The organism is Enterococcus sp. 22-H-5-01, assembly GCF_050310005.1.
Lineage (GTDB): Bacteria > Bacillota > Bacilli > Lactobacillales > Enterococcaceae > Enterococcus_A > Enterococcus_A hailinensis.
In genome coordinates this window covers 518,222-633,564 of sequence record NZ_CP189993.1, presented here as the reverse complement: position 1 = coordinate 633,564, position 115,343 = coordinate 518,222, and the positions used below count along the sequence as shown (strand labels likewise).

The 115,343-nt window shown below is 37.1% G+C and carries 113 protein-coding genes and 1 other RNA gene (2 of these 114 running past the window's edge); 33 read left to right on the top strand and 81 right to left on the bottom strand.

Going from position 1 to position 115,343, the window contains the following annotated elements; translation table 11 throughout:
* The 5 genes from ACQKTA_RS03190 to ACQKTA_RS03170 form a co-directional block, all read left to right on the top strand.
* A protein-coding gene (locus tag ACQKTA_RS03190) for an ABC transporter ATP-binding protein (protein ID WP_427814166.1) crosses the window boundary here: on the top strand, positions 1-449 show its final stretch. The gene continues 505 nt to the left of window position 1, outside the view; 449 of the gene's 954 nt are visible here — the last part of the coding sequence; the start codon falls outside the window, past its left edge; the stop codon is at positions 447-449.
* A 1-nt stretch (position 450) separates the two neighbouring features.
* Positions 451-1,776, top strand: coding sequence for a dihydrolipoyl dehydrogenase family protein (locus ACQKTA_RS03185; protein WP_427814165.1), 1,326 nt, complete (start codon positions 451-453; stop codon positions 1,774-1,776).
* A gap of 76 nt (positions 1,777-1,852) precedes the next feature.
* Positions 1,853-2,539: a hypothetical protein gene (locus ACQKTA_RS03180; protein WP_427814164.1), complete on the top strand. Its 687-nt coding sequence runs from the start codon at positions 1,853-1,855 to the stop codon at positions 2,537-2,539.
* A 5-nt stretch (positions 2,540-2,544) separates the two neighbouring features.
* Positions 2,545-3,444 carry a sce7725 family protein gene (locus tag ACQKTA_RS03175; protein ID WP_427814163.1) on the top strand — a complete coding sequence of 300 codons (900 nt, stop codon included), beginning with the start codon at positions 2,545-2,547 and terminating at the stop codon, positions 3,442-3,444.
* Positions 3,445-4,110 (top strand): N-acetyltransferase family protein, encoded by a 666-nt coding sequence (locus ACQKTA_RS03170; protein ID WP_427814162.1) that lies wholly within the window; start codon positions 3,445-3,447, stop codon positions 4,108-4,110.
* Here the strand turns inward: ACQKTA_RS03170 and ACQKTA_RS03165 are convergent.
* On the bottom strand, positions 4,090-4,632 hold the full coding sequence (locus ACQKTA_RS03165) for a guanylate kinase (RefSeq protein ID WP_427814161.1): 543 nt from the start codon (positions 4,630-4,632) through the stop codon (positions 4,090-4,092). The two genes, ACQKTA_RS03170 and ACQKTA_RS03165, sit on opposite strands and share 21 nt — an antisense overlap.
* Positions 4,633-4,695: 63 nt before the next feature.
* Here ACQKTA_RS03165 and ACQKTA_RS03160 point away from each other — a divergent pair, with 63 nt between their 5' ends.
* From ACQKTA_RS03160 to asnB, 6 genes are all read left to right on the top strand, one after another.
* Complete coding sequence (locus ACQKTA_RS03160; protein WP_427814160.1) at positions 4,696-6,720, top strand: penicillin-binding transpeptidase domain-containing protein; 2,025 nt, start codon at positions 4,696-4,698, stop codon at positions 6,718-6,720.
* A gap of 55 nt (positions 6,721-6,775) precedes the next feature.
* Positions 6,776-6,958: a hypothetical protein gene (locus tag ACQKTA_RS03155; RefSeq protein ID WP_332580665.1), complete on the top strand. Its 183-nt coding sequence runs from the start codon at positions 6,776-6,778 to the stop codon at positions 6,956-6,958.
* 223 nt (positions 6,959-7,181) lie between these two features.
* Complete coding sequence (locus tag ACQKTA_RS03150) at positions 7,182-8,225, top strand: DUF1002 domain-containing protein (protein WP_427814159.1); 1,044 nt, start codon at positions 7,182-7,184, stop codon at positions 8,223-8,225.
* A gap of 203 nt (positions 8,226-8,428) precedes the next feature.
* Positions 8,429-9,277 carry a hypothetical protein gene (locus ACQKTA_RS03145; RefSeq protein ID WP_427814158.1) on the top strand — a complete coding sequence of 283 codons (849 nt, stop codon included), beginning with the start codon at positions 8,429-8,431 and terminating at the stop codon, positions 9,275-9,277.
* On the top strand, positions 9,278-10,312 hold the full coding sequence (locus ACQKTA_RS03140; protein WP_427814157.1) for a hypothetical protein: 1,035 nt from the start codon (positions 9,278-9,280) through the stop codon (positions 10,310-10,312). It abuts the gene before it with no gap.
* Positions 10,313-10,507: 195 nt separating this feature from the next.
* Positions 10,508-12,388 carry an asparagine synthase (glutamine-hydrolyzing) gene (gene asnB / locus ACQKTA_RS03135; RefSeq protein ID WP_427814156.1) on the top strand — a complete coding sequence of 627 codons (1,881 nt, stop codon included), beginning with the start codon at positions 10,508-10,510 and terminating at the stop codon, positions 12,386-12,388.
* Between the two features lie 95 nt (positions 12,389-12,483).
* On the opposite strand, the gene ACQKTA_RS03130 is transcribed toward asnB, so the two are convergent.
* A complete protein-coding gene (locus ACQKTA_RS03130) occupies positions 12,484-14,586 on the bottom strand; it encodes an LTA synthase family protein (protein WP_427814155.1) in 2,103 nt (700 codons plus the stop codon).
* 331 nt (positions 14,587-14,917) lie between these two features.
* On the opposite strand from ACQKTA_RS03130, the gene ACQKTA_RS03125 reads away from it, so the two are divergent.
* The 3 genes from ACQKTA_RS03125 to ACQKTA_RS03115 all read left to right on the top strand — a co-directional run bounded on the left by ACQKTA_RS03125 (position 14,918) and on the right by ACQKTA_RS03115 (position 17,790).
* Complete coding sequence (locus tag ACQKTA_RS03125; RefSeq protein WP_427814154.1) at positions 14,918-15,724, top strand: gluconate 5-dehydrogenase; 807 nt, start codon at positions 14,918-14,920, stop codon at positions 15,722-15,724.
* Between the two features lie 228 nt (positions 15,725-15,952).
* Entirely contained in the window at positions 15,953-17,281 is a 1,329-nt protein-coding gene (gene nox, locus ACQKTA_RS03120) for a H2O-forming NADH oxidase (protein ID WP_427814153.1), read from the top strand.
* 110 nt (positions 17,282-17,391) lie between these two features.
* Positions 17,392-17,790 carry an OsmC family protein gene (locus ACQKTA_RS03115; RefSeq protein WP_427814152.1) on the top strand — a complete coding sequence of 133 codons (399 nt, stop codon included), beginning with the start codon at positions 17,392-17,394 and terminating at the stop codon, positions 17,788-17,790.
* A 292-nt stretch (positions 17,791-18,082) separates the two neighbouring features.
* Here the strand turns inward: ACQKTA_RS03115 and ACQKTA_RS03110 are convergent, their stop codons facing one another.
* The 4 genes from ACQKTA_RS03110 to ACQKTA_RS03095 form a co-directional block, all read right to left on the bottom strand.
* Complete coding sequence (locus ACQKTA_RS03110; RefSeq protein ID WP_427814151.1) at positions 18,083-19,639, bottom strand: glucosyltransferase domain-containing protein; 1,557 nt, start codon at positions 19,637-19,639, stop codon at positions 18,083-18,085.
* A 298-nt stretch (positions 19,640-19,937) separates the two neighbouring features.
* Positions 19,938-20,477, bottom strand: coding sequence for a GNAT family N-acetyltransferase (locus ACQKTA_RS03105; protein ID WP_427814150.1), 540 nt, complete (start codon positions 20,475-20,477; stop codon positions 19,938-19,940).
* Positions 20,478-20,577: 100 nt separating this feature from the next.
* Complete coding sequence (locus ACQKTA_RS03100; RefSeq protein ID WP_427814149.1) at positions 20,578-21,195, bottom strand: hypothetical protein; 618 nt, start codon at positions 21,193-21,195, stop codon at positions 20,578-20,580.
* A gap of 148 nt (positions 21,196-21,343) precedes the next feature.
* Positions 21,344-21,967, bottom strand: a complete 624-nt coding sequence (locus ACQKTA_RS03095) for an NAD(P)H-binding protein (protein WP_427814148.1) — start codon at positions 21,965-21,967, stop codon at positions 21,344-21,346.
* A gap of 188 nt (positions 21,968-22,155) precedes the next feature.
* Between ACQKTA_RS03095 and ACQKTA_RS03090 the strand changes: the two genes are divergently transcribed.
* The 3 genes from ACQKTA_RS03090 to ACQKTA_RS03080 are packed head-to-tail and all read left to right on the top strand — an operon-like array spanning position 22,156 to position 24,006.
* Positions 22,156-22,935: a bifunctional hydroxymethylpyrimidine kinase/phosphomethylpyrimidine kinase gene (locus ACQKTA_RS03090; RefSeq protein ID WP_427814147.1), complete on the top strand. Its 780-nt coding sequence runs from the start codon at positions 22,156-22,158 to the stop codon at positions 22,933-22,935.
* Between the two features lie 14 nt (positions 22,936-22,949).
* Positions 22,950-23,444, top strand: a complete 495-nt coding sequence (locus ACQKTA_RS03085; protein WP_427814146.1) for an ECF transporter S component — start codon at positions 22,950-22,952, stop codon at positions 23,442-23,444.
* A 22-nt stretch (positions 23,445-23,466) separates the two neighbouring features.
* On the top strand, positions 23,467-24,006 hold the full coding sequence (locus ACQKTA_RS03080; protein WP_427814145.1) for a TIGR01440 family protein: 540 nt from the start codon (positions 23,467-23,469) through the stop codon (positions 24,004-24,006).
* Between the two features lie 179 nt (positions 24,007-24,185).
* Here the strand turns inward: ACQKTA_RS03080 and ACQKTA_RS03075 are convergent, their stop codons facing one another.
* The 17 genes from ACQKTA_RS03075 to ACQKTA_RS02995 form a co-directional block, all read right to left on the bottom strand.
* Positions 24,186-26,057: a GH25 family lysozyme gene (locus tag ACQKTA_RS03075; RefSeq protein ID WP_427814144.1), complete on the bottom strand. Its 1,872-nt coding sequence runs from the start codon at positions 26,055-26,057 to the stop codon at positions 24,186-24,188.
* Between the two features lie 80 nt (positions 26,058-26,137).
* The gene (locus ACQKTA_RS03070; RefSeq protein WP_427814143.1) at positions 26,138-28,378 is read right to left on the bottom strand and encodes an AAA family ATPase; all 2,241 of its coding nucleotides are present in this window, start codon (positions 28,376-28,378) and stop codon (positions 26,138-26,140) included.
* A gap of 18 nt (positions 28,379-28,396) precedes the next feature.
* Positions 28,397-28,876, bottom strand: coding sequence for a DUF6530 family protein (locus ACQKTA_RS03065; RefSeq protein ID WP_427814142.1), 480 nt, complete (start codon positions 28,874-28,876; stop codon positions 28,397-28,399).
* A gap of 148 nt (positions 28,877-29,024) precedes the next feature.
* Complete coding sequence (locus tag ACQKTA_RS03060; protein ID WP_427814141.1) at positions 29,025-29,870, bottom strand: DegV family protein; 846 nt, start codon at positions 29,868-29,870, stop codon at positions 29,025-29,027.
* A 78-nt stretch (positions 29,871-29,948) separates the two neighbouring features.
* The gene (locus tag ACQKTA_RS03055) at positions 29,949-31,127 is read right to left on the bottom strand and encodes an LCP family protein (protein ID WP_427814140.1); all 1,179 of its coding nucleotides are present in this window, start codon (positions 31,125-31,127) and stop codon (positions 29,949-29,951) included.
* An 89-nt stretch (positions 31,128-31,216) separates the two neighbouring features.
* The gene (gene pheA / locus ACQKTA_RS03050) at positions 31,217-32,074 is read right to left on the bottom strand and encodes a prephenate dehydratase (RefSeq protein ID WP_427814139.1); all 858 of its coding nucleotides are present in this window, start codon (positions 32,072-32,074) and stop codon (positions 31,217-31,219) included.
* Positions 32,074-32,577 (bottom strand): shikimate kinase, encoded by a 504-nt coding sequence (locus ACQKTA_RS03045; protein WP_427814138.1) that lies wholly within the window; start codon positions 32,575-32,577, stop codon positions 32,074-32,076. Before ACQKTA_RS03045 ends, pheA begins: the two co-directional genes overlap by 1 nt.
* Positions 32,577-33,860: a 3-phosphoshikimate 1-carboxyvinyltransferase gene (aroA, locus tag ACQKTA_RS03040; RefSeq protein WP_427814137.1), complete on the bottom strand. Its 1,284-nt coding sequence runs from the start codon at positions 33,858-33,860 to the stop codon at positions 32,577-32,579. The genes ACQKTA_RS03045 and aroA overlap by 1 nt, the downstream gene beginning before the upstream one ends.
* A 4-nt stretch (positions 33,861-33,864) precedes the next feature.
* Positions 33,865-34,938, bottom strand: a complete 1,074-nt coding sequence (locus ACQKTA_RS03035; RefSeq protein ID WP_427814136.1) for a prephenate dehydrogenase — start codon at positions 34,936-34,938, stop codon at positions 33,865-33,867.
* Between the two features lie 18 nt (positions 34,939-34,956).
* Positions 34,957-36,117 carry a chorismate synthase gene (gene aroC, locus ACQKTA_RS03030; RefSeq protein ID WP_427814135.1) on the bottom strand — a complete coding sequence of 387 codons (1,161 nt, stop codon included), beginning with the start codon at positions 36,115-36,117 and terminating at the stop codon, positions 34,957-34,959.
* Between the two features lie 2 nt (positions 36,118-36,119).
* Entirely contained in the window at positions 36,120-37,178 is a 1,059-nt protein-coding gene (gene aroB / locus ACQKTA_RS03025; protein ID WP_427814134.1) for a 3-dehydroquinate synthase, read from the bottom strand.
* Between the two features lie 17 nt (positions 37,179-37,195).
* Positions 37,196-38,236 (bottom strand): 3-deoxy-7-phosphoheptulonate synthase, encoded by a 1,041-nt coding sequence (gene aroF, locus ACQKTA_RS03020; RefSeq protein WP_332580637.1) that lies wholly within the window; start codon positions 38,234-38,236, stop codon positions 37,196-37,198.
* Between the two features lie 21 nt (positions 38,237-38,257).
* Positions 38,258-39,136: a shikimate dehydrogenase gene (locus tag ACQKTA_RS03015; RefSeq protein ID WP_427814133.1), complete on the bottom strand. Its 879-nt coding sequence runs from the start codon at positions 39,134-39,136 to the stop codon at positions 38,258-38,260.
* Between the two features lie 373 nt (positions 39,137-39,509).
* Positions 39,510-40,292: an ABC transporter ATP-binding protein gene (locus ACQKTA_RS03010; RefSeq protein ID WP_332580635.1), complete on the bottom strand. Its 783-nt coding sequence runs from the start codon at positions 40,290-40,292 to the stop codon at positions 39,510-39,512.
* Between the two features lie 4 nt (positions 40,293-40,296).
* Positions 40,297-41,175: an ABC transporter permease gene (locus ACQKTA_RS03005; RefSeq protein ID WP_332580634.1), complete on the bottom strand. Its 879-nt coding sequence runs from the start codon at positions 41,173-41,175 to the stop codon at positions 40,297-40,299.
* A gap of 4 nt (positions 41,176-41,179) precedes the next feature.
* The gene (trpX, locus tag ACQKTA_RS03000) at positions 41,180-42,193 is read right to left on the bottom strand and encodes a tryptophan ABC transporter substrate-binding protein (protein ID WP_427814132.1); all 1,014 of its coding nucleotides are present in this window, start codon (positions 42,191-42,193) and stop codon (positions 41,180-41,182) included.
* A gap of 359 nt (positions 42,194-42,552) precedes the next feature.
* Complete coding sequence (locus ACQKTA_RS02995) at positions 42,553-43,113, bottom strand: hypothetical protein (protein ID WP_427814131.1); 561 nt, start codon at positions 43,111-43,113, stop codon at positions 42,553-42,555.
* 437 nt (positions 43,114-43,550) lie between these two features.
* Here ACQKTA_RS02995 and efbA point away from each other — a divergent pair, with 437 nt between their 5' ends.
* Positions 43,551-45,254, top strand: coding sequence for a fibronectin-binding protein EfbA (efbA, locus tag ACQKTA_RS02990; RefSeq protein WP_427814130.1), 1,704 nt, complete (start codon positions 43,551-43,553; stop codon positions 45,252-45,254).
* On the opposite strand, the gene ACQKTA_RS02985 is transcribed toward efbA, so the two are convergent.
* The 19 genes from ACQKTA_RS02985 to ACQKTA_RS02895 all read right to left on the bottom strand — a co-directional run bounded on the left by ACQKTA_RS02985 (position 45,251) and on the right by ACQKTA_RS02895 (position 66,351).
* Positions 45,251-46,291 carry an AI-2E family transporter gene (locus ACQKTA_RS02985; protein ID WP_427814129.1) on the bottom strand — a complete coding sequence of 347 codons (1,041 nt, stop codon included), beginning with the start codon at positions 46,289-46,291 and terminating at the stop codon, positions 45,251-45,253. The two genes, efbA and ACQKTA_RS02985, sit on opposite strands and share 4 nt — an antisense overlap.
* A gap of 113 nt (positions 46,292-46,404) precedes the next feature.
* Positions 46,405-47,031 carry an orotate phosphoribosyltransferase gene (gene pyrE / locus ACQKTA_RS02980; RefSeq protein ID WP_427814128.1) on the bottom strand — a complete coding sequence of 209 codons (627 nt, stop codon included), beginning with the start codon at positions 47,029-47,031 and terminating at the stop codon, positions 46,405-46,407.
* Complete coding sequence (pyrF, locus tag ACQKTA_RS02975; RefSeq protein ID WP_427814127.1) at positions 47,032-47,748, bottom strand: orotidine-5'-phosphate decarboxylase; 717 nt, start codon at positions 47,746-47,748, stop codon at positions 47,032-47,034.
* Positions 47,748-48,617, bottom strand: coding sequence for a dihydroorotate dehydrogenase (locus tag ACQKTA_RS02970; protein WP_427814502.1), 870 nt, complete (start codon positions 48,615-48,617; stop codon positions 47,748-47,750). Before ACQKTA_RS02970 ends, pyrF begins: the two co-directional genes overlap by 1 nt.
* A 47-nt stretch (positions 48,618-48,664) precedes the next feature.
* Positions 48,665-49,435, bottom strand: a complete 771-nt coding sequence (locus tag ACQKTA_RS02965) for a dihydroorotate dehydrogenase electron transfer subunit (protein ID WP_427814126.1) — start codon at positions 49,433-49,435, stop codon at positions 48,665-48,667.
* Positions 49,436-49,487: 52 nt separating this feature from the next.
* Positions 49,488-52,670: a carbamoyl-phosphate synthase large subunit gene (gene carB / locus ACQKTA_RS02960; RefSeq protein ID WP_427814125.1), complete on the bottom strand. Its 3,183-nt coding sequence runs from the start codon at positions 52,668-52,670 to the stop codon at positions 49,488-49,490.
* A complete protein-coding gene (locus ACQKTA_RS02955) occupies positions 52,671-53,750 on the bottom strand; it encodes a carbamoyl phosphate synthase small subunit (protein ID WP_427814124.1) in 1,080 nt (359 codons plus the stop codon). It abuts the gene before it with no gap.
* A 4-nt stretch (positions 53,751-53,754) separates the two neighbouring features.
* Positions 53,755-55,035, bottom strand: a complete 1,281-nt coding sequence (locus ACQKTA_RS02950; RefSeq protein WP_427814123.1) for a dihydroorotase — start codon at positions 55,033-55,035, stop codon at positions 53,755-53,757.
* A gap of 13 nt (positions 55,036-55,048) precedes the next feature.
* A complete protein-coding gene (locus ACQKTA_RS02945) occupies positions 55,049-55,975 on the bottom strand; it encodes an aspartate carbamoyltransferase catalytic subunit (protein WP_427814122.1) in 927 nt (308 codons plus the stop codon).
* Between the two features lie 32 nt (positions 55,976-56,007).
* Positions 56,008-57,279, bottom strand: coding sequence for a solute carrier family 23 protein (locus ACQKTA_RS02940; RefSeq protein ID WP_427814121.1), 1,272 nt, complete (start codon positions 57,277-57,279; stop codon positions 56,008-56,010).
* 32 nt (positions 57,280-57,311) lie between these two features.
* Positions 57,312-57,848, bottom strand: coding sequence for a bifunctional pyr operon transcriptional regulator/uracil phosphoribosyltransferase PyrR (gene pyrR / locus ACQKTA_RS02935; RefSeq protein ID WP_332580620.1), 537 nt, complete (start codon positions 57,846-57,848; stop codon positions 57,312-57,314).
* Between the two features lie 217 nt (positions 57,849-58,065).
* Entirely contained in the window at positions 58,066-58,974 is a 909-nt protein-coding gene (locus ACQKTA_RS02930) for an RluA family pseudouridine synthase (protein WP_332580619.1), read from the bottom strand.
* A complete protein-coding gene (gene lspA / locus ACQKTA_RS02925) occupies positions 58,967-59,428 on the bottom strand; it encodes a signal peptidase II (RefSeq protein ID WP_407855775.1) in 462 nt (153 codons plus the stop codon). The genes ACQKTA_RS02930 and lspA overlap by 8 nt, the downstream gene beginning before the upstream one ends.
* Positions 59,429-59,430: 2 nt before the next feature.
* A complete protein-coding gene (locus tag ACQKTA_RS02920; protein ID WP_427814120.1) occupies positions 59,431-60,132 on the bottom strand; it encodes a CBS domain-containing protein in 702 nt (233 codons plus the stop codon).
* Between the two features lie 185 nt (positions 60,133-60,317).
* Entirely contained in the window at positions 60,318-61,466 is a 1,149-nt protein-coding gene (locus tag ACQKTA_RS02915) for an acetylornithine transaminase (RefSeq protein WP_427814119.1), read from the bottom strand.
* On the bottom strand, positions 61,463-62,212 hold the full coding sequence (argB, locus tag ACQKTA_RS02910) for an acetylglutamate kinase (protein ID WP_427814118.1): 750 nt from the start codon (positions 62,210-62,212) through the stop codon (positions 61,463-61,465). The genes ACQKTA_RS02915 and argB overlap by 4 nt, the downstream gene beginning before the upstream one ends.
* Positions 62,213-62,228: 16 nt before the next feature.
* The gene (argJ, locus tag ACQKTA_RS02905) at positions 62,229-63,422 is read right to left on the bottom strand and encodes a bifunctional glutamate N-acetyltransferase/amino-acid acetyltransferase ArgJ (protein ID WP_427814501.1); all 1,194 of its coding nucleotides are present in this window, start codon (positions 63,420-63,422) and stop codon (positions 62,229-62,231) included.
* 25 nt (positions 63,423-63,447) lie between these two features.
* Positions 63,448-64,479, bottom strand: coding sequence for an N-acetyl-gamma-glutamyl-phosphate reductase (gene argC, locus ACQKTA_RS02900; protein ID WP_427814117.1), 1,032 nt, complete (start codon positions 64,477-64,479; stop codon positions 63,448-63,450).
* A gap of 198 nt (positions 64,480-64,677) precedes the next feature.
* Positions 64,678-66,351, bottom strand: coding sequence for a formate--tetrahydrofolate ligase (locus tag ACQKTA_RS02895; RefSeq protein WP_427814116.1), 1,674 nt, complete (start codon positions 66,349-66,351; stop codon positions 64,678-64,680).
* Positions 66,352-66,522: 171 nt separating this feature from the next.
* On the opposite strand from ACQKTA_RS02895, the gene ACQKTA_RS02890 reads away from it, so the two are divergent.
* On the top strand, positions 66,523-66,723 hold the full coding sequence (locus tag ACQKTA_RS02890) for a cold shock domain-containing protein (RefSeq protein WP_332580615.1): 201 nt from the start codon (positions 66,523-66,525) through the stop codon (positions 66,721-66,723).
* Between the two features lie 9 nt (positions 66,724-66,732).
* Here the strand turns inward: ACQKTA_RS02890 and ACQKTA_RS02885 are convergent, their stop codons facing one another.
* A complete protein-coding gene (locus ACQKTA_RS02885) occupies positions 66,733-67,167 on the bottom strand; it encodes an EbsA family protein (protein ID WP_427814115.1) in 435 nt (144 codons plus the stop codon).
* Positions 67,168-67,202: 35 nt separating this feature from the next.
* Between ACQKTA_RS02885 and ACQKTA_RS02880 the strand changes: the two genes are divergently transcribed.
* On the top strand, positions 67,203-67,589 hold the full coding sequence (locus ACQKTA_RS02880; RefSeq protein WP_332580613.1) for a ribonuclease HI family protein: 387 nt from the start codon (positions 67,203-67,205) through the stop codon (positions 67,587-67,589).
* On the opposite strand, the gene cls is transcribed toward ACQKTA_RS02880, so the two are convergent.
* From cls to ACQKTA_RS02860, 4 genes are all read right to left on the bottom strand, one after another.
* On the bottom strand, positions 67,584-69,044 hold the full coding sequence (gene cls / locus ACQKTA_RS02875) for a cardiolipin synthase (RefSeq protein ID WP_427814114.1): 1,461 nt from the start codon (positions 69,042-69,044) through the stop codon (positions 67,584-67,586). The two genes, ACQKTA_RS02880 and cls, sit on opposite strands and share 6 nt — an antisense overlap.
* A 138-nt stretch (positions 69,045-69,182) precedes the next feature.
* Positions 69,183-71,816: an alanine--tRNA ligase gene (alaS, locus tag ACQKTA_RS02870; RefSeq protein WP_427814113.1), complete on the bottom strand. Its 2,634-nt coding sequence runs from the start codon at positions 71,814-71,816 to the stop codon at positions 69,183-69,185.
* A 266-nt stretch (positions 71,817-72,082) separates the two neighbouring features.
* Entirely contained in the window at positions 72,083-72,880 is a 798-nt protein-coding gene (locus ACQKTA_RS02865; protein WP_427814112.1) for a DUF7278 family profilin-like fold-containing protein, read from the bottom strand.
* Positions 72,874-73,137 carry a hypothetical protein gene (locus ACQKTA_RS02860; RefSeq protein WP_427814111.1) on the bottom strand — a complete coding sequence of 88 codons (264 nt, stop codon included), beginning with the start codon at positions 73,135-73,137 and terminating at the stop codon, positions 72,874-72,876. The genes ACQKTA_RS02865 and ACQKTA_RS02860 overlap by 7 nt, the downstream gene beginning before the upstream one ends.
* Positions 73,138-73,206: 69 nt before the next feature.
* Between ACQKTA_RS02860 and ACQKTA_RS02855 the strand changes: the two genes are divergently transcribed.
* A complete protein-coding gene (locus tag ACQKTA_RS02855) occupies positions 73,207-73,644 on the top strand; it encodes a GNAT family N-acetyltransferase (RefSeq protein ID WP_427814110.1) in 438 nt (145 codons plus the stop codon).
* A 23-nt stretch (positions 73,645-73,667) separates the two neighbouring features.
* Here the strand turns inward: ACQKTA_RS02855 and ACQKTA_RS02850 are convergent, their stop codons facing one another.
* Positions 73,668-75,017: a DEAD/DEAH box helicase gene (locus ACQKTA_RS02850; protein ID WP_427814109.1), complete on the bottom strand. Its 1,350-nt coding sequence runs from the start codon at positions 75,015-75,017 to the stop codon at positions 73,668-73,670.
* 1 nt (position 75,018) lies between these two features.
* Positions 75,019-76,167, bottom strand: coding sequence for a VanZ family protein (locus ACQKTA_RS02845; protein ID WP_427814108.1), 1,149 nt, complete (start codon positions 76,165-76,167; stop codon positions 75,019-75,021).
* A gap of 121 nt (positions 76,168-76,288) precedes the next feature.
* Here ACQKTA_RS02845 and ACQKTA_RS02840 point away from each other — a divergent pair, with 121 nt between their 5' ends.
* The gene (locus ACQKTA_RS02840; protein WP_427814107.1) at positions 76,289-76,603 is read left to right on the top strand and encodes a hypothetical protein; all 315 of its coding nucleotides are present in this window, start codon (positions 76,289-76,291) and stop codon (positions 76,601-76,603) included.
* An 11-nt stretch (positions 76,604-76,614) separates the two neighbouring features.
* Here the strand turns inward: ACQKTA_RS02840 and ACQKTA_RS02835 are convergent, their stop codons facing one another.
* From ACQKTA_RS02835 to ACQKTA_RS02810, 6 genes are all read right to left on the bottom strand, one after another.
* Positions 76,615-76,962: a hypothetical protein gene (locus ACQKTA_RS02835; RefSeq protein WP_407856996.1), complete on the bottom strand. Its 348-nt coding sequence runs from the start codon at positions 76,960-76,962 to the stop codon at positions 76,615-76,617.
* Between the two features lie 103 nt (positions 76,963-77,065).
* Positions 77,066-77,710, bottom strand: coding sequence for an HD domain-containing protein (locus ACQKTA_RS02830; protein WP_427814106.1), 645 nt, complete (start codon positions 77,708-77,710; stop codon positions 77,066-77,068).
* Positions 77,700-78,863: a class I SAM-dependent RNA methyltransferase gene (locus ACQKTA_RS02825; protein WP_332580468.1), complete on the bottom strand. Its 1,164-nt coding sequence runs from the start codon at positions 78,861-78,863 to the stop codon at positions 77,700-77,702. Before ACQKTA_RS02825 ends, ACQKTA_RS02830 begins: the two co-directional genes overlap by 11 nt.
* 121 nt (positions 78,864-78,984) lie before the next feature.
* Positions 78,985-79,357: RNase P RNA component class B (gene rnpB / locus ACQKTA_RS02820), an RNA gene on the bottom strand.
* Positions 79,358-79,377: 20 nt separating this feature from the next.
* Positions 79,378-79,782 (bottom strand): cell division regulator GpsB, encoded by a 405-nt coding sequence (gpsB, locus tag ACQKTA_RS02815; RefSeq protein WP_332580469.1) that lies wholly within the window; start codon positions 79,780-79,782, stop codon positions 79,378-79,380.
* A 68-nt stretch (positions 79,783-79,850) separates the two neighbouring features.
* A complete protein-coding gene (locus tag ACQKTA_RS02810; protein ID WP_332580470.1) occupies positions 79,851-80,408 on the bottom strand; it encodes a DUF1273 domain-containing protein in 558 nt (185 codons plus the stop codon).
* Between the two features lie 80 nt (positions 80,409-80,488).
* Between ACQKTA_RS02810 and recU the strand changes: the two genes are divergently transcribed.
* A complete protein-coding gene (gene recU, locus ACQKTA_RS02805) occupies positions 80,489-81,106 on the top strand; it encodes a Holliday junction resolvase RecU (RefSeq protein ID WP_427814105.1) in 618 nt (205 codons plus the stop codon).
* Positions 81,099-83,420 carry a PBP1A family penicillin-binding protein gene (locus tag ACQKTA_RS02800; protein WP_427814104.1) on the top strand — a complete coding sequence of 774 codons (2,322 nt, stop codon included), beginning with the start codon at positions 81,099-81,101 and terminating at the stop codon, positions 83,418-83,420. The genes recU and ACQKTA_RS02800 overlap by 8 nt, the downstream gene beginning before the upstream one ends.
* A gap of 16 nt (positions 83,421-83,436) precedes the next feature.
* Here the strand turns inward: ACQKTA_RS02800 and nth are convergent, their stop codons facing one another.
* The 5 genes from nth to ACQKTA_RS02775 form a co-directional block, all read right to left on the bottom strand.
* A complete protein-coding gene (gene nth, locus ACQKTA_RS02795) occupies positions 83,437-84,090 on the bottom strand; it encodes an endonuclease III (protein ID WP_427814103.1) in 654 nt (217 codons plus the stop codon).
* Positions 84,083-84,793: a DnaD domain protein gene (locus ACQKTA_RS02790; RefSeq protein WP_427814102.1), complete on the bottom strand. Its 711-nt coding sequence runs from the start codon at positions 84,791-84,793 to the stop codon at positions 84,083-84,085. Before ACQKTA_RS02790 ends, nth begins: the two co-directional genes overlap by 8 nt.
* A 109-nt stretch (positions 84,794-84,902) precedes the next feature.
* On the bottom strand, positions 84,903-86,246 hold the full coding sequence (locus ACQKTA_RS02785; RefSeq protein ID WP_427814101.1) for an FAD-dependent oxidoreductase: 1,344 nt from the start codon (positions 86,244-86,246) through the stop codon (positions 84,903-84,905).
* A 355-nt stretch (positions 86,247-86,601) separates the two neighbouring features.
* A complete protein-coding gene (tkt, locus tag ACQKTA_RS02780; protein WP_427814100.1) occupies positions 86,602-88,596 on the bottom strand; it encodes a transketolase in 1,995 nt (664 codons plus the stop codon).
* Between the two features lie 92 nt (positions 88,597-88,688).
* A complete protein-coding gene (locus ACQKTA_RS02775) occupies positions 88,689-88,931 on the bottom strand; it encodes a DUF896 family protein (protein ID WP_427814500.1) in 243 nt (80 codons plus the stop codon).
* Positions 88,932-89,063: 132 nt separating this feature from the next.
* On the opposite strand from ACQKTA_RS02775, the gene lexA reads away from it, so the two are divergent.
* Positions 89,064-89,687: a transcriptional repressor LexA gene (lexA, locus tag ACQKTA_RS02770; protein WP_332580478.1), complete on the top strand. Its 624-nt coding sequence runs from the start codon at positions 89,064-89,066 to the stop codon at positions 89,685-89,687.
* Between the two features lie 103 nt (positions 89,688-89,790).
* Positions 89,791-90,054: a hypothetical protein gene (locus ACQKTA_RS02765; RefSeq protein WP_332580479.1), complete on the top strand. Its 264-nt coding sequence runs from the start codon at positions 89,791-89,793 to the stop codon at positions 90,052-90,054.
* Positions 90,055-90,107: 53 nt separating this feature from the next.
* Here the strand turns inward: ACQKTA_RS02765 and ACQKTA_RS02760 are convergent, their stop codons facing one another.
* The 8 genes from ACQKTA_RS02760 to obgE form a co-directional block, all read right to left on the bottom strand.
* Entirely contained in the window at positions 90,108-90,620 is a 513-nt protein-coding gene (locus ACQKTA_RS02760; protein WP_332580480.1) for an adenine phosphoribosyltransferase, read from the bottom strand.
* Positions 90,621-90,635: 15 nt separating this feature from the next.
* Positions 90,636-92,915 carry a single-stranded-DNA-specific exonuclease RecJ gene (gene recJ, locus ACQKTA_RS02755; RefSeq protein ID WP_427814099.1) on the bottom strand — a complete coding sequence of 760 codons (2,280 nt, stop codon included), beginning with the start codon at positions 92,913-92,915 and terminating at the stop codon, positions 90,636-90,638.
* Between the two features lie 91 nt (positions 92,916-93,006).
* Positions 93,007-93,435 (bottom strand): LapA family protein, encoded by a 429-nt coding sequence (locus ACQKTA_RS02750; protein ID WP_427814098.1) that lies wholly within the window; start codon positions 93,433-93,435, stop codon positions 93,007-93,009.
* A gap of 8 nt (positions 93,436-93,443) precedes the next feature.
* The gene (locus ACQKTA_RS02745) at positions 93,444-94,232 is read right to left on the bottom strand and encodes an SDR family NAD(P)-dependent oxidoreductase (protein ID WP_407855793.1); all 789 of its coding nucleotides are present in this window, start codon (positions 94,230-94,232) and stop codon (positions 93,444-93,446) included.
* Positions 94,233-94,263: 31 nt separating this feature from the next.
* Positions 94,264-95,187 (bottom strand): ribonuclease Z, encoded by a 924-nt coding sequence (gene rnz, locus ACQKTA_RS02740; RefSeq protein WP_427814097.1) that lies wholly within the window; start codon positions 95,185-95,187, stop codon positions 94,264-94,266.
* A 94-nt stretch (positions 95,188-95,281) separates the two neighbouring features.
* Positions 95,282-95,809: a DUF1269 domain-containing protein gene (locus ACQKTA_RS02735; protein WP_332653328.1), complete on the bottom strand. Its 528-nt coding sequence runs from the start codon at positions 95,807-95,809 to the stop codon at positions 95,282-95,284.
* Positions 95,810-95,957: 148 nt separating this feature from the next.
* Positions 95,958-96,692, bottom strand: a complete 735-nt coding sequence (locus ACQKTA_RS02730) for a winged helix-turn-helix domain-containing protein (RefSeq protein WP_427814096.1) — start codon at positions 96,690-96,692, stop codon at positions 95,958-95,960.
* 740 nt (positions 96,693-97,432) lie between these two features.
* Complete coding sequence (obgE, locus tag ACQKTA_RS02725; protein WP_427814095.1) at positions 97,433-98,746, bottom strand: GTPase ObgE; 1,314 nt, start codon at positions 98,744-98,746, stop codon at positions 97,433-97,435.
* A gap of 266 nt (positions 98,747-99,012) precedes the next feature.
* Between obgE and gap the strand changes: the two genes are divergently transcribed.
* Together gap and ACQKTA_RS02715 are read left to right on the top strand one after the other, a co-directional pair.
* Positions 99,013-100,023 carry a type I glyceraldehyde-3-phosphate dehydrogenase gene (gene gap, locus ACQKTA_RS02720; protein WP_332580488.1) on the top strand — a complete coding sequence of 337 codons (1,011 nt, stop codon included), beginning with the start codon at positions 99,013-99,015 and terminating at the stop codon, positions 100,021-100,023.
* A gap of 150 nt (positions 100,024-100,173) precedes the next feature.
* Positions 100,174-100,920, top strand: coding sequence for a peptidylprolyl isomerase (locus ACQKTA_RS02715; RefSeq protein ID WP_407856985.1), 747 nt, complete (start codon positions 100,174-100,176; stop codon positions 100,918-100,920).
* A gap of 77 nt (positions 100,921-100,997) precedes the next feature.
* Here the strand turns inward: ACQKTA_RS02715 and fabZ are convergent, their stop codons facing one another.
* Positions 100,998-101,447: a 3-hydroxyacyl-ACP dehydratase FabZ gene (gene fabZ / locus ACQKTA_RS02710; RefSeq protein ID WP_427814094.1), complete on the bottom strand. Its 450-nt coding sequence runs from the start codon at positions 101,445-101,447 to the stop codon at positions 100,998-101,000.
* A gap of 161 nt (positions 101,448-101,608) precedes the next feature.
* On the opposite strand from fabZ, the gene fabI reads away from it, so the two are divergent.
* Together fabI and ACQKTA_RS02700 are read left to right on the top strand one after the other, a co-directional pair.
* Positions 101,609-102,364 (top strand): enoyl-ACP reductase FabI, encoded by a 756-nt coding sequence (gene fabI, locus ACQKTA_RS02705; RefSeq protein ID WP_332580491.1) that lies wholly within the window; start codon positions 101,609-101,611, stop codon positions 102,362-102,364.
* A 93-nt stretch (positions 102,365-102,457) separates the two neighbouring features.
* Positions 102,458-102,841: a VOC family protein gene (locus ACQKTA_RS02700; RefSeq protein WP_427814093.1), complete on the top strand. Its 384-nt coding sequence runs from the start codon at positions 102,458-102,460 to the stop codon at positions 102,839-102,841.
* 43 nt (positions 102,842-102,884) lie between these two features.
* On the opposite strand, the gene ACQKTA_RS02695 is transcribed toward ACQKTA_RS02700, so the two are convergent.
* Positions 102,885-103,916 (bottom strand): branched-chain amino acid aminotransferase, encoded by a 1,032-nt coding sequence (locus ACQKTA_RS02695; RefSeq protein ID WP_332580493.1) that lies wholly within the window; start codon positions 103,914-103,916, stop codon positions 102,885-102,887.
* A 157-nt stretch (positions 103,917-104,073) separates the two neighbouring features.
* Between ACQKTA_RS02695 and ACQKTA_RS02690 the strand changes: the two genes are divergently transcribed.
* Positions 104,074-104,988, top strand: coding sequence for a mechanosensitive ion channel family protein (locus ACQKTA_RS02690; protein ID WP_427814092.1), 915 nt, complete (start codon positions 104,074-104,076; stop codon positions 104,986-104,988).
* A 43-nt stretch (positions 104,989-105,031) separates the two neighbouring features.
* Here the strand turns inward: ACQKTA_RS02690 and rpsN are convergent, their stop codons facing one another.
* The 5 genes from rpsN to racE all read right to left on the bottom strand — a co-directional run bounded on the left by rpsN (position 105,032) and on the right by racE (position 108,702).
* On the bottom strand, positions 105,032-105,301 hold the full coding sequence (gene rpsN / locus ACQKTA_RS02685) for a 30S ribosomal protein S14 (RefSeq protein WP_427814091.1): 270 nt from the start codon (positions 105,299-105,301) through the stop codon (positions 105,032-105,034).
* A 144-nt stretch (positions 105,302-105,445) separates the two neighbouring features.
* Positions 105,446-105,940 carry a cyclic-di-AMP-binding protein CbpB gene (cbpB, locus tag ACQKTA_RS02680; protein ID WP_427814090.1) on the bottom strand — a complete coding sequence of 165 codons (495 nt, stop codon included), beginning with the start codon at positions 105,938-105,940 and terminating at the stop codon, positions 105,446-105,448.
* A gap of 92 nt (positions 105,941-106,032) precedes the next feature.
* Complete coding sequence (locus ACQKTA_RS02675; protein WP_427814089.1) at positions 106,033-106,545, bottom strand: metallophosphoesterase; 513 nt, start codon at positions 106,543-106,545, stop codon at positions 106,033-106,035.
* Positions 106,542-107,879, bottom strand: coding sequence for a ribonuclease PH (gene rph, locus ACQKTA_RS02670; protein WP_427814088.1), 1,338 nt, complete (start codon positions 107,877-107,879; stop codon positions 106,542-106,544). Before rph ends, ACQKTA_RS02675 begins: the two co-directional genes overlap by 4 nt.
* 1 nt (position 107,880) lies before the next feature.
* Positions 107,881-108,702 carry a glutamate racemase gene (racE, locus tag ACQKTA_RS02665; RefSeq protein ID WP_427814087.1) on the bottom strand — a complete coding sequence of 274 codons (822 nt, stop codon included), beginning with the start codon at positions 108,700-108,702 and terminating at the stop codon, positions 107,881-107,883.
* Between the two features lie 144 nt (positions 108,703-108,846).
* Between racE and ACQKTA_RS02660 the strand changes: the two genes are divergently transcribed.
* Complete coding sequence (locus ACQKTA_RS02660; protein ID WP_407856979.1) at positions 108,847-109,077, top strand: hypothetical protein; 231 nt, start codon at positions 108,847-108,849, stop codon at positions 109,075-109,077.
* Between the two features lie 31 nt (positions 109,078-109,108).
* Here the strand turns inward: ACQKTA_RS02660 and ACQKTA_RS02655 are convergent, their stop codons facing one another.
* The 4 genes from ACQKTA_RS02655 to ACQKTA_RS02640 are packed head-to-tail and all read right to left on the bottom strand — an operon-like array spanning position 109,109 to position 112,006.
* Positions 109,109-109,765: an amino acid ABC transporter permease gene (locus ACQKTA_RS02655; protein WP_332580501.1), complete on the bottom strand. Its 657-nt coding sequence runs from the start codon at positions 109,763-109,765 to the stop codon at positions 109,109-109,111.
* A gap of 15 nt (positions 109,766-109,780) precedes the next feature.
* A complete protein-coding gene (locus tag ACQKTA_RS02650; protein WP_427814086.1) occupies positions 109,781-110,425 on the bottom strand; it encodes an amino acid ABC transporter permease in 645 nt (214 codons plus the stop codon).
* A complete protein-coding gene (locus ACQKTA_RS02645) occupies positions 110,425-111,258 on the bottom strand; it encodes a transporter substrate-binding domain-containing protein (RefSeq protein ID WP_427814085.1) in 834 nt (277 codons plus the stop codon). The genes ACQKTA_RS02650 and ACQKTA_RS02645 overlap by 1 nt, the downstream gene beginning before the upstream one ends.
* A 10-nt stretch (positions 111,259-111,268) precedes the next feature.
* Positions 111,269-112,006 carry an amino acid ABC transporter ATP-binding protein gene (locus tag ACQKTA_RS02640; RefSeq protein ID WP_332580504.1) on the bottom strand — a complete coding sequence of 246 codons (738 nt, stop codon included), beginning with the start codon at positions 112,004-112,006 and terminating at the stop codon, positions 111,269-111,271.
* A gap of 262 nt (positions 112,007-112,268) precedes the next feature.
* On the opposite strand from ACQKTA_RS02640, the gene trpS reads away from it, so the two are divergent.
* Entirely contained in the window at positions 112,269-113,279 is a 1,011-nt protein-coding gene (gene trpS / locus ACQKTA_RS02635; RefSeq protein WP_407856356.1) for a tryptophan--tRNA ligase, read from the top strand.
* A 56-nt stretch (positions 113,280-113,335) separates the two neighbouring features.
* Here the strand turns inward: trpS and hemH are convergent, their stop codons facing one another.
* Complete coding sequence (gene hemH / locus ACQKTA_RS02630) at positions 113,336-114,280, bottom strand: ferrochelatase (RefSeq protein WP_427814084.1); 945 nt, start codon at positions 114,278-114,280, stop codon at positions 113,336-113,338.
* A gap of 82 nt (positions 114,281-114,362) precedes the next feature.
* Positions 114,363-115,343, bottom strand: partial view of an NAD(P)/FAD-dependent oxidoreductase gene (locus tag ACQKTA_RS02625; RefSeq protein ID WP_332580507.1) — the 3' portion only. Its footprint extends 228 nt past the window's final position; 981 of the gene's 1,209 nt are visible here — the last part of the coding sequence; its start codon lies off the right edge, out of view; it ends in the stop codon at positions 114,363-114,365.

The window sequence follows — 115,343 nt, the reverse complement described above, 5'->3', positions numbered from 1 at the left end:
TAGATCCGATCTCACGAGCTAGTTTGCAAGATTTAATCATCGAATTACATCAAAAGTTAGGCAATACGATTATTTTCGTTACGCATAATATGAAGGAAGCGATGAAAATCGGCAGTCGAATTGCCGTGATGCATGAAGGGAAATTAATTCAATGCGATACGCCTGAAGAAATTCGTAAAAATCCAGCAAATCAATTTGTTGAAGAGTTCTTTGACGAAACTACGGATGAAGTCTATACCCAAACTTTAGAAGTATTATATAATGGCGGCTTTTATCAAGCAGCACAACAGCGAGAACAGGAGCTTCCAGTAGTAACACTCGAAACTAGTATGAGTGAGATTTTTGATTTATTAGCAGAACAGGATGCTTTTTATATTAAAGAGCATGAAACAATTGTCGGAGTAGTCGATCGTAGTGATGTCTTTCGTTTCTTAAGTCAGGAGGGCTAAGATGGTTAAGTATGATGTGATCGTAATTGGTAGTGGACCAGCGGGGAATGCAGCAGCCTATTCTTTGAAAGAACAAGGAAAAAATGTCGCGATCATCGAAGCAGACCTTTGGGGCGGAACATGCCCCAATCGCGGCTGTGATCCTAAGAAAATGTTGATGAGCGGTGTAGAAGCTAAGATGCGGGTAGAACGTTTAACAGGAAAAGGGTTTGAAGGATCGCCCGAAATCAATTGGGAAGAACTGATGGCATTCAAGAAAAGTTATACGGATTCAGTTCCCAGCAGTACCCAAGAAGGATTCGTTTCAGCAGAAATCACTACGTATCACGGATCAGCTAGTTTCATCGATCCGCAGACGATCCATGTAGCAGATCAAGAATTAACAGCTGAACAATTCTTGATTACAACTGGACAATCACCAATCGTTTTGCCGATCGAGGGCAAAGAATATTTGAGAAATAGTACTGACTTTTTGGCATTAGAAAAATTACCAAAGAAAATCGCCTTTATTGGTGCAGGCTATATTGCATTTGAATTAGCCATTATTGCCAATGCGGCTGGAGCGGAGACCCATATTATTCATCATAACGATCAACCGTTAAAAGGATTTGATCGAGATTTAGTCAATCAGTTAGTGAAGCACTTAGAAGCAGCCGGTATTACCTTTCACTTTAATATCGATACGCAAAAAATTGCTCAGCAAGCACAGGGGTATCAGATTACAGCAGATAATTTTGAATTGACAGCTGATCTAGTGATTGGTGCAACAGGTCGCAAGCCGAATATTGATGGCTTAGCTTTAGAAAAAGCTAAGATTGACTATGATAAAAAAGGTATCAAGGTAAATCAACGCTTGCAAACAAGCCAAGCTCATATTTTTGCTTGTGGGGATGTGTTAGCAAAAACAACGCCTAAATTAACACCTGTCGCAGGTTACGAAGCGAGCTATGTGGTAGAAGCAATGAATGGACACACGGCAGCAATCGATTATCCCTTGATCCCGACAATCGTTTTTGGCGACCAACGTTTGGCACGCGTAGGCATCAGCGAAAAAGAGTTAGCTGATCACTCAGAAAAGTACCATGAGCAGACGATCTATTTGTCAGACTGGTACACATACAAACGAATCAATGATCAAGGTGCAAAAATCAAATTTGTGTATGATGAGGCGGACAAGATCGTCGCGATTACTTGTTTGAGTCAATTAGCAGATGAGTTGATCAACTATTTGGTCATTCTTTTGACGAAGCAGATCACACATGATGAATTAGAAAAATTCATTTTTGCTTATCCTAGTCCGGCTAGTGATCTTTCATATTTTATTTAAAACAGAGGGCACTCCTCTGTTTTTTTTATTTGAGATGTGCTACAGTTTACGAAAATATGTTCCCGTGGTGAAGAAAATGAAAACAACATTAACGCAAGAAATAGAAAAAGCATTGTATTATTATTGTATTGAACTGGGTGCGATCGTGGTAGAGGAAGTTACGATGCCTGAGGACCAAGGAATCGTGGATACGTTGGCCTGCTTTTTTAAGCCAGAATTTACGGAGTGGCGCTGTTACGAATTAAAAGTAACCAAAGCCGATTTTTATTCTAAAGCCAAATTGTCATTTATTGGTCATTACAATTACTTTGTACTGACAGAAGCGCTTTATGAAAAGGTCAAAGAGGATCTCCCTAATGATATTGGCGTATTAGTCTATCGGCCCTATACAAAGGAAGAAGAACTCCCAGCAGAAGGGACTTTCTTTGTAGCTAAGAAACCTTTGAGACAAGAATTGAAAGTAGCTGAGCAGGCGTTGACACAACGCTTTATGGCCTCTTTGTTTCGTGAAGTTAGAAAAGCTAAGCGGATGGACTATGGGACAAGTTTCTTTTCGACTGAACAATTGTATAAAGAATTGCGTCGGCGTTTAGGTGAACAAGATAGTTTGCATGAAAATAATTATTATCAACGATTTATTGAGGATGTTCGCGATGCACGGATCGAAAGTTTAGAAGAAGAATTAAGGGCCTTAGAACAGGACTATCAATTTTTACGTCAACAATGTCAGGTGCGACGAAGACCAACGGAACCATTGGAGTGATAAAAATGTATTATCCTTATATTCGAGGAAAACAATTTGATTTGTTAGCGATCAATACACTGATCAATGCAAAACGTTGGTCACACAAGATTTTACCGATCATCGAACCAGTGAGAGATTCGGCGACGTTAAAAAAAACGGTCGAGTTATTTGATCGAAATGATCTGATTTGCTATTTGATTACTAATCCTCAAGTAGGCACGGCTAAGCGTTTTGAAGATAAACGATTTGAATGGTCTTTAAAAGCAGATACGACTGTTCGTCCTGCAGAGATCGTGACACAGGAGAACCCTTTTTTAGCAGATTTGTATCTGTTTAATTCGAGATCTCCCAGGGTGCTGGAACAAAAAATGATTTCAAACGAAGCCCGATGTGTAATCCCTGATCAGGGACGCTTTAGAGTTATGACTTTGCCCAATAAAATTTTATTGAAAGATGCTTTTCAAGTGCAAAAACATGTTGCAAATTATGCGGAAAAAGTAGATGATTTCTATAGCGATGAACACCTTTATTTAGCTGAGCCGTTTAAAGGGTTCAGTGACTACACAATAGAAGGCTCACGTTACTTTGATAAAGGTGGACCAAGTCGAGCAATTGCTTTGCATATCAGCTATTTTGATGCTTATCTTAATTTACGAGTGAAACACTTTGTCTCAGACAGCAATGAGGCTGCCAGTGATCAAGCTGGAAAATTTTTTGAGGCTCTTGCTAAATTATCTGAGTGGTATTCGCGGAATCAAGATCAGTTATTATTCACACTAGGTTTAAAAGAATTATTAGCCTATCAAGAAACAAAAAAATTCCCTGGGCTGGGAAGTATCAAAAAATGGTCATTAGCTCATCATTTAGAATTAATAGGGGCTTACTTAGAGCAAAAAGACCATTGGCAGAGAGGATGGGAATGAATGGGTTATGAAGATGAAGATTTTATTGTCAGACAAGCCAAGCAAATGGGCGAACTTTTGGGTGGTTTTTTGGGCAAAAAAGATACAGAAGCAATTATGTCTTTTGGTGAAGAAGCACAGATAGAAGAACCTAAAGAAAAGGAACCAGACTTTACTTTTCGGTTAAGTAACGAATCAGATATTGCAACGATTGGTGTGATCGTTAATGAAGCAAAAAATTATTTGAAAGAACAAGGCTCTCCTCAATGGCAGAATGGTCATGAACCACATGCGGCGGTAATCCGAGAAGATATAAAAAAAACAGCCAGCTACGTATTGACGAGAAATGACGAAATCGTCGGAACGGTGGCTTTGATTGCAGAAATCGATCCAGTCTATGAAGCTATTGAAGGTGCTTGGAAACAGGCCGGTCCGTATGTGGCATTGCATCACGTAGCGGTTAGCCAAAAATATCGTGGTGCGGGACTAGGTGAAAAAACATTGAGAGCGGCAATTAAGCAAGCTGAGGAATTAGGATTCCAGGATATTCGGATCGATACCTACCCAGCCAATCAACCTATGTTGGGGCTGATTGATAAATTGGGTTTTGAATACTGCGGGATGATTTACTTTCCCTATGAAGATGGAGAACGCAAAGCCTTTCAGTTAATTAAGGGAACGGTGTAATTGATGCATCATTTCTTTTAAGGATGTCTCGCCATCGATTTCAATCAACGTTGGAAATTTTTTCAGTTTTTCATATTCTTGCTGATCACTTTCAAAGCGAGCTAAACGGCGTTCTACTTCTGCTGGAGTTGAGCGTTTGTTTAAGCGTGTAACTAATGTCTCTTTTGAAATATTGATCCAGATAGGAATCACTTGATCACCAAATAATTGGTGCAGATTCAAAAAGCCCATTACAGTGATTGGATCATAACATTGTCCTTTAGCTAGAGCTTTTTGTAAGGTATCGATAGCAATACCGTAGAAATGTTCATCATAGACATCGAATTCGGCAAATTGATTGTCCATGATCATTTGCTTAAAATCTTTTTTAGTGATAAAAAAGTAGTCCCGACCAGATACTTCGCCTTGACGAGGTTCGCGGGTCGTATACGAAATAATTTTTTGTTCGGGAGCAAAAGCTTTTTCAGCCAGACTTGTTTTGCCTGATCCGCTAGGTCCCATAAATAAATAGCAATGATTCATCAATAACACGTCCTTTTCTTTATTATAAAGAAATAGTCCAAAGGAAGCTAGGGAGGAACTCTCATGGAGAGAAGTACACGTACGAAGAAACAAAACAAAAAACTACCAGTCATTATAGGAGCGGTCGTTCTTTTGTTGATTGTAGGCTTTTTTGGTGTTCGGTATTACCAAGCACGTCAATTAGCCAATACGGGCGAAGCAACTGTTAAGGCTTTTGTAAAAAATTTGCAAAAAGAGAAGTATTCAGAGACAAAAAATCAATTATCTGGCGATGCAGTGAAAGCAGCTGGCTATACGAAAGCAGAAGTCGCTGAGAAGTATCAGTCAATTTTTACCGGAATCAGAGCGTCAAACATCAAAATGAAAAATTTAAAAGTTGAAAAGAAAAATGGTACAAATCAATTTTCTTATGAGCTGTCGATCAATACAGGTTTTGGACAATTAAAAAATCAGAAGTATACGGGGACATTATCAGCTGATGGTAAACAAATCAATTGGAAACCAAATTTGATCTTTCCAGGAATGTCAGGAAAAGATAAAGTTAACTATCAAGTCGATGCAGCAACTCGAGGTGAAATTGTTGACCGTAATGGTGAAGGATTAGCTACGAACGGAACAGTCTACCAATTAGGTGTGATTCCTAAAAATTTAGGCAGTGGTACAGATCGTACGACCAAAATTGCGGCTATTGCCAAAAGTTTAGCTTTAACAGATACAGACGTTGAGACGGCATTATCCCAAAGCTGGGTTCAAGATGATTTTTTTGTCCCATTAAAAACAACATCTGAAGCGCTAACGGAAACGCCAGATGGCTTAGAAGTTCAAACAACTACTGGACGGACATATCCATTGAAAGAAGCCGCAGCTCAATTGATTGGTTATGTAGGCAAAGTAACCGCTGATGATATTAAAAAGAATGAAGACCTTTCAACAGATAGTGTAATCGGCCGTAGCGGATTAGAACGAGCATTAGATAAACAATTGCGAGGAACAGACGGCGGTTCGTTAGCGATTACCGATAGCAAAGGAAACGAAAAGAAAGTTTTACAAAAAATCGATAAAAAAGATGGCGAAACAGTTAAATTGACGATTGATAGTCGTGCGCAGCAGATCGCTTATAATAGTTTAGGCGGAAAAGCTGGTTCCAGCGTTGTCATGGCGCCTAAGACAGGTGACTTGTTAGTTGCTGCCAGCTCACCAAGTTTTGATCCTAACAAAATGACGAACGGCATTAGTCAGACTGATTATGATACGTATAGTAACGACGCAAACCAGCCCTTCATGAGTCGGTTTGCTACAGGATACGCTCCGGGATCAACATTTAAACCCGTAACTGCTGCAATCGGAATCGATGCTGGGACATTGAATCCAGATGAAGAACTAACGATCAGTGGATTAAAGTGGCAAAAGGATAGTTCATGGGGCTCTTATCAAGTGACTCGTGTTTCTGATGTTAGTCCAGTGAATTTGAAAACAGCGTTAGTTTATTCTGATAATATTTATATGGCACAAGAAACTTTGAAGATGGGTGAAAAAACTTTCCGGGCTGGATTAAATAAATTTATCTTTGGTGAAGACTTAGATTTACCGATATCTATGGATGCAGCGCAAATATCAAGTAAAGACAGTTTTAGTTCCGAGATATCTTTAGCCGATACGGGCTATGGACAAGGTCAATTATTGTTGAATCCGATTCAACAGATCACCACGTATTCTGTTTTTCCTAATAATGGAACTTTGGTTTATCCTAAGTTGATTGCAGATAAAGAAACAAAAACGAAAAAAGATGTCATTAAAGCTAGCTCAGCTGCTACCATTACAACAGACATGCAAGCAGTTGTAAGCGATGAAAATGGAACGGCCCATAGTTTAGCAGCGCTAAATATCCCGTTAGCAGCAAAAACTGGGACGGCGGAAATCAAACAAAAACAAGATGAAAAAGGACAAGAAAACAGCTTCTTATATGCTTTTGATTCAGAAAATCAAAATTATTCAGTTGTTGAATTTTTAGAAAATAAGGCAGAAGGAACGTCTGCTACGGAGCTTTCCAAAGACTTATTGACGTATTTACACCAGACTTATCAATAAAATACTTGTCTGAAAAGCCAATGCTTGGTAAGATAACCAAGAAGGACGGTGTCTTATGAACAAACGGCAACGAAAAAAACAAGCATACAAACAATATATCCGTGCAATTTTTGAAGGATATGAAAAAATGTTAGAAGATGCTTCAATCAAAGAATTGCACTTTAGCTATCTAAAAGAAACGACTTATTTAGAACGTGATGCTCAAGATAAGATTCATTTCACTACAAAAGAAAAATAATGAAGAAGACTTCTCAGCTTACTTTAGTTGAGAAGTTTTTTTTATGAATAATGTTCAAAAAGAGTGCATGCATAGTTATCGTAAGTTTTCCTCCATCTAAAGGCTGAAAAATTCATTAAGAGATTCTTAGCATCGTAAAAATTTTTATAAAAAAGAAGCTTCAAAGATATATATAGCATGAAGTAAGCTAAAATAAGAGTATGAAAAACAGGAGGGAATAGTAATGAAACTTCATAAATATATTTTATTGGCAGGATTAGGCTTATCGTTAGGATCCGGTGTGATTGGGCAAACAATCGCTCATGCAGATTCTTCTTCTGATGACGGCGCGATCAATGAACGTTGGGGAAAACCGACTTTTGTTGCAGGAGCTGGTTTGAACCAAACACAATTGTCGGAGACGATGAATAAATTAGGTGTGACAGAAGACAGTGTCAAAACGGAACAGGCGACTGGTGTGGATTTAGTGAAATACTTGGGTTACGGAAGTGGCGATGATAGCGTCATGTTAAGTTCGGTTGTGGTTAATCGTGAGGATCAAGGTAAAGGAATCAACGTAAAAATCTTAACACCAGAAAATATTACTCAAATTACAGCCGATCAATATAAAAATCCGTTAGTAACGGCGGGAATCACTGATGCGACAGTCAAAGTTGCTAGTGTTGTCAAAGTTACTGGTGAGAGTGCTTTAACCGGGGTCTATAAAGCATTTGAAGCAAATGGTGAAACAGTCGACCCTGAACGTGCTCAACTTGCGCAAACAGAATTAGACACGACTTCTGATGTTTCTGAATCTGTAGTGAATAAAGCAAATGAGCAAAGCGACAATCAAAATTTATCTGATAGTGAGAAAGAAAAAGCTGATGAGGCCTATAAAGCTCAGTTAAACCAAACATTGGTCGATATCAAAAAAGAGTTAGCTGATCTAAAAGAAAAGCAAGGCGAATTAGCAACTAAAGCTGATGTCGAAAAAATCGTCAATGATGCATTGGCTAAAAATAACCTTTCGGACTATGTTACTACTGACGATGTGAACAAATTGGTTTCATTAGCTGAAAAATATCAAACAACTGACGGTGTATTAGACAAAGAGTCGATTGCTCAGCTTGATAAAATCAGTGAAGATTTTAAAGGAACGGTCAATAAACTTTCTGATCAATTAGGTAGCTTTGGTAATTCTCTAAAAGGAACATTGGAAGATAATCAAGGATTTTTCACAAATTTATGGCAACAAATCAAAGGCTTCTTCAGCGGATTAACAAACTAATTAAAAAGATTGTGTCATTTTTTCGAAGGACACAATCTTTTTTTATTATCTTTAGCAGTTTATGCTTATCAATCAGGCGTTGCTAGGTTAAAATAGAAGAGTGAATTTAATTCAAATGCAATCAACAGTGTATGATTTAGCGGAAATAATAATTATGGTAATATTTATTATAGAATTCAATCAAAAATAAAGGAGGGTCTTAGATGGAGACTCCAGAGAAACAGGAAGAGCTTCAAAACGATACATCGTTTAATTCTGTAAAAGAATCTGCTTCGGGTGTATTAGGCGGTTTGATGGGGCAACTCAAACGATTAGAAGAAGCAATGAATGAGGAACGAATGGGCGATGTCTATCGGATTTATTGGAATGAATTGCCAATGTCCATTCAACAGTCAAGTAATGAAAATCATGAGATCGATAATTTCTTGACGAGCAAGTTAGATCAAGAGCTTCAACGATCATTCCCATTTATGGTCATGCGTGAAGTAGTTTCACCTGTCTTGATGGATTATCAAATCGGTAGTTACTATCGCGATCGGACTGTCCTGCAAGTGGACGCTACACAACCAGCAATCAAAATTTTACCCTTAGTCCGTGAACAATGGGAGAAGGCTGATGCAGGCAAGTACAAGAAAGAAATGGCTGAGCTGCAAAATCAGCAAGATGACTTCGATGCCAAATCGATCGCTGCTCAATCTGAGTTGCGTGATTTAAACGATAAAATTTCGCAACAAGAAAAACGCAAAGCAGAATTAGAAGAAACGAAAACTTTTATGAATCGTAAAAAAATTGAAGACGAAGTAGATGAGATTGATCAAGCTATCAAAGACTTGAAACAGCAACGTAGTCAATGGACACCTTTCGTTGGTAATCAGTTATCTGGTGAATCACAAAAAATTGAAATAGCCAATAAAATTGCTGCCTTAGCTTTAGAACAAGCGATTGCTTTGAAAGAGTTGCGTTTGATCAAGCAGCGTTTTGGTGGTTTATCAGAAATGGATGCCGCACTTGATCAATTTATTGAGGATTTTCTAAACAAGGGGGCAAAATAGATGGCAGATGAAAAAAATAAATTCAATCAAATCTATAACACATTAGTCAATCCTGATGAAGATCCAGCTTTGAATATTCGCGAAAAAGAAACTCTCCATCCGGAAGATAATGCCTCGGAAGAAAAGAGTGATACTGTGAAACCCTCAACTCAAGAAAAAGCAGTAAGTGGAACATCGTTGAATTATTATGACAATCGTCAACAAAGTTATCAAGACTTATTAGAATTGATCGATGATGCAGAAAAAGAACTCGCAGATCTTAAATTTCGTAAATTATTGATGGAATCTGATTTCTCAGCATTGTTAGAATATTTCAATCAAATTTTTGTGACTAAAGAAGAACAAGCATCAGCAATCGCGAAGGGTGCTTTATTAGAATATTTCACTTTTGAATTGATCAAACCATTAGAAGGTCATGGCTTGCAACTGTCAACGAATGATTTCTCAACTTGGGAAAGCAAGTATTTCAATCTTTCTTACCGTTTGATGGATAAAAATGAAATTGGGTTTAGTTTCATGATGCCGACTTCTGATGGAAAATTCCGCAATGAAAAAATCAAATTGATGGAAGTTTATCCTGAATCAATGACAGTAAAAGTTTTTGATGAGGCGATTTTGACTTTATTAAAAGATTGTTATACCAATCATATTTATACAAGCGGACAGAATTCAATGTTCAGTCGTGAGATGAATGATGTGATCAGCCATATGAAAGATTTAGGCTTTGAATTCGACGATAATTTATTGGATAATAGCAAACCACTGGATAGAACGGTGACGATCCCGCATAAAATACCAGTGGATGTACTAGATCAAATCTTTATCACAACCATGAATAATGAAAAATATGATTTCAAAAAAATCGGGACTGAAAATTATTTGGTTGCGCTGGATAGTAAACAAACGGTGACGATCAATCAAGATGATGCCAGTCAGACTTGCAGCTTAACAATGAACACGGATAGAAAAAATAAATCACTGATTGAATTTTTCGGCAGCTATCCATTTTTAGTACCACTTACGATTACGGATTAAAATAAAGAGCAAAGAAACTTCTGATAAGTTTCTTTGCTCTTTATTTTCTAGTAAGTATTTGAGGAAAATTTAAATTTTATGGCTTTTTTTTTAGGAAATTACGTTCACTCGTGAAAGTCCGTAAATCCTATGATATACTTTGAAAGTTGATATGAAAGAGTATCAGATTACCACGTTTGAAAGAGGGTAGAGATTGTGTGTGGAATTGTAGGATTTATTGATCGTTCAAATACAACGCAAAAAGAAAAAATCGTTAAAGATATGATGGATACAATTGTTCACCGCGGACCAAGTAGTGCGGGACAATTTATTGATGAAGGAGCAGCAATTGGTTTCCGACGGTTGAGTATCATTGACCTTGAAGGCGGAACACAACCAATTAAAAATGAAGATGAAACTAAAATCTTAACTTTTAATGGAGAAATCTATAATTATCAAAGCATCCGTGAGGATTTAGTTGCTAAAGGCCATATTTTCACGACACATTCAGATACAGAAGTCTTGCTCCATGGGTATGAAGAATACGGAGTAGAGTTATTACAAAAAATTCGCGGAATGTTTGCTTTCGTGATTTGGGACACTGAAAAACAAGAATTATTTGGTGCCCGCGATCATTTCGGGATCAAACCTTTATACTACGCTATGATGAATGGAACCTTTATGTATGGTTCAGAGATCAAGAGTTTCTTGCAACATCCAAACTTTGTTAAAGAGCTGAATAAAGAAGCATTGAAACCATACATGACCTTCCAATATTCTGCTTTAGATGAAACATTCTTCAAAAATGTTTATCGAATCAAAGAAGGCCACTACTTCATTTATAAAGATGGTCAATTAGACATCCAACAATATTGGGATGTTAAAGAACAAGAAGTAGATATGACTTTAGATGAAACAGTTGATTTGATCGATAAAACAGTTGTTGAATCGATTGACGCTCACCGAAATGCGGATGTTGAAGTTGGGTCTTTCTTATCATCAGGGGTAGATTCAAGTTACGTGACCGCTGTCTTACGTCCAGAACATACTTATTCAATCGGATTTGGTGATAAGACTTACAATGAGTCGATTGAAGCTAAAAAACTAGCTGATTTAATCGACTTAAATAATACGTCTCGTGTCGTTACAGGGGATGAAGCATTTGAATACTTCCCATTGATCCAATATCATTTGGATGAACCGGATTCAAATCCTTCATGTGTGCCATTATACTTCTTGGCTGAACTTGCTAGCCGTGACGTTCGGGTAGCTTTAAGTGGTGAAGGTGCAGATGAATTATTTGCCGGTTATTCCGAGTATGGTATGCACACAAAATCAAAAGCAGTAAAAGTTGTTGCTGAAGGTTTGAAAAAATTACCTAAAGGTATGCGTTATTCAATTGCTAAAGGATTGAAAGGAAAGACGTTTAAAGGAGCCTTGCATTTATATACTTCAGTAGCGCCAGCAGAAGAATTCTTTATCGGTCAAGCTAAAGTATTTGAAGAAGATGAAGCAATCGACTATTTGCAACCAGCTTTCAAACAAAGCCCATCGATCAAAGATATCGTCACAAAACATTATGATAAAGTGCAAGACATGTCAGAAATTAAAAAAATGCAATACCTAGATATGCACCAATGGATGCCTAAAGATATCTTGTTGAAAGCTGATAAATTATCAATGGCTAGCTCATTGGAAGTTCGGGTACCATTACTAGACAAAGAGTTGATGAAAGTTTCTGAAGTTGTCCCAACGAAATATTTGATCAATGCTGAAAATACTAAATATGCCTTTCGTCAAGCGGCGGCTCGTCACTTGCCAGAAGAATGGTACAACCGTGAAAAACTAGGTTTCCCAGTTCCAATCAAAGACTGGTTGCGTGAAGAAAAATATTACCAAATCGTCCGCGACGTCTTTACACAAGATTTTGTATCAGAATTTTTTGACCAAGCTAAAATCGTTAAATTATTAGATGATAACTATGCGGGTACCGCTGATGGTCGTCGTAAAATTTGGACGATCTATACTTTCTTGACTTGGTATCAAGTATACTTCATCAACGATGGCAGTAAACCAGTACCAACAGCCATTGCATAAAAAAATATTCGTAAGCTGTGGAGAAAAAACTCCACAGCTTTTTATTTAATGATAATAATATATGAAAAGAGCTTCGCCGATTCGGCGAAGCTCTTTTATTCTGAGTATTCTTTGAATGTTTTCGTCTTGTATAGGCTGACCGTAGATTGTTGATTGTTCTGGCTATAGAGACTAGTTGACTTAGAACCCTCTTGTTTTTCAATGGATTCTAAACGTTCAAGTTGATTGTGATAATCGAAGGTTGATGGATCAATAGGTTCCAATCCGCTATCTTGATAAAAACGTAATAAATCGCCATTATTGATTTTATCAGAAGTGATTAATTGCTCATCAACATCTTGATTCAATTGAGTAAATAATTTTTCTTGTTCTGGAGTTGGATCATCAATCACAGCTCCCGTTTGATTAGCATACATTTTTCCACCGTAAAAGGTATATTCTGGTGTTACAAAATCGCCATCTCGAAAGGCAACGACTTGTTTATGTTCATCGGAAAATAAATCTTGTCCTAACTGCAGATATTTTTTAGAATCGACGCCTAACAAATGCAACAGAGTAGGAAGAGCGTCGACTTGTCCGCCATAAGTATGATTGATTCCGCCGCTTGTGGCACCCGGGATATGGATCATGAAGGGTACTCGTTGTAATTGGGCGTTGTCATAATCTGTCCAGGTAGAAGAATCTTTCCCTAGCAATGGAGCCAATTCTTTATTTCGGGTATTTGAGATACCATAATGGTCGCCATACAAAACAAAAATAGAATTATCATACAGTCCGCTAGCTTTCATGTAATCGAAAAATTCTTTTAACGCAGTATCCAAATAGTTCGCTGTAGCAAAGTAGCCATTGATCGTTTCGTCTTTTGTAGTTGCTAATGGGAAGCCATCTTCATCGTTTTTAAAGCGTGAATAAGGATAATGATTAGAAACAGTGATCATTTTAGCATAAAACGGTTGTTGTAAATGTTCTAGATATTGTACCGATTGATTTAAAAACGGTTTGTCGTGCATCCCATATTGGAATGAATTCTCATCATTGACATCATAATAAGAAGAATCAAAAAAGTAATCAAATCCTAAATGCTTATATGTTTTGTCACGATTCCAGAAAGAAGCGGAATGCCCATGAAAGACGGCGGAGGTATAACCAGCTTTTTGCTGCAAGATATTTGGTGCAGCTTCAAACGTATTTTTATCACCCATTTGAGTAAATAAGGCTCCTTGATTTAAACCGAACAATGAATTTTCCATTAATGTCTCGGCATCAGATGTTTTGCCGGCTTTAACTTGATGGAAAAAATTATCGAAACTATAGGTACTTTCGCCGTGATACAAGCTGTTCAGAAAAGGTGTAACAGTATGGTTCACGCCGTTTTCATCTGTTAATTGGTAATCGATCAAGAATTGCTGGAAGCTTTCTAAATGAATATAAACAACATTTTTCCCCTTTGCGATACCGAACATCGAATCGTTTGGTTCTGCGTAGTGGTCTTTGACGTAACTTTCAACTTCTTTTAAGTCAGTCGGACTTGCTTCCGCTCGAATTTGGTTGTTTTGATACGTTTGATAACTATCATAAATCGTAAATGCATTCACGCCTAAATATTTAACTAAAAACTCCCGTGAAAATTGACGACTTAGAAGTCCCGAACGATCGACTTCTGCCAAAAATAAATTACCGCTGCCAATTAGTAAAGATAAAGCCGCCAAGGCAGTTGCTTGACGAAAACGTGGATGCTTTGGATCGACGGGAATAATTTTCTTAAATAAAAGAACTGGCAAAACAAATAGATCGATAATATAAAAAATATCATACCAGCGAAATAAACGGACAGCACTTTCTCCTAAACCAGTAGAGACTTGACCGGCACCTAACAACGTATTGATCGTGATAAAATCAGTGAATTCACGATAATAAACAGCATTAGAAAATAGCCAGATCGTCAAGATAGCATAGAGAATAAAAAGCGTTGTATAAGCAACTTTAGGTCGACGAATGAATAATCCGATCGATAACAAAAGCATCGAAACGCTAATCGGATTGATCAGCAAAATAAAAAATTGCATTGGACCTTGGAGACTTAAATGAAAGTCAACTATATAGGCAAACATATTTTTTATCCATAAGAGGATCAATAGCAGGCTAAAAAAACCTATTCTCGTTTTAATAAAATCAGTAATCCTTTGAAAATGAGACATGTATATTCTCCTAATAAATTTTTTTAGTATTTCTTAAATAGTTTATCGGTTTTCAGAGGGAAGGTCAAACTTAAACAGGTGAAAGTAATTGATATATCAAACATTATGACGAGATATTTAGTTGTTTATAAATGAATTTTTACCCAAGAAAGGAACAAAAAGACAAGATTAAAAGTATTTCAAATAAAGAACTAAAAATATCGTAAATAAAATATTATAATATTAAAAAAATAAATCGAACAAAACGATAAAAATAAGCCCTCAACATTTGATTATAGACTGTCACACTAATTAAAATAGATTATACTAAGTAAGAAATGAGGCGAATGAAATGGATTTTACTATGGATATGTTTCGATTAGATGGAAAAGTTGCTTTGATTACGGGAGCCATCTATGGAATTGGTTTTGAAATTGCAGAAGCACTTGCGAAAGCGGGAGCAACAATTGTGTTTAATAGCTCAAGACAGTCATCGGTAGATCAAGGGATTGTTAGCTACCAAAAAGCTGGAATAAAAGCTAAAGGTTACGTTTGTGATGTTACAGATGAAATGGCGGTCAAAAAAATGATCGATCAAATCGAATCAGAAGTCGGTACGATCGATATATTGGTTAATAATGCTGGAATCATCAAACGAATTCCGATGTTAGATATGTCTGTAGAGGATTTTAGAAAAGTTGTGGATGTGGATTTGACAGGGCCGTTCATTGTCTCCAAAGCGGTTTTACCAAGTATGATTGAAAAAGGTCAAGGTAAAATTATTAATATTTGTTCGATGATGAGTGAATTAGGGAGAGAAACTGTTTCGGGTTATGCTGCAGCAAAAGGTGGCTTGAAAATGTTGACAAAAAATATTTGTTCAGAATTTGGTTCAGCTAACATTCAATGTAACGGTATTGGTCCTGGATATATTGCGACACCTCAAACGGCACCACTAAGAGAGCGGCAACAAGATGGATCTAGACACCCATTTGATCAATTTATTGTTTCAAAAACGCCAGCTGGTCGTTGGGGTGAGACAAGTGATTTAGCGGGACCAACTGTATTTCTAGCCTCTGCAGCATCAGATTTTGTAAATGGACACATTCTTTATGTGGATGGAGGGATTTTAGCTTCCATTGGAAAAAAACCAGAATAACAAGTAGCCTCTTAAAAAAACTCTACTAACAAGTAGAATTTTTTGTTATTTAAGTAATTTTTGAAAAGGAATTAAAAGTCATGTTCAGTATATTTTTTAGACGATATAGTGATTCGAAGATAAAAAGTTATTTAAATACAAAAAATATTATCAAAAGATAATGAATATAATCTGTAATGTGTGTATAATGTATTTGTAAGTTAAAATAATCACAAGGGAGTTTTTTATATGACCAAGACAGTTATTATAGGTACTAATCATGCAGGCATCGCAGCAGCAAATACATTATTAGATAATTATTCAGATCAAGAAGTTGTAATGATTGATAAAAATACTAATCTTAGTTATTTAGGTTGTGGTACTGCTCTTTGGGTAGGAAGACAAATTGATTCTTATGAAAACTTATTCTATACAAATAAAGAAGCCTTTGAAGAAAAAGGAGCAAAAATCTATATGGGGACAACTGTCGAATCCATTGATTTTACTAAAAAAATTGTCCACTGTGAGAACGCAGAAGGCATATTCGATGAAAATTATGATAAATTGATTCTAGCAACTGGTTCTAAACCAATCTCGCCGAATATTCCAGGAAAAGATTTAAAAAACGTTGAATTTTTAAAATTATTCCAAGATGGGCAAGCGGTTGATAAAGCCATTGGACAATCAGATGTTAAAAATGTAGCGGTTATTGGCGCTGGGTATATCGGTGTTGAAATAGCTGAAGCCGCAAAACGTCGTGGAAAAAATGTTTTGCTATTTGATGCGGCGGAACGTTGTTTACCAAATTACTATGATACATGGTTTACTCAAGATATGGATCGAGTTCTAGGTGAAAATGGTATCGAACTGCATTACAATGAATTGGCGAAAGAATATCTTGGTCAAGAAAAAGTTGAAGCAATCGTCACCGATAAAGGAGAATACCCAGTTGATTTAGTCATCAATGCGATTGGTTTCGTTCCAAATAACAATTTAGGAAAAGCGCACTTAGATTTATTCAATAATGGCGCCTATCTAGTTGATCTCCATCAACAAACGAGTGATCCAGATGTTTACGCAGTGGGTGACTGTTCAACTATTTATTCTAATGCATTGGAAGAAACAACCTATATCGCCTTAGCAACTAACGCGGTCCGTTCAGGAATCGTAGCAGGACATAATATCGGTGGTACACCATTAGAATCAATTGGGGTACAAGGGTCAAATGGAATTTCAATTTTTGGTTATCATATGGTTTCGACTGGATTAACGGTTCAAGCCGCAGAGAAAGCTGGCTTCAATGTTAAATATACCGAATTCGAAGACTTGCAAAAACCAGGATTTATGAAAGAAAATAATAAAGTAAAAATTCGGATCGTTTACGAAGAAAGCTCAAGACGCATTTTAGGTGCTCAAATGGCATCTTATGAGGATATTTCAATGGGAATTCATATGTTCTCATTGGCAATCGAGGAAAAAGTAACAATCGATAAATTGAAACTATTAGATATCTTCTTCTTACCGCACTTCAATCAACCATATAATTATATTACAATGGCTGCACTAAGTGCCGACTAAGATAAAAAGCCCAGAAAGAATTCTTTCTGGGCTTTTATAATACACTTTTTTTGACTAAATTAGCTAAATGGGTCAGAGTTGAAACAGAATATGTATAAGGAGCAAAAATGATGACAGTAGAAACATTAGAAATTTATCAACATGATGAGAATAAATTTGAAATGCATACAAAAAAGGGAGAGTGGATCTTAACTAAGGAGAAGGGATACTCCCCAGTTCAAATGTTGGTGAGTTCAGTAGCGGCTTGTGGTGGTTATGTTTATATTTCAATCTTAGAAAATTCTAAAATTGAAGCAACGATTTCCAAAATTGAAGTCACTTATCGTCGTAATGAACAAAAAAAGGCAGAACCTGTCAGTGAGATCCAACTTAAATTTATTGCTAACAACGTACCTGAAGCGGATCAAAACAGAGCGATTCATTGTTTGAAACTGATTCCAGCTAATTGCCCAGTCATTCAATCATTAGATCCAACAATTCAAGTGACTGAAACAGTTGAATTTATTTAATTTTTGATAGACGCCCTAATTTAATTTTAGAAGAATCAAGCAGTTTTCAGACTGAATACCTACGTTACGTAAGTGCAGGCTAGAGTTTAGTAAAAAATTCCACGGAAAGTAGAAGATAATTCAGACGATAAGTTAAAATCACTGCAATCATTAGCAGATGTCATGGCTACTAGACTTCATGCCAGTAAAAACAGCATAATAAGATCCTATAAAAATCATTGCAATAAATATTTTATAGGATCTTTATAGATAATGATTAAAAATTAGTAAAAAACTCAGAATTAATTCTGAGTTAAGGCATGGTAGATAAATTTATTAATAAGTAATTATCGTAAATTTTTATAAAACCTTTATCAGGATATTGGGGGATATTCTTAACTTCAGACGACATTTTTTTGTATTCTTCTGGGTTTTCTATAAATCCAATTCTAAAATTTTGACTGGTTAAAAAATCAGAAATACGTTGAGAATTCCCTAGGGTAAAGTTAGTATCATAATTAAAAAGTGAGCACCCAATAATTTCTCCTCGAGTGTATTTAATGTCTGAACGATTTAATCCTCCATAAACCGCAATTTTATAGCCGTCCTTAGGAGTTACGTTCAATTTATTAAATTCCTTCTTTAATACATTGGCGGACTGCACATCTTCTTTATAAATGATAGCAGTTGTTGTAGCTAATTTGTAAGTAAACACTCCTTGTATTATAGCTAAAATAATTGTTAAACAAAATAAACCTCTTTTTAAAGATGTTAGCTCAATTTCTTCAAAACAAGCAAGAGAGAGAAAAAATAAAGCAAAAGGTATTGTAGGATAATAGCTTCTTATAGGTCCAGTAATGCCTAATGTAATTATTAGAAAAAAAACTGAAATAGCCACAATGCTTAATATGATGAGATTACATACTTTTGTTTCTAAATTTTTATTTCTATTAAAAATAATCAATAAAAATAAGAGCGCCATATATGAGGTAGTAATGATAAATAGAAAAGGTGTATTTATAGAAAAAAATGTATGCTTAATAACCCTCAATGTATTTATAAAAAATTGATTTAACGGAACTTTAAAAAATTGAAAATCGTAACTAATATATCCAACATCAATAACATCAAATACTTGATGAACGATTTTATTGCATAAAAAATATAAAATGATAGATACTAAAAACAATAAAATATACGTTACATATTTTTTAAAAAGACTAATAATTTTTTCATTCTTATTAGATGTTTCAAAATATACCGATATCACTGCTAATATAGGAAAAGCAGGAACTAAAGATTGATAAACAGAAAAAGAAAAGCTTAATAGAAGAACGGAGAGAACGAAAAAAAATACTCTACTTTTTTTTGAATTATAAATCCCTTTCCTTAATAAAAAAACTGATGCAATTTGTAAAATAACCGCAATTTGTACCTCAACGCTTTGCAAAATAAAATTAGTCTGTTCTAGTGTAATAGGTGTAGTGATTGCTATTAATGAGCTTCCCAAAAACATATAGCGAAAATTATTTTTTTCTTGGTTAAAAACCAGATAACATAGCAAATAGATGATTATTACTAAAAGTATATAGGTTAACCAATTAATGAACAACGGATAAATTTTGATTCCATAAGGAAGAATTTTTTTCAAAAAAACTAGTCCAAATCTATTTAAAGATAACCACCAACTCAGAGTTTCGTAAGGTTTTGAAATCATCCTTTCTGTATCTATGGAATAACTACTATAAAATAGTTTAGGTGAATAAATCACCACAACAGTTAAAAACATCAAAAAAAATAGATAAAAATTTTTTTTGATGTTTTTAAAGTATTTTTTCTTTTCCAAGGGTATTTTTTTTATTTTCTGCATTGAAAATTCTCCTTAATTTATTTTTTTTAATTAACTAAGTAATGATAACATAGATTATCAATATAAAAAATTATTTCAAAGTTTACATAATATACATTAACAAAAGTAGATTAATGGAATCCAATACTAATGAATAGCTATATTTAGCTTGGCTCGCTTTACAGTTCTTCTTAACTATTTTTGCCTATTTAGCACTACATTGATTACTTTAATAGCTTTTTTTGCATTAAATCGTTTTTTTTATCTAACTTTTTTACTTGGGCTTAATTGTTTTTAGCTAATAAATTTTGAATAAAATTCACTCAATCTTTGAATTAGCCTTAATTGAATAAACTTGGTATTCACAGGCTCGATTATTTTGTAGCCGTAAATATGAAAAATCATAAGTCATACCAATATTTTTTATAACTTTTTGAGATGCAAAATTTTCTACATTACTTTGAGCAATTACTTGAGTTAATTGAAATTTGTTAAATGCTAGTTCAATAAGTTGTTTGCTGATCAATGTTGCGTAACCATGTTTTTGGAATTCTTCTTTCACTATGTAAGCGATTTCTGTGTATTCTTGCTTATTAATCGTTGTTTTCAATAGTCCCGCAATGCCGATAAGCTGGTTTGAATCTATTTTTTCAACTATATAGTAACTATAACCATTGCTGATATATTCTGCTTGAATTCGTTGAAACCATTGAGCGACTTCAATGTCGGTATAGGTTTTGCCCCAGCCTAAAAGCATTAATTGTTTATTTTGTAGAATCGTTTTTAAAAATGTACGATCTGTAGACTTCAGTTTTCGTAATGTGAATAAATGAGTAATGTGAATACCTCCTAAAGACAATTTTATTTTTTAAGAAGTATTTTAAATGCGATATTAATATTCTTTTTGTTCGTTAAATAGAAAACAGCTGATTACTTGAAAAAAAATCCAAGTATATCCGCTATTTTTTGTTTCTATTCTTTATTTTTTTTGCCAATTCTTGAAATTGTATTCTTACACTTTTTTCGGGTTCTTTATTTTCACTTTTACGCCGTTCTTCTACTAGAGATATACCTCTATGTTCTGCTCGAAATATATTGCGTTTGATTTCTTCCACTCTTGCTAATTTAACTAAAGATTGTTGATCATTTTTAAAGAGCTCATGAGTCTTTTTATTATGGATCCGCTCGGTTACTTTTTCATTGAAGTAACTAGATATACCTACATTAATGATCACTGCAATCAAAAGGAAATTGTTCGCAACACTAGAGCCTTGTAAATACCCATGGTTGAATAGCCAAATGATATAACAAACTAAGGCGAACACACTAAATACTTGATACACTTTTAGTATTTTTTCACGCTCTGTACGATCAGAGAAAGCTGGTTTTGTTTCATCGAAGAGTTCTAAATAAATATCCCGTGCTTCTTTAAATTCGGGGAATGTTTTATCTGTTGTTTTATGCGCTTCTTCTTTAAGAAAATACCGCTCTTTTATATAATATTTTTCAATATTTCGTTTTTTGATCATTTGAAACCCCTCTACGATTCTAAGATCATGGACAAGTTGAAAATGCATGTGACATACTCCTTAATCACGAAAACCTTATTTGACATTCCTATTTTATCATTAAGCGAAACGAAAGACTAAGAAATAATTTAATATTTTTCATGATTACTGAATCAAGGTAAAAACACGACTCAACTAATAATTGAGTCGTGTTTGATTAAACTGTTTTCAGTGCTTCAGAAACCGTTTGGTCCCCATCACTCATTAGAATAACTTTTCCAATCGTGTTTTCATGCTCTATTATTTCTGCTAAAACTAATGCCACATTTTCAATTGAGTTTTCATATGGTTTCTTTATATTAGTCGTTACTTTTCCATTACCAGGAGTTTCTTTTAAACTTCCCGGTTGTAAGATCGTGTAATCAAGTTTTGTATTATTCACTAACCAATTATCTGAAAAATATTTTGAAATATTATATTCAGTTAATGATTCGCCCCAGTTTTCTGGTTGCAAAGCAAACAATGAGCTTAATTGAACATAGCGTTTGATACCTTTTTTTTCTGCAGCCTGCATTAATTTTACAGCACCATATAAGTCTGTTTGCAACAGGTCCTTGCCTCGAGATCCGGCAACAAAATACACAACTTCTGAATCAGATAATTTTTCTGCTATCTCATCTACTGTTGCATGTAAATCTAAGTGAACTGGCATCACCTGCTCATTTGCTGTGATTTCATTCTCTCTTCTTGCACCAGCGTAAATGAAATGACCCTTTTTTGTCAGGTCTTTAATCAATTCTTCGCCTACTCTTCCAGTTGCTCCGGCAATAAATATTTTCATCTTAAAAACCCCTCTCTTATGATATGCTAACCCATTTTTACACTTTAAACAAATCTTTTTACTTTTAATTGGATGAGTTCAAAAACAACCAATTGGCTGTTTGATTTTTTTAAAAGCCTATTATAATAGTAACTATCATTATGTTGTAAGAGATTTATTTTTTATGATAAATAATTAGGAGTTTTGCTATGACAAAAACTATTTTGACCATTGCTGGATCGGATACTTTAGCTGGTGGTGGATTACAATCTGATTTAAAAACCTTCGAGAACCATCAATTATTTGGGGTCACTGCAATCAGCTGTATTGCAACATGTAAAAATGATCAATTTGAAATCAATGATATCTCCCCCGTTTTATTTAACGATCAGCTTCAATCGATCTCAGCTAATCTTTCACTAGACGGAATAAAAATTGGTTTAATCCATCAGTTGGAATCAGTAGCATTTGTTGAAACGTTCATTAAGTCATTTGATGGCCCAGTAGTTTTAGACCCTGTAATGGCCTTTAAAGAGACCAATAACGTTTATAGTAAGGATTATCGAGAAAAATTAATTGAACTGTTCCCTTTTACGACGATCATTACGCCAAATCTAACAGAAGCTGAACTTTTGAGTCAACAATCCATCCATAACAAAAAAGATATGGAGCTTGCGGCCCATAAAATAATTGAATTAGGAGCAAATGCTGTCGCTATCAAAGGAGGCGAACGTCTTTCTGGTGAGCTTGCGACAGATTTATTCCATGACGGTCATCAAATGACATATTTTACAAAGCCAAAATTAGTTGCAAATACAATCAACGGTGCTGGATGCAGTTTTGCCTCAGCCATTGCATCTAATTTAGTTTTGGGAGATTCACTCCTACTTTCCGTTGAAAAAAGTAAAGAATTTGTTTATCAAGCGATTCGAAATGGAATTGAATTAAAAAATGGCGAAGGCAATGTATGGTACGGTAAAAATGTATGAATGGAGGAATCATCGTGAAGACAAAAGATATGACCAAGCTAGCTATGATGGTTGCTTTGACTGTTAGCTTGTCAATTTTATTTATTATCCCTGTCCCCGCAACAAAAGGATTTGTCACATTGTGTGAGGTTGGTATATATACTTCTGCCCTGCTTTTTGGTCCTGGCGGCGGGTTATTAGTAGGTGCTATGAGTGGCGGTTTGATTGACTTGATTTCTGGTTATCCAGAATGGGCCATTTTTTCAATTCTGATCCATGGATTACAAGGCTTCATTTTAGGTTATTTGTATAATCGTATGCCAAATAAAAAGGGGCTCACTAGTGGTTTTATCGTCGCAAGTTTATTCATGATCATCGGCTACGCCTTAGCAACTGCTTTATTATTTGGTTGGCCAGCCGGACTGGCTTCCTTACCAGGAAATTGTATTCAAAACCTTTTTGGAATCGCAGTAACTGTCCCGCTATTTCAAGCATTACAAAAAGTTATTCGTCATCCCCAATATAAATAAATCATAGAAAGAAGTAATAAAAATGGAAAAAGAAGTATTACAAAAGAACTTAACGACAATTGTCGAGGATGTGCTCAAAGCGGCTGAACTGAAAAGCGGAGATGTATTTGTCTTAGGTTGTACAACCAGTGAAATCGTTGGCGGAACGATTGGCAAGAATTCTAGCCAAGAAGTCGGTCAATGGGTCATAGCCACATTGAAATCAATTCTTGATCCTAAAGGAATATATTTAGCCGTTCAAGGATGTGAGCACATCAATCGTGCAGTAGTTGTTGAACGTGATTTGGCTGCTAAAAAAGATTGGGAAATCGTCGCAGTCAAACCGGCTCTTCATGCTGGCGGATCATGTTCTGTAGCCGCTTTTGAGCAATTTACTGATCCTGTTGAAGTTGAACATATCGTTGCGCAAGCCGGAATCGATATTGGCGATACTTCGATCGGTATGCATGTAAAATACGTACAAGTTCCTGTTCGTCCATCTATCAAAGAATTAGGGGCCGCACACGTGACTGCATTACGTAGCCGTCCTAAATACATTGGTGGACCTCGTGCTACCTATTAACCTAAAATAGATTTTAATAATAGCTAAAACGACATTTAGGTATTTAGTCAAATTAACAATATATTATCGATGAAAAAGGCGACAGCAACAAAGTTAAACTCTTAATTTAACTTTGTTGCTGTCGCCTTTTTACGTAATCTAATAATTTATATAAGCATTTTGATTTTCTGATGAAACTATCATTCAATCCATGAAGCTAAATTTGATACAGGCGGCAGTCCATTTCTGCGAACAATCATTATCTGTATTGCTTCTATTCTTTTGCCTTTGCCGGTTGTTCCGGCTGTTTCACCATTCTTCGCCCATCCTAACCAACCATAACTCTGAGAATGAACTCGGTAATAAAGATTATAATGAGTTGCGAGATCACCAGTCAATCGAATTTTGATAGCTTCATTTCTTAACCCTTGACCTTCAGTACCGGATAAATTATAGTTATTTTTCCAATTTTGCCAACCAACTTTTTGAATATGGCTCTGATACTCAATATTTCCAGAAAAACCTAAAGGATTATTTGAAACCTTTAACTTGATTGCTTCCATTCGTAACCCTTGACCTTCAGTACCAGAGATTTGATTACTTTCTACTGGCAGTAACCACCCTTTTGTTTGAATATGTGTTTGGTATTCAATATTTGCATCTTGATACTTAACAAATTTATTTCCTGATCCAACAGGCCCAGTTTGTCCTTTTGGTACTAACTGAACTTGGTATGCTTCTAATCGATAGGAAAAACCTTCTGTTCCTGCAGATTCTCCGTTTTTAGCCCAATTCATCCAGCCAAAATATTGGGAATGAACTCGGTAATAAACATCATATTTATTTGCTACATCCCCAGTTAATCTAACTTGTAGAGCTTCAATGCGTTTCGCTTGTCCTGTAGTACCAGAAATACTGCCATTTTTATTCCAATTGGATTCCCAGCCATTTCCTTGTATATGAGTTCGATACTCAATACTGCCATCTAGCCTATTGGAAAGGGATAGATTTAGCGCTTCTAATCTTTTACTCTCTCCCACTGTTCCAGAAATAGCATTATCAGTAACCTGATTCAGCCATCCTTTACTTTGTACATGGCTGGAATAGGATATCAACGAATTGTCGGGTTGAGTAAATGTATTAGTATAATCTGCAGAAATATCAAATTCTTTACCAGCAATCTCAGGAAAAGTCAATCGAGAATTCCATTGCCAGGAACCATATTGTGTATAATTGTTTGTATTTGAGATGGTATATGGATAAGCAGCAACCCATATATTTTTTTGTCCTAATGTTTGCTGATTTAAATATCCAGAAGTAAACCAACTTAAAGAGGAATAATGCCGAACAGTTTTAAATCCTAGCTGATTCAACCTGTTTTGGAATGCTATAGAACTTGAGGTAAGGTTCCCTTTACCAAGAATTTGGGGTTCTTCTATATCATTTACCATAACAGTTGAATAATCTAAACCTACAGAAAGAGCAGCTTTAGCAAAGTAATCCGCTTCTGCTCGTGCTTCACTATCTGTTGCAAACCAACTATAATGATAAGCAGAAACTTTTAGACCCGCAGCTTTAGCATTTTTTACTTGCGAAGCTGCATATTCATTCTTATAAGTAGTATACTCTGTTAGTTTTATTACTACGCCTGTTACGCCATATTTTTTCATATTCAAAAAATCATTCACTGAAATAACACCATTATGTGAAGAAATATCTACAAAACTTTTAGTCGGAGTATTATTGTTCGTTGCAGAGATTGTAGGGACAGAATAAGCCATTCTTGCTCTACTTTGTAAATTCCCTCCTCCTAAATCCGATCGATTACGCGGATCCATATAAGCTGCGTTATTTATCTCTTCATCTTTTATAACTTCAGTCAAATCCTCTGATTCATTTATTGATTGAGTCTCTATATCACTGCTTTCGTCGGATTTACTAACTTCCGAAGTACTATCTAATGTAGAATTAATTGCTTCTTCGCTTACGTCTTCAACTGCTTTTACATTTGATACAAAAAATATTATTCCACATAATAAAGTCCCTAATAAAAAAAATTTTTTAACTCCCATTAATATCCCCCTATTTATTTAGTAATAAAATTAATTCTATCATAAGATACACTCAAATTAAAAAAATTATTTATTGAAATTTAAACAAAACGAGCAATTAATTGTAATAACTGCTCAGATAGTTTTGAAATATCTGAAATATCCACAAAGTGTCCTTCGCCATATAGAGAACGTAATTGTTTTTTATCATCACCAATTGCGCATGCGATAAAAAGAATTCCTTTGCCTTCATAGTCGTGAAGTACCTCTTGAATGTCTTTTTGAGCCTTGGCTCCTGTATAATCAGGCAATGCTTTGGGCTGTCCATCACTGATCGATAACAATACTTTTGTATCAGCAGTTTGCTGACTTAATTTTTCAGCTAATAATTTTAATGGTACGCCATCTCGATTATTTTGTCGTGGTTTCATGGTAGCTATTTTAGCGGCTATGAAATCATAACCATCATCAAATTCTTTGTAGGAATAAATCGATGTTTTCTCACGCTGGCTAAGATCTGCTGAATCTCCATATAGCATTAAAGGAATATTTGTTTGTTCGGCAAAAAGACTTAATGCTACTGCCGCTAATTTTGCATTTTGAATCCGGTCATCTTTCAACATCGAACCTGATTCATCGACGCGGACAGCTAGGGCTAAAGAAGGTTGTTCATTTGGTGGATTTTTCTTATCAAAATTTCTTAAATCACCATAGGCAACACGACTTGGATTGAATTTCGTACCATAATATTTTCCAGTAGCATAATCAGTGCTGACTTCTTTATCTAATAAATCATTGATGACGCGGCTTAACCCCGCTACTTCAGGTTGAACAATCTGTGTTAATTTCTTCCCCTCTGCGATAGCTGAGGCATCGATTTTTGGTCGATGTAAAATTGTTCCTTCTTTTGCATGGATCGTTTCTTTTAAGGTCGCTCGAATTTCTCGATTCAACTCTTTTCGTTTGGTTTTATCCAATTCAGTCAGTTCATCTAACGACATCGCTGAACCTATTTTTTCTTGCTCATCTATCGAAGCAGATGTACTCTGAGCTTCAGCATCGCCGCGTTCTGTTTCCTCATCGATCTTGGCCCCTGCTTGAGGTATATTTTTGATTTTATCAGTTTCATCTACTTGTTCCTCAATAGCTAATTCTGAAGCTCGTTCCTCTGTATTTTGATCGAGTTCACTGACTAACGTTGCTTGCTCAGATTCTTCAAAAATATTGCGTTTATCAGCTTCTACTTGGCTAATTTTTCGGCCTTGTTGTATTTTTTGCTGATTTTTTATTTGCTGCAGCTTCGTTAATAAACGGCTCTCTTCTAATGCGTCTTGTAAAATTTTTAATTCATTTTCGTCTGTAGTCAGTTTATATAAAACTTTAGGGAAGATCGTTTCTAGTGGATCTTGGCCTTGTTTTAAACTATTAACCCAAAAGAAATATGAACGCATTCCAGCGACACCTTTAATTGCATTGGCCTTTGCCGTTTCATCTAATAAGCGAATAATCTGTGCCATAATCTCCAGATAATCATGATCTTCATAATTAGTCTTAGCGATCGCTCGTTCAATCATCACTTCAATTGATGGTAGATCCATTTTTTCTGCATGTTGCATACGATCACGCAAAGATTCATTTAAGGGACGATTGCCTTGATAATTTCGGTTGGTCGTCACAATAACCACACAATCAGGATGGCGACGAATGATCCCTGTTGGTATATTCAGCAAGCCGTTTGGCTCCAAAGCTGAATTTAATGCCACTAAGACTGACGCATCACGAATAACTGTCGGCTCTTGGATTTCCAGTAGGTAGCCTTTTTGCATCGCACGAACGATTTCTGAAGGATAGAACTTATACTCTACAGTTGTGACGTTATCTGCTTGATCAATCCGTTCGACCAATTGTTGAAATCGAACTTTGGCTTGATTGGCATCGATTTGAAAATGACTTTCGATGACTTCAAGAACTGCCTGTAAAGAATCGGTTTGGTAAATTGCTTCTAGTAATTCATGATCTTCTTCATTATCTGTTTTGACGATTGGAAGCAACGCTCCAAAAATATCCGTTTTATCCATATCAGCAAAACAGGTGACTTTTGTATACGGAAGTTGTAAATCTGCTGACAACGCCCGTGCTAATTGTGTTTTACCAGATCCAGCATCGCCTTCCAACAATACATTCATTACTTTCATTTCAGGATCTAGCCAATTCATTTTTATTTCAGCAGCAATTCGCAATTCCTCTTTGCTTGTTTTATGGCTAGTCGGCTTTTGCCAAATCATCTGCTCTTCTACTTTAGTAAAACTGCGCCCTTTCGTTACTACAAAAGGTTTCTCCATCTCGGTCACCTCTTTTATCTAATATCCTAACTCGTCTAATAGACGTTTCAATGTACGATAACGTTGTGCAATCAGATCGCCGTCCTTATTCATCGTATCATTGAATAAAATAATATCTTCATCTATCTTAGGATTTTCTGTATCTACTTCTACTGTCATGCGGCCACCTTGCACACCGATAATATCAACAGTCGGATTTTCTGGATCATAGAATTTTTCATAGCGGTAAGCATCTTGGAGATAAATACTCGATTGGGCAACTAAAATTGCTAAATCAAGGATACGTGTAATTGGTAATTCTTCTGATTGACGCAACCACTTTTCTCCTGTGTGACGCCAAACTTTACCTGATATATCTACCTGTCCTCGATCATTCCATTGGGCAAGTCCCAAGGTCAAACCTTTTGCATCACTATTCCAAGCATGATGGCCATCGATTTTGTCATAATCTTCCACTAAAAATACTGGTTTATGTTTTAAATTTGTCGGAATCTTCATCATAAGTTCCTCCTTAGCATGTATTCACTTATTTAATAGATCACCTTTACTACTTTAGTAATTTACTAAACTACTAATGAAGCAAGGATACGAAATTCTTTGTTTTTTTGCAAACAAAAACTCACTAAGTTTCTTAGTGAGTTGATGATTACTTCGCCACACCTAAAGCAATAGCTTTATCTCCTAAATGTGTCCCGATAACTGGACCGAACGTTCCAACATCAATCGTGGCATCCGGATACTTTTTGCTTAATTTTTCGACTTCTTGTTGTGCTAGCTCCGGATTATTTCCGTGTATCACATAAATTCGTAATTCCTCGTCGCTTTCTTGACGATGTTCTTCAATAATATCTTCTGTTCGTTGCAATGCTTTCTTTAATGAACGAATCTTTTCAAATAAAACAATTTTACCATCTTCAAACGTTAAGATAGGTTTGATTTTTAATAATCCACCAATAATTGCTGCACCGTTGGTTAAACGTCCTCCACGAACAAGGTTGTCTAAATCATCAACGATGATGTATGCATGTGTTGTATCACGAATTTTATCGATTGATGTTAATACATCTGCTAAAGCTGCGCCTTGATCACTCATCTCTAAGGCTTTTTCAACCATATATCCCATCGGAACGCTGGTGATTTTTGAATCGTAGGGAATTACATTCAATCCTTGAATATCTTCTCTAATCGCCGTTAATGTACGAACAAAGCCAGAGATACCTTCAGACAAATGAATACTGATCACTGTATCGTATCCTTGTTCTTTGATCGAGCGATACAATTCATAGACTTCACCTAAAACTGGTTGAGACGTCTTAGGAAAATTTTTACTATCTTTTAGCTTGTGATAAAACTCTTCGTAACCAATATCCACCCCTTCTTCAAAAGGCTCGCCATCAATGATGACTGGAATTGGGATCACAAACAAATCTTTGTGGTTACATGTGCGTTCATTCAGATAAGCTGTGCTATCTGTCACGATCGCTAATTTCATAATTAGTTCCTCGTTTCAATCAAATTTACAATAAGTATAATATAGCATATTACAAGTTTCATGGAAATGAAAACTCAATTACTTTGCTAAAAACTCTTTAACTGCTTGAGCATTTTGGCTCGTATCGACCGCTAAGGCACTACCGGCATTGTCTGTATCGATGTATGACCATGACCCATCGATCGGCAAGGTCAAACGCTCGATTCCACCGACTGCTTTCGCAAAGTTAAATAAATTACCTAATATAAAGGTATTTGGGATATCGCTAGATAAATAGCCCCATATTTTGCCGGCTGCATAAGGTCCACGTAATAATACTAATGGGTTCTTTAATTGACTAAAAACAGATGTCATGACTTGCTGTTGCCGACGAACCCGACCGAAGTCGCCTTCTTCATCCATTCTAAAGCGAGCATAGTTTAATAATGTATGACCGTTCATCCGCTGTTCCCCTTTGGAAATCGGCTCATCGATATAAGAACTCATATCTTTTTCAGCATCGATTTTTACACCATTCGGAAAAAGTGCATCTACCCCTCTTTCAAAAGTCTGAAAATCAACCATCGCATAATACCGACAATCAATTCCAAAATTTTCTTTCAATGTTTGGCGAACTAAGTCTGCGCCGCCATAGGCATAGGCTGCATTTAATTTATTTTGTCCGACCCCTGGGATATCTACATACATATCGCGCATAAAAGAAACCAATTTCGGTTTGCCTTTTCCATCTACTTGCAAAACCATCATTGAGTCAGAACGACCACTGACATTGTCGCGTGTATCACTCCCTAAAAGCAAGATGTTCTTTGTCCCATCGTCTGAAGCAGCACCGCTAAATTCTTGCGTCTCGATGGCCGGCATACTAGAATCATGTTTTGCCGCGAAATTTCCCACTCCGAATGCAACAATTGAATACGCGAATAAAGCGACTAAAATTGTAAGGAAGATTTTCTTCCAGCTTCTTTTTCGTTTCGGTTTTTGTTCGTCAGGATTTTTTGCTTTGCGCTTAAATGGCGAATGAACTCTAGGGAAATTCAAATTGAAACGTTTCTTTTTATTTGAATTGGAGGATTGATCTTCGTAATAAAAATGCTCTGCTGATTCGGATTCCTGGTCTAGTAATTCTTCTTGATTTTTAACTGGAGGATTGGCCGCTTGTTCTTTCTTCTTTATTTCACGTCGAAAGCCAAAAGGTTGTTTTTCTTCCTTTTGACTTTCTTCATGAATCTTTTTGTATTTGTCCATCCGACTACTCATGATGCACCTCTTTATCTTTATCTCTATGTATTAAAAATAGCAAATCCTGCTGTTTTTGTCTTATTTTTATCAAAAAAAATTAGAAAACCTTAACTACTAAGGTTCTCTAATTTCTTTGTAAGGTATGTTGGATAATTACCAATTAGTTTTACAGTGAATTTTTCTTGATTTAACCGTTGTAATACAGTAGTTAATTTATTGCCTGTTGGAACTTCCAAATCAATAATGAAGAAATATTCCCCTAATTTTGTTTTGCGTGTTCGTGACTCAATCTTTGTTAAGTTGATTTTTTCTTCAGCAAAAAAAGCTAAACCTTTATACAAAGCTCCGGGATGATCCTGTGCCAAATCAAACAAAATCGTTGCTTTACGTTTTTCGAAAACTAAATCACTCTGAATCGGTTGAGTGCCTAAAACCCAAAAACGGGTTTCATTTGTCTCGATCGATTGGATATTCTCTTGGACGATTGTTAGACCAAATTGGGTAGCCGCTTCTCTCGATCCAATAGCTGCGTAATTATTTTCTGGATGTTCAGCGACTTTTTGCGCACCTAAAGCAGTTGAACCCATTTGTTCGATATCAACGGTTGGAAAATGTTCCAAAATAAAATTTTGTGACTGGGCTAAAGCTTGTTGGTGACTGCAGATCAAGGTCGTTCGCTCCCAGTCTTCCTGATGATCTGGATGGACCATTAGCTGCTGTTGGATTGGCAAAACGATTTCTGCCTGAATCGTCGGCAACGTTTTAAAAATCAAATCAAGCGTTGGTAAGACCGACCCTTCAATCGTATTTTCAATCGGAACGACACAATAATCTATTTCGCGTCGGCGTTGCGCTTCTAACAAGGCTGTTAAAGATTCATAAGGTGTTAGAACTTTTGCAGAAAAAAACTGATGGGCAGCAGCATAGGTAAAAGAACCTCTAGGGCCTAAATAACCAACTTTCATTAAGAGGCCACCTGCTGCATGATTTCTTCCACGATTTCATTCGGTGACTTTTCTGAAGTATCAACGGTGATTTTGGCTAATTTTTCATATAGTTTTTCTCTTGAAAAGAATAAACGCTTTAAATCCCCATCATCATTTTTGATAGCTAAAGGACGAACATTCACCTTATCTTTACGAATACGATGGACCAATGTATTTACATCTGCTTTTAGATAAACAACTAATTTATCTGCTAAGACTTTTTGATTTTCTGGTTGTAAGATCACACCGCCACCGGTAGCAATGATTGAGTCATTGGTCAACGCTTCTTTTAATAAAGCTGTTTCATGCTCGCGAAAAGCAGCTTCACCGTGTTCTTCAAAATAATCATTGATAGGCTGACCGATACGTTTAACTAATACATCATCCATATCAATAACCTCTGCACGGGTACTAGCAGCTAATGCTTGGCTGACAGTCGTTTTACCTGCTCCCATAAATCCGATTAACACAATTGATTCCATTAGGCATTCTCCTTTATTAATTGACTCAAATCATTGAAAAATTCAGGATAAGATATATTGATGGCTTCTGGATTGGTTAATTCGACTGATTCTGAAGTTAAGAGTGCAGCAATCTGAAGCATCATTCCAATGCGATGATCTCCGTGACTATCCACCACACCACCATGTAAAGGTGTCGGTCCATGAATGATCAATCCATCTTCTGTCGTTTCGATCGCTGCTCCTAATTTATTTAGTTCAGCTGCAGTAGCATCAATTCGATTAGTTTCTTTAACTTTCAATTCTTGTGCATCACGGATAATAGTTGTTCCTTGCGCTTGTGTTGCCGCTAAAGCAATGATTGGCAATTCATCGATCAATCGTGGAATGATCTCCCCGCTAATCTCACAAGCCGTTAAATCAGCTGCTTGCACTAATAAATCAGCCGCTTGATTTTTTTCATCTCGTGCTTGTTCTTTAATATCTGCGCCCATTTCTGCTAATACATCTAGAATGCCAGTACGTGTTGGATTGACGCCTACATGTTTTAGTAGAAGCTGACTATTTTTTACAATCGATGCCGCAACTAAATAGAAAGCTGCCGATGAAATATCTCCTGGAACGGTAACCGTTTGGCCCACTAGATTTTGATCGCCCGAAAGAGTGATTTTTTTATCTGCAACTGTAATGTTCCCACCGAATTGTTTGATCATTTCTTCTGTATGATTGCGCGATTTTTCTTTTTCAATAATAGTTGTTTCACCTTTAGCTTGCATCGCAGCAAAAATAATTGCAGATTTAACTTGGGCACTAGCGATCGGCATCTCATAAGTAATTGCTGAAAGCTCATGACCTTTAATGCTAATAGGAGGAAATTCACTATTTTTTGTTCCTTGTAACTCCGCGCCCATCTCGCGTAAAGGTCCCATCACACGTTCCATTGGACGGCGATTTAAAGAGGCATCACCTGCGATTTGTGAGTCAAATAATTGTCCTGCTAAAATACCTAATACTAAACGCATCGTTGTCCCAGAATTTCCGGCATTTAACATCTCTGATGGTGCTTTTAAGCCAGAAAAACCTTTGCCTTCAACGGTAATCGTTTCCCCATCATCTTTGATCTTTACGCCTAATGCTTTAAAAACGGCAACTGTACTTAAACAATCTTCTGCCCGTAAAAAATTATGAACAGTCGTTGTTCCATGACTTATTGCTCCGAACATAATACTCCGATGAGAAATCGACTTATCTGCAGGAACAGTCAATTCTCCTTGTAGACCTTGTTTTGTTTTCAATAATTCCATTTGCTCAACTCCTTATCCGACAATGAAAATCTGCTTGTTCGATCATTTGTTGACCTTTTACTAAATCGTTTTGATTTTTGAACGACAACTCTAACACGCCAAAAATATCTTCCCGCGTTTCTTGAATTTTTAAATTAATGATCGAAATATCTGCTTCACTTAAAATCGTCATAACCTTGGCAACTGCTCCGACAATATCTAGGATATCAACATACAAATCATAAAACGCCGGAATTGCTCCACGACCTTTAGCTGGTAGCAGATCCCGTGATTGTTTGGCCTGATCGAAAAAAGCATAAATTGCAGATTGATCTTTCGCTAGCAAATTACTTTTGATTTGATTCATTTGATTTTGCCACTCTTCAATTAAATGTAAAAGCGTTGGGCGATTAGTCAATAAAATATCTGTCCACATTTGCGGATCTGATGAAGCGATCCGGGTAATATCACGAAATCCACCTGCAGCTAATTGTGTGGCTCGTGGATGTTCTTCTGATAAACTATCGCTCATCCTTACCAGGCCAGCAGCCACGATGTGTGGGAGATGACTGAGGACACCCACAATTTCATCATGGGCTTCTGGTTCGATCACGACAAACTTTGCTCTCGTTGGGGTAAGTAATTCGATCAATGGTACAGCATCACTTTCTTCAAAAGGAGTCAAAATATAATAAGCCTCTTCAAAAAGATTAGGGTTTCCTGCTTTTACACCAGACTTATGTGATCCTGCCATCGGATGTCCACCAATAAATGTAAACGGGAGCTCTTTTGCTATTTTCATTACTTCATTTTTAGTACTTCCGGTATCTGTAACAATTACGGAAGCTTTTAACGGTAACTCAGCTAATACTTGTAAATAACTCAAACTAGCTAAAACAGGAACCGCTAAAATAATAATATCCATTTGCTTTGCTTCTTCTATAGAAGTAATTTGATCTACTAAACCAACTTCCAGCGCAATTTCTCTTGTTTCTGCTGAATGATCCCAACCAAATAACTCAATTGACGGATTCTTGATCGCTCGGCAAAGGGAGGCGCCTATCAAACCTAGTCCTAAAATAAATACTTTTTTCTTCATAGACGCACACTCCTTTTTTTAAAAGTTTTTGATGTCCTCGCGGTATTGTTGAACCGCTCTTTGTAAATCTTCGATCGTATCTGCTGGAAATTGATCTAAAATTTCTTCTGCTAGAACTGTTGCTACGACATGTTCAGCTACGACTGAAGCTGCTGGGACTGCCGTACTATCGGACCGTTCTACACTTGCTTTGTATGGTTCTTTCGTATCGATATCAACACTCATTAATGGTTTGTATAACGTCGGAATAGGTTTCATTACACCTCGAACAATGATTTGTTCCCCATTAGTCATGCCACCTTCAAATCCACCAAGATGATTACTCGTTCTTGAGTATCCGTCGTCCCAAACGATTTCATCCATCACTTTTGATCCCGGCTGACGGGCCGCTTCAAAACCAATTCCAAATTCCACGCCCTTGAAAGCGTTGATACTCATCATAATTTGAGCAATTTTTCCATCTAATTTGCGATCCCATTGAACATAGCTTCCTAATCCGGCAGGAACATTATCTGTCCGAACTTCTACGACGCCGCCAATCGTGTCACCCGCTTTTTTGGTTTGATCGATCAATTCTTTAACTGATTCTTCAATCTCTAAATCGACCATATTCACTGCAGATTGCTGAACTTTTGTTTTAATTTCTTTAACACTCAATTGTTCGGGAATGTTCGCTGCGATTCCTCCGAGAATAGCCACATGACTTGCGATGTCGATGTCGATTGCTGCTAAAATTTGTTTTGCAACTGCTCCGACAGCTACACGCATCGTAGTCTCTCTAGCTGATGAACGTTCTAAAACATTTCGTAAATCGCGATGGTGGTACTTCATCCCTCCGACTAAATCAGCATGTCCAGGACGTGGTTTTGAGACTCTTCTCAACTGTTGATCTTTCTCAGGGCCTTCTTCAACTGACATCACTTTTTGCCAATTTTTCCAATCACGGTTTTGAACGATCATAGTGATCGGTGCGCCGATTGTTTTCCCATGGCGAACACCTGACGTGATACGAACTTGATCTTTTTCGATCTTCATTCGTCCACCACGGCCGTATCCGCCTTGTCTCCGAGCTAATTCTTGATTGATCTCATCGATTGAAAGTGCTAGTCCTGCTGGAACACCTTCAATGATTGCTGTTAATTCTGGTCCATGTGATTCTCCAGCTGTTAAGTACCGCATACTTATTCCCCTCCTATTAAAAAGTCTCGTATTTCAGTCATTCTAATTTTTTTGATTTTGGCATTGCCAATGTCTTCCAACAAAATGATATTTAGTAAGCCACCACGTGCTTTTTTATCATGCGTGATTGCTTGGTAAAACATCTCAACTGTCCAAGGCGTATACTCTATCGGCAATCCATATTTCTGATTCATCGCAATGATCTGCTGAGTAATACCTTTTGGTGAAAGACCTTTGGTTTCAGCTGTTTGAGAAATTTTCACCATTCCGATTGCAACCGCTTCTCCATGGCTAATTTTTCCATAGCCGGCTGTATTTTCAATTGCATGACCGATCGTATGACCAAAATTTAATAATAAACGTGAGCCATTATCAAATTGATCTTCTTCTACAACGGCTTTTTTTACATTTAATGCTTTTGTGATGATCATTTCACTATGAGCCAACAGTTCTTCGATTCCTGTTAGTTTCTCAAGATCTTGCCATAATGATTGATCAGCGATTGCTCCACATTTAATGATTTCAGCAATGCCTTCACGGACACGTATTGCTGGTAAAGAATTCAATGTTTCTGGATCGATCAATACACCATCTGGTTGTGCGAAAGTTCCAATCATATTTTTAGCTTTCGCTGAATTCACAGCTGTTTTACCACCGATACTAGAATCAACCTGGGCTAATAAAGAAGTTGGGATTTGAACAAATGCGATTCCACGCATATAAGTAGAAGCAACGAAACCAGCTAAATCTCCAACGACACCACCGCCTAAAGCAATGACTGCATCGCTGCGAGTAAAACCTTGATCGGCTAGAAACTCATAAAGTTTACTAGCCATATCTAGGGATTTACTTTTTTCGCCAGCGGGAACAGAAAAATGACACACTTCATACTGACTTAACTGATTTTTGATAGTTTCTCCATAAATCGGATACACATTGTCATCGCTAATGATCGCAATTTTTTTATCTTGCCAAAGTGAAGCGATCCATTCGCCAACAGAATTTAATGCATGGCGTTTTACAATGATTTCATAACTTTTTTCTGGTAAAACAATTTCCATGAAATCCGCCTCCCGTTTTATGCAAGTGATGGTTCTTCAGACAATGCGGTAATTTTTTTCATCGCATCAACAAGAATGTTAACTTCTTCCATCATTTTTAAGTAGTTCTTTTCATTTAATGATTGTTCACCATCAGACCATGCATGCAATGGATCTGGATGGATCTCAACGATCATACCATCGGCACCACTAGCCACACCTGCTCTAGCCATCGGTCCAACTAGATCCCAAACGCCAGTACCATGACTTGGGTCAACAATAATTGGGAAATGACTCAATTTTTTGATCAATGGCACAGCACTTAGATCGAAGGTATTTCGTGTGGCAGTTTCGTATGTTCGGATACCACGTTCGATGAAGATGATTTTTGAGTTTCCTTGAACTGCAATGTATTCTGCTGCATTTAACCATTCTTGGATCGTTCCTGAAATCCCACGTTTCAATCCAATTGGTTTACCTGTTTTACCGACAGCTTCTAATAAGCGGAAATTTTGCATGTTACGCGCACCGATTTGAATGATATCAGCGTATTCGCAAACAACATCGATATGTGCTTCATCCATTACCTCAGTGATTACTTTCAAACCGTATGCGTCAGCTGCCTTACGCATGATTTTCAATCCTTCTTCACCTAGTCCTTGGAATGCGTAAGGTGAAGTACGAGGTTTGTATGCTCCGCCACGTAAAATAGTTGCTCCACCAGCTTTAGCCATTCGAGCTGTTTCCATGATTTGTTCTTCACCTTCAACTGAACATGGTCCAGCCATGGTTACGAAACTGCCGTCACCGATTTTAACGCCATCAACATCAACCACTGTATCTTGTGGATGGAATTCTCTTGAAGTTAATTTGTAAGTATTAGAAATCGGTACTGCACGCTCGACTACACTGTAACGTTGGAACGGAACATTTTGGATAACTTCTGGATCTCCAAGCAAACCTAAAACCAAACGATCTTTTCCATGATTGATTTGTACGCCCAATCCTTCTTCTTCGATACGGCTTAAGATTGGTGCCAATTCTGCTTCTTTGATTCCTTTTTTAATAATTAAGATCATAATAATAACTTCCTTCGTTTTTTATTTTTTAATTTCTTTTTCCAATAGGGGTTGAATCAATTCAGTCGGCATTTTTTTACCTGTCCATAATTCAAAAGCTGCAGCTCCTTGATATAACAGCATGCCTAAACCATTAACAGCTTTAGCTCCGATTTTTTTTGCTTCGTGAAGCAACTGTGTTTCACCAGGATGATAAATCACATCAAAAACGGCTAGATCTTTTCGCAACAATTTACTATCAGGTAAAGGGATTCGATCGGTATTCGGCGCCATTCCGATGCTCGTTGCATTGATCAAGAGACAACTATCAGCTAATGAGTCGGTCAGCTGTTGTTCCTCAGCTAAATCATGCAGTTCGATCTTACAATCTGTTTCTTTAGCAATTTCTGCTAGTTTAGGTTCGACTTTTTGATAAAATTCATCTTTGATATTAAAGACATCGATTGCTGCCACACCATCGATTGCCGCTTGAGTGATGATAGCAGTTGCTGCACCGCCCGCTCCGATAATCGTGATCTTCTTCCCGATAACATCGATTTGATTTTGTTTCAAACTTTCCATACAACCAACACCATCGGTAGTATGACCGATCAACTTACCATCTTGATTCACGATTGTATTGATCGCCCCGATAAGTCGTGCAGCTTGGCTCAGTTCGTCAACATATTGCACTGCTGCCATTTTGTGAGGCATCGATAAATTAACACCTAACATTTCCAAATCCCGAATTGCTTGAATACTGGATCCTAACTTTTCTGGTGGAACATCAAAGCTAAGATACACAGCGTCGACTCCAGTTTCTTGAAATGATGTGGTATGCATCATTGGTGAAAAGCTGTGTCGTGCCGGCAAAGCATAAAGTCCGGCTAACCGTGTTTTTCCAGTTATTTCATTTTCCATCTTGTTTCACTCCTTCAAGTAAAATATTCGTTGCCGTTTTAAGTACGAAAAAAGGTCCATTGTAGAAAACCTACAATGAACCTCATCTCTCCAAAAATACCAAAGAAAAAAGCCACTATAGATTTTCATCTATGTGGCATTAAGTCATACTTAAAATCCTTAGCCATCATAGATACAAACGCGTGTCGTCTGCATCCATGAATCATGAATACAAACCTATCTAAAATAGCTAAAGTAATAATTATTCAGTTGTGTGTGCGTATTATTTTTCATATTCATAAAAAATCGCTCCAAACTGTTTTAAGATTGAACTTAGTATAGGACTCTTTATTTTATAAGTCAATCTATTTTTTTAATTTTTCTGAAAAAAATTTTATATTACTTCAGCTGCAGTCTCGTTTGTCTCAAAAAGTAGGAATAAATCAGCCAGAGTCATCCGTCGTTTTTCTTCTCCACGAATGTCTCGAATGATCTCGCCTTTTTCCATTACGATTACTCGGTCGCCATAGTGAAGCGCATCTTCCATTTTATGTGTGACCATCAAACAAGTTAAGTTTTCTTCTTTGATTCGCTGATCAGTAAGTTCCATCAATTGTTTCGCTGTTTTGGGATCCAACGCTGCAGTGTGCTCATCTAATAATAATAGATCTGGTTTGGTGATCGTCGCCATCAATAAACTCAATGCTTGACGCTGTCCGCCAGATAAAAAACCGGTCGGTGTATCTAAGTGATTTTCTAGGCCGTTTCCAACTTGTTGACAAAGCGCACGATACATGTCTTTTTTTTGATTCAATTGACGTTGTTTCAAGCGGCGCTTTTGACCTCTTTTTTCAGCTAATCCAAGATTCTCAGCAACTGTCAATCTTGGTGCTGTCCCCATCTTCGGATCTTGAAAGACACGAGCAATCGAAGAAGCTCGTTGTTCTTCTGAAAGCTTTGTTAAATCTTTTCCCATCACAGCTACCGTCCCGCTGTCTAATTGGAGATTACCAGAAACACTATTGAAAAGCGTACTTTTTCCAGCGCCGTTTCCTCCAAGCACAGTGACAAATTCTCCTGGAGCAATCGTCAAATCAACATTGTTCAATATTTTTCTCTGATCATTGATTCCATTACGAATTGTCTTATTCGCTTTTTTTACTTCTAACGCATTCATATGATCACTCCTTTTCTAAACCCGTTTTCAAATGTAACGCTTCTTTCAAGCGAGGAATCATTAGGCATAAGGCCAAAATGATCGATGAAAAGATTTTTAGGTAAGTTGTATCTAAACCAACTTTAATGATGACTAAAATCAATAATTGATAAATAATACTTCCTAAGACGATTGCAACCAATCGTTCAGCAAAAGTAACTTCACCATAAAGGACTTCACCAATAATGATCGAAGCTAAACCAATAACGATCACACCGACGCCCTTACCAACATCGGCATACCCATCATTTTGTGCAATCAAAGCTCCGGATAATGCAATCACACCATTTGATAAAGTCAATCCGATGACTTTCATTCGATCTGTATTGATCCCAATTGAACGAGCCATGTTTTCATTATCGCCAGTTGCGATATATGCTTGTCCGAAGTCGGTAAAGAAGAAGAACAACAGTAATGCAATGATGATCACAACAGCTAAAAGTCCTAATAGCACAACATCGTAATAATCAGGTAAATTTAAATTAGTAAAAAAATCTTGGATCTTTGGTTGCTTCAATAACGAAAGGTTTGGTGTCTGCATAATAAACAGCATCACTGAGTTTAAACCTGACATAACTAAAATCCCGGCTAAAATGACAGGAATTTTACCCTTAGTGTAGAGCATTCCAGTAATGAATCCCGCGCACATCCCAGCAACAATTCCTAAAAGTGTGGCAAGTAATGGTGAAACACCATGCGTGATCGCCGTCACGCAGACGGCGCCTCCCAATGGAAAAGATCCTTCAGTTGTCATATCTGGAAAATTTAGAATCCGGTAGGTCATGAAGATCCCTAAACCTAGGATTCCCCATAAAAAACCTTGTCCTATAGCTGAAATTACCATGTTATTACTCTCCTTTAACTACTTCTGCTTTTTCTTTAATTGAGTCTGGAATCGTGATGCCTAATTCTTTGGCTTTTTCTTCATTGATGATCATATCTCCGTAATCAATGACATTCACTGGTGTATCAGCTGGTTTTGCTTTTCCATCTAAAACGTCTGCAGCCATTTTTCCTGTTTCTACACCCAATTTGTATTGGTTTTGTCCGACTGTGGCAATCCCGCCTTCTTTAACCATGTTATCAACTGATACGAAAACGGGTGTTTTTGCTTTATCAGATTCGCTGATCAACGTTTGGAAGGCACTTGCAATCGTGTTGTCTTGTGGAATATATAAGAAATCTGATTCTTGACAAGCTTGTTGAGTCACAGCTGAAAGATCATTACTAGATGAAATGGCAAATTTTTTCACTGCGTATCCTGCTGCTTTAGCATTTTGTTCGGCCGTTTCGACTTGTGATTTTGAATTTTCTTCTGAAGATGAATAGACGATACCCATTGTTTTTGCGTTCGGGAACAATTCTTTTGCCATATCGATTTGTTGAGCGACTGGTGTCAAATTATTTACACCTGTTACATTTCCACCGGGATTTTTTAAGTCTTTGACTAACCCAGATCCAACTGGATCACTGATTGCTCCCATGATGATCGGTGTATCCGTTGTTGCATTCGCTAATGCTTTCGCAGCTGGCGTTGCAATTCCGACTAACACATCTGACTTCTTATCTAATAATTGTTGGCTCATACTATTCAATTTGCTTTGATCGCCTTGTCCATTTAAAAATTTAATTTTTAGATTGTCGCCTTCTGTATAGCCTTCTTCTTTCAAACCAGCGATTACACCTTTTTTGATTTGATCCAATGATGAGTGGCTGACATATTGTAAAATGCCGACAGTTTTTATTTTTTTATCGTCCGTAGATGATGCTGTCGTTTGACGAGTGCCCATTTGATAGGCAAAAACTCCGATTAATACAATTGCTAAAGCGATGATTGATCCAATAATTCCTTTGTTTTTCATTTTATTTTCCCCCAAATTTTTGTTTTTTTTATATACAAAAAGACAACTACCTAAAGTACCACGGTAGTTGTCTAAAAAAACAAAAACCGCATAGATGGTCTCTATGCGGGAATAAGCATAAAAATATACCCAGCATAGATACAAAATTTAGAAGTTGTCTAAACGTTGTATCTATGAGTGAATTCATAAATACAACTTATCTACGCCAGTTTTGCCAGCTATTCAATTGATTGATAGATAAGTTCAAATGTCTCATGAATGTCACTCCTTTTTTGATGTTGAGGTAATTTTAGCTGAAAAAAAATTAAGTGTCAACACTTTTTATTACAGAAAGCTCATTTATTTTTTAACTATTCAGATTATTTATTAAGTTGCCACATTGGCAGCCGATTCAACTCCGGAATAAATTCATGGTTGACGTCATCAAGACTTTCTACCACAAATCGATTTTTTTCTTTACCTTTCTGAAAAAAAATAAATGTGACTTTATTTGGATCAATTTTATATTCCTGTTCCATCTGCTTTTCATCGTAAACGATCGGATAAAAATAAAATTTGCGATTCAACATTGATTTTTGATTCGGATCTTCAAGCAGTGAAAGAACTTTTTCGTAAGAAGTCCCCATTGGTTGACTGAACATGATCGAAACTGCATTTGTCGATTGTATTTTTGTATCAAGTTCTTGATAATTCAATGGCAATAAATAGTCTGATTTTACTGAATCGAATACCAGCTCATTTAATTGATCTTGCCGAATTGTTTTTTGTGCAAAGACAACCGAAGCAGAAAAAAGCAAAACTAAAAAAACTAAACTGCTCAAGATGACAATGGCACGCTGTTTATTTTCTAGCAAGATATCACTAAGATTCTGCCAAAAAACTATTATTTGTTCTTTGATTATCTGTATATATCTTTGCATTGTCACCCCTCCTTCTTATCATTATATTATTTTTATTTTAGAAGCGCTATCTATATAGACTATATTCTATTTTATTTTTTATAATTATTATTCAACTGTTTTTTTATCCAATTGTCAGCGCTTTGTTTTAATGACATTTTAATGTAAATGATTGTTTTAGGGTGGAGAAAATGAGCAGTACTGAACGTGTTTCTAGAAAAAGAATCACCTAGCAAAACCCTTTATTATCATAGTGGACTTTAGCTTATCTGGTTTCGAAAAATCAACGATCACCTTAAACGAAGCCCAAGAATGCTAATAGCCAAGGCTGGGTATTAGATCAGTTGAATAATTACAAAGAAAATTTGAATATCTGATTATTTACTAGCAACTCACTTGGTCGCTAGTCTTTTTTTGGGTATAATAGAACTATTATGAATAGAAATGAGGGATAAAAAATGTCCTTTGATGGAATTTTTACCCATGCAATGGTACGAGAACTAAAAGATCAACTCGTTACCGGAAGAATATCTAAGATTCATCAACCTTACGACCATGAAGTCGTCTTAGTCATTAGAGCTCGTGGGAAAAACCAACGTTTATTACTATCTGCTCACCCAAGTTATGCCCGGATCCAATTAACAGAAATTGCTTATACCAATCCTGATAATCCGCCGAATTTTGTGATGATGTTGCGAAAACATTTAGAAGGTGCCATTTTAGAAGACATTCATCAAGTAGAAAATGACCGTGTAGTTCACTTCACGTTTAGTAAACGGGATGAATTAGGTGATTTGCAAGACATCGTTTTGATCGTTGAGTTAATGGGACGTCATTCGACGATTGTTTTATTGAATCAGCAAACTGGCAAAATTTTAGATGCAATCAAACATGTGGGGCATTCACAAAATACGTATCGTTCAATTTTACCGGGCAGTGAATATATCGAGCCACCAAAACAATCACAACTTGATCCTTTCAAAGTATCAAAAGAACAATTATTTACTTTGCTGTCAACTGCAGATGTATTAGACGGTCGTTATCTTCAACAACAGTTTCAAGGTTTCGGCAGAGATACTGCTGAAGAATTAGCCGTTCGTTTAACGCAACGTCCAAATGAAAAAATAGCGGTCTGGTCTGCTTTTTTCAGCAGCTTGAAAGAGCAAATAACCCCGACTCTTGGGCTCAAAAATCAAAAAGAATTCTTTGCTCCACTAGCTTTTGAAACCTTTGAGCAATCACAAAAATATGCAACGCTAAGTATGTTATTGGATGCTTTTTATGGCGAAAAGGCCGAAAAAGATCGCGTCAAACAGTTAGGAAATGAACTGATTCGCAAAGTAGATAATGAAATCAAGCGAAACCAAACTAAACTAGCTAAGCGTGAAAAAACACTAAAAGATTCTGAAAACGCGGAAGATTTTCGTCGTGATGGTGAGTTACTAACGACCTTTATGACTCAAGTGCCTCGAGGTACAACCAGTGTTGAACTGCTAAATTATTATGAAGAAAATGCACCGATCACGATCACTTTAAATCCAGCATTGACACCGAATCAAAATGCCCAGAAATATTTTCAAAAATATCAAAAACTAAAAAATGCTGTCAAACTGATCTATGATCAAATTGCAGAAGCTAAAGATGAGATCGCCTATCTCGAATCAATTCTTGCCCAATTAGAAATTGCTGGACCAATGGATATTGAAGTAATCAAAGAGGAACTCGTTGCTAGTGGTTATTTGAAACAAAAACGAGCCAAGAAAAATAGGAAGCACGCACCTTCTAAGCCGGAACGCTTTATAGCAAGTGATGGCACTGAAATCTTAGTCGGTAAAAATAATTTGCAGAATGATCAATTGACTTTGAAACAAGCTCGAAAATTAGATATTTGGCTACATGCTAAAAATATTCCTGGTTCTCATGTGATCATCAAAAATGATCAGCCGAGCGAGGAAACTTTGTTAGAAGCAGCTGAATTAGCCGCCTACTTTTCAAAATTTAGACAATCTGCTCAAGTACCGGTCGATTACGTGGCCGTCAAACATATTCACAAACCTAATGGTGCCAAACCAGGATTTGTCATTTATGAAAATCAAAAAACGCTTTTTGTGACACCTGAAGAAGCCGTTATTGAACAATTACGAAAAAACGGAACAGCCTAATCTGGCTGTTCCGTTTTTTTAGCTTTTTTTGTTTTAGCTGTCGTAATCTTGACGCCTAAGATTTCTAAGAAGAAATTAAAGATCGGGATTCCTAAGATCAAGCCCCAAACACCTAAGAATTTTTCACTAAATAATAGAATGACAAAAGTATAAAAAATAGGCAACTTCGTCCGACTCGACATAAATTTGGGATTTAAAATATAGGCTTCGATACAATGAACAACTACGATCAAAATCAATACATAAGCGACTGTTTGGATGCCACCCGTTGAGTAAGCAATCAATGTCAGCGGGATACAAGAAAAGATCACTCCGGCTACTGGGATCAAACTTAAAAAGAAAATCATGATCGCCAATGTCGGCAACTGGGTAAAGCCGATCAAGCCTAATCCAATTGTTGTTACGACTGTATTCACTAGCGCAATCAATAATTGAACTTCTACTACGACACCAAAAGTTTCAACAAATACTTTGGCATAATAATACACATCTTGAAAGAACCATTTGTACGTGCTATGAAGAAAATTCTCCGAGAATAAAATCGTTTTTTCTTTTTCGATCATAAAGAAAAAACTCAAAATAAACGACATAATGAAGGCAATTGCCAACCGTCCTACATTTTGCAACTGCTCTAAGATAATTCCAGCACCACTTTCAACTTTATCTTGCCAATTATGATTTTTAAAATAATTAGAGATAAAATTGGTGACTAAATCAGAATTAAAATCTTTGTGTTGATAGAAACGCACGATCGAATTATAGGTTGAAAGAACTTGGTCAATCAAAATAGTAGAATATTTCGATATCAATAAATAAAGCAACACTAGTTCAATCAAATATAAAACCGTAGCAATAATAAATGTTGGTGCTTTAATATAGCGTTGAACAAATCTGACAATTTTTACAGAAATCAACGTAAAAATGAATGTCAGTAAAATCGGGGTCATAAAATCTTTCACTAAAAATAAAACGAAAATAATTAATACTAATACTGTAAATCTTCGTAATCGTAAATTACTTACAAACTTTTCGTACATTCCGTAGCCTCTTTTCAATATACTCCTAAAAAATATATAACATTAATTTATTTTTTCAGTTTCTAGTATACCTAAAAAAAGGAATAAAAAAAGCATCAAGCGATGCTTTCCAACTAATTTAACCAGTTTTCTGGATTTTGACGCCATTTTTTCAATAATTCAAGTTGATTCTGATCGATATATTTTTCTGTTAATGCACTTTCGATCAATGTCGAATAATTAGTTAAAGTGATCAGTGGTAGCTCCGCATTTTCAAAGTTCGTTTTCCCTTTTGATAATTCATAAGTAAAGATCGCAGCTACACCTAAGACATCCGCGCCTTCACGTTTAGCAGCAGCAACGGCTTCTAAAACACTACCGCCAGTCGAAATCAGATCTTCGATCACAACCATTTTTTGTTTGTCCGTAATCCGACCTTCTATCTGATTGCCTCTTCCATGATCTTTTGCTTTACTGCGAATATAGACCATTGGTAAGTCTAAAATTTCTGCCACCCATGCAGCGTGAGGTATCCCAGCTGTTGCTGTGCCTGCAATCACTTCCACATCAGGAAAGGTGATTTTTATTTTGTCAGCTAAACCTTGAGCGATTTCACGGCGAACTTTTGGATAACTCATCGTTACTCGATTATCGCAATAAATAGGTGATTTTAAGCCGCTTGCCCAAGTAAAAGGTTCGTTTGGACTTAGAGTAACAGCTTTGATAGATAATAGGTCTTTAGCGATTTGTTCTGCGATCATTTATATTTCACCGTTCCATTCTTTTTTAATTTTTAAATAGCTTTGGTAAGGATTAGTCGCTTGAGTGATTGGACGGCCCACTACGATATAGTTCGAACCAATTACTCGTGCTTTTGCAGGTGTCATCACACGTTTTTGATCTCCTGCTGAAGTACCTTCAGGACGAATCCCGGGAGTAAGACAAATAAATTCCGGTTTGGTCACTTGATGAATATCTGCTGCTTCATGAGCAGAACAAACGACACCCTCCAAGCCAGCTTTTTCTGCACATTTTGCATAATGCAAAACACTTTCTTTTAAGCTAACATCGATCAATTGATCTTGATGTATCTGTTTTTCACTTGTTGAAGTGAGTTGTGTCACAGCAATCAATTTTGGAACAACTTGATTTTGATTTGTTCCTTCTATTAATCCTTGTTGAGCTGCTTCCATCATTTCTATACCACCGGCAGCGTGTACATTAGTGATCGCTACACCTAATTTTGCAATTCCACGCATGGCTTTTTTCACTGTATTCGGAATATCATGTAATTTTAAATCAAGAAAAACATCATGCCCTTGAGCTCGCAGAAAATGAACGATCATTGGCCCTTCTTGATAAAATAATTCCATGCCGATTTTGATAAATAATTTTTCTGCTGTAGGAAATTTTTGCAAAAACTGTTCGATTTCTTCTTTTGTAGAAAAATCAAATGCAATGATAGGTCGTGATTCCATTAACGCGCCTCCCGAACTTCTTTTCTTAATTGTTCTAAAGATTCAATTCCTAGCTCTGCCATTCGAATCGGTAATTCGTCGATTAATTTGGGGCAGATATACGGATCAGTAAAATTAGCTGTTCCAACTGCGACCGCACTTGCACCTGCCATAAACATTTCTAAAACATCATCGACTGTTTGAACGCCGCCCATTCCAATAATCGGCAAGTCACTGATTGCTGATACTTGATTAATCAAACGGATCGCGATTGGTTTGATCGCCGGCCCAGATAATCCTCCCGTACGATTAGCTAAAATTGGCTGTCTGGTTTTCAAATCAATCCGCATACCTAATAAGGTATTGATCATGGTAAAGCCATCGGCACCGCCGCTTTCAATTGCTTTAACAATTGGTACGATATCCGTAACGTTTGGACTCAATTTTACATATACTGGAACTTTTGCAACTGCTTTTACTTCCTTAGTTAACCGATAAGCTACTTCAGGATCCGTTCCAAAAGCAATCCCGCCATGTTTGACATTCGGACAAGAAATATTTAATTCAATGGCTTTTACGTTTGGCGCATCGCCAATCTTTGCGCATACTTCAACATAATCTTCTTCACAAGCCCCCGCCACATTGGCAATGATCGGCAACTCTGAATATTTTTCTAAACTAGGCAAAATATCTTCTAGCATAACTTTCATTCCTGGGTTTTGCAAACCGATCGCATTCAGCATCCCGCTGGTTGTCTCAGCGATTCTCGGTGTAGGATTACCAAAGCGTTCTTTAGGTGTCGTCGCTTTGATCATGATTGAGCCTAATTTATTTAAATCGTAATAATCGGCATATTCTTTCCCAAAACCAAAACATCCACTCGCGGGCATAATTGGATTTTTCAAATCTAAACCTGGTAATTTCACTGCGATACTCACTAAAAGATAACCTCCCCAGCTTGGAAAACAGGACCGTCTTCACATACTTTGACACTTTGATTTTCAGCTTCAGGTACATGACAAACACATGCATAGCAAGCGCCCATCCCACAAGCCATTCGTGATTCTAATGACAGTTGAACATTATTGACTTCAATATATAATTGTTCAACTGTTTTTAATAAGCCGTTATTTCCACAAGCAAAAACTGCATCTGGTCGTTTATTTTCGGCTAGCAATAGATTACCGACGTTTCCTTGTAGTCCAAACGTTCCATCATCCGTTGAAAACCGCGTTTCTGCTAACGCTTCGAATTCCTCTGCATAATAAACGACTTCATTCGTTCCAAACCCTAAGAAATGGATCACATTTACACCATTTTTCTTCAATTCTTTTGACAGTTGATATAAGGGCGGCACACCAATGCCTCCGCCGACAATAAAGGCCGTATCGCCAGCGTTCAATTCACCTATTTCAAAACCATGACCTAACGGACCCATCACATCCAATAAATCCCCCGCTGAAAGTTCGGAGAATACTTTTGTTCCCTCGCCCTCTACACGATAAATGATTGTGCATGTTCCAGCTCTTTGATCATATTGGTTAATACTGATTGGACGCCGCAATAATAAATCGTTTATCGGGACACTAATATGCAAAAATTGTCCTGGCATTTTCATTTCTTTTACTAAATCGCCGGTTAATACCAATTCATATATTCTTGGTGCTAATTCTTTTTGACGAACGATCGTCATCATTTCTTGCTTCATAACGGCCTCCCTATAGATCAACAGAGTGAAGGGTGTCTTCACTCTGTTTGATTTAAATTTCTTGAATTGAAAATGCTCGTGATTCCATCACTTGTAAGATAGCGTCTGCTGTATCCAGCGATGTAAATAGTGGAACACCATGTTCCACCGCCTCCCGTCGGATAATAAAACCATCTTCTGAGGCATTTTGCCGATTTTTATCCATCGTATTGATCACAACTTGGGCCTCTCCACTGCGGATAAGATCAATTACGTTGTCCTCATCTGATTCAGAAATTTTGGCGATTCGTTTAGCATTCACTCCGTTAGTTGCTAAAAACTCGGCCGTCCCAGCAGTAGCAATCAGACTATAACCGACTTCTTTAAAACGTTTTGCTAATGCTAAAGCTTCTTCTTTGGTCTCGTCAGCGACAGTCAACAAGACGGCACCGAAGTCTGGAAGATGTAACCCAGCAGCGGCAAATGCTTTGTATAAAGCTTTCGCTAAATTTCGATCTGTTCCCATCACTTCCCCAGTTGATTTCATTTCTGGTCCTAAATAAGTATCGACTTTTTGTAATTTCGTAAAACTGAAGACCGGCGCTTTGACATGAACTAAATCACTTTCAGGATACAGCCCATCTTGATAACCTAGTTCTTTTAAACTTTGACCCAAGATAGCTTTTGTCGCGATTTGAGCCATCGGAATATTAGTGATTTTACTCAAGAAAGGAACTGTTCGACTCGCTCGCGGATTAACTTCAATTACGAAAACTTCATTATTATGAATGACGAATTGGATGTTCATCATACCGATACAGTTCATTCCTAATGCTAAGCGTCGAGTATAATCTTCGATTGTTGCTTTCAGCTCTTCAGAAAAAGTTTGCGGCGGATATACTGCCATTGAATCTCCTGAGTGGACTCCCGCACGTTCAATATGTTCCATGATTCCAGGAATTAACACTGTTTCGCCGTCACAGATGGCATCGACTTCACATTCTTTTCCGATCAAGTACCGATCGACTAAGACTGGGTGTTCTGGAGAAGCTTTGACAGCATGGGCCATATAATCTTCTAAGTCTGATTGATTTTCAACAATTTCCATCGCACGCCCGCCTAAAACATAACTTGGACGAACTAAGACTGGATAGCCGATTCTTTCAGCAATTTTGACTGCTTCTTTGGCACTCGTTGCAGTATCACCTGGTGGTTGAGGAATGTCTAAACTCTTTAATACTTGTTCAAATTGATCTCGATCTTCTGCTCGATCTAAATCTTCAATCGTCGTGCCTAAGATTTTGACTCCATTTTTTACTAATGGATCAGCCAAATTGATCGCTGTCTGCCCGCCAAATTGAACGATCACTCCAATCGGTTGTTCCAATTCTATGACATTCATGACATCCTCAAGCGTTAACGGTTCGAAGTATAATTTGTCAGATACTGAAAAGTCAGTAGAGACTGTTTCCGGATTGCTGTTCATGATGATTGCTTCATAACCAGCTGCTTGGATCGCTTTGACCGAGTGGACTGTCGCATAATCGAATTCGACTCCTTGACCGATTCGGATTGGCCCGGATCCCAAGACAAGCACCGATTCTTTTTCACTACGAATACTTTCATTTTCAAATTCGTAGGTACTATAGAAGTACGGTGTTTGTGATTCAAATTCAGCAGCACACGTATCGACCATTTTGTATACTGGAAGAATGTGATTTTGCTTTCTAAATTCTCGAATCTCGTCAATCGTTTGATTCCATAATTGAGCGATTTTGATATCGGAAAAGCCATTCTGTTTAGCTTGTTTCAGTAACTCACTATCATTGATACTTTTTGCTAGCGCTGTTTCTAATTCAACGATGTGTAATAATTTATCTAAGAAAAACAGGTCAACTTTTGTCAATTCGTTGATTTCTTCAATTGAATATCCGCGTCGGATTGCTTCCGTTAGATAGAACAATCGATCATCTTGAGCTTTAACCATTTTTTCCGTTAACGCATCATCGGTTACCTCAGCTAATTCTGGAAGTTCCGCATGATAGGTCCCGATTTCTAATGACCGAACAGCTTTCAATAGTGATTCTTCAATGTTGCGGCCAATCGCCATTACTTCCCCGGTTGCTTTCATTTGTGTTCCTAGTACCCGTTCACCACTTTCAAATTTATCAAACGGCCAACGTGGAATTTTAGCGACTACATAATCTAGGGCTGGTTCAAATTCGGCATAGGTTGTTTCAGTAACAGGATTTTTCATTTCATCTAATGTTAGTCCAACCGCGATTTTTGCTGCTAGTTTAGCGATTGGATAACCTGTCGCTTTACTTGCTAGTGCAGACGAACGGGATACTCGTGGATTTACCTCGATCACATAATAATTGAAGCTGTGCGGATCTAAGGCAAGCTGGACATTACAACCGCCTTCGATTTTTAGTGCTCGAATAATAGATAAGGATGCATCTCTAAGCATTTGGTATTCGTAATCCGATAATGTTTGACTTGGTGCAAATACGATTGAATCACCTGTGTGCACTCCGACTGGATCAAAATTTTCCATGTTGCAGACAACGATAGCATTGTCTGCAGAGTCGCGCATCACTTCATATTCAATTTCTTTAAAACCGGCGATTGATCGTTCGATCAAACATTGAGTGGCAGGTGAAAGTTTCAGCCCATTCTCTGCAATCGTGCGTAAGTCTTCTTCATTGTCGCACATACCACCACCGGTTCCGCCTAATGTGAAAGCTGGTCTTACAATAATTGGATAACCGATTTTATTCGCAAATTCCACTGCTGCTTCTACCGTCGTTACGATTTCTGATTCTGGGATTGGCTGATGAAGTTCCTCCATTAATTGTTTGAATAGATCACGATCTTCTGCTTGGTCGATCGCGGATAATTTTGTTCCGAGCAATTCAATGTTCAATTCAGTTAGAATGCCTGAATCGGCTAATTCCATCGCCATATTCAAACCAGTCTGTCCGCCTAAAGTTGGTAAAATCGCATCCGGTAATTCTTTACGTAAGATCCTTGAAACAAACTCTAAGGTGATTGGTTCGATATAAACCGTGTCGGCGATTTCTTGATCCGTCATAATCGTTGCAGGATTCGAATTAACTAAAACAACTTCATAACCTTCTTCTTTTAACGCTAAGCAAGCTTGTGTGCCGGCGTAATCAAACTCAGCTGCTTGTCCGATCACGATCGGTCCTGATCCGATAACTAGGATTTTCTTTATATCTGTACGTTTTGGCATTTATGCTTGCTCCTTCCACGCATCCATCATTTCCATAAAATCATCAAACAAATGAACCCCATCATGAGGCCCCGGTGCAGCATCAGGATGATACTGTACACTAAAAGCCGGGAAATCTCGATGGCGTACGCCTTCGATCGTTCCATCATTGACTTCAACATGTGTAATCATCAGTTTTTGAGGATCAATTGTTTTTTCATCTACTGCAAAACCATGGTTTTGAGAAGTAAAATCGATTTTTCCTGTCGCGATTTCTCTTACCGGATGATTCAATCCACGATGTCCGAATTTCATTTTATAAGTGTCTGCACCATTCGCTAGGGCGAACAATTGATGGCCTAAACAAATACCAAAGATCGGTACTTTTCCTTGAATTTTTTTGATCATCTCAATGGCTTCAGGCACATCTTTAGGATCGCCGGGTCCATTCGTCAACATCACTCCATCTGGACAAAGATCTAAAATTGTTTGTGCATCAGTGTTATAAGGCATGACCGTCAAGTTGCATTCCCGACGAGAGAGTTCGCGTAAAATACTATGTTTTAATCCGAAATCGATCACGACCACATTTCTTCCCACACCAGGGCTCGGATAAGGTGTAACAGTCGAAACTTGCGCAACTTGATTTGTCGGCAGAACAGTTGCTTTTAACTGGTCAAAAGAATGTTCAAGTTGATCTGCAGGGTCTACGATACTGCCCTTCATCGTGCCAGCATTTCGTAATTTTTTAGTCAAGGCACGGGTGTCGATTTCGGCGATTCCAGGAATTCCTTTACGTTTTAAAAATTCATCTAAAGTCATTTGATTACGCCAATTACTTGCTAGGCGTGCATGTTCTTTGACGATCACTCCTTTACATGTTGGAGCAATCGATTCGTAATCATCTCGATTGATTCCGTAATTTCCAACCATCGGATAAGTAAATGTAATGATTTGTCCATTAAAACTTTGATCCGTGATTGTTTCTTGATAGCCGGTCATACTAGTAGTGAAAACAACTTCTCCCACTACACTCGTTTCCGCACCAAATCCTTCACCTTCAAATATTGTTCCATCTTCTAAAATCAAAAGTCTTTTCAAGCTCTTAGTCCTCCTTGTTATAAACCAATTGACCATCCACGAAAGTCATCAGTGTCTCACCTTTGACTGACCAGCCCGTGAAAGGGGTATTCACACCTAACGAAGAAAATTTTTTATCGTCGATTTTTATTTCATTTTCTAAATCAAATATTGTAATATCGGCCGGTTGCCCAATCATCAATGTTCCAGCTTTGATTCCGAATATTTCTGCTGGTTTGACAGCCATCCAATCAATTACTTGTTCTAATGTGAATACTCCTGTTTCAACAAAGTGGGTATAAATCAATTGGAAGGCCGTCTCACTTCCGACGATCCCAAAGGGTGATTTTAGAAAACTTTGATTTTTTTCCTCAAACCCGTGAGGTGCATGGTCAGTTGCGATACAGTCGATCGTGCCGTCTAGTAACCCGGCGATCAACGCTTGGCGATCTTCACTGGCTCTCAAAGGAGGATTCATTTTCCAGTAGCCATGATCTTCTGTGATATTTTCATCGATCAAAATCAAATGATGAGGTGAGACTTCAGCAGTGACATGAACTCCGGCTTGTTTTGCTTCACGAATCACCCGAACACTTTCTTTAGTCGAAACGTGACACACGTGATAATGTACACCCGTTTCTTCAGCCAAAATCAAATCTCTAGCGATTTGTGACGATTCGGTTGCGCTTAAAATCCCAGGAAGATGCAACTTCTCACTGATTTCACCTTTATGCATGACGCCACCGAATAACAGCGATTCATCTTCTGTGTGAGCGACCAAGGCCATATTGTTCTCGGCAGCCTCTTTCATAGCCAGATACATGGTTCCTGCACTTTGAACACCCACACCGTCATTCGTAAACGCAAAAGCTCCGGCTGCTTTTAAACTCTTTTGATCAGTTAAACTTTCACTTCTAAGTTCTTCTGTAATAGGCGCATATTGAAGAACTTTGACTACAGCTTCACGATCGATAATTGCTTTTACCTGCTCGAATTTTTCAACTGTATCAGGTACTGGGTTTAGATTTGGCATCGCACAAACTGTTGTGTAGCCACCGCGTGCCGCAGCTTTCGTTCCATCTTTGATGGTCTCTTTATAAGTAAAACCTGGTTCCCGTAAATGAACATGAACATCAACTAAGCCTGGTGTGATTAATTGATTTTTTGCATCGTATTCTTGATCGAATAATATCGTTGAAAAATCTTTTCCGATGCCGGCAATGATCCCATCTTCTAACCAAAGATCACAAGTCGTTGTCTGATTATTTTTCGTTACGATTTTTCCATTTTTAATCAATGTTTTCATTTTATCTGCCCCTTTACGATTTCCCTCTTAATATTGCTTCCAAAATGGCCATGCGAATATAAACACCATTCGTCATTTGCGAGACGATCCTTGATTGCAGACTTTCAACTAAACTGTCTGCGATCTCGACATCGCGATTGACGGGTGCTGGGTGCATGATGATTGCTTGCGGTTTTAATTGCTTTCCACGCTCAATCGTCAAACCATATTTATTGTGGTACTCGGTTTTTGAAAAACTTTCTTGCCCATCATGACGCTCATGTTGTACTCGTAGAAGCATCATGACATCTACTTCGGGAACTAAGTCGTCTAATGTGCGATAAGTCCCGTAAACATCAAAGCTCTTATCGTACCATTCTTCTGGACCTGAAAAATATACTTGTGCACCAAGGCGTTTCAACATTTGCATGTTTGACTTAGCGACACGTGAGTGTGTGATATCACCGACGATTGCCACCTTCAGTCCGTTGAAGCGACCAAACTCTTGATAAATAGTCATTAGATCTAGTAGACATTGAGTCGGATGTTGGCCACTTCCATCGCCGCCGTTGACGATCGAACACTGGATGGTTTTACTTTGGATCAATTCTTCATAATAATGCTCATCGCCGTGTCGAATCACTGCGACATCTACCCCTAATGCAGACATCGTTAAGACAGTGTCATAAAGTGTTTCGCCTTTTTGTACAGAGCTGGTTTTGGCATCAAAATCAATCACATCTAGTCCAAGTCTTTTTTCTGCAACTTCAAAACTTTTATGGGTTCGAGTACTGTTTTCAAAGAAAAGATTTGAAACAAAATATTGATCTTTATGTGGAGTCCAACGAGCACCATTTTTAAATTGCTGGCCTCGTCGAATCAACCCCATCACCTCTTGGTCATTTAGAGCTTCAACTGTTAGTAAATGTTTCAGACTAATTTCCTCAGACTGGATGATCATGAAATTTCCTCCTATTCATAGTTAGCTGTGTTTTATTTTTCGCTTCGTGCTTGTTCTGGTAAAACCAAGTTTAAGATGATTCCTAGTACTGTTGCTAAAGCCATTGATGATAAAGTGAATGTACCTGCTTCAAAAACCAAACCGCCGATGCCGATTACTAAGATTGTAGAAGCAATCAATAAATTCTTTTTGCGGTCAAAGTCTATTTTGTTTTCAATCAAGATTTTAAGTCCGCTCGCTGCGATTACTCCGAATAAGACAAAGCTGATTCCTGAGATGACTGGCCCTGGGATACTTAAAATCAACGCACTTAGTTTTCCGACAAATCCTAAACAAACTGCCAATACTGCGGCCCCTCCGATGACGAACACACTATGGACTTTAGTGATAGCAAGGACACCGATATTTTCTCCGTAACTTGTTACCGGAGGTCCTCCAACAAAACCAGCGACGATTTGTGCTAGTCCGTCTCCCATTAATGTGCGATCCAAACCTGGATCGTCGAAAAAGTTACGTTTCGTTAATTTGTTTAAAACCATCAAGTGACCGATATGTTCTGTCATCGTTACAAAGGCGATAGGTGCCATTGTTGTGATTGCACTAATATAAAGTTTTGGTTGATAGTTGATAAAAGGCACACTGAACGCCGGCATCGCTAACCATTTCGCTTCTATAATTGGTTGATAATCAATAATTCCAAAAAGCATCGCGGTAATATATCCGCTGACGATTCCTAATAAGATCGGGATCAAGCCCATGAAGCCGGTTAAAAACATATTGAAGAAAATCGTTAATGCTAATGTGATCAAAGCGACCAACACATATTTAAAGCTATATTCGCCATTGTTGTACATCGCATTTTGAGCAGCATTTCCAGCTAAACCTAATCCAATGACCATTACTACTGGACCAACTACGATCGGCGGTAAAATTTTGTCTAACCAGCCCGATCCGATTTTGCGGATCACGAAGGATACGATCAAGTAAACTAGTCCGCAAGTTACTGCCCCTTGAGCAACTGCTGGATAACCATCTGATTTCATCAATAACTTCATTGCTGCGATAAAGGCGAAGCTGCTTCCTAAGTATGCGGGGATTTTTCCTTTAGTTACAGTTAAGTAAACCAACGTTCCTAGTCCTGAACTGACTAAGGCGATACTAGGATTGATCCCAACTAAGATCGGTACTAAAACCGTTGCACCAAACATTGTAAATAAATGTTGGATACTTAAACCTACCCAGTGTCCTGCGCTTGGACGATCGTGGATATCTAAAACAACGTCATCATTATGAAATTTTTCCATTCAACTTCCTCTTTCCAATTACTAAACAATTTTTAGTCTTCTTTTTGAATCAAGATGCGGTCTTGTCCGTCATTTTCTTCCACTTCAACAATGATTTCTTCTGTCAAAGCTGTCGGAATATTTTTCCCGACATAATCAGCACGAATCGGTAATTCTCGATGTCCTCGATCGACTAAGACTGCTAGAGAGATTCGATTAGGTCTTCCTAAGTCAATGACTGCATCAAGTGCTGCACGAATTGTTCTGCCGGTGAACAAAACATCATCAACTAAGATCACTTCTTTTCCTTCGATTGAAAATGGAATATCTGATGAATGTAATTCAGGCTCATCTTCTTCTGCTTTTTTATCATCACGATACAAAGTAATATCTAATTCTCCAACAGGAACTTCAATGTGTTCTAGTTGTTTTAATCGTTCCGCGATTCTTTGAGCAATAAAAATTCCACGTGTTTTGATTCCAATCAATACGATATCTTGAACCCCTTTATTGCGTTCGATAATTTCATAAGTAATCCGAGTCAACGCTCGTTTCATCGTTACTTCATCTACAACTTCTTTTTTATACATCCTGTTTCCTCCTTGTTTTTGGCAATAAAAAAACTCCTACCCGTAGTTAGGTAGGAGGAATGTTATCGACTTCGTCAAATGAATAGTGTTCACCTAGGCGCACCTAGTCCAAACATCTATCGGGTTCCTTCTTAGCCTCACGGGACTACTCTTAAAGGATCATATTCAGTTATTTATTTCTTGCTTACAGACACTATACTATTCTCAAAAACAGAAATCAATCTTTTTCTTGTAAAGTTGCCAAAGTTTTTTCGAAAATTTCTGGCAATGGGGCTTCAAAAACCATTGAATCGCCTGTTGTTGGATGTTCAAACCCTAATAATTTGGCATGTAGGAATTGTCCATTTCCTTTTAGCGTTTTTTTAGGACCGTATAAAGGATCTCCTGCTACTGGATAACCGATGTATTGCATATGAACACGGATTTGATGTGTGCGTCCAGTTTCCAGTTGCAATTCAATTAAAGTAAAACCTTCAAATCGTTTCAACACTTCGAAATGAGTGACTGCGGGTTTCCCACCTTCAATAACTGCCTGCATTTTACGATTGACTTTTGAACGTCCGATTGGGGCCTCGATACGACCTTTTTCGTGAGGAATCTCTCCGTGGACTAATGCGACATATTTACGTAAAGATGTTTTATCTTTTAATTGTTGCGCCAACGATTCGTGTGCATGATCATTTTTGGCGACCATCAATAATCCTGAAGTATCTTTATCGATTCGATGAACGATTCCTGGACGTACGACATCGTTGATTGTTGATAGATTTTTGACTTGATATAATAAGCCATTGACCAATGTACCATTAGGATGTCCAGCTGATGGGTGAACCACCATTCCTTGAGGCTTGTTTACTACTACCACATCATCATCTTCATAAACGATGGCTAGGTTTAAATTTTCAGGGACTAGATCTAATTCTTCTGGTTCTGGAATCTCGATAACGATTTTGTCTCCAGCACTAACTTTATAATTTGCTTTGATTACTTTATGATCGATCGATACATGCTGTTCTTTAATCCATTGTTGGATCTGCGAACGTGAAAAATCTGCCAAACGTTCGTTCAATACTTTATCGATTCGACCTTTTTCGTCTTTAATAATTACTTCAATTTGATTATCCATTTTTTTTGTCTCTCTCATCTAATAAAATATAAATAAAAATCATGATTACTCCTACAACCAATGACATGTCCGCGATATTGAAAATTGGAAAGTTAATAAAATCCAATCGGAACATATCCACCACATATCCTAAACGAAAACGATCAATAAAATTTCCAATCGCTCCTGCTAAGAAAAAGCTTAAACCTAATGTCAGCCACTTGCTGCCATTCAAGTGTTTGACTAAATAATACATTACCGCAACGACCGCTACAACCGTAATTAAAATGAAAAAGACTTGTTGCCCTTCAAATAGACTAAACGCGCCTCCTGTATTACGAATATGTGTCAATGATAACACATTTGGAATGATCGTTTGACTTTCACCAAAACTATATTGATTAACGATCCACCATTTGAACCATTGATCAAGGGCGATGATTCCCGCACTTAATAACAAGTAAATAATTAACAACCTTATTGCTCCCCTTCTTGACTATAAATATCTCGCGGACGAATGATCCCTAAAAGATTTCCGTCAGAATTTCCGTGTTCAGTGATTAAGATTGCTTCCAAAATACCCTCGGTCCGAAACATTTTTTCGACTTCAGAAACGTTGGTATCGGCTGAGACAAATTTAAAATTGACCCGCTTGCCATTTGCTGAAATCAAATCTTTGGCAACACGACCTTTTAGGCTAACTGAGCCGGACAAACTTTCCTGGGCAAAATAAAAACCAATCGTTCGCAATGTGATCAAACCTATAAATTTTCCTGAATCATAGACTGGAAATTGCGAAAATCGTTTTTCACTGATGATTTTCATGATTTCAACTAAAGGCAGATCCTGCTCGAAGCCAGTCACATTTTTTCCGAAACGCGGCAAAACTTTTTCAGGCCGCAATAAATTATTTTCGATTTTCTCAATTTGGCGAACCGCCCATTCATTAGGTTCAGCGATCACAAAATCTTCTGAAATTTGATCATGGACAATTGCATTACGTAATTGAGCCAATTGTAATAGATCATTTTCATTCTCACCGATTAAATTGTCTTTGCGTTTTGATAAACGTCGAACGGCTTCGCTGAAGCTCATATTGATTGGATTTCCTAATTGGCGCTTAAGTTCTTTTTCAATTCGATTGAATGCTCCTAAAAATGTATCTGCACGTTCTCCCATCTTAGCACTCCTTTGTCTTAAAGATACGATGATCGCTCTTTTTGAAGCTGGTAATTCCACGCTATTCCTTGTTGTAAATCGGAAAAATAACTAACCAGTCCGATAGCTTCAGTATAAGTGAAAAAAAGACCAATGGAAAGCCTGAAACATCAAAAAAAGACGATGGACAAATGATCCAACGTCTTTTACTTAAGGATTAAAATAGATTCTTTGATTTTTTTTGCGCCCTCCGCCAATGTTTGTTGATCAATAATCAATGGCGGCAATAATCGTAAGACTGTTGCCCCAGCCTTCAGCGCTAAAATATTGTTGGTTTTCAAATTATTCAATACCTGCTTCAAACTATCAGCAGAATCTAATTCTATCCCGATCATCAAACCTTTTCCACGAACTGCTAACACTTTTTCAGATTTATCGATCAAAGAATTCAATTCGTTGATCAAATAGTCGCCTTTGCTTTTCACCGCAGCTAAAAAATCTTCTTGGTTGATTTCCTCTAGCACAGTAGCTGCAACACTCATCGCTAAATTATTTCCACCGAATGTTGTACCATGCGAACCTGGACCAAAAACCTCAGCTAATTTCTTTTTCCCTAGCATCGCGCCCACGGGGATTCCATTTGCTAAAGCTTTAGCGACCGTTACGATATCTGGATCAATGGCATAACTTTCGAAAGCGAATAAATCTCCTGTTCTTCCGATTCCTGTCTGGATCTCATCAATAATCAATAAACTGCCATTTGCTCGACAATGATGCTCCACACTCTTTAGCCATTCTTTCTCAGCTGGAATAATACCGCCTTCGCCCTGAACAACTTCTAAGATCACAGCAGCCACAGAAGCATCTAATTTTTCTTTTAGCGGTTCGATTTGATTATAAGGTAAATATTCGAATCCTTCCACGATAGGTAAAAAACCTTGCTGCAATTGAGGCTGTCCAGTCGCGCTCAATGCACCATAGGTTCGTCCATGAAATGATTGCTCAAAACTGATGATTTTTTCTCTGCCCGTTGCCTTTCTCGCCATTTTGATCGCCGCCTCATTCGCCTCCGCACCGCTGTTGCAAAAAAAAGTGACATAGTCTTTACCCGCAGCTAATTTTTTTGCTACATTCTCTTGCAACGAATTCGTATACAAATTTGAACTATGCCAAATTTTTGCTGCTTGCTGATTAAGAGCATTGACAACTTTAGGATGCTGATGTCCTAGATTATTGACCGCAATACCACTGACAAAATCTAGATATTGGTTTCCTTGCTGATCGTATACATAGCAGCCCTTGCCCGATACTAATTCAATCTCATCTCTAACATAATTGGGAAATAAGTGGCTCATGCGTAGACCTCCTCTTTTTTTATGATCGTACCGGAATTTTCAAGTTGATTTGTGATATGCACTTGTTTCACGCCATTTTCCAAAGCAGATAAAGCACTGTTCACTTTTGGAATCATCCCGCCTGTAATCATAGCTGATCGAGAAATTCTATTTAACTCGTTCGTAGTCACTTCTTTGAGCCAGTTTCCTTTTGACTTGATTCCTGGCACATCAGTCAATAAATATAAATGATCTGCTTGGAGTGTTTCCGCGATTTTACATGCTGTCTCATCCGCATTGACATTCAACCACTGCCCATCTTCAGTCAAACCTAACGGTGCGATGACTGGAATATATTTTTTCATCAACGTATCATCGATCACTTGCGGATTGATCTTGACGATTTTTCCAACATAGCCCCATTTTTTTTGGTCAATAAATTTTCCATGGATCAAATGGCCACAAGCTGCATTTAACCCTACAGCCGCAAAACCTGATTGTTGAAAAATTGTTGTAATCGTTGGCTGAACTTGACCAATCAAAACCATTTGCGTCACTTTTAACGTTTGGTCATTAGTTACTCGCAACCCTTCTTTGATTAAAACTGGCAGTTGCAATCGTTCCATCATGTCACTAATATAATGCCCGCCACCATGTACGATAATGACCTCATGATTTTTTGATTGCCAGCTTTTTATTTGTGCAAAAAAATTTTTAGTGAGATTCTCACTGGCTACCCCACCAATTTTGACCACAATTTTTCCCATTAGACTTCTCCCTTTCTTACGTATGATAAAGTGCATTGACCTCAACATATTTATAGGTCAAATCACAGCCCCAAGCTACCCCTTCAGCATTCCCTATATTCAAATCAACCGTAATATTTATTTTCTCTTGAGCCAATAGATCTTTCATCTGCACTTCATCAAATATAAGTGGTTGACTATGACTTAATAATTGGTGGTTTTCGATCCACAAATCGATTTTATTTGGGTCTGTGGTAGAACCGGCATAGCCAATAGCACAAATGATTCTGCCCCAGTTAGGATCTTCGCCAAATATCGCCGTTTTTACCAAACTCGAACCAACAATTTTTTTAGCAATCAATCGTGCTTCTGAAGCTGTTGCTGCATTCAAAACCTTCGCTTCAATTAATTTTGTTGCGCCTTCACCATCTTTAGCAATCATTTTAGCTAGTGTTTCACTAACAAATTCAAACATCTCAACAAATTTACGATAAGCAGTTGAATTTTTTTCAATCAGTGGATTTTCTGCAAGTCCGTTTGCTAAGACAAGAACCATATCATTTGTTGATGTATCCCCATCAACCGTAATTTGGTTAAAGGTCGTTTCGGTTTTAGATGCCAAAATTTCTTGTAGCAATCCGCTTTGGATATGCGCGTCCGTCGTGATGAATGCTAACATCGTGGCCATATTAGGATGAATCATTCCCGATCCTTTTGCTACCCCTGCCATCGTCACAACTTGTCCATTGATCTCCGCAGTCACTACGATCTCTTTAGTTGTCGTATCAGTTGTTAAGATTGCTTGATGGAAATCACTCGGTACTGAATTTTCTAAATCGATTTGTTTGATTCCCGTTAATACTTTTTCAATCGGCAATATTTTTCCGATCACACCGGTAGAGGCTACTGCCACATCTTTTTCAGCAATCTGCATTTTTTTTGCAACAGCTCTCTGCATCGCCTGAGCATGTTCCAAACCTTTTTCACCAGTACAGGCATTTGCGTACGCCGAGTTGACGACGACAGCTTGTATTTGGCCATCTGCCACGGCTTCTTTAGTAATCGTTAATGGTGCTGCTTGTATTTGATTTGTTGTATAAACTGCTGCGGCTTGTGCGGGCACTTCAGAATAAATCATGCCTAAATCTTTTTTTACTTTTTTTAGACCGGCATGTAGGCCTGCAGCATTAAATCCTTTTGGACTTGCGATCGTTCCTTCAATTATTTCCATCACTCTAATCCCTCATCTCTTTATCTCAAATATACATTGGGCACATTTTTAAGCCGAGTTCTTCAGGCCAGCCAGCTAATTTATTTAAATTTTGGATTGCTTGGCCCGCAGCACCTTTAACTAAATTATCTAACACAGTTACAACGGTGATTATTTTAGTAGCTGGATTGTAAGCAACACCAATATCACAAAAGTTTGATCCAATTACTTGCTTTAGACTGGGATAACTTCCCGGATCTTGGACTCGTACAAAATAATTATCCTGATAAAAAGTTCGAAAGAGTTTTTCAACTTCCCCATTTTCAAAAAGTTGTTTACTTTTAACATACGTCGTAATAAAAATGCCTCTAGTCACTGGAATCAAAGAGGTCGAAAACTGGATTGCTGAAATTTCTTGATTCCACTCTTTTAATTGTTGGATAACTTCAGGAATATGTTGGTGACTATTCATCTTGTAGAGACTCATATTTTCATTAACGGCTACAAAATGACTGGTTTCTGTTAAATTTTTCCCAGCACCAGACAATCCCGATTTACCGTCTACAATAATCGAATTCACGTCGATGTTAGTTGTTTGGACTAGCGGCGCTAATGAAAGTAACGTCCCTGTAGCGTAACATCCTGGATTTGCAATGAATTTTTTTGCATATTCTGATTTAATATCTGCCAATCCATAATCAAACTTTTCCAAATAATTTTCTTGAACACTTGAATTTTTATACCATTTTTCATATTGGACTGGTTCTTTCAAACGAAAATCTCCTGACAGATCGATCATTGGAAATTCAGCCGCGATAAAATCTGATGCTATTGTTTTAGAAACCCCAGAAGGTGTCGCTAAAAAGACAAGTTCTGCATTTTTCATGATTTGCTTGGTGTCAATTGTTTTAATCGGCAAATCAATCAATTTTTTTAGTTGAGGCAGAACCTCATTGACTGTTTTTCCGGACTGTGAATGACTATGGAGAGAAATAATTTCGACTTCAGGGTGTTTTAATAAAAGACAAACCAGTTCCATTCCGCCATATCCCGTAACTCCAATAATAGAAACTTTCAAATTAGTCCCTCCTTAAAATTGAATAATAATACAATTACAAACTTGTTGTTGCAGATGATTATACGTCTACAAAATATACAAGTCAATGGTTTTTTATTAAATAAATAGGTTTGAAAATAATTAAATATTCAATAATAAAGATTTGTATGCAAAAAAAGAGGAACCTCTGATAGAGAGATTCCTCTGAAAAAAATTTTTTTAAAATAAACCGATCGCATTACCTTGTTCGTCAACATCCATTTTTAAGGCAGCTGGTTTTTTTGGTAATCCTGGCATCGTCATTACATCGCCCGTCAAAGCCACGATAAATCCGGCCCCCAATTTAGGAACAAGTTCGCGAATCGTCACATCAAAATCACTTGGAGCACCTAACTTACTTGGGTCATCCGATAATGAATATTGCGATTTTGCCATGCAGACCGGCAAACGATCCCAACCATATTTTTTGAAGGTCGCTAATTGTTGTTGCGCTTTTTTGGTATAGATTACATCGTTTCCGCCATAAATTTCTTGAACGATGGTTTCGATTTTTTCAGTTAAGTCATCATCTTCATGTGTAAAGATCGAATGATACTTGCTTTCTTCAGTATCAATCGTTTCCACCACTGTTTGAGCTAATTCGATTCCACCGTCTGGACCTTTTTCCCAAACACTTGCTAACTCAACTTTAACATTTTCTTTTTCGCATAATTCTTTTAGTAGCGTAATTTCTTTTTCAGTATCACTAATAAATTCATTGATTGCTACTACTACTGGGACACCATATTTACGCATATTACTGATATGTTTGGCTAAATTACTAAAACCAGCAGTTAATGCAGCTGTATTTTCAGCGCTCAATTCTGTTTTCGGTACGCCGCCATGCATTTTCAAGGCACGAATGGTTGCTACGATCACGATTGCATCTGGAGCTTTTCCTAGATTTGGGACTTTGATATCTAAAAATTTCTCAGCACCTAGATCCGCACCGAATCCAGCTTCTGTCACTACATAATCACCGCTGTGCAGCGCTGCTCGAGTCGCTAAAATACTATTACAGCCATGAGCGATATTAGCAAATGGTCCTCCGTGAACAAAGGCAGGTGTTTGGTAAATCGTTTGAACTAAATTAGGTTTGATGGCATCTTTTAATACTAAAGCTAACGCGCCCTCAACTCGTAAATCACCTACTGTAACTGGTTCACGATCAAATGTATAAGCGACAACGATATTTGATAACCGTCGTTTTAAGTCTTTGATTCCATTCGCTAAACATAAAATCGCCATGATTTCACTTGCTACTGTAATATCAAAACCGTCTTCTCTTGGTACACCATTGATCGGACCTCCTAAGCCAACTGTAATAAAACGTAATTCACGATCATTTAAATCAACTGCTCGTTTCCAAATCACTCGACGAGCATCAATGTTCAATTCATTTCCTTGGTGGATATGGTTGTCTAATAAAGCAGATAGCGCATTGTTTGCAGTTGTGATGGCATGCATATCGCCTGTAAAGTGAAGATTGATATCTTCCATTGGCAATACTTGAGCATAACCGCCTCCTGCAGCGCCACCTTTGATTCCCATAACAGGACCTAAAGATGGTTCACGTAATGCAATCACTGCTTTTTTTCCAATTTTGTTTAGTGCATCGCCTAAACCAACTGTAACGGTAGATTTACCCTCGCCGGCCGGAGTGGGATTGATTGAAGTTACAAGAATCAATTTTCCTTCTGGATTTTCTTTCATTCGATCCAATGCAGCAAATTCAATCTTTGCTTTGTATTTGCCATGTAATTCCAGATCATCAAAAGTTAAATCAATTTTCTCAGCGACCTCCGTAATAGGTGCTAATTTCGTTGCTTGAGATATTTCAATATCAGTTTTCATAAAAACTCCCTTTCCCGAACATTACTCAGAAAAATATACTTTTTTATTCGTTCACTTTATTATAACGAATTGCTGAAAGAAAAACACTACTCAAGATTGCAAACTTATAGATTCGCATTTTTTGTTTTCATCACGTATAATAAAACCAGCAATTGCAAAGGAGTGTTTGTAATGAATAATGGCGTTGTCAAATGGTTTGATGAAAAAAAAGGTTATGGCTTTATCGGCTATGAAGAAACCCAAGAAGTTTTTGTTCACTTTACTGCTATTGAAGAAAATGGATTTAAAACTCTAGAGCCTGGTGACGAAGTTGAATTTGTAATTGTCGAAGGCGCACGCGGAATGCAAGCGGCGCATGTGAAAAAAAAATAAACGAAAGGATCAGTTGCGGCTGATCTTTTCGTTTATTTCTTTGACTTCGATTTCAGGAAAATAGTCGACAAACGTTTCGACAAAGGTATTCTTCGTTTTTTTCTTCATTGCAAAATGAAAGGTTGCCCCACTAAGGCCTTTTCTTTGAATCACGATTCCATCTTTACACACGATCAAGTAATCTATATGCTCATGAGAGATTGTTTCTAGTCTCCATATGCGCATATAACGAACTTTGACTCCTGATTTATCTAAGGTTAGATACCGATGGAAACCCATGATCAAGAAGACGACAAAGATTCCAATAAAGATATTCCCTTGTAAATAGGGATGAGTCTTCTCAAGCGTTAAAATCAAACCATAAAATAGAATGATGAATGTTAATGACCAGTAAATAATACTAATGGATAGTTCGGGTTGCCAAAAATAACGCTTTTTTTTCATTTACCTGCTCCTACTCTAATTAAAGGATGATACATATGCTAAAAGTTTATACGGATGCTGCAACCAATACGCAAAGAAGCGGCGGCGGCATCTTGATTATTTCAGACAAACAAAAACAGCTCTCTCTTCCCTTACCAGAAGACAATAATCATCAAGCAGAATTGGCTGTAATCATTTATGCCTTACATTACTTGATTGACCATCGTTTAAATGAGCAGTCTGTTTTGTTGTATTCAGATAGTAAAACTGCAATAAAAATTTTAGACCAAGGACAAACAAAAAACAAGCAATTTTTGCCATATTTATCAGAGTTTAATGAATTATCTCCACATTTTCCTCTGCTAGTACTGCAATGGATCCCTGAGGCAAAAAATAAAGGGGCGGACAATCTTGCCCGCCAAGGTTTACGTAAAAAATTATAAAACTGGTGATAATAAACGTGAGAACTGTTGCTTGAAAGTCAGCCATCTTGATTGGTCCGCAATTATTTGATCTGTTAACAGGATACAGTCTTGCATATCGTCTTCAAATATTTTTTTGAACAGTTGAGCGATTTCAGGATCATAAATAAAGCTACTGACTTCAAAATTCAATTCGTAGCTGCGGATATCTTGGTTGGTTGAACCAAAAGTCGCAAGTTCATCATCTACGACCATTGTTTTCGAATGAATAAATCCATCGGCATAATGATAAATCTTCACTCCACGTTGATGTAAGTAGTTTGCATAATACTGAGTCGCCCGATAGATGAATGGATGATCCGGCATGTTCGGAATCATGATTCGAACATCGATCCCTGATCGAACAGCGATCAAAATCGCAGAAATCATTGTTTCATCAGGAACTAAGTAGGGCGTTTGAATCCAAACGCTTTTTTCTGCTGACATAATCAAGCGAACAAAACCGTCTTTAATTACTTGAGTTCCTGTATCAGGACCGTCAGCTACGATTTGCATCCCAACACCTTTAGTGATCTCTTTTTCTGGCAAAACAAAATACTCTGGTAAGTAACTCATCCGTTGCGATTTGTCTTTTACCGAAGCGTTCCAGTCACGGATAAAAATTTCTTGCAACGTAAAACTCGCTGTTCCTTCAATTCGACCATGTGTATCGCGCCAATTACCAAAGCGCTTAGACTCTCCTAAGTATTGATCGCCAACATTGAACCCGCCAGTCCAACCAATTTGTCCATCAACAACAACTATTTTACGATGCAAATGATAATTTAAACGTGTTTTTGCTAAAATATTTCTCGAAGTGATAAAGGCAGTAACCTTCCCGCCGTTCCTAATCAATGTTTCAAAAAACTTCTTATCTGTTTTTGGTGCACCCCAAGGATCATAGATCATTCGAACTTCTACACCTTCAGCTGCCTTTTCCTCTAAGATTCGCATAAAACGATTCCCAATCTTATCATCAAAAAAAGCATAATATTCTACATGAATCGTACTTTTTGCTGCTCGCAAATCAACGAACAATCGTTCAAATTTATCTGTCCCATTCAAAAAGAACGCTACTTCATTTCGAATCGATAAAGGCGATTCATCAAGATTTTTAAAGAATTTTACTAATGCATTTGCTGCTGGATAAAGTTGATCCGGTGCATTGTAATCGACATGACGATTGTCATGCTGGATGATCTCATTGATTTCTTTTACCCGTTTCTCATCCTCTTGTTCAAAGCGATACATCGTTTCGCCATCGATTCCTCGGCCACAAAAAGCGTAAATTAAAAAGCCTAAGACTGGTAAAAAGATCAAGGTTAATAGCCAGGCCCAGATCGTGGTGATATTTCTTGGTTTACGAAATACAGTTACAATCGCACTGATTGCATTGATAACAAAGATTAGCCAAATAATTTGCTCAACAATTCCCAAATGAATTCCTCTTTTCAAAATGATTTCACTTAGAATTATACAGAATCTCTCTATGCTTTGAAAGAAACATGCTATGACAAATGTGAAGTTTTTCATACGAAAAAAAAGCAGTCGCACAATGCGACTACTTTTTAATTTTTATGCTAACCAGTTAGTTACTTCTGCTAATGCGTCTGCTAATCCAGCTGGATTTTTACCTCCGGCTTGCGCCATATCTGGACGGCCACCACCGCCACCGCCTACTTTAGGTGCGATTGCTTTGATCAAATCGCCAGCTTTCAGTCCTTTTTGATTTGCTTCAGGACTCATCGCAGCTAATAGATTTACTTTTTCACCTTGAACAGTTCCTAATACAAGAACGTCAGATAACGATTTTTGTTTCCATTGATCTGCTAATTGACGAAGTTGGTTCATATCTTTAACATTGACTTGAGCAGTAATCACAGTCGTTCCATTGATTTCTTTCACGTCTTTGAAGACATCGCCAGCTTGTTGATTTGCTAATTTCGTTGCTAATTGTTCATTTTCTTTTTGTAATTCACGTAATTGTTGTTGCAATTGTTCTGTTTTGCTTACCACTTCTTTGATTTGAGGTGATTTCACGATTTGAGCTACTTGAACTAATTGCTCTTCTTCTTCACGGAATGCTTCATACGCTTCTTTTCCCGTCAAAGCTTCAATCCGGCGTACGCCCGCTCCGATACCTGATTCAGAAACGATTTTGAATAAACCAATGTCTTCAGTATTGGCTACATGAGTTCCCCCACAAAGTTCGATTGACCAATCACCAATATTTACGACCCGAACATCGTGACCGTATTTTTCACCAAAGAGTGCCATAGCCCCCATATTTTTAGCAGTATCGATATCTGTTTCAATCGTTACAACTGGAATAGCTTCCCAAATTTTTTGGTTGACGATTTTTTCCATTTCCTTCAACTCATCTGCCGTAACTTGGCCAAAGTGAGTGAAGTCAAAACGTAAATGTTTATCGGTCACTAATGAACCGGCTTGGTTTGCATGGTCACCTAAAATTTCTTTTAAAGCTTTATGCAAGACATGGGTCGCTGTATGGTTTTTGATGACTTTATTCCGGAATGCGGCATTCACTTGTAAGAAGTATTTTTCGCCTTCATTTAAAGCTGAAAGAACTTCAACCGTATGCATCGCTTGACCATTTGGTGCTTTTTGAACATCTGTGACGTTCGCAATGATTTTACCAGCTTGGTCGACGATGATCCCTTTATCGGCAATTTGCCCACCCATTTCAGCATAAAACGGTGTTTCAGCGAAAATCAGACGTGCTTCACCTTCATTGACAACAGAAACCAATTCATCGTTTTGTAAGACCACTAATAATTCACTTTCGCTTTCTAAATGATCATAACCAACGAACTTGCTTTCAACTTTGATGTCTCCCAGTAATGCTGTTTGGACACCCATTGATTTTTCTGTTGAGCGTGCTGCGCGTGCTCGTTCTTTTTGTGCTTGCATCTCTACTTCGAAACCTTGATGGTCGACTTTAAGTCCTTCATCTTCTGCGACTTCTTCAGTTAATTCAACTGGGAAGCCAAATGTATCATATAATTTGAAGATGACTTTACCATCTAAAGTTGTTTCATTTTTTGTTTTCAATTCTGCTAACACATTGTTCAACATTGTTAGACCATCATTGATTGTTTCGTGGAAACGTTCTTCTTCCGTACGAACGACCTTCTCAATAAAAGCTTCTTGTTGATTGACTTCTGGGTAATAGCTCACCATGATGTTACCTACTACAGGAACTAATTTATACAAAAATGCTTGATCGATACCCAGTTTTTTACCATGCATAACTGCACGACGTAGTAAACGACGTAAAACATAACCGCGTCCTTCATTTGAAGGAAGAGCGCCATCTCCGATTGCGAAAGCTAATGAACGAATGTGGTCAGCAATAACTTTAAATGAAACATCTAGTTGTTTGTCCACACCATATTTTTTACCACTTAATTCCTCTACTTTACCAATGATTGGTAAAAATAAATCTGTTTCGAAGTTGGTTGGTGCATCTTGAATGATCGAAACCATTCGTTCTAAGCCCATCCCCGTATCAATGTTTTGATGCGGCAATGGTTCATACGTATCTTGTGGTGTATGGTTGAATTCTGAGAATACTAGATTCCAAATTTCCAAGTAACGTTCGTTTTCGCCACCAGGGTAATTTTCAGGATCATCTTCAGCTAAATCATTGAATGATTCGCCACGATCATAGAAAATTTCTGAATCCGGACCACTTGGGCCAGCACCTAAATCCCAGAAGTTGTCTTCGATCTCTACGACGTGATCCGCAGGGATTCCAACTTCTTCAAGCCAAATACGTTTTGCTTCTTTATCTTCTGGATAGACAGTCACATATAATTTATCAGGATCAAATCCGATCCATTCTGGAGAAGTCAAAAATTCCCAAGCCCATTCGATTGCTTCAACTTTGAAATAATCACCAATCGAAAAATTCCCTAACATTTCAAACATTGTATGGTGGCGAGCAGTCTTCCCGACGTTTTCGATGTCATTTGTCCGAATTGATTTTTGAGCGTTCGCAATCCGTGGATTTTCTGGTACGACACTTCCATCAAAATATTTTTTCATTGTAGCAACACCTGAATTGATCCATAGTAAAGTTGGATCGTTGACAGGAACCAATGATGCACTAGGTTCGATCATGTGTTGTTTTGATTTAAAGAAATCTAAGAACATTTGGCGCACTTCAGCGCTTGATAATTTTTTCATGTATTCTCCTCTTTTCAAAAAAATAAAAACTACCACTGCAGTCAAGGACGAAAATTCGCGGTACCACCTTGATTGCAATGATAGTTTGATCATTACCTCTTCATCTCGTTAACGCTGAGCAGCGTTGATTTTTCAATCAAAGTTTTTCGGGAGCAATCTATCTTTCGCAACGTACAGCTTTCAGCAATCGTGTACTTTCTGTGGGAGCGTTAAAAAATAAACCATATCCTTTTTAGAGTATAGAAAAAACTAGGACAAAAGTCAAACTAGATATTGATTAAAATTGCCTTGCGGTATAGATATTCACTAGGCGCCAAAATTTCATCTTCTTTTAGCATCGTTATATCATTCACGTAATAAGTAGATAATGGTAAAAAGTCAACGATTGGAATTCCTGTATTATTTTGCTGATTTTTTAATTTTAAAACGCCAGGATCTTCGGTTAGTTCAAAACGAGTCATTGAAGTATCGAAATACAACCCAAACATATTTGATCTTGTCATCGTTTTTTGGATTTTTTTGCCCCGATAAAGATCGTTGACTGCTAGATCATTTCCCCAACGAAATAAACGACGGCTGCCTGCTCCGTTTACATATTCCCACTGATCTTCAGTCAATAAATCAAAATTTTTACGACGAATTTTTTTTCTTAAACTAGCGTAAGTATGGCGTTCGTGGTTGTAGACCGCATAACAATCTGAATTAGGAATCATTTCAATATACCACTGTCCATCTGATAAAACATTTTTAGGAAAAGACCAAGTCAAACTTTCTGCTGGCGTCAGATTAGGCGATAAAACATCTTTGATTTCTTTTTCGATCGTTGAAAATTGATCCGCTTCACCTTCAAATCCTCCAGTCACAGAATCATAAACTCCTAAATAATTCGTTCCCGCTGGTAGTGCCCGACGCTGAACGAACATTGGGGGGATTTGGACTTTACGTAAATTAGATGTCTTCTCGTTGATCAATTCTCCTAAGGAATCAACGTCAAAGAAATTATACTGACCACGTAATTCTTTAGGGATCGTGATTTCATGAGAATTTGGTGCTGTTTCTAACAAGATAATCCCTTAGTCCCCAGATTCCAGCCTAAGATTGCTTTTTGATTTCCGGGTACAAATACGAATTCTTCGTCATCGATAACTAATTGAAAGGTTTGACATTTTATTCCAAACAATTCAAAATCTTTTAATTCAATATCGGTGATCTTCATTAAGGGGTTCACAAAATGAAGCAAAAGTTGGCTTAATAGGGTACGTTTTTCTTTTGGTGTCAATCGTTTCCAATATGACCAATCCAATTGTTCTAATAAGTTCATATGTTTTCTGCCTCCTCCAACACTCATATGTTAAAATTATACCATTATCCAATAGAAATGAGGAATTAGATGGAGAAAATATTTGATGCTAGTCCAAGCACTCGAGCGTCAGCCTTCTATTTGCGCTATCTCGTCTTTGTATTGGAGCAATCAATTTTGCCAAACTTAGAATTTGATCCACTGGACGCTAACGATCGAGAATACTTGGTTATTTTTGATGGCCCTCTCCCGGTCGCTACTGTTCGTTACCAAAAGTCCGAGCAAAATTGTTTGAATCCAGATCGTCTTTGTGTCCATCCTGATTATCGCAATTTAGGATTAGGAACAGCTTTATTATTAGAAATTGAAACACGAGCTTCAAATGAAAATTGTACAACTTCAAAGCTATCAGCAGAGATCACCGCACAAGCTTTTTACGAGAGAAATAGTTATTCAGTTGTATCAGCTGTTTTCGAAGAAGATGGCGTTCCTTGCGTAAAAATGAAAAAAGACCTCGTATCCAAATAATAAGGATACAAGGTTTTTTTGGTTTATGAATTTGATCGTTTTTTATTTTTACGTGCGCCACGTTCTTCTTGACGACGTGATTGACGACGTTTTTGTTTATTTGATTCAGAAATTGCGCGGTCAATTTTTTTCTTATAACCAGGTTTGATTTTTTTCTTCGATTTTTTCACTAAACCAATTAATGTTGGATCTAGTTCATCTTTTGATTTTTCACGTTTTTTACGACGATTACGATCATAGGTATCTAAAATCTCACCATTTTTGATTTCTTTTGGTTGGAAAGTAACCCCTAGATTTTCGATCATGCTTACGCTGTTTTCATCACTTGGACTATACAATGTGATGGCTGTTCCAGACATGCCATTACGTCCTGTTCTACCGACGCGGTGAATAAAGAAATCTAAATCTTGAGGAATCTCTGCATTAATTACATGAGAAACACCTTCAATATCGATCCCACGAGCAGCTAAGTCAGTTGCGACAACATATTGATATTCCAAGTTTTGAACTTGACGCATCACACGTTTACGTTCACGCGGTGTGATTCCACCATGGATTTTAGCAACTTTCATGCCTTTAGCTTTTAAATAGTCGCTGATTTCATCAACATTTTGTTTTGTATTTGCAAAAACAATCGCTAAATAGGGTTGACCAATTGTCAACAATTCGTAAATCAAACGATTCTTGTCTTTCCCCTTAGTTGGGATCAACCAATTTTCAATTGTATCTGAAATAACCGCTTTTGATTTGATTTCTTCAATGACAGGATTTTCCATATATTTTAATAAGAATGGACGTAATTTTTCTGGAATCGTTGCTGAGAAAACTAACATTTGTAAGTGTTTTGGCAAACGTCCAGCGATTTGATCGACTTCATGCAAGAAGCCCATATCCAATGTCATATCCGCTTCATCAACTACAAAATAATTTGCTGTATGAACTTTTAAAGCTTGTTCATTCATCATATCTAAAATACGTCCTGGTGTCCCAATAACAACGTGAGGTTGACGTGAACCTAATTTATCGATTTGGCGTTGTTTATCTGTTCCACCAACAAAATTAGTCACTCGGATTTCTTCAGCTGAAAATTGTGCAATTTGAACCGCCGCTTGATAGATCTGAGTCGCTAATTCACGACTTGGCGCTGTGATCAAAACTTGGACTTCATCTTTTTTAGGATCAATCTTGTCCATCAATGGTAATAAGAATGTATGTGTTTTACCGGAACCTGTTTGTGATTGTCCGATAACGTTTTTTCCTTTTTTAATTAAGGGAATTAATTTTTCTTGAACCGCAGTTGGTTCAGTAAAACCTTTATCCTTAATCGACTCAAGAATAAATGGTTGAAAATTGAATGATTCAAAAGTTCGCATGTTATACCTCTTTCTTTAACGTACTAATCGTATACGTTTGACTCGCTTTATCATGGAATAGGCGGGTTTTACTTCTTATGAGAGCATACAATAAGTTGAATAGAAATAAAAGTAAAATTCCTAAACTAATGAAACCAAATGTCACATAAGCAATAAAAACCGTGTGGTTATTGAGCGGCAGGTGGGTCATTGTATACTGAAAAATTTGTAATAAGCCATTTAATAAAATATAAAAGGCGCTATAACGTTTTACCAAACAAATAAATCGAATATGTTCCTGTCCCTCTTCTACAACTTGAATCCGGACAACTTTTTTACCAATCGTTTGGCCGTTCCAGCAATACATCAGTAACATAAAATAAATGATCACTTCTAAAACAAAGGAAACAAAAGAATAATTTAGTAACGTAATCAACTTGTTTGGCAATGGGTTTGGGATAAGACTCAATAATGACGTCGCAAGTCCAATCACGAACCAATCAATCATAAAGGCGACAAAACGACGTAATAAAGAAACTTTTTGTCCTTTGGCCAAAGACTCTGAATCCAGCTCATTTCGTGTTGGTAAAAAGAACGTAAATAATGGTGCACATAAAAAACCGATCGTCCCACCGATTGTATTATGCAGTAAGTCATTGACATCAAAAAGACGATACGGTCTAGGATAAATAAAGTAAAGTCCACTCAGCTGTGTTAATTCAAAAAACAAAGAAACACAAAAACTGATCACTATCGTTTTAAGTAGTGACATTTTAAAATAGTACCGACAATAGACGCCTAAAGGAAACAATAACGCAATATTAAATATAGGTTCTAAAAAAACACTTTGTTTCATGGCCGGTAAATAAGTACTTGGGTTACTTACTTGCAGAACCGTTTGATTCAAAAAATTATACCAGGATTGAAATAAATGTAATTCATATCGTGGTCCAGTCATTTGTGCTACTGTATCAATGCTCGGCAAAGGTAAAATTACTAAGTAATAAATACATAGTAAATAAAAAACAAATGAATATAAAATCAAGCTGCGTAACTTCCCAAGTTGACCATATTTACGATAATAATAAATCAAAAATGGTGCTGTTATCAGCATAGCTAAAAATGGAAAGCTCAATACCGCTGCTTTGATTGGAAATACATAACTACTCATAAACTAAAATCCCTCATTTTAACTAAACTACTTACCAACTTTTCGAAACAAGCTGGATTTTTAATAGAGTGTGGTAAAATAAATGCATCGCAAATTGATAATTAACAAGGAGGATCCACCTATGCTCAACCCACTTTTTGCTTTCGGCGTTCCCGCCGGATTGATGATTATTTATATGATTTTTTATTTTGCTAAAAGAGCCAAAAAAACTGACTATCGACGTTTTGTCTTAACTTTAGTATCGGTTTTTTTAACAACCTTCAGCTATCAAGTTTATAACTATAGCCAATCAGTCGTACAGATTACTTCAACAGATAGTTTCACTACAAACTTTGGTTATAGTCAAGGTCGCTTGATCGTACCGCTTATATTAGGAGCAGTTTTAAGTGTAATCAATTTTTACTATTTATTCCGTCAATTCAGAAAAAAAGAATAACAGGGACCCTGTTATTCTTCTAAATCAAAAAATTGTATTTCAACATTATCTTTACACTTTAATGTGTTTAAGTCTAATGTTACCCAATCTTTAGTGGTTGGTTCGTAATGATTATCCTCGAAAGATAGTTCAATTTTATCTAGCAATTGGTCAGAACTACCAAAATCATATTCACTTTTACTTAGTAGACTATTAAGCAATGCAGGATTTTCAATCGAGAAAAAATCTTCTTGATATTTATATAAAATAATTTGATAGGTCTTTAATGGCATTTCACAACGAATGGCAAATACGCCCTCATCTAAGTCGGGTATCTTTTCTAAAACTTCTTCGGGACTCAATACTTCACGATGTAACATTCAGAGCTCCTCCTAACTTGAATACATTATAGGAAAAAAGGAGTTGCTCTGGAAATAAAATGTCCTAAAAAGAGAAATCACAAGCATATTACTTAACATTTCTTTAAACTTCCCACTCTTTATAAAATCTTTTTAAAAACTCTTCCATAAATTCCATACGTTTGTTGGCTTCTTTCAAACCAGCTGCTGTATTCATTGATAACGGTAATTTGAATAATTTTTCATAAAAATGATTGATTACAGTACTTTTCTCGCGATATTCTGCTTTTGTTTCAAATTCTTTCGGTTTTATAGTTGGATCGTACAATGGACTTTCAGTATGCCCACCGTAATAAGCTGTACGTAAAATACCAATGGCCCCTAAGGCCTCTATTCGATCTGCATCTTGCACGATTTTACCAGCTCTAGAAAGTTCAGCTTTTCCATATTCAAGTTCTTTAGAATAAGAGATATTTTCAATAATAAATAATATTTCCTGGATATCGCCATGAGAAAATTCAAGTTTTTTTAAAAACTTTTTAAGATCTCTTTTTTCACTCTCAACATTTTCTATCACTTTGTCATCAATGACATCATGAAGATAACTCGCTGTTTGAATAAGAGTGGTATCAGTAATATTTTCTTCAGTCGCCAATTTTTTGGCAATCTTAGCCACTCGCTCGACATGATAAAAATCATGACCACTTCGATCTTGACCTAATTTTTGATAAGCATATTGACGGACAGCAACTAATTTATTATTCTCCATCTGTCCGAGGCTTTCTTGGTGGTCTCTCTCCCCAGTATTGGAATAAATCAGTACGGATAGCGCCATTGTATAGTTTACGTTTTTTTGTAGCTTTTGCTCCATAGAATTCTTCAAAGGCTAAATCACTAGTTAAAATATATTTACTCCAAGTTTTTAATGGACGGAACACATCCCCCATCTCACGATATAAGACACGGACTTGTTCTTCTTCTCCCAATCGTTCACCGTAAGGAGGATTGGCAACGATCACACCATAATCTTTTTCTGTTTTGAAATCTTTTACTGCTCGTTGTGTGAAAGTAATTGAATCTCCTAATCCAATTTCTTCAGCATTTGCGCGAGCAATTTCGACCATTCGACCATTAATATCAGAACCAGCGATATCTAATTCGATATCATAATCAGCTGCTTCATCTGCAGCTGCCCGGACTTTTTCAAAAACTTTAGGATCAAACCAATCCCAGGCTTCACAAGCAAATTCACGGTTAAAACCAGGGGCGATATTATGTCCGATCAGTGCGGCTTCAATACATAATGTACCTGAACCACAAACCGGATCATAGAATGGTCGGTCTTTCCGCCAATTTGTTAACATGACTAAAGCGGCTGCCATATTTTCTTTTAGCGGTGCTCCACCTTTTTCTAACCGGTATCCGCGTTTGAAAAGACTTGGTCCAGTTGTATCGATTGTCAAAACAACGTGGTCCTTTAAAAGTGCGACTTCCAATTGGAAGAAAGCACCCGTTTCAGGTAATGGCACACGCGCTGGACGATGATACACTTCACGTAACCGTTCGACAATCGCTTTTTTAGTGATTGATTGGCAATCCGGTACACTATAAAGTTTTGACTTAATTGAACGTCCTGCTACTGGGAATTCCGCATCCATCGGTAGAAATTCTTCCCAAGGAATAGCTTTTACTTTTTCAAAAAGCTCATCAAAAGAAAAGGCATCGAATTCATCGACAATGATTTTAACACGGTCAGCTGTTCTCAACCATAAATTAGCAGTGGCGATTGTTTCTAGATCCCCTTTAAAGCGCGCCCGGCCATTTTCTACTTGGCAATCAATACCTAAATTTTTTAATTCTTTTCCTACCAACGCTTCGATTCCCGCTGCGGCAGTTGCGATTAGATTATATTGTTTTTCCATATTAGCTCCTTATTCCATCTAGTGGTTATAAAAAGAGATCCGACATTAGCTCGATCTTCCTTATTTCAATAAAAAAACCTTCACAACAAAGTTGGAAGGTACACCCTGAATTGCAGCAATTTTCTGTAAGCCATGTTTTGTACGGCGATCAACTCAGGGAAGTGTGACCGTCGTGGTAATCATCTATCTCCGACATTACTGCCGTCTCTTTCATCGTTCATTTCCTTAGAAAAAGCGCCCCTACCATAGTTTGGGTTGCTCGCTCGAGGGGTTTACCGCGTTCCACCATTCCGATTTCTCGAAATGCTTCGTCACTGTGGCACTTTCAAGAATACTCAGGCATAGATTACTCCTTAGCCTTTTTTTCTGCCGTTACTTCCTAAGAAGTACCTTAGCTTATTTTTTCGCTAAGCACGAACACTACAGACATCTCAGCCTGTGCGAGCATGGACTTTCCTCAGCTTGCGTAAAACAAACCGCGATCACCCAAAAATTGCATCATTCATTTTTTGTTTTAAAATTGACGAGTTTTTTCAATATCACTTTCGTCTTGTGTATAATTTTGACTTAAATCAGCTGAAGCTGTTTGGTTGTTGGCTTGTTGATCAAGTTTCTTTCCAAATACTTCTCTTTCAAGATTTGAAAGGCGTTTTAAAATGTCAAAGTTTGTCACTGCAGAACTTTTAGGCGCAGCTTCTTTCACGCGTGAAGGAGCTGGTTGAGCTTTTGATAATTGTTCAACTTTTGCTTTCAAACGATCATTTTCTTCTTTTAACATTAATAAATCTTTGTTATAGGCCTCATAATCTTTGATTACGTTATCCAAAAATTCATCGACTTCGATTGGATCGTAACCGCGCATTTTTGTTTTAAACTCTTGCTCCAAGATAACATTCGGAGTATAGATTAAATTCGCCATTTTTCCACCTCATTAGCTCTTAACTTAATTTGCTTTCTTATACATTCTAGCCGATATACCTGAGGAAATCAAACACTATCACCAAAGTCTGAGTAATTTTCTAAGTCATCCATGGTAATTGTAAACAAATCATAAGAATTTTTAGCTTGAAAACGTTCTACATCTGCTAAAAAAAATTTACTCTTGCCTGGGTATTCTGAATCATAGACTACTAACGCCCCATCAGTGTGCTGCAATAAAAAATTGATATGATTTTTAAATTGAAGCGGGTTTTGATACGTTTGATGGCTAACTGAATCAACAAAATCAGCTATTTGAACTAATTCGCTTAATAACAATTGATTTGGTTCTTTCCAATTACTACCAAATTCTTTAAACGGAAGAATGACTGCCAATGAAATTTCTGGATAGTCCACTTTTAATTCTTTAATAATTTGACCAGCCCACATTTCTGTTCCTAGATTCCCGCTGATCATGACCCACTCCAACCCATTTTCAATTAAATTAATTAATTCTCTTTTTAAAATATTCTTAATTACTTGAACGCGTGGATCATTTTCGCTAAAAATTCCTAATTCATAGCTTTGATAACCTGTTACATACAAACGTTTTATTATTTCTTTCATTGTTTTTTCCTTACTTTCGCTTAAAAATAAAATATCTTGGACAAAATTTGATATAATATTGGATAGGAGTGTGATAAAAAATGGCCTTTCATTATCCTAATGGGCAATCATTTCCCCAAAAAAATTCAACTCGACGTGCTCTCCAAAAAGAAACCACATTTGCTAATCGTGGGATGCACTTTGAAGAGGCGATCAATCAGAGTAACGAGTACTACTTAACTCATGATAAAGCAGTTGTTCATAAAAAGCCAACACCACTTCAAATCGTCAAGGTCGATTATCCTAAGAGAAGTGCGGCTGTTGTTAAGGAAGCTTATTTCAGACAACCTTCAACAACAGATTATAACGGCGTCTATTGCGGCTATCACTTAGATTTTGAAGCAAAGGAAACTAAAAATAAAACTTCTTTTCCTTTAAAGAACTTCCATCAACACCAGATTACCCATATGCAGAAATGTGTGAATCAACAAGCGATTTGCTTTGTTTTATTGTGGTTTTCAAGTCTAAATCGTTGCTTTTTCCTTTCAGCAGAAAACCTGATAAACTATTGGAACGAACAAGAAAATGGTAGAAAATCGATTCCTTTATCCATCATTGAAAATGAAGCCATCGAAATTGTTCCACAAATTGCACCGCGTATCCCCTATTTGATTGCGGTTGAAAAATATCTTGAAAAAAGGAGTCAAACAAATGTCTAATACCTCTCGTTCGCAAAAAAATAGGCGAACCACTCCAGGTAAAAAAATGAAAGCAAAAAATAAAAAAGGCGGCTCTTTAGGGCTGAAAATAGCCGTTGGCTTCGTTGGTTTGCTCTGTGTCATCCTCATTGCCGGCATGGGACTTTTCTTCCTCTATGCTAAAGATGCACCTAAATTAAGTGAAGCAAAACTTGGAGCAACTCAATCTTCTAAACTTTACGATAAAGATGGGAATATTTTTGAAGACTTAGGTGCTGAAAAAAGAGAAAAAGTCGAATCAGATAAGATTCCTCAAGAATTAGATGATGCGATCGTTTCTGTTGAAGACCGGCGCTTCTTTAAACATAATGGTGTGGATCCGGTACGAATCGCTGGGTCATTAGTTCATAACATTACTAATAAAGGTGGGTTACAAGGTGGAAGTACCCTTACGCAACAATTAGTCAAACTATCCTTTTTCTCAACGAAGTCTTCCGACCAAACAATCAAGCGAAAAGCACAAGAAGCTTGGCTGGCAATTAAATTAGAAAAAAAATACTCAAAACAAGAGATTTTGACTTATTATATCAACAAAGTCTATATGGCCAATGGTCTTTACGGAATGGAAACGGCGGCTGAAACGTATTTTGGCAAAGAATTACAACATTTAAGTATTGCTCAGACTGCTCTGCTTGCCGGAATGCCCCAAGCACCAAATTCATACGATCCTTATCAACATCCAAAAGCCGCAAAGGATCGCAGAGATACTGTACTTTATACTATGCTGACGAACAAAAAGATCTCCCAAGAAGAATATGACCAAGCAATCAAAGAACCAATTGACGAAGGATTACAGCCGTTAGAAACAGATAACCAAGAACGAAAAGTCACAGATAATTATGTGAAAGAAGTTATTGCGCAAGTAGAATCAAAAACTGGAAAAAATGTTTATACCGATGGTTTAGATATTTACACGAACCTAGATATGAGTGCTCAAGAACAATTATATAAAATTGTGAACAGTGATGAGTATGTTCAATATCCTGACGAAAATCTACAAGTTGCCGCAACACTAGTTGATAGCGAAACCGGGCAAGTAAATGCGCAAATCGGCGGAAGAAATATTGCGGATGATGTTTATTTAGGTTTGAACCGTGCTGTTACGACTAATCGTGATTTCGGTTCAACCGTTAAGCCAGTCACAGACTATGGACCCGCATTTGAGTACTTACAAAAATCAACAGGTACCCGAATCAGTGATAGTGCTTATAATTATGAAGGTACATCAACCCCTGTCAAAAACTGGGATAATAGTTACCAAGGAAATATTACATTACGTCAAGCACTTTATGACTCAAGAAATGTCCCTGCGGTGAAATTATTCAATGAAGTCGGTGTCGATAATGTAACTAAATTTTTAAATAAATTAGGAATCGAATATAAAGATATCCAGCAAGCTAATGCAATTTCCAGTAACACTGAGACACAAGATGGTTCCAAATACGGGATCTCTACTGAAAAAATGGCGGCCGCTTATGCTGCATTTGCTAATGGCGGTACTTATAACGAACCTCTATATATCAATAAAATCAAATATCAAGATGGATCAGAACAAACATTTGAAAGTAAAGGAACCAAAGCAATGGAACCTTATACAGCGTACATGATCACAGATGTGTTAAAAGATGTGATTTCAAAAGGTACAGGAACAAATGCACAAATTGCTAATCTGTTTCAAGCTGGAAAGACCGGAACTTCTAACTATACTGATGATGAGTTGGCGAAAATCCAACAATATGATTCTGTATCGCCTGATGTGATGTTTACCGGATATACTCCTCATTATTCATTATCTGTTTGGACGGGATATGATGATCGGATGGAACCAATCACCTCACAATCCAATATGATTGCCAGTGATGTTTATCGTGAATTGATGAGTTATGTCTCGCAAAATGTTTCTAATGCGGATTGGACGATGCCTAGCGATGTGTTAAGAATCGGAAATGAGCTATATGTTAAAGGGGCTTCATCAGTTCCAAGCCAATCTAATTATTCTAGTCAAAGCTCATACTATAATAATTATAATTCTTACAGTCAATCTAGCAATTCAATAACTGATCAAGAAATTACTACACCAAGTATTTCAGAATCAGAAACAGTTCCTTCAAGTAGCAGCGAAGTTGTTCCTAGCTCCTCTTCTGCTGTCGAAGAAACACCGGCAGTCACAACACCTTCTTCTTCTGCTGAAGAGACACCGACGCCTTCAACACCTTCTTCTTCTGCTGAAGAGACACCGATGCCAGCTCAAGGTCAATCAAATAATAGCGATTAGAAAAAGCCGTTCGAAATTACTTTCGAACGGCTTTTAAACGGTCTTTTCCTTCTTGGCACATATCAAGTAGCGGGCAAATAGTGCATTTAGGTGCACGTGCAGTACAATGATAACGACCAAAAAAAATCAGTGTGTGGTGACTTTTTACCCACAGTTCTTTTGGAATTTTTCGCATAAGTGTTGACTCGACTTCCGTTACAGAAGCACTTAATTTACAAATACGTAGTCGTTTTGTTACTCGTTCCACATGGGTATCAACAGCAATTGCCGGTACTCCAAACGCATCACCTAACACTACATTTGCAGTCTTACGTCCAACGCCAGGTAACTTGATCAACTCCTCGCGAGATTCAGGAACGATTCCACCAAAATCATCTAAAAGCATTTGTGCACAAGCTTTAATGTTTTTAGCTTTATTGCGATACAAGCCAATAGTTTTGATCTTAGCAATAACATCTTCCATGGGTGCCTGTGCCAATGCTTCCGGTGTCGAATACGCTGCGAATAATGCAGGAGTTGCTTTATTGACAGAAACATCGGTTGCTTGGGCACTCAAAATCACTGCGATCAATAATTGAAATGGCGACTTTGAATGTAGTTCTCCAACAGCATCAGGAAACATTTGATACATCCGCTCCATCGCTTCCATTGTCTTTTCTTTGCTAAGCATCCGGGTCTTTCCTTTCTAGCCAATTATACAAAGAAACTTTGGGCAACTCTTCGGTTTGTTGCTGTTCTTCTTTTTGCAACAACACTTTTTTACGTCGACGTTGTTCTTCTTCAACTTGAGCTTTTGACCGAATATTTTTCTTTTCCCAACTTTGTAAGACTGTTTCAATATACTTAAAATTATAGGCTTGGTTTAAAACAGCTTCTTGCAGCGCTAATTGAATCAACTCTGGAGAATAATGATCCTCATCTACCCAATAGCTGATTTTTTGATACTCAATCGGTGATAGTGGCCGGCCAAACTCTTGCTCAAAAGAGCGCAACATCCGTTTTTGAGCGGCTAGATCATTTTCTCCCTCTATTTGGAAGCGTTGTCGCTCTTTTAATAAAGCTAATTTTTCAAAGGCAGGCATACAATCATAATGATCACTTTGACGACCTTGTTCATCTTGCGCCGTTTGTAATTGAATAAACCCTTTTTCAACTAAACTGTTCAGACCTTTATAAATATTTTCTGTCGAATGCCCCATATTCTGAGCTATCACTGTTAAATTAGGAAAATCCTCTCCAGCCTGATGAGCAGAATATAGTTGCAACCACAACATAAACTCATTAGTAGACAGGCCGATAGCTGTATAATTTTGTAATAGCAGATTTGAAATCGTTGTTTCTCCTCCAGCTAAATAATCTTGTAATGAAATCATTTAAAATCCTCCGTTCACTTTTTTAGTTTACACTAAAAAAATAGGAAGTCCAACACTTAGAAAAACGGCTGCTAAAATAAAAAATGGGAAGCTTAGCTTCCCATTTTTTCTATTCAGCTTCTTCTAAAGCCGCTTGAGCTAAGATATTCAAGTAGTTCCAAGGACGATCAAAATGTGGTTGGAAGAAGAAATCTTGTAATGCTAAATCTTCTAACGTCATATTATTTTGGATCGCTACAGATAATGTATTCGCTGATTGAGTAATATCATATTTAGATAGGAATTGCGCACCTAAAATTTTATTTGTCCCTTTTTCAGAAACGATTTCCATCAGTACTTTTTCTGTTGTCGGCATAAATTCTGGACGATAATTATCTTCAATGACTGTTACATTGACATCGATTCCGTTCAATGCTGCACTTTCTTTCGTTAAACCGGTTGATCCAATCGTCCAACCAAATAAATACAGACCAGAAGTTCCTTGCGTACCACGATATTTTACTTTTTGCTCAACTAAGTTTTTACCGACTAACATTCCTTGGCGAACAGCATTGGTTGCTAATGGAATGTATTGATGTTGGCCAGTTGGATTGTAATGAACGACTGTCGAATCACCCGCTGAGAAAATATCTGGGTTGCTCGATTGCATATATTCATTTACTTTGATTGCACCACTTGGTAACATTTCAACTTTATCTTTTAATAAATCAGTATTTGGACGGAAACCAACACATAGAATAACCATGTCTGCGTCAAACTCATTACTTGGCGTCACAACTTTTGTAACAGCCCCAGTTTCATCCGCTACAAACTCATTCACGTTTTCACCTAAAGCCAGCGTAACACCACGATCAACTAATTCTTTTTCTAACAAGTCTGTAAATGGTTGATCCAGGTATTTATTCAAAATACGTGATAATCCATCAATCAATGTTACTTCTTTCCCACTCTCAGCAAACGCTTCGACTAATTCGATTCCGATATAGCCGCCGCCAACTACGACAACTTTTTTAGCATCTTTTGCTTTTTCGATGATTTGGTTGGCTTGGTTGTAGTTTTTACATAATAAAACGTTTTTTGATTGGATTCCTTTAATTGGCGGGATAATAGGCCAAGAGCCAGTTGTTACGACTAATTTATCATAATCGATCACTTTTTCTTCATTGGTCTTCAAATCCTTAGCCGTTACTTTTTTATTATCTGTATCAATATTAGTCACATCATGTTCCATGTTCACTGATGCGCCTAATGAAGTTAATTCTTCGGGGTTTGAATAGAATAATCCAGCGGGGTCTTTAACTACTCCTCCTACATATAAAGCGATTCCACAAGATAAGAAAGAAATGTTGTCATTGCGTTCAAACACCGTCACTTCTGCATCTGGGTGGTTTGCTAATATATTTTTAACGGCTGCGGTGCCGGCATGGGTACATCCTACTACTACTACTTTCATTTTCGTCCCTCTTTCATTTATCATGATTTGTGTTTGCAATATTTTGCACAAGGATAGTGTAACAGATTTTATCACCTGTATAAATTATTTTGCTCACAAAGGATAAGTTTTATTTTGAAAACGGAAAAATTGAAAGCGCGAATCTAATTTTGTAATAGATAATTTTTTTATGTAAATAAAATATTGTAAAAAAGTTATTGTATTCAACGATATCAATGGACTATATTTTTTATTAGTCCATTTTAACTATTTTTTTAACTGCTAAATGTTAATTTTTTCTATAGAGGTATTGTTTATATAGAAAAAGCACATAAAAAAAGACTGAGAAATTTTTTCTCAGTCTTTTTTTGTCAGTCTATATTTCGTTAAATGTATTCACAACATTTTCTACAGTAAAGCCAAATTGTTCTAGAATGTAATCACCAGGTGCTGATGCTCCAAAATGATCGATTCCAATCATTTTACCTTCTGTACCAATATAACGTTCCCAACCGAATGGTGAAGCGGCTTCGATCGCTACACGTTTTTTGATGGCTTTTGGTAAAACAGATTCTTTATAGGCTTCATCTTGAGATTCAAATAAATCAAAGCTTGGAATAGATACTACAGAAACATCTTTTCCTTGGGCTTTCAATTCTTGTTGTGCTTGAACTGCAAGATTAACTTCAGAACCAGTAGCGATCAAAATACCTTCTGGTGTGTCAGATTCTGCTTTAGAGATAACATAACCACCTTTAGTTACACCTTCTTTAGCTAAATCTTTACTATTTGGTAACACAGGTAAGTTTTGACGACTTAATACCAAAATAGTTGGTTTGTTTGTTGTTTTTAGTGCTTGCGCCCAAGCAGCAGAAGTTTCGTTGCCATCAGCTGGACGAATAACTTGAACATTAGGCATGCAGCGAACACTTGCTAATTGTTCGATTGGTTCATGAGTTGGTCCATCTTCTCCTACTGCTACAGAATCATGTGTCAACACATAGATAACTGGTAATCCTTGGATAGCTGACATACGAACTGCAGGACGTAGATAGTCCGTAAATACGAAGAATGTTCCGCCATAAATACGTGTTCCGCCATGTAAATGAATTCCATTCATTGCACTAGCCATCGCAAATTCACGTACACCAAACCAGATGTTACGACCTTCGTATGATTCAGGTTGGAATTCTTTATCATCCGTCATTGTTGTGTTGTTTGAACCTGATAAATCAGCTGATCCGCCCCAAATGTTGGGGATTGCTTTTGATAAAGCTTGAATCGCATCTTTACTTGATACACGACTTGCTTGTGAAGATCCTTCTTCATAAACTGGCAATGATTCTTCCCAATTTTCTGGAAGTTCGCCAGCAAAGGCTTGTTTGAATTGTTTTGCCAATTTAGGATAAGCTTTTTCATATTCAGCAAATAACGTATCCCAATTTGATTCTTCTTTAGCACCTTTATCGTTGATTGCTTCTTTAAAGCGAGCAGCCACTTCTTCAGGAACTGTGAAATCCGGATATTCCCAGCCATAGATTGCTTTCGCTGCAGAAATACCATCAGCTCCAATTGGTGCGCCGTGAACAGCTGAGGTTCCTTGTTTAGGAGAACCATAACCAATTACAGTTTTTACTTCGATCAATGTTGGTTTATCTGTTTCAGCTTTTGCTTCTTCGATTGCTTTAGAAATTGCTTCTAAATCATTGCCATCTTTAACTAGAATATGTTGCCAACCATAGGCTTCATAACGAGCACCGACATTTTCAGTGAATGCTTTTGAAGTTGGTCCATCTAAAGAAATATCATTTGAATCGTATAACACGATTAATTTTCCAAGTTTCATATGTCCTGCCATTGAACTTGCTTCGGCAGAGACACCTTCCATTAAATCGCCATCGCCACATAGTGCATAAGTGTAATGATCGATTACTTTGAAATCATCACGATTGTACGTAGCAGCTAAATGAGCTTCAGCCATTGCCATCCCAACAGATGTTGAAATTCCTTGACCTAAAGGACCTGAAGTTGCTTCGACCCCATCTGTATGATGGTACTCAGGATGTCCTGGTGTTTTACTTTCCCATTGACGGAAATTTTTCAAATCATCAATCGTTACTTGGTAACCTGAAAGATGTAATAAGCTGTAAAGCATTGCTGATCCATGACCTGCAGATAAAATAAAACGATCACGGTTTGGCCAGTTTAATGAAGTCGCTGGATTCACATTCAAATGTTTTGTCCACAAAGCGTAAGCCATCGGTGCTGCTCCCATGGGTAAGCCGGGATGGCCAGAGTTTGCTTTTTGGATTGCTTCAATACTTAATGTTCTAATTGTGTTTACACCTAATTGATCGATTTTGTCGAACAAAATAGTTCCCCCTTTTTGGTCATAAATACTTTAAATACAGATTTATTGTAACCGATTTATTTTGACATTACAATCACAAAATACTAAAAGATCTATTTTCTATTATGTAATCCTTTTTGCTTTTGGATTTCTTTTAATTTCTCAGGAGTGACGTCGTTCCCTTCTGGGTCAACTACTTTCATTCCTTCGATATGATGGCGCATGCCGCTTCGAAATGACGCGATATATTCTTCGCGCAAGATCTTTTGTTCTTTCGCTTCAGCATCTGTTAAACCTTCAGCTTTCTTTTTTTTCGCTAATTCATTGATACGTGCAATCGTTTCATCATTAATCATCTTGAACACCTCTTTCTCCTTACTAATTATACATAAAAAATGCTAACTTAAAAGTATAAATGAATACGAACGCTTGTTTGATTTGTTCGCTTTTGTATGCTACACTAAAAAAAACGAAAGAAGGTGCGGGCATTGGCAAAAAGAACGGAAACAAAACAATTAGAAGTTTTGCGTTTTATTCATGAACGCGTTGAAGATAAAGGGTACCCACCCACTGTTAGAGAAATTGGAGAGGCTGTAAATTTATCTTCTACCTCTACAGTCCATGGACATCTCTCACGATTAGAAAAAAAAGGCTGGATTTTACGTGACCCAACAAAGCCACGAGCCATTGAGTTAACTATTACTGGTTTAGAAAAAATTGGTGCAGCACCACAAGTTATTCCTATGCTTGGAGTTGTAACTGCCGGCGAACCTATTCTTGCAGTTGAAGAAGCTTCTGACTTTTTCCCAGTTCCTCCAGATTTATCTAGTGAAGAAGGTAGTTTATTCATGCTGACAATTCGCGGAGAAAGTATGATCAATGCTGGTATTTATGATGGCGACCATGTCATTGTACGAAAACAATCTGCCGCAACAAATGGTGAGATCGTTATTGCCATGACAGATGAAAATGAAGCAACTTGTAAAAGATTTTATCGCGAAGCAGATCATATTCGCCTACAACCGGAAAATGATGAATTGAGTCCAATTATTTTAGATAATGTTTCTATCCTAGGAAAAGTTGTCGGTCTATATCGAAACCATATTTATTAATCGGGAGTCTCTTCCGATTAATTTTTTTACTTTACAAATCGAACAAACATTCGTATAATAAAAATACAAACACATGTTCGTATTTTATTAGGAGTGATTATTGATGAAAACAGTAAGAAGATTTGGTTTAGTTATCGCAGTTTTGTTGCTTGGTTTATTGATTGGTAAGTTGGGGTCTTTGGCTACGATCGTCATTTTTTCTGGTTTGTTTCTGGTATGGTTTATGTTGTGGGATGAACGTACTTATGCTCAACACTATGCAGAACATCAATATGAAGAAACTGAAGAAGATGAACAGTATTATAAAGAACCTGCTGAGGATTTTTATTACGTCACTTATGACCACCAATACCATAAATCAGCTTGATATAAAAAATGTAAGCAAAATAAAAAAAGAAGCCAAATCGGCTTCTTTTTTTATTAATAATCCATCAAAGTCAAGATGTCATATCCTTGGATTTTATCTCGACCATGAAGTTCTTCTAATTCAATCAAGAAGGCACAACCAACAACAACACCGCCAAGTTGTTCTACAAGTTCAATCGTCGCTTTAATTGTTCCACCAGTTGCTAATAAGTCATCTGTGATCAATACGCGTTGACCTGGTTTGATTGCATCGCGATGAATCGTTAATGTATCTGTACCATATTCTTTTTCATATTCGACTTCAATTACTTCGCGAGGTAATTTTCCTGGTTTACGAACTGGAGCAAAGCCTAAGCCCAACTCAAATGCTACTGGACAGCCAACGATAAATCCGCGTGCTTCTGGTCCAACGACCATATCGATTTGTTTTTCTTTTGCATAATTTACGATTTGTCTTGTCGCTTCACGGTAGGCTTCACCATCTGCCATTAGCGGTGAGATATCACGGAAGACGATCCCTTCTTTTGGATAATCTGGGATACTGGCAATATAATCTTTCAAATTCATTTCGGTTGTTTCCTCCTAGCTTTTCAGCCAATTTCTAATAGTTTGAATATCATTCATCAACAAAAATTCTTCACTATCTATTTGCATCACACGTTTTTGATAAATTTCGCTCTCATCAAAAGCCCGAGCTTGTGGGGATGCGACCATTTTTAAAACGCCGTCGTCTATTGTAACAAATTTTAGCTCAGAAAACACGTGAATCATGAATACTAATAATTTTTCTGGAATTCTTAAGTAATTTGAAACAATTTTTAACTTATAACGGATATCTACCCTCGTTTGCTTATGGAAAAATTGATAAAGCCTTACAAATTGCTCTCTGCTAGGCAATCCATTCAAGTATGCTTCATCCGAACTATATAAATAAAGATAGACACGATCGAAATTACCATTAGAAATTATTTCTTTTAATAATTCCTTTTGATTGGGACAGTCCAATACGATCAATTGGTCGTATCCTTGCCAATCAAGTGTTGCATCGTATAGAGTTATTGTCTCTCGTAATTCATTCATAAAAAATTTTTGATTCGCCGTTTTAAACGCTAAGTACAAAGTGCGTCCATTTTCTATTTTTTGTTGCCATGTATATTTTGCGCGACGATCAATAATCTGTAGTCCAGCTGAAGCAAAATCGATCAAACGCAATTGGACTTTCTTTTGTCCATTCCATTCATTGATTTCTAAATCACCAACAAATTGTGTTTCTGGTTGTTGCAACTCTTCTGCAACATCGCCAAAACCAAAACCTATCGCATCGAGTTGTCCCGATTCATCTTTCAATGAAAATTTAACATGTTGCTGATCTCCGCCGATTCGTTTACAAAAATTCACATTTCCATTGACTAAAAAGTGTGGTGCAGGATTATCTGTACCGAATGGTGCTAAAGCTTTTAACTCATCGACAAACTTTAATTGGATATCTGAAAGCACCAAGTGTTCATCGATCAATAATTTAGGACCTTGATCTAGATCGATTTGTTTTTCTTCAATATATTCATTCATCAACTTTTGTAACGTTGCTAAATTTTCTGCCGGCAGCGTCAATCCTACTGCGGCAGCATGACCGCCAAAATGAGTAAATTCGGAACGCATCGTATTTAACATAGCATATAGATCTAATGCTTCAATGCTTCGTCCAGAACCTTTTGCTACACCTTGATCATTAACGGATAATACAATCGTCGGATGTCCAGTCTGTTTTACAATATTTCCTGCTACGATTCCTAAAACGCCAGGATTCCATCCATTACCAGCAATCAAATGAACACTGTCCGCAGGATTAATTAAGGCTGTAGCCTCTTCGGTAGTTGATTGTACGATGGATTTTCGTTCATTATTGATTTGATCCAATTTTTCTGCTAATTCATGAGCTATTTCTAGGTCAAAAGTAGTCATCAATTCAACTGCAGGATTTGGATCCCCTAAACGTCCGATCGCATTCAAACGCGGACCTAAACTAAAGCCGATACTAGTCTCATCGACTTTTTGAAGATCAACTCCACTTACTTTCAATAACTCTAACAAGCCCAAGCGTTGTGTTTGCTTGATTGCTTGTAATCCTAACTTAACTAAATTACGATTTTCTCCCGTCATTGAAACTAAGTCAGCCACAGTTCCAATCGTAACCAAATCCAACATCTCTAGTGGTACTTCTTCTAACAATGCTGTAGCTAATTTAAAGGCAACGCCTGCTCCTGCTAACTCACCAAAAGGATAATTTCCTTCTGGATGCCGAGGATGAATAATACAATAAGCATTCGGTAATACGGGAGGCATTTCATGGTGGTCCGTTACAATCACATCAATACCTTGATCATTTGCATAATCAATGGCTTCATTACCTGCCACTCCATTATCAACGGTAATGATCAACTGAATTCCCTCATTGATTTTTTCAGCAAAAAGCGCTTGGTTGGGACCATATCCATGAATGAAACGATTCGGTAAAACATAATGTACATTCGCACCGATCATTTCCAATGTTTCCAACATGATGGAAGTACTAGTAATTCCATCCGCATCATAATCCCCGTAGACTAATATTTCTTGTTCTTCCATAATAGCGGTTTGAATACGATCCACTGCCTTATCCATATCATGCATCAAAAACGGATCATGAAGCTCGTCGATATCCGCTTTCATCAAATTAGAAAAAGCTTCTAATGTATGTATATTACGATTCCATAAAAGTCGTACAAAAGTCTCACTGTACCCTTGATTTAATAATTCTGTTTTAAAGGCTGAATCGATTGTTTCAGTTTCGATTACTTGCCAATCAAAGTTCGATTTTTTCACACTATCACTTCCCAACCGTATTAGTATAGCAAAAATAATTCCTACAAGAAAGAGAAGAAGACCTTAGTTTTTATACCAAGGTCTTTCTCTATTAATCATAATAATCCATTGTATTCGTTGTAGTATTTTCAGCTGATTCCCCTGATTTTACTGTAAGTGCTTGATCTTTTTCTTTTAATAAGGTCTCATAATTTGCTTTCAATACAGCAATTTCGTTTTCTTGTTCTCTTTGGAATCTTGCTTTTTCATCGGCTAATTTTTGTTCATTATTGACTTCGTATTCTTGAAGCGCTGCCTTTAATTCTTTAATCTCTTTTCTTTGTTGAAAGAGCGTTGTACCAGAAGTAAGGAGAATAACTACTGCGCCGATCAAAGCTGAACCAATAATCACTAAAACTAAGGATAAGTATATCTTTTTAACTAAAAAGTTGACAGGTATTTCCTGACTATTCGAAAGTGCAAAAATTACGATCAATAATACTAAAATAAAACCTAGGAAAACTTTCCATTGTTTTCTCATTTGCTTTCCTACTTCCTATTGAATAATCCACCTGCTAAAAAATCACCTAGATGTGGAAACATATCGTAAAAACGACTAGCGCCTGCCATAATCAATGGACGATTGATTTCACGCGTTGGTTTACCCATTTTATTGACGATAACTTTAGCAAGTTTTTGAGGATCCAATACAATACTGCCTAAATTGTCTAAATAACTGCCACTTGGATCGGCTTTATCAAAAAATTCTGTCGCTATTGGTCCCGGATTGATTGTAGTGACATAAACATTTTCCGGACGCAATTCTAAACGCAAAGCATTTGAAAAGCCTAAAACTGCAAATTTAGTTGCTGAGTAGACTGTCGATTTTGGTGTCGCCATCTTACCAGCCATTGAGGCAACATTGAAAATATGCCCGTTTTGTTTTTCGACCATCGAAATCGCTACTTTTTGAGTAAAGTACATCATTCCTAACACATTGACGTCAAACATTTTTTTAGCAATATCTAAATCAAAGTCAACAAAATCTTCGAACAGACCAAAACCAGCATTGTTGACCAATACATCGATCGATCCGACTTCAGTTGAAATTTTTTCAAGGACTGATTCCACATTATCAGGATCAGAAATATCTAATTGAAAGGCATGTGCCTCTTTACCACTTAAAGCCTGACATTTTTCTTTGACTTGTCCAATCAAATTAATTCGACGCGCACAAGTTACAACGATGGCTCCTTGTTTGGCAGCTTCATAACAGATCTGTTCTCCTAGTCCCGCGGAACCGCCTGTCACCACTACTACTTTATCGGTTAAATCCATTAGTTTCCCTTCTTTCTCTGAACATAATTATTTATGGAAAAGGAACTTCAAAGGTATCAAAGTCTTTAACAACTATCGTGTCAGCAAAGACTTCTTGTGCTTCTAACTCTAATTCTTTGGCTTCTTTTGCCAAATAACGAGCAGAAATATGGGTTAGATACAATTGTTTTGCTTGGGCTTCCTTCGCAATGGTTGCTGCTTGTTGGGTAGTTGAATGGAAATAAGCCTTAGCAAGTTTTGCTTCATTTTTATTAAAGGTACTTTCATGAACGATTACATCACTGTCTTTAGCAAACTTACTTGATTTAGTTGTAAAACGCGTATCGCCAAAAATTGTTACGATGCGTCCTTTTTTATTTTCACCAACGAAATCTTTGCCGTTGATCACTCGGCCATCTTTAAGCGTGACTGTCTGACCTTGTTTCAATTTTCCGTAGACTGGACCGGCTGGAATATCCAATGCTGCTAATTTTTCAACTTGCAACGTTCCTTCATGATCCGCCTCGGTAACGCGAAAACCAAAACTCTCGATACCGTGATCGAACAACATCGCTTCAACAGTAAATTGTTTATCTTTCAAAATAACTCCTTCTTCAAGTTCAATAAATTCTAGTGGATACGTCAAATGTGTTTTTGTTACTTGAAGCGAAGTCCGAACATAATTTTCTAGACCAGCAGGACCATAGATCTCGACCGGTTCTTCCCCACCTTGAAATGAACGACTACTTAGTAATCCCGGCAATCCAAATATATGATCTCCATGTAAATGGGTAATAAAAATTTTTTCGATTTTTCTAGGCTTGATATTTGTTCTCAAAATCTGCATTTGTGTGCCTTCACCGCAATCAAATAACCAGATCGAATTTCTTTCATCCAATAACTTTAATGCTAAGCTGCTGACATTCCGATGTTTTGCTGGAACGCCTGCGCCAGTTCCTAAAAATTCTAGTTCCATAGTTTCCCTGACTTTCTATCAAATTAATTTCATTCTAGAAGAAAGTCACAGTTAGTGCAATCTAATTCTAAGAATATTTATACTTTTATTTTTCTTATTCCTCTTTTGAAGAATCCGAATTTTTAGCCATTTCTTGTGCATTTTTAACATCGGCTTCGACTTCTTCGTAGTCTAAACGAGTAATTTCACCGCCGAGCTCCATCATGATCAATTGGTTCAATGGACGATTGTCTTCCTCTTCTGCAATCAGTAACAGTGCAGTATCACCTTCGCCAATCTTATCGATCAAGAATTCAAATACGCTATTTGCTTCACGGATTTCCTTTGCATCGCGAGTGGCACCAATCATTCCGCCTGTAAACCAGCCTAGTAAAACACCGATAGGACCGCCGAGGATCCCGACCATCATACCGATCAAACCACCCGTTGAACTCTTGTTGTTCCCAGTGAAATCTAAGAAATCCTCAATTTGAAATTTGTGTTCTCCATCATTGGAATGATGAATGACCGCCATTTGTTCTCCTTTAAGCGCTCTGCTCATGTGTAATTTTTTAGCCTTCGAGAACGCTTCATAAGCTTTTGATTCTACATCAAAATTCATGATTATTACTCTTTTTTCCATCTTTATCGCCCCTTTTATGCTTTAAACTAAGTGTAGCAATAAAACGTTTATTTGAAAAATAGAAAGAGCTTTTTAGGGGAATAAATTCATTATGGCGAGTTGATAATAAAAAAAGATTCGAGAAGCAGCTTCTCGAATCTGTGGTTTTTTATTTTGCTGTTTTGATTTCTTCCATGATACGATCATCGATCACATAGTGGTCAAAGAAGACTTTAGATAATTGATAGCCCTCACCCCAATTTGTTCGAATAACATCATATTCAACACCATCAATTTTTAATTTGTTGCGTAGATGCTTAATAATCGTAGACAACCGTGTCATATGACTTGCTGAATCGCTGTCACCCCAAATTTTGATTGCTAAATCATTTCTGCTAATTGGTGCATCTTTTGTAGCAATCAAGGTGCTTAACATCTCACGCTCAGAACGTGTTAGGTTCCATAAAGGTAATGGACGTTTTTCATAATCGCTGCGTTCTTCTTGCGGTTTAAAACCAAATCCCACTGAATAAATCGATTCTTTACTTGTTTTTTCAGCTAATTTTTCTCTAAGACCACTTAATGATTCTTCCTCAAGTAGCCATTCATCTACACCAAATGATTCCCACTCAGCCTTTTCTTCATTTTGTGGAAAATTGTCTGTTTCGCGAATAATCGTAAACTTATTCCCAACCATTTCTAAAATCATAGAAAGTTCTTGATCTGAGACAGTTTCACTAATAATCAGAACATCAAAATAACCCATTACTTCTGATGGAACCTGTTGTACTAATAACATTGATAATATTTTTGACGAGCTCAATACTTCAATGTTTAAACGTTGTAATTTTTCAACCAATGGTCGTTCTACTAAAATATTGTGTGTTAAAATTAATACTTGCATTAAATTATTCCCCTTTTTCTATCAAAAATAATAATCCAGTTGAATCATTCTGGAATATTTATCAATTAATAATATAATTGTCACTTGTTACTTTTTAATTTTACACTTGCGAATCGCTATATGCTATAAAAAAGCTTATATTTTAGTAATCACAATTAGAATTATCAGTAAATTTTTTGGGTTAAAAAACCTTTTGTTTAACAAAATAGTTTAATTATCATTTTAAAACAACAAATTTTTAAATTATTTCTTAAATCAACTAATAAAATATGTGCATAAATAAACAAAGTGTTTTTTAATTCCAGCCAACACTTTTCATCTAATTTGTGTTGTTAAACATGAGTTTTGTCCTTGATTTTTCTTTTATAATTAGCTAATCATTATTTTTTTTAAGATTTTAAACGATTATTCACATTGTTTCATTAAATATTTTCATAAATGCCAGGTTTTTTACATTTAAAAAAATAACACCTGATTCATTTGATAAAAAATTTTTTATTTTTAAATTTCTCTTACGAAAGTCTCAATCAAATATTTCTTTCCCAAGTAAATAAAACATTTTCTTGTTTATTAGCTTTTAACTTCGATTTATGTATTGCTGCATAAAAAATATTATTTACACTTCAAAGAATTAAAACTAAACCTTCCAATAACACTTAACACTTACTCATTTTAGATATAAAAAAAGAGCCCTTTAAGCCAGGTTTTTAGTCTAGCTTAGGGGCTCGATTAAAATTTAGTTAATCTACAAATTCAAATTCAAATTTATCGATTCGAACGATATCGCCATCTTTAGCGCCTCGTGCTCGCAATGCTTCATCTACGCCCATAGAACGTAATTGACGAGCAAAACGCATCACTGTTTCATCATGATCAAAATTGGTCATCTTAAAGATTTTCTCAAGCTTATCACCCGTCAGTACCCACGTTGCATCTGGTTCGCGAGTAATTGTAAATTCAGGTTCATCTGATTGGAATCCGTAATTTACTGTATCTTCTTCGACTTCTTCATCGTATAACAAGAATTCTGGTGTCACTTCTAAAAGATCGGCCGTTGCATTCAACAAGTTGTCTAATCCTTGTTTTGTAAATGCTGAAATAGCAAACACCGGAATATCATCTGCGAATTCATCTGTTTTTTCTTTTTTCAATTTCGCTTTGAATTCTTTTAGATTTTCTTCGGAATTCGGCATATCCATTTTATTAGCTACGATAATTTGTGGCCGTTCTAATAAACGCAAATTGTGTGTACCTAATTCTTTGTTGATTGCTTGGTAGTCTTCGTAAGGATCTCGGTCTTCCATTCCACTCATATCGATTACATGTAAAATAACTCGTGTCCGTTCGATATGTCTTAAGAATTGAGTACCAAGACCTACTCCTTGTGAAGCTCCCTCGATTAATCCTGGTAAATCGGCCGCGGCAAAACTGCGGCCATCACTTGTCTCAACCATTCCTAAATTAGGAACTAAAGTTGTAAAATGATAAGCACCGATTTTTGGTCGTGCTGAAGAAATCACTGATAAAATCGTTGATTTACCTACAGATGGAAATCCAACTAAGCCGACATCAGCTAATACTTTCAATTCTAATTCAATATTACGTTCTTGACCTGGTTCACCATTTTCAGCTAATTCTGGAGCTGGATTTCTTGGTGAGGCAAAGCGTGTATTTCCACGTCCGCCACGTCCGCCATGAGCGACGACCAGTTCTTGGCCATTTTCAATCAAATCGCCAATCAACGCACCTGTATCTGAATCGCGAACAGTAGTCCCTGGCGGTACACTAACATAAGTATCTTCCGCCCCACGACCGTGCATTCCTTTACTCATTCCGTTTTCACCTGGTGTTGCTCTAAAATGGCGATTGTAACGGAAATCCATCAATGTACGTAAACCTTCATCAACGACTAAAATTACGTCACCGCCATGGCCTCCATCTCCACCAGCCGGCCCACCGTCTGGCACATACTTTTCACGACGAAACGCAACCATTCCGTCTCCGCCTTTACCGGCTTTGACATCAATCGTTACTTGATCTAAAAACATGGACATCTTGGTGTCCTCCTTATATATATAATTATTATGACTAATGAATCTCCACACTAAACAAAGTCTTATATATTGTAGCTAGAATAGTCGAAAAAGTCCATTCTTATTAGATAGAAGCTGAAAAAAAATAGAAGTCTTATCTTTTTTTAAACTATTTTTACCACCTTATTTTATCAGGTAATATCTTTTGACAAAAAAATTGAAGCGTTGCACAATTAAAATGTAAAGCAGATTTCTTTGCTTGATAAAAAAAGGAGGAACTTTTGGTTATGACAGTAAAAGTAGGTATTAACGGATTCGGGCGTATTGGTCGTTTAGCTTTCCGTCGAATTAAAGAAGTATCAGATGACATCGAAGTAGTAGCAATCAACGATTTGACCAGCCCTACAATGTTGGCACAATTATTACAATTTGATTCAACTCACGGTACTTATCCTGGTACAGTTACTGCAACAGAAGATTCAATCGTTGTTGATGGTGAAAGCACACGTGTTTACGCTGAACCTGATGCAAGCAAAATTCCTTGGGTAAAAGAAAATGGTGTGGATATCGTTTTAGAATGTACTGGTTTTTACACTTCTGAAGAAAAAGCACAAGCTCATATTGATGCAGGTGTTAAACGTGTCGTTATCTCTGCTCCTGCCGGACAAATGAAAACAATTGTTTATAATGTAAATGATGATACTCTTGATTCAAATGATAAAATTATTTCTGCAGGTTCTTGTACAACAAACTGCCTAGCTCCATTAGCCTATTTCTTAAATGAAGAATTTGGGATTGAAGTTGGAACTATGACAACCGTCCATGCATATACTTCAACTCAAATGCTATTAGACGGACCTGTTAAAGGTGGAAATCTACGTGCTGCTCGTTCTGCTGCCGATAATACGATTCCACATTCAACTGGTGCTGCCAAAGCAATTGGCTTAGTTATTCCAGAATTGCAAGGGAAATTACAAGGACATGCACAACGTGTTCCCGTTGTTGACGGCTCTTTGACTGAATTGGTTTCGATTCTTAAAACAAAAGTAACCGCCGACCAAATCAATGAAGCAATCAAAAAACATACGGTAGATAATCCATCGTTTGGTTATGATGATCGCGAAATCGTTTCTGGTGACGTTATCGGAACAACTCAAGGTTCAATCTTCGATCCAACTCAAACAGAAGTAACCTCTGCCGGAGATTATCAATTAGTTAAAACAGTAGCTTGGTATGATAACGAATATGGATTTACTTGCCAAATGATTCGCTTGTTAGAAAAGTTTGCGAACCTATAAAAAATTTATTATCTTAAGGAGATCTTTTAGATCTCCTTTTTTTGTTTTGATTTACCTTTTTTTGAAGCAAAAGTCATGCTTTTTTCATAGGAACTCATTTAAAAGTTTGTTATTATATTAGAGATGACAAACTTTTTAAAGGAGAAATGTATGCAATTCAAAAAACTGATCATAGGTGCAAGCTTGGCATTGTCTGTTGGCTTACTAGCTGCTTGCGGCACAAGCAACAGTACTTCAAGCACAAAAGAAAGCAGTACAAAAACAACGGAGTCTAGTGTAGATTTAAATAAATTAGATTTACCTCAGCTCAGTACAGACGTTTCAAAAGATGAGTATCTAGTAGAAATGGTAACTACTGAAGGCAGCGTAAAAATCAAACTTTTCCCTAAGCAAGCTCCTAAAGCGGTTGAAAATTTCGTTAAACACGCGAAAGATGGTTATTATAAAGACACACCTTTCCATCGTGTAATTCAAGACTTCATGATTCAAGGCGGCGATCCTAAAGGCGATGGCACTGGCGGTGAAAGTATCTGGAAAAAAGGCTTTAAAACAGAGGTTTCTAATCAACTTTATAATATTCGCGGTGCTCTTTCGATGGCACGAGCAAGTTCACGCGACAGCAATGGCAGTCAATTCTTTATTGTAACTAATAATGAAGATGTAAGTGATGGTCTAGCGATCCAATATTATCCTGAAAAAATCATCGATGCTTATAAAAAAGGCGGCGCGCCTAGTCTAGATGGCGATTATACTGTATTTGGTCAAGTGATCGAAGGCATGGACGTAGTTGATAAAATTGCTGGCGGCGAGGTTAAGGCCAATGATTCTGGTGAGAAATCTACCCCAGTCGACCCTGTCAAAGTTACTGAAATAAAAATCTTACAAGAACCTAAATAAAAAAAATTGCCTCACGGCAAGTTTTCAGATTGCAGACAAACCTTGTGTAAAGACAAGGTTTGTCTTTATATATATGTTTATTTTTTCTGCTCTTTATCGCCAACGATAAAAGTAAATTCGCATTCTGTTACCGTTTTATCCTCTACTGTCGCCCATGCTTTAGCTGTTCCTACGGGGCCTTTAACTTTTTGAATATCAAAATTTAAAAATAATGTACCACCAGGACGGACGAATTCTAAGAAATTCGCTTTATTAATTCCGCCGATATAAGCCGTTTTCCCTTCAAAAGCAGCGGATTTCAAAATCAATAATGACCCTGCTTGCGCTAATGCTTCGACGATCAATGTTCCTGGCATGATTGGTTCTCCCGGAAAATAACCTTGGAAAAAGTCTTCATTCATTGTTAAATTTTTGATCGCGGTGATGTGTTTTTCATCTTCGAATTCTGTTACTGCATCTAAATAGTAAATGGGGAAACGATTGGGAATCGCAGCCATAATTTCTTCGACATTCATAATTTTTTCCATTTTACACCTCTATGAATATTTTATTTGATTATCAAACTATCATATTCTACGACTATTATCAAGAGCTAATAGAATTATGAAAAAAATAGTTTGACAATCAAAGCATTTTACAACATAATGATAGCATATTATTTATATATTGTTTAGGAGCGTGTCATTTAATGTCAATTTTAACTGGAAAAAAAATTATCGTAACTGGTGTTGCGAATAAAAAAAGTATTGCTTGGGGATGTGCCAATGCGATTGCAGCTCAAGGTGCCGAAATCATTTATACTTATCAAAATGAACGAATGAAAAAAAACCTTGTCAAACTTGTTGGTGAAGATGCTCATATGTTTGAACTTGATGTTGCAAGTGACGATAAAATCAAAGAAACTTTTGGCTTGATCAAAGAACAATTCGGAACAGTCGATGGATTGGTTCATTCGATTGCCTTTGCCAACAAAGAAGAATTATCTGGAAACGTTACTGAGATTACTCGTGACGGCTTCCAATTAGCACAAGATATCAGTGCGTATTCATTATTAGCCGTTTCGAAATATGCTGCACCTTTAATGACGGATGGCGGAAGTATCGTTACAATGACTTATATGGGGTCTGAACGTTCAATTCCCAACTACAATATGATGGGAATCGCAAAAGCCGCATTAGAAGCTGAAGTTCGTTACCTAGCAACTGAGTTAGCACCAAAAGGCATTCGTGTAAATGCTATCTCTGCTGGAGCTATCAAAACATTAGCTGTCACAGGTGTGAAAGACTATCAATCTTTATTAAGTCTTTCCGAAGAAAGAACGCCGGATAAAGTCTCTGTTACTATCGAAGAAGTTGGAAATTCTTGTGCCTTTCTATTAAGCCCGCTCGCAACTGGGATTATTGGCGATGTGATTTATGTAGATAAAGGTGTTCATTTAAGTTAATTATTAAAAGGTGTGCTGAGTGACGCACACCTTTTTCTTTTGTGTTAAACTTAAAATGATACCGGATTCATACTATTTTTTTGGAGGTTGCTAATGAGAATCGAACATGTCGCATTATACGTGAAAGATTTAGAAAAGAATAAACAGTTTTTTGAAACTTATTTTGACGCTACGAGTAATCAACCCTACCATAATCTAAAAACCGGATTACGAACATATTTCTTAACTTTTTCAGATGGTGCAAGATTAGAGTTAATGTCTCGCCCTGAAATGACTGAAAAAGAAGATGTACTTTTTTTGACTGGCTACACGCACTTAGCTTTTTCCTTAGGCTCAAAAGTAGCAGTCGACCAACTAACTCAGCGTCTCGCTGACGATGGATTCGAAATCATCTCCGGTCCACGAACAACAGGCGATGGGTATTATGAAAGTTGTATTTTAGGACCGGAGAATAATCAAATTGAAATCACTGCTTAAAAAAAACGCCGCTATTGCGACGTTTTTTTGATAGCCTAATTTATCAGTTTTTAACTTTAGTCTCTACTTCTACAACCCAACCTTCGGGCGCTTCAACATCACCAAATTGAATACCAACTAATTCTTCATACAATTTTCTGGTTACTGGTCCAGTCTCTGTTTCACTATAAAAGACATGGAAATCATCACCATTTTGGATGCCTGCAATTGGTGAAATCACGGCTGCCGTTCCACAAGCTCCAGCTTCAGCGAATTTATCCAATTCAGCTAGATGTACATCCCCTTCGATAGCTTCCATTCCAAATCGATCATGAGCTAAATAAAGCAACGAATATTTAGTGATACTTGGCAGGATCGATGGCGACTTAGGTGTGATAAATTGATTGTCATGAGTAATACCAAAGAAATTAGCAGAACCCACTTCTTCAATCTTTGTATGTGTCGCTGGATCTAAGTAAATACAATCAGAAAAATTACGGTCATGGGCATGTTGGCCTGGCAATAAGCTGGCAGCATAATTCCCGCCTACTTTTGCAGCTCCAGTACCAAATGGTGCAGCACGATCATATTCTGATACAATAAAATTACTTGGTGTCAATCCGCCTTTAAAGTATGGTCCTACTGGCATACAAAATACACTAAATAAATATTCTGGTGCTGGATTTACCCCGATGTTCGGACCTACGCCGATTAAATAAGGACGTAAATACAGTGTTGCTCCCGTTCCATAAGGTGGTACATACTCTTCATTTGCAGCAACTACTTGTTTCACAGCATCAATAAACATTTCTTCGGGAACATCTGGCATTTGTAAACGCTGTGCACTTCTATTTAAACGCTTAGCATTTTCATTTGGTCGAAACAAATTGATTTTTCCATCTTTTCGACGGTAAGCTTTTAATCCTTCAAAACATTCTTGTCCATAATGGAGACTAGTTGATCCTTCATTGATGGTGATCATATTATCCTCTGTTAATTGCCCTTCATCCCATTGTCCATTCTTCCAATGAGAAATATAACGGAAAGGTGTTTTAATATATTCAAATCCTAATTCTTCCCATTTTATATTCACCATTCTATCATCTCCTTCTTATTTATTTGTTAGTCTATCACTTTCTACTATAAAAGTCATGATTTTTTTCAATTTTCTGTAAATTGTTTTATTGCTGATTTTATCGACAGAAAAGCAAAAAATTGATACACTATTTCTATTAATTTATTAGGAGGCATTTATGTTTTTATTAACTGCTGAAACGGTCGATTCCAGTACGATCAATGTAGTAGATCAAACAGCACAAAAAATCTCTGCCTGGCAAAAATATTGGCAATCGATCGATTGGGAGCGAGTTCTCTCTATTATGGTACAAAAAGGGCTAACAATCATCGCAATCCTTGTCCTATTTTATTTAGTACGTAAGATTGGCGGCTTTTTACTAAATCAATCATTTGAACGCCAGAAGAAAAAAATGGTTGATAATGCCACTCGCATTGAAACGCTCCATGATCTTTCGTTAAATATTTTTTCATATACAGTTTTTTTCTTTTTTCTCTATTCAATTTTAGATACTTTAGGCATTCCGGTTGGTTCTTTATTAGCAGGTGCTGGAATCGCTGGAATTGCAATCGGTCTTGGTGCTCAAGGATTGACCAATGATATCATCACCGGTTTTTTCATTATTATGGAACAACAGATCGATGTGGGTGATTATATTCGTTTAGTCAACCTACAAATCGAAGGCACCGTGACCTCCGTCGGAATCAGAATGCTTCAAATGAAAGCTGCTGACGGAACGGTCCACTTCATTCCTAATCGTAATATCACTACTATCAGTAACCTATCCCGTGCACACATGCAAGTAAAAGTCGATATCCGCATTCAACCAAATGAAGGATACGAAAAAATAAGTCAATTGATCGAAGATGCTAATCAGCGTTTAGCAAAAGAATTCAAAGAAGAAATTTTCGATGGCCCTGATTTATTTGGAATGGTTGATCTAGGAAACAGCAATTATGCTATTCGTACGATTATGTATGTGACTAACGGTAAACAATATAAATTACAAGAAGAGTTTTTAGCTGCTTATGTGAAAACATTGAACGAAAATGGCTATTCTATTCCTAATGACCCGATTGTGATCGGTAAATAAAAAGAAACAGCAAACACTTAAATGTTTGCTGTTTCTTTTATTTTTACCAGCTTGCTTTTTTCACACCAGGGATTTGACTTTTGTGAGCTAATTCGCGAAACTTGATTCGTGATAGTCCAAATTTTCTCATATATCCTCTTGGACGACCGTCAGTTTGGTCACGATATTTCAGACGATTAGGATTCGAATCACAGGGAAGTTTTGCCAATCCTTCAAAATCACCGGCTGCTTTTAATTCTGACCGCTGTTCAGCGTAACGTTCGATTAATTCTTGCTGCTTTTGCATTTTTACAATTTTAGATTTTTTTGCCATCTTACACCTCGTTTAGTTTTCTAACCGAGCTCAATCGTAATCGTTTCAATTAACACTTTTTAAAATTAGCACGCTTTCTTTTCAGTGTCAAACATTCCGTCACTGAGTAGATCAAACTAGAAAAAAAGACCAATAATGGTCTTTTTAGTTCGGTGTGTTAGCATTTGCATGAACAATTACTTTCGTTTCCGGATTTTTACGATCAAACACATGGAAAGTATAATTGACAGCTTTTAAAATTTCTCTTCTGGTGACGATCCCGCAGAATTTCCCTTCAGCATCCAAGACTGGTAAAAAAGCTGAATCAACTAATAGATGTAACACATCTTCTAACTCTGCATCTGGACGCATAATTGCCACATCTGTTTTCATGACATCTGCTACGGTCAATTGATCTAAGTTAGCCGTATCGATTCCTGTTATACCTAACATTTTTTTTACGATATCGTTTAAACTTAGTAGACCTACAAAATGATCTTCTCTATCTAGAACTGGAATCGTCGAGTACCCAGCTTGTGATAAAAGCAGTAATGCATGTTCCAATGGATGTTCTTTCATTACAGTAGCAACATTTTCCCCGGGAATGACCATTGTATCTTCATGTTCTTTCATCAATTGTTCAAGGGCCGGACTAATCATATAACGCCTCCATCTATCTTTCTACCCTTCCATTTTAGCTTAATAGCTTATAGAAAACGCTTATTATTCAAATATTTAATAAAAATTATCAACTATCGTTTAAAACTCGCAACTAATTCCTCGATTGGTTGGTGAGCACGATTATAATAAGCTACTTGATAACCTTCCTCATCACTTTCAATAATCGCATAACTTGGTATTTGAATTGGGCCACGAGGCTGCGAGATACTCCCAGGATTAACAAATAAGATGTGTTTATCCATTTCAGCAACTGCTTGATGGATATGCCCAAATAATGCGATATTTGCTCCTGCTTCTTGAGCTTGGACAGACAGCATGGTTAAACCAAATCGAACATTTGATAGGTGTCCATGTGTCATATAGATCACATCATTACCTATCGTTATGATTTGTTCTTTTTTGTATTCAGGATCATAGTCGCAGTTTCCTGTAACAACGGTAAAATGTTCCCACAATTCATCATTTGCTTTCAATTCAGAATCGCCGCAATGAAACATATGATCGACCATTCCAACATAGCGATTCACGATTTCTACTAAGATATTGCGGTCTCCATGATTGTCACTAACTACTAAATACTTCATGCGTTATCCTCCAACCAATTTTTCCAAACTTTTTCTAATTTTTGAACGGCCATCCCGCGATGACTAATCGCATTTTTTTCGTCATTGCTTAATTCAGCCGATGTCTTATTAGAATCAGATACGATGAACAATGGATCGTAACCAAAACCATTTTCACCTTGTGGGATACGACCAATACGACCATCCCAATCAGCTTCAACAACTAGACTTTCTTTTTGGGGTGCAGCAAAAACCAAGGTGCAATGGAAATGAGCTGTTCGTTTTTCATCAGGAACATCAGTCAGCTCATGTAATAATTTTGCATTATTTGCCGCATCGCTTTTACGTTCCCCAGCAAAACGAGCTGAGAAAATTCCTGGCATTCCATTCAGCGCATCTACGGCTAAACCAGAATCATCTGCTAAAACAGGTTGTTGTAAAATTTGAGCAATTGTTTCTGCTTTTAAACGAGCATTTTCTTCAAAAGTTGTTCCCGTCTCTTCCACATCTGGTAATTCAGGGTAATCCAAAAGTGTCTTTGTCCGATAGCCTTCCTTGCCAAATAGAGCAGCAAATTCTTTAGCTTTGCCTGGATTTCTTGTTGCAATCACAATCGTTTTTTCTTCTGTTTTAACTTCATCGAATAATGCTTCTTTTTGATGAGCAACTAGTTCTTCGACTGCTGTTTTTCCATATAAAATCAAAGAATTTAATTCGGTATCATCAAAAGTTGCTTCTTCACCTGTTCCTTGGATTTCCACAAAACGGCCTGATTCCGTCATAACCAGATTCATGTCCACCGCTGCTGAAGAATCTTCTTGATAATCCAAATCAGTTACTAATGTTCCATCAGGCAAAATCCCTACGCTAATAGCGGCAAGGTGTTCTTTGATTGGATCTTCTTTTAATTCACCGCTTGCTAATAATTTATTGACAGCCAAACGTAAGGCAACGAATCCACCAGTGATACTGGCAGTTCTAGTGCCGCCATCTGCCTGGATCACATCACAATCTACAATAATACTACGTTCACCTAATTTTTCTAAATCAATGACTGCTCTTAAAGAACGACCGATCAGACGTTGGATTTCCATCGTACGTCCAGTTAACTTTCCTTTGGCACTCTCTCGTCGATTGCGAGTATTAGTCGCTCGTGGCAGCATACTGTATTCTGCGGTTACCCATCCTGTTTCGCTTCCTCGAAGAAATGGTGGAACAGAATCTTCCAGAGTTGCAGAGCAAATTACTTTGGTATCGCCAAATGAAATCACTACAGAACCTTCTGGATGTTTAAAAACATTGGTTTCAATTTTTATTGGTCTCAATTGTCGGACCGTTCTTCCGTCATGTCGCAAATTATTTTCCTCCTAATTCAATGTGAGTAACATTTAAATTATCAATCGTCAACCATTCACTGGCAATATCTTTAAACATTTTTGGTGAACCTGTTGTAAAAAACTGGTGATTCTTTTTAGTAGAACGATTTAAATTATTCAAATCAAAATAATCTAATAACGCACTGACATCGCTAACCGTTTCTGCACCCGAATCGATTAAAGTAACCTCTGGCCCCATGACATTATGGATAATAGAGCGTAATAAAGGATAGTGAGTGCAACCTAAAACCAATGTATCTAATTTTTTATTTTTTAGCGCAGCCAATGTATGAGAAACCACTTTTTTAGCTACAGAACTTGCAAATTGATTACTCTCAACGATCGGTACAAATTTAGGACATGCCAAACTAACAACTTGTGTTTCAGGCGCCTTTTCTTGAATCTCTAATCTATATGAATCACTTTTAATTGTCCCTAAAGTTCCGATGATTCCAACACGGCCATTTTTACTCGCTTTTAATGCAGCACGTGAACCAGGCTGGATTACACCAATAACAGGAATATCGACGGTTTCTTTTATTTCTTCTAATGCCACAGCGGTCGCGGTATTGCATGCAATGACGAGCATTTTGATATTTTTATTCAATAAAAAGCGGGTCATTTGCCATGTGAACTCAATAACTTGTTCTGCAGGTCGCGGCCCATATGGACAACGGGCAGTGTCCCCTAAATAAATAATTTCTTCATTCGGTAATTGGCGCATAGCTTCTTTGACCACAGTCAAACCGCCCACACCAGAATCAATAAATCCAATTGGTCTTTCATCTGACAAAACGCTCATCCTATCTCCTTCAAAGTATTATCTTATTTTCCACTTTTTGAGCGAAAATTTCAAGCCCTAGAACTTTATTTAAATGAAGCATTTCCTTTTGTTGCACTCAAAAAGGATGCTACACTTAGAATAATAAAAGGAAGGTGGATGAAGATGGATAAGAAAGAACTCGCCGAGAATTTAGGTAAGGCCTCTGCCGGAGATCGTCACCAAGATCCTGCAGTAAAAGCAACTGAAAAAGAAACAGAAAAAAATAATGAGCCGCTTCAAGAAGATCACGAACCTGGATTATTAGAAAAATTAGGTAAAACTCAAGCTGGAGCAGTCTATGAAGATCCTGCGATGAAAGAGACTGAGCGAAAAACTGAAGATGAAAAAGACTAAAAAAGAAGCGCCCATCTTGGACGCTTCTTTTTTAGTAATTATATTTGCTAGTTTCTAATAAATTAGAAACAACAGACAATAGATAACAAACAATAAAGTACATAGCCGTCATCGCAATAAACATCGGAATGACATAATTCGTATTTTGACCGTAGACGATTTTAGCATTGTGCATCAACTCTGGTAACGAGATGATCACGGCTAATGATGTGTCTTTGATTAATGAAATCAGCTGACTCAAAATAGCCGGCAGCATCGATTTAAAAGCTTGTGGAAAGACGATAATTGCTAAAGTCTGTACATAAGTTAGACCCGAAGACATTCCTGCTTCGGTTTGTCCTTTAGGGACAGCATTTAGCCCTGCTCGGAAAATCTCCGAAAGCATCGCTGATTCAAAAATCGTTAACGCCGCAACTGCTGCCCAAAAAATATTTAACTTGATCCCGATTTGCGGTAAAGCAAAATACGTGAAAAAGATAATCAAAAGTAACGGCAAATTACGAATGATATCAACAATCAGCCCAACGATTTTAGAAACTACCGGAATCCCGCTATAACGAATTGTTCCGGCTACACCGCCAATAATCATACTGAAGATGATCGAAACAATTGAGACCTGGACCGTTACCCAAAGACCGTCTAGAAGGAATCGTATATTGACCCATGAAAAAGCACCACTCATATCCATTTTATTCCTCCCTTTCTACGCCTTCGACCAATGTTTATCTAGATAATTCATTAGATAAGACAACGGCAACGTTAAAATTAAATAGAAACAGCCCACGATGATATACGTACCAAAGGTATTAAACGTATTGCTAGCAATCAAATCTCCTTGATACATCAAATCTAGTCCAGCAACCATCGCTAGGATCGAAGAATTTTTGATCAAATTGATAAATTGATTTCCTAAAGGTGGAACGACGATTTTAAATGCCTGAGGCAATACGATATAACGCATTGTTTCAGCATAAGAGAAGCCGGAAGACATCCCCGCCTCTAATTGACCTTTAGGGACTGTTTGGATTCCAGAACGAACTGTTTCGGCAATAAATGCAGACGTATAGATTGTTAAACCGATTGTTCCAGATTGAAACCCATCAAAACTATAAAAATACATCGGTGCAATCACGTAAAAGAACATTACAATGATCAGTAATGGAATATTACGGAAAAAGGCTACATACGCTTTAGCCAGATTTCTGATAAAACGGTTATGTGACAATTGAAAAATTGCCATCAATGTCCCAATCAATAAACTAAAAACCAAGGCTAGCAAACTAGCATAAATAGTATATTTAAAGCCACTAGCGAAATCTGCTGAATAGGTTTGAAATAGTTGTGCCATTAAAACTGTGCCCCTTTCTCTGCTTTTCCTGCTGCATCTTTAGGGAACCATTTTTCGAAAATTTTATCATACGTACCGTTGTCATGCATTTTACGTAAGGCATTATTCACTTCGTCTGTAAAATCTGTTTGCCCTTTGTTGATCGCAATACCATAAGGCTCATTAGTAAATGTACCAGCAGTCAATTCGTAATTTTTATTTTCAGCAGCCATCCCTAATAAGATGGCATTATCAGTCGTCATTGCTTGTCCTTGGCCTGACTGTAATGCTGTAAAAGCTTCTGCATAGTTCTCTAACTCAAGAATTTTTGCTCCAGGAGCATACTTACGAATATTGATCGTTGATGTTGAACCTTTAACTGCAAGCACAGTATCTTTACTCGTCAAATCTTTGACGCTTTTGATTGGACTACCTTTTTTGACTAGCAAGGATTGTCCGGCATCAAAATAGATATCTGAAAAATCAACTTGTTCTTTACGTTCTTCTGTGATCGTCATCGTTGCAATGATGGCATCGATATTTCCATTTTTCAGTAACGGAATACGTGTTTTGGAAGTCACTTCAACAAACTCGGCTTTGCCATCTTTTCCTAAAATTTCTTTAGTAATCGCTTTTGCAATATCGATGTCAAAACCTTCCACTTCACGTGTTTTGACATTCATCATTCCAAATAAACGTGTATCATATTTTACTCCCCATGTAATAACGGGATCGTTTTTTATCCGCGTAGCAATATTTTTATCCGCCACACTTTCTCCTTTACAGCCTGACAAAACAATTCCCACAAGTAGTGCGAGGGTTAAAAAGGAGACGATTTTTTTAAGTTTAGCCATATGACGCCTCCTAATGATTGATTACTTTGCTGACGAATTGTTGTGCTCGCTCTTCTTGTGGTTTTTCAAAGAAACCTTTCACATCTCTAGTATCCTCTAATACTTGTCCGTCAGCCATAAAAATAATTCGATCTGCTACTTCTTTAGCAAAGCCCATTTCGTGTGTCACGACAATCATCGACATGCCATCACGTGCAATTTTTTTCATTACGTTCAAAACATCACCGATCATTTCTGGGTCTAACGCAGATGTCGGCTCATCAAATAGCAGTAAATCAGGATTCATAGCTAATCCTCGAGCGATGGCGATCCGTTGTTGTTGTCCTCCTGATAGCATAGAAGGATAAGAATCTTTTTTATCCAGCATATCTACTCGATTAAGCAATTTCTCCGCTGTTTTTACCGCATCTTCTGATGATTGTTTTAAAACTTTGATCGGTGCTAACGTGATATTTTCTAACGCTGTCTTGTTTGGGTAAAGATTAAAATGCTGGAAAACCATTCCAATATTTTTTCTAATATCTTTTAATTTAACCTCTTTACTATGTAGGTCTTTATCATTGACTAATAACTGACCTGAAGTGATATCTTCCAAACCATTGATACAGCGTAACATGGTGCTCTTTCCGGAACCAGAAGGCCCAATCACTACAACAACTTCACCTTTTTCGAAAGTTAAGTCTATGTTTTTTAAGGCATGAAACTTCCCATAGTATTTTTCTACATGCTTAAATTCAACCATTGGCATGTCTTACCACCCCTTTTATCCTTATCATTTTCTAATTTTTCCAATCATAGTTTAATTATAAGCGATGATTTTCTAGGTTGTAAAGAAAAAAAACTTATGTCATCAAAAAAATTCTGAATTTCTTTCATTTTGATGTGAGTTTTTTTAACATTTGCTTTAAATTAGCAAACGGAAAAGATCACGATAAGAGTTGTCAGTTTTGTAAAAAAAAGGTAGTATTTGAAGAGACTATTGAAAGAAATTTTAATGAAAAGGTGAGTTAATGGAAAATATTATTTTGACCGGAGATCGTCCAACTGGACAACTACATTTAGGACATTATGTAGGCTCCCTAAAAAATCGTGTGCGGATGCAAGAAGATCCGGACAATAAATTATTTATTATGATTGCAGATATGCAAGCTTTAACAGACAACGCTAAAAATCCTGAGAAAGTTTCTTCGAACGTTTTACAAGTAGCGTTAGATTATTTAGCGGTTGGATTGGATCCAAAACGTTCTACACTTTTCATCCAATCACAAATTCCCGAACTAGCTGAACTAACAATGTATTATTTAAACTTAGTTAGCGTTGGTCGTGTACGTCGTAATCCGACTGTTAAATCGGAAATCGAACAAAAGAAATTTGGTGAAAGTGTACCGACAGGTTTCTTCATTTATCCAGTCTCACAAGCATCAGACATCACGGCTTTTAAAGCTAACCTTGTTCCAGTGGGCGAAGATCAAAAACCGATGTTAGAACAAACGCAGGAAATCGTTCAAAGTTTCAATCACACTTATGGAGACGTATTAGTCGAACCAAAAGGTGTTTTCCCTGAAAAAGGAATGGGCCGTTTACCTGGTATCGACGGCAACGGAAAAATGAGTAAATCTTTAGGCAACGGAATTTACATTGCTGATCCTGCCGATGTCTTGGCTAAAAAAGTCATGAGTATGTATACCGATCCAAACCATATTCATGTCGAAGATCCTGGCCAAGTGGAAGGCAACATGGTCTTCACTTATCTCGATGTATTCGGAACGGACAAAGAAAAAATTGCAGAACTGAAAGAACACTATCGCCGCGGCGGACTTGGTGATGTAAAAATTAAACGTTACTTGATTGAAGTTTTGGAAGCTGAATTTGGCCCGATTCGTGCTCGTAGAGAAGAATTAGCTAAAAATCCAGAAGCTATCATGAAAATGTTAAAAGAAGGTAGTGAAAAGGCGCAAGTCGTCGCTGCTGAGACCTTAAAAGAAGTTAAACAAGCTATGGGAATCAATTATTTCGCATAATAAAAAAACGTGTACCTGTTGAGGTGCACGTTTTTCATTATACAAAATAAATAAATTTATTTGTTTACATTTACAATTGAATGTAGAACATCAGTAAAAGCTGTATCTTCATTAAAGGGTCGGATATAGTCGAAGCACTCTCCCCCATTTTCAATAAAATAATTTCGATTTTCTTCGTCGATTTCTTCAATCGTTTCTAGACAGTCTGCTACAAAACCTGGCGTAATAACTAAAACACTTTTTATGTCTTGGCTCGGAAAAGCTTTCAGTGTTTCACAAATCATCGGTGTTAACCATTGGCTTGGACCGAACTTAGATTGGTAAGTATGAGTATAAGGAAAATCTCCGACTTTCTCCATCACTTTCTTCGTAGTGATCTGACATTGCTCTTCATACGGATCACCGCGTTCAATTGTAGAGACTGGGACGCCATGATAAGAAAAAAGAATCATATCATATTTTTGTTGAGCCAGTTTTTTCTTAATATAGGTAGAAAGCAATAAAATATATTCAGTACGTTCATAGAACGAACTAGATATCTTTAGATGCAGAATATCTGCTGAGTGTCTATATACTTGAGCGATTTGATCGCAAATCGGTGCGACGGTCGTCTCTGAATATTGTGGATACATTGGAAGAACAAACAGTTCAGTCATCCCTGCTGTTTTCATCTCTAAAATTGTTTCATCAATTTTTTGCTTTCCGTAGGTCATAGCAAAACGCACGAGTGTATCAGGCATTCTTTCTTGCAACAATTCCGCTTGTTTTTTTGTATATATCCATAATGGCGAGCCTTCTGTTTGCCAAATTTTTGAATACAGTATTGCTGACTTTTTGGGGCGGACATTCAAAACGATCCCATGTAAAATCGGCAGCCAGATCATCCTTGGCCAAGTGATCACCCGACGATCAGATAAAAATTCAGCTAAATAACTTTTTACCGCTGCAGGTGTTGGGCTCTCTGGAGTTCCTAAGTTCACTAATAAAATACCGCGTTTCACTTATCGATACCTTCGTCTTCTTTTCTTTCAAAAACACTCAGTAAAAAACACTCGCAACTACTTACGAGTGTTTTCATTCGGCTTAATGATAGAAATCAAAACGGCCTTTCGCTAAAACTTCTTTGATACCGCCCGTTTCAAACAATGAACGATCCATGATCGCTTTTTTAATAAATGAAGCTGGATAAGCGGTCACTTCAGTTTTTCCTACGACACCAAAGGCATGTGTATTTCCAATAGAAGCAACTGAACCTAAAGATTTAAATGAGAATGGATCAGACGGTTGGCCTTTAAGCTGGTTTAGAATATCTTTCGCAGCATATGAACCCATCGTTAAAGCAATTTGGGCAGTTGTTGGATAAGGACGGTTGCTTGAAGGATCCATTACTGCTGACACATCACCTAAAAGATACACATCATCGTGATTTGGATCTGTCAAGTTTGGTTTTACCATTACACGACCACGACGTTCCTCAAAACCTGAATCTCCAATAACTTTACTGCCGCTGACACCAGTTGTCCAAACGATCGTTTTCGCTTTAAGAGCAACTAAGTCATTTTCATTGTCTTTTGAATTTTGATAAATGACAGCTCCTGGTTCAACTTTTTTGATTGGTTTACCAGTTAATAATTTAACATCCCATTTTTTAAGATATTTCAAGCAATATTGTCCTAGCTTATCGCTAAACATTGGCAAAATTTTATCGACTGCTTCAACACAATAGATTTGGATATCTTCGGGTTTCACGCCTGCAAGATCCGCAAATTTTTTGCTTCCTTCGACAAATGCTCCCACTAACTCAATTCCAGTAAAACCAGCACCACACACAACGATTCGAAGGTATTCTTCGTCTTTGGTTTCTTTATATTTCTTCATTTGTTCGATGATATGTTTATGGACTTGATCCGCTGTTTTGACATCAACCATTTCTAAGGCATTTTCTTTTACTCCTGGAATCCCAAATGATTCTGATTGGAAGCCCAAACCAACGATTAAATAATCGTAAGTCAATTTTTGATTTTCTAAATATACTTCTTTTTTATCTGCATCAATTTTTTCAAC

Excerpts from the sequence above, each read along its gene's own strand:
- ACQKTA_RS03080 (WP_427814145.1), top strand. The coding sequence starts at position 23,467 with ATGGAAAAAGAAGTATTACAAAAGAACTTAACGACAATTGTCGAGGAT.
- ACQKTA_RS03185 (WP_427814165.1), top strand. The coding sequence starts at position 451 with ATGGTTAAGTATGATGTGATCGTAATTGGTAGTGGACCAGCGGGGAAT.
- ACQKTA_RS03165 (WP_427814161.1), bottom strand. The coding sequence starts at position 4,632 with ATGAATCATTGCTATTTATTTATGGGACCTAGCGGATCAGGCAAAACA.
- trpS (WP_407856356.1), top strand. The coding sequence starts at position 112,269 with ATGGAAAATATTATTTTGACCGGAGATCGTCCAACTGGACAACTACAT.
- pyrR (WP_332580620.1), bottom strand. The coding sequence starts at position 57,848 with ATGTATAAAAAAGAAGTTGTAGATGAAGTAACGATGAAACGAGCGTTG.
- ACQKTA_RS03175 (WP_427814163.1), top strand. The coding sequence starts at position 2,545 with ATGTATTATCCTTATATTCGAGGAAAACAATTTGATTTGTTAGCGATC.
- ACQKTA_RS02855 (WP_427814110.1), top strand. The coding sequence starts at position 73,207 with ATGGAGAAAATATTTGATGCTAGTCCAAGCACTCGAGCGTCAGCCTTC.
- ACQKTA_RS02995 (WP_427814131.1), bottom strand. The coding sequence starts at position 43,113 with ATGCAAAGATATATACAGATAATCAAAGAACAAATAATAGTTTTTTGG.
- ACQKTA_RS03160 (WP_427814160.1), top strand. The coding sequence starts at position 4,696 with ATGGAGAGAAGTACACGTACGAAGAAACAAAACAAAAAACTACCAGTC.
- ACQKTA_RS02965 (WP_427814126.1), bottom strand. The coding sequence starts at position 49,435 with ATGAAGCAAGAAATGATGACGATCGTTCGTCAAAAAGAATTAGCACCA.
- ACQKTA_RS02850 (WP_427814109.1), bottom strand. The coding sequence starts at position 75,017 with ATGCGAACTTTTGAATCATTCAATTTTCAACCATTTATTCTTGAGTCG.
- ACQKTA_RS03010 (WP_332580635.1), bottom strand. The coding sequence starts at position 40,292 with ATGAATGCGTTAGAAGTAAAAAAAGCGAATAAGACAATTCGTAATGGA.
- nox (WP_427814153.1), top strand. The coding sequence starts at position 15,953 with ATGACCAAGACAGTTATTATAGGTACTAATCATGCAGGCATCGCAGCA.
- ACQKTA_RS02880 (WP_332580613.1), top strand. The coding sequence starts at position 67,203 with ATGCTAAAAGTTTATACGGATGCTGCAACCAATACGCAAAGAAGCGGC.
- rnz (WP_427814097.1), bottom strand. The coding sequence starts at position 95,187 with ATGGAACTAGAATTTTTAGGAACTGGCGCAGGCGTTCCAGCAAAACAT.
- fabZ (WP_427814094.1), bottom strand. The coding sequence starts at position 101,447 with ATGGAAAAAATTATGAATGTCGAAGAAATTATGGCTGCGATTCCCAAT.
- ACQKTA_RS03155 (WP_332580665.1), top strand. The coding sequence starts at position 6,776 with ATGAACAAACGGCAACGAAAAAAACAAGCATACAAACAATATATCCGT.
- ACQKTA_RS02790 (WP_427814102.1), bottom strand. The coding sequence starts at position 84,793 with ATGATTTCATTACAAGATTATTTAGCTGGAGGAGAAACAACGATTTCA.
- ACQKTA_RS02660 (WP_407856979.1), top strand. The coding sequence starts at position 108,847 with ATGGATAAGAAAGAACTCGCCGAGAATTTAGGTAAGGCCTCTGCCGGA.
- argJ (WP_427814501.1), bottom strand. The coding sequence starts at position 63,422 with ATGGAAATAATTGAAGGAACGATCGCAAGTCCAAAAGGATTTAATGCT.
- ACQKTA_RS02945 (WP_427814122.1), bottom strand. The coding sequence starts at position 55,975 with ATGATCATCCAGTCTGAGGAAATTAGTCTGAAACATTTACTAACAGTT.
- ACQKTA_RS03145 (WP_427814158.1), top strand. The coding sequence starts at position 8,429 with ATGGAGACTCCAGAGAAACAGGAAGAGCTTCAAAACGATACATCGTTT.
- ACQKTA_RS02970 (WP_427814502.1), bottom strand. The coding sequence starts at position 48,617 with ATGCCCGCGAGTGGATGTTTTGGTTTTGGGAAAGAATATGCCGATTAT.
- ACQKTA_RS03170 (WP_427814162.1), top strand. The coding sequence starts at position 3,445 with ATGGGTTATGAAGATGAAGATTTTATTGTCAGACAAGCCAAGCAAATG.
- ACQKTA_RS02890 (WP_332580615.1), top strand. The coding sequence starts at position 66,523 with ATGAATAATGGCGTTGTCAAATGGTTTGATGAAAAAAAAGGTTATGGC.
- ACQKTA_RS03125 (WP_427814154.1), top strand. The coding sequence starts at position 14,918 with ATGGATTTTACTATGGATATGTTTCGATTAGATGGAAAAGTTGCTTTG.
- ACQKTA_RS02835 (WP_407856996.1), bottom strand. The coding sequence starts at position 76,962 with ATGTTACATCGTGAAGTATTGAGTCCCGAAGAAGTTTTAGAAAAGATA.
- alaS (WP_427814113.1), bottom strand. The coding sequence starts at position 71,816 with ATGAAAAAATTATCAAGCGCTGAAGTGCGCCAAATGTTCTTAGATTTC.
- ACQKTA_RS02700 (WP_427814093.1), top strand. The coding sequence starts at position 102,458 with ATGAGAATCGAACATGTCGCATTATACGTGAAAGATTTAGAAAAGAAT.
- ACQKTA_RS02645 (WP_427814085.1), bottom strand. The coding sequence starts at position 111,258 with ATGGCTAAACTTAAAAAAATCGTCTCCTTTTTAACCCTCGCACTACTT.
- fabI (WP_332580491.1), top strand. The coding sequence starts at position 101,609 with ATGTCAATTTTAACTGGAAAAAAAATTATCGTAACTGGTGTTGCGAAT.
- ACQKTA_RS02950 (WP_427814123.1), bottom strand. The coding sequence starts at position 55,035 with ATGAAAACATTGATTAAAAATGGAAAAATCGTAACGAAAAATAATCAG.
- pheA (WP_427814139.1), bottom strand. The coding sequence starts at position 32,074 with ATGAAAGTTGGTTATTTAGGCCCTAGAGGTTCTTTTACCTATGCTGCT.
- ACQKTA_RS02765 (WP_332580479.1), top strand. The coding sequence starts at position 89,791 with ATGAAAACAGTAAGAAGATTTGGTTTAGTTATCGCAGTTTTGTTGCTT.
- ACQKTA_RS02915 (WP_427814119.1), bottom strand. The coding sequence starts at position 61,466 with ATGAGCCACTTATTTCCCAATTATGTTAGAGATGAGATTGAATTAGTA.
- ACQKTA_RS03070 (WP_427814143.1), bottom strand. The coding sequence starts at position 28,378 with ATGGAGAAACCTTTTGTAGTAACGAAAGGGCGCAGTTTTACTAAAGTA.
- gpsB (WP_332580469.1), bottom strand. The coding sequence starts at position 79,782 with ATGGCGAATTTAATCTATACTCCGAATGTTATCTTGGAGCAAGAGTTT.
- ACQKTA_RS02655 (WP_332580501.1), bottom strand. The coding sequence starts at position 109,765 with ATGGATATGAGTGGTGCTTTTTCATGGGTCAATATACGATTCCTTCTA.
- cbpB (WP_427814090.1), bottom strand. The coding sequence starts at position 105,940 with ATGATTAGTCCGGCCCTTGAACAATTGATGAAAGAACATGAAGATACA.
- ACQKTA_RS03045 (WP_427814138.1), bottom strand. The coding sequence starts at position 32,577 with ATGGAATCAATTGTGTTAATCGGATTTATGGGAGCAGGTAAAACGACT.
- ACQKTA_RS03055 (WP_427814140.1), bottom strand. The coding sequence starts at position 31,127 with ATGAGTAGTCGGATGGACAAATACAAAAAGATTCATGAAGAAAGTCAA.
- ACQKTA_RS03095 (WP_427814148.1), bottom strand. The coding sequence starts at position 21,967 with ATGAAAATATTTATTGCCGGAGCAACTGGAAGAGTAGGCGAAGAATTG.
- aroB (WP_427814134.1), bottom strand. The coding sequence starts at position 37,178 with ATGGAAATTGTTTTACCAGAAAAAAGTTATGAAATCATTGTAAAACGC.
- nth (WP_427814103.1), bottom strand. The coding sequence starts at position 84,090 with ATGCTTAGCAAAGAAAAGACAATGGAAGCGATGGAGCGGATGTATCAA.
- trpX (WP_427814132.1), bottom strand. The coding sequence starts at position 42,193 with ATGAAAAACAAAGGAATTATTGGATCAATCATCGCTTTAGCAATTGTA.
- ACQKTA_RS02650 (WP_427814086.1), bottom strand. The coding sequence starts at position 110,425 with ATGGCACAACTATTTCAAACCTATTCAGCAGATTTCGCTAGTGGCTTT.
- ACQKTA_RS03090 (WP_427814147.1), top strand. The coding sequence starts at position 22,156 with ATGACAAAAACTATTTTGACCATTGCTGGATCGGATACTTTAGCTGGT.
- ACQKTA_RS02690 (WP_427814092.1), top strand. The coding sequence starts at position 104,074 with ATGTTTTTATTAACTGCTGAAACGGTCGATTCCAGTACGATCAATGTA.
- argB (WP_427814118.1), bottom strand. The coding sequence starts at position 62,212 with ATGGGAAAAATTGTGGTCAAAATTGGTGGGGTAGCCAGTGAGAATCTC.
- ACQKTA_RS03115 (WP_427814152.1), top strand. The coding sequence starts at position 17,392 with ATGACAGTAGAAACATTAGAAATTTATCAACATGATGAGAATAAATTT.
- recU (WP_427814105.1), top strand. The coding sequence starts at position 80,489 with ATGGCCTTTCATTATCCTAATGGGCAATCATTTCCCCAAAAAAATTCA.
- pyrE (WP_427814128.1), bottom strand. The coding sequence starts at position 47,031 with ATGATCGCAGAACAAATCGCTAAAGACCTATTATCTATCAAAGCTGTT.
- ACQKTA_RS03180 (WP_427814164.1), top strand. The coding sequence starts at position 1,853 with ATGAAAACAACATTAACGCAAGAAATAGAAAAAGCATTGTATTATTAT.
- ACQKTA_RS02825 (WP_332580468.1), bottom strand. The coding sequence starts at position 78,863 with ATGGAAAAACAATATAATCTAATCGCAACTGCCGCAGCGGGAATCGAA.
- ACQKTA_RS02940 (WP_427814121.1), bottom strand. The coding sequence starts at position 57,279 with ATGGAAAAATTTCATAATGATGACGTTGTTTTAGATATCCACGATCGT.
- ACQKTA_RS03035 (WP_427814136.1), bottom strand. The coding sequence starts at position 34,938 with ATGAAGAAAAAAGTATTTATTTTAGGACTAGGTTTGATAGGCGCCTCC.
- ACQKTA_RS03140 (WP_427814157.1), top strand. The coding sequence starts at position 9,278 with ATGGCAGATGAAAAAAATAAATTCAATCAAATCTATAACACATTAGTC.
- ACQKTA_RS02640 (WP_332580504.1), bottom strand. The coding sequence starts at position 112,006 with ATGCCAATGGTTGAATTTAAGCATGTAGAAAAATACTATGGGAAGTTT.
- ACQKTA_RS03060 (WP_427814141.1), bottom strand. The coding sequence starts at position 29,870 with ATGAAATTAGCGATCGTGACAGATAGCACAGCTTATCTGAATGAACGC.
- ACQKTA_RS02800 (WP_427814104.1), top strand. The coding sequence starts at position 81,099 with ATGTCTAATACCTCTCGTTCGCAAAAAAATAGGCGAACCACTCCAGGT.
- pyrF (WP_427814127.1), bottom strand. The coding sequence starts at position 47,748 with ATGGAATCACGACCTATCATTGCATTTGATTTTTCTACAAAAGAAGAA.
- ACQKTA_RS03075 (WP_427814144.1), bottom strand. The coding sequence starts at position 26,057 with ATGGGAGTTAAAAAATTTTTTTTATTAGGGACTTTATTATGTGGAATA.
- ACQKTA_RS02760 (WP_332580480.1), bottom strand. The coding sequence starts at position 90,620 with ATGAATTTGAAAGATTATATTGCCAGTATCCCAGATTATCCAAAAGAA.
- ACQKTA_RS02930 (WP_332580619.1), bottom strand. The coding sequence starts at position 58,974 with ATGGATAATCAAATTGAAGTAATTATTAAAGACGAAAAAGGTCGAATC.
- ACQKTA_RS02860 (WP_427814111.1), bottom strand. The coding sequence starts at position 73,137 with ATGAACTTATTAGAACAATTGGATTGGTCATATTGGAAACGATTGACA.
- ACQKTA_RS02730 (WP_427814096.1), bottom strand. The coding sequence starts at position 96,692 with ATGCAAGTATTAATTTTAACACACAATATTTTAGTAGAACGACCATTG.
- ACQKTA_RS02785 (WP_427814101.1), bottom strand. The coding sequence starts at position 86,246 with ATGAAAGTAGTAGTAGTAGGATGTACCCATGCCGGCACCGCAGCCGTT.
- efbA (WP_427814130.1), top strand. The coding sequence starts at position 43,551 with ATGTCCTTTGATGGAATTTTTACCCATGCAATGGTACGAGAACTAAAA.
- ACQKTA_RS03100 (WP_427814149.1), bottom strand. The coding sequence starts at position 21,195 with ATGCATTTTCAACTTGTCCATGATCTTAGAATCGTAGAGGGGTTTCAA.
- carB (WP_427814125.1), bottom strand. The coding sequence starts at position 52,670 with ATGCCAAAACGTACAGATATAAAGAAAATCCTAGTTATCGGATCAGGA.
- ACQKTA_RS02830 (WP_427814106.1), bottom strand. The coding sequence starts at position 77,710 with ATGGAGAATAATAAATTAGTTGCTGTCCGTCAATATGCTTATCAAAAA.
- ACQKTA_RS03150 (WP_427814159.1), top strand. The coding sequence starts at position 7,182 with ATGAAACTTCATAAATATATTTTATTGGCAGGATTAGGCTTATCGTTA.
- ACQKTA_RS02750 (WP_427814098.1), bottom strand. The coding sequence starts at position 93,435 with ATGAGAAAACAATGGAAAGTTTTCCTAGGTTTTATTTTAGTATTATTG.
- ACQKTA_RS02845 (WP_427814108.1), bottom strand. The coding sequence starts at position 76,167 with ATGAGTAGTTATGTATTTCCAATCAAAGCAGCGGTATTGAGCTTTCCA.
- ACQKTA_RS03015 (WP_427814133.1), bottom strand. The coding sequence starts at position 39,136 with ATGGAAAATGAAATAACTGGAAAAACACGGTTAGCCGGACTTTATGCT.
- ACQKTA_RS02745 (WP_407855793.1), bottom strand. The coding sequence starts at position 94,232 with ATGGATTTAACCGATAAAGTAGTAGTGGTGACAGGCGGTTCCGCGGGA.
- ACQKTA_RS03005 (WP_332580634.1), bottom strand. The coding sequence starts at position 41,175 with ATGGTAATTTCAGCTATAGGACAAGGTTTTTTATGGGGAATCCTAGGT.
- aroA (WP_427814137.1), bottom strand. The coding sequence starts at position 33,860 with ATGGAATTATTGAAAACAAAACAAGGTCTACAAGGAGAATTGACTGTT.
- ACQKTA_RS02810 (WP_332580470.1), bottom strand. The coding sequence starts at position 80,408 with ATGAAAGAAATAATAAAACGTTTGTATGTAACAGGTTATCAAAGCTAT.
- obgE (WP_427814095.1), bottom strand. The coding sequence starts at position 98,746 with ATGTCCATGTTTTTAGATCAAGTAACGATTGATGTCAAAGCCGGTAAA.
- ACQKTA_RS02840 (WP_427814107.1), top strand. The coding sequence starts at position 76,289 with ATGCTCAACCCACTTTTTGCTTTCGGCGTTCCCGCCGGATTGATGATT.
- rpsN (WP_427814091.1), bottom strand. The coding sequence starts at position 105,301 with ATGGCAAAAAAATCTAAAATTGTAAAAATGCAAAAGCAGCAAGAATTA.
- ACQKTA_RS02715 (WP_407856985.1), top strand. The coding sequence starts at position 100,174 with ATGCAATTCAAAAAACTGATCATAGGTGCAAGCTTGGCATTGTCTGTT.
- ACQKTA_RS02675 (WP_427814089.1), bottom strand. The coding sequence starts at position 106,545 with ATGAAGTATTTAGTAGTTAGTGACAATCATGGAGACCGCAATATCTTA.
- ACQKTA_RS03110 (WP_427814151.1), bottom strand. The coding sequence starts at position 19,639 with ATGCAGAAAATAAAAAAAATACCCTTGGAAAAGAAAAAATACTTTAAA.
- ACQKTA_RS02920 (WP_427814120.1), bottom strand. The coding sequence starts at position 60,132 with ATGGGAGAACGTGCAGATACATTTTTAGGAGCATTCAATCGAATTGAA.
- ACQKTA_RS02735 (WP_332653328.1), bottom strand. The coding sequence starts at position 95,809 with ATGGAAAAAAGAGTAATAATCATGAATTTTGATGTAGAATCAAAAGCT.
- ACQKTA_RS02695 (WP_332580493.1), bottom strand. The coding sequence starts at position 103,916 with ATGGTGAATATAAAATGGGAAGAATTAGGATTTGAATATATTAAAACA.
- ACQKTA_RS02985 (WP_427814129.1), bottom strand. The coding sequence starts at position 46,291 with ATGTACGAAAAGTTTGTAAGTAATTTACGATTACGAAGATTTACAGTA.
- ACQKTA_RS03130 (WP_427814155.1), bottom strand. The coding sequence starts at position 14,586 with ATGTCTCATTTTCAAAGGATTACTGATTTTATTAAAACGAGAATAGGT.
- ACQKTA_RS02885 (WP_427814115.1), bottom strand. The coding sequence starts at position 67,167 with ATGAAAAAAAAGCGTTATTTTTGGCAACCCGAACTATCCATTAGTATT.
- ACQKTA_RS03065 (WP_427814142.1), bottom strand. The coding sequence starts at position 28,876 with ATGAAGATTCCGACAAATTTAAAACATAAACCAGTATTTTTAGTGGAA.
- gap (WP_332580488.1), top strand. The coding sequence starts at position 99,013 with ATGACAGTAAAAGTAGGTATTAACGGATTCGGGCGTATTGGTCGTTTA.
- ACQKTA_RS02895 (WP_427814116.1), bottom strand. The coding sequence starts at position 66,351 with ATGAAAACTGATATTGAAATATCTCAAGCAACGAAATTAGCACCTATT.
- aroC (WP_427814135.1), bottom strand. The coding sequence starts at position 36,117 with ATGCGGTACTTAACAGCTGGAGAATCACATGGACCAGAATTAACAGCA.
- aroF (WP_332580637.1), bottom strand. The coding sequence starts at position 38,236 with ATGATCTTAATTATTAAAAAAGGAATCAAAGAAGCAGAATTGGCACCA.
- ACQKTA_RS02775 (WP_427814500.1), bottom strand. The coding sequence starts at position 88,931 with ATGATTAATGATGAAACGATTGCACGTATCAATGAATTAGCGAAAAAA.
- racE (WP_427814087.1), bottom strand. The coding sequence starts at position 108,702 with ATGAGCGTTTTGTCAGATGAAAGACCAATTGGATTTATTGATTCTGGT.